The sequence below is a fragment of the Leptolyngbya sp. FACHB-671 genome, assembly GCF_014695745.1.
Taxonomy (GTDB): Bacteria; Cyanobacteriota; Cyanobacteriia; order Elainellales; family Elainellaceae; genus JAAUTN01.
Map to the genome: position 1 here is coordinate 1 of NZ_JACJOV010000163.1, position 87741 is coordinate 87741.

Genomic DNA, 87741 nt, shown 5'->3' on the forward strand with positions numbered 1-87741 from the left:
CCAGCTTAGTAAATGTCATCGCAATCGCTGTTTGATGCACTCATACTGGAACTGTAGCGAGCATAGCTCAACTTAACCACCCCCTATCCCTAGTGCCGCTGCGTAAGTCCTGTATCTTTTGAAGCGTGAATGGTGGTGCGATGAAGCCGCACCACCATTCACGCAGGAGATTTATTCAGACCAACCGTTAGATTGATGCAACTGGATTAAAGGCTGAGCAAAATATCAAGCATGAACGATCATCCGTTTGACCCCTCTAAGCCCGATCAAAATTCCTATTCTGGGAATGGGAGACATTTGCCAGATCTCGCACCCCAGGAGAGTGAGCAACAAGAACTAATACGGACAGATCTGACACCAGAAGGAAGTACACCACTCACCCCACAGGAAAGAGATCAAGAAGAGCCAGATCTGGCCCAGCGGCGGCACGAAGATGCTACGGCTACTCGCAGAAGCTTGAAGCGGCTCTACCTTTCTCTGTTAGCAATTGGTATTGGTCTAGGGGCACTGGTATCGGTCGGTTTGGTCTTGCTGCTTGATCGCTTTGACCTGATCAATCCCTCCGTCGAAATTCGGGAACCCGCTGAATAGATTCGGTTATTACTATAATTTTCTCTAAAAAGAGGTTAAAGATGGAAGGGCACCCCGCTAGCGGGGTGCCCTTCCATCTTTAACCCTAATTTTTGGAATTGGTATTACTGCTTTTATTGCAAACTGTAACGCTCAAATTACGCCCAAAATATCTCCTCCTGAAGCACAGCCCACACTCCCGAAGCGGGTGACTATACTGAAAACACTGGACTGTGGTAACGACGATGAGCGATCTGTTTAAAGAATTTGAAGACCTGATCGATCAAGGATTTGAAGATCTTCTCTACTTTGTGCGGGAAATCGAAGGCAGAAATGAAGGGTTTCAAACGGAAGTAAAAACTCGTCGCAGTACCTCTTCGGATGCGTCTAGTCGTGCGGGTCGTACAGCCGAGAGCGATCGCCTTCGAACCAGCTCGACAGAGCGATCGCCCTCCAGTACTGCTAATCCATCCACAAGTACAACCACTGATCGCGTTATCGTCACCCCGCCATCAGATAGTTCTCTACAAGGCGTGGGTGGACTGTCAGAGGTTTTTAGAGAATTAAGAGAACTGGTCGAAATTCCGCTAAAGCGTTCCGAACTGCTGACAATGCTAGGTTTAGAACCGACGCGAGGAGTTCTTTTAGTCGGGCCACCTGGTACGGGGAAGACCCTTTCTGCCCGTGCCCTGGCTGAAGAGTTGGAGGTTAACTACATTGCCATCGTCGGGCCAGAGGTGATGGGTAAATATTATGGAGAAGCCGAAGCCCGTCTACGCCAACTGTTTGAGAAGGCAGCTCGCTCTGCTCCGTGCATTATATTCATCGATGAAATTGACAGCATCGCGCCCGATCGTTCCAAGGTGGAAGGCGATGTTGAGAAACGAGTAGTCGCTCAATTGCTGAGCTTGATGGACGGATTTGCCAGAACCAAAGGCGTGATCGTTCTAGCAGCCACGAACCGTCCTGACCACCTCGATCCGGCTTTGCGTCGTCCGGGTCGGTTTGACCGAGAAGTGCAGTTCCGCATTCCCGATCGCGATGGGCGACTAGAAATCCTCACCATTCTTACAGAAGCGATGCCACTGGAGCGGTCTGTTGATTTGGGGGCGATCGCTGACCTCTCAGTGGGCATGGTTGGCGCAGACCTAAAAGCGCTATGTCAAAAAGCTGCTTACACTGCCCTGCGGCGACTGATCCCCTCACTCAAAGCACCCGTTCCGCGCACGATGACAATTACTCAGGCAGATTTTCTCCAGGCTATTAAAGAAATTAAACCTGCTGTGCTGCGATCGGTTGAAATTGAGTCTCCTCAAGTTTCTTGGGATAGCATTGGCGGTTTAGAAAACGTCAAGCAAATTCTTCAGGAGTCCGTCGAAGGAGCCTTACTTTATCCCGAACTGTATCAACAAACCGGAGCCAAAACGCCGCGCGGAATTCTCCTCTGGGGTCCTCCCGGTACAGGCAAAACCCTTTTGGCAAAGGCGGTTGCCTCCCAAGCCAGAGCAAACTTTATTGCGGTGAATGGGCCAGAACTGTTGAGCAAATGGGTAGGCGCGTCTGAGCAGGCCGTGCGAGAAGTGTTCACCAAAGCGCGACAGGCTTCTCCCTGTGTTGTGTTTGTGGATGAAATTGATACGCTGGCACCTGCACGGGGCAGCTTTTCAGGCGATTCAGGAGTGAGCGATCGCGTTGTAGGGCAGTTACTCACCGAGCTAGACGGCTTACAAGAATGTGCCGATGTGTTGTTAATTGGAGCCACCAATCGTCCTGAAACCCTTGACCCTGCTCTCTTACGGTCCGGCAGACTGGACGTACAGCTAAAAGTAGACTTGCCCGACCAGGCAAGCCGTCTAGCGATTCTCCAGGTTCATAACAGAAAACGTCCTTTGGCAGATGTAGATTTAGCAAACTGGGCTACCCAAGCCGAAGGCTGGAATGGCGCTGACCTAGCACTTTTGGGTAATCAAGCTGCTCTAGAAGCAATCCGCCGATATCGGGCTCAAGGGCATACCGATCCCAGTTCTATTCAAATCACGACCGATGATTTTGCAGCGGCTCATCAGTGGATTTCTGATCAGCGAGCAGCAGCAGGACTTGCCTAATTTTGAGGGGTAGGAGACTGCCTGCGATCGCAACCCTACTATCAAAATCGTCGAGGGGTGGGTAAGTCAATGCTCCATTGTGCTGCGGTCGCTCCCCGCACCTGCACCTCATCTGGATCTAAGGTGTAGCCGGGGCTAAGCTCGACCACAATGCGAGTGGTCTGCTCCTCAAATCGTCCGACTCTGATCTCTTGAATCGGATTTCGAGAAGGTTGCCTTACGGTCGTCCGACTAAAGATAATTCCGGGTAAATCTACGACGAGCCGGGTTGGGTTATTAAGCAATTGCACTCTGGGTTGCACACTAACGTCCGTTAGAAAGACCAAACGATTTGCATTTGCATCAAATCGCCAAAACTGAAGCACGGCTGCCTCTGCGGGAGCAGCAATAACACTTGCAGCCAGTACGATAGCGGGCAATACACTAAACTTTGACCAGCGGGATTTCATAACTCTAGGTTTCGTCGTTAATATTTTTGGGTGGGAGGATGGCGATCGCCATCACTCTTTTACCGTCTTATCAGAAGCTTGACGGGAAAATCTCTTAATTTGTTTACGCTCCATTCCTCCACCCATGCTCAAATCTCCTCGTCTTATTTTCAGGCATTTTTTCCCAGCTGACTTAAATCAGCTTTATCAGGAGATTTACAGCCATCCAGGGGTTGCTAGAGCTTTGTCTCCAACAGGTTCACTCACCTTTGAGCAGACCGCTCAGATCTTACATAGACGGCTAGACCATTGGCAGAAGCACGGATTTGGTGTGTGGGCGCTCGTTTACAAGCAAAACCAGCAATTGGTGGGGCACTGTGGTCTGCATTATTTAGGGGATACATCGGAAGTCGAGCTAACCTATGCTATTAATCCATTTTATTGGAGACAGGGATTAGCAACTGAAGCAGCCAGCACCGTTTTGCGCTGGGGGTTTGACACGCTTAAGCTCCAGCAAATCGTTGCCGTCACAAGTCCAGAAAATGTCGCCTCTCGTTGCGTCATGCAAAAGCTGGGTATGAAGTACGAGAAAAACATAGAGTATGCAGCGACAGAAGTGGTTTACTACAGCCTGCAATCTAAAACATTTAAGTCTGAAACATTTAAGTCTGAATCACGTCTGAGCGAACATTCTTTTGACTGATTTGTTTAGAGTCATGAAGATGCTGCACAGAGTCGAGAATTCTTGTGTTATGTTAGTGATTGAGAATTAAGTATCGGTTGCAGCGTTTGTTTTTAGTCTTGACGAGTTTTTCACGTTTGGTTCTGACAGGCTTCTCTCCGAAATCTCAATCTCTACACACTTCTGATTTTGGAGAAAATCTATGTCAATTTATGTAGGCAATCTGTCTTACGAAGTTACTGAAGCGGACATGACTTCCGTATTCGCAGAATACGGTTCAGTCAAGCGAGTTCAGCTTCCCACTGACCGCGAAACAGGTCGGATGCGCGGCTTTGGTTTCATTGAAATGGGCACTGATGCCGAAGAGCAAGCTGCTATTGATGCGCTTGACGGAGCTGAGTGGATGGGACGCGACATCAAAGTCAACAAAGCTAAGCCTCGCGAGAACAACAAAAGCTCGTTCGGTGGCGGCGGCAATCGTGGCAGCTTTTCCTCTAGCAGATACTAAAATCACAGCTTGAGAAAGCAGTCACAACCTTAGAAACCTAAGTGAAAAAAGAGAAGGGCAAAAGCCCTTCTCTTTTTTCTTTGCGCCTTCCTAAATTTATCCTTAATCTCTAGTTAGAGAAAAGTTGTTTGAACAGTGCGGTCCCAATACCGCCCAACACAGCTCCGACAACTGCTAAGACGGGCACCAGTAGCAGCGCATAGCCCATTCCCTGTCCTCGAAAAGCAAGATCGTCAAGGATGTAGGCCTTAAAGAAAACAAATGCTATTCCTCCTGCTCCGGTGACCGCAGAGGTAACCACCCCTCCAACAAAGACTCGAGCAAAGGTTGGTAGAAAGGACCTAGAAGACTTGTAAAAAATAGCTGCTGCCACTCCAGCAAGTAGGCTAATGATAAAACTGCTGACTATGCCAGGAAGCACAGCATAAATTAGAAATAGCCAGCAAACAAAAATTAACCCCATAGAACTCTAACCAAAACGGCGCTAACCTTCAATTGGGGTAATTACTTTTAGGTGATTGAAACGTCAAAAATGACGCAGCAGTTATCGGCTTCTATTGATCATGGCTTGGAGACGCTCTAGGGGATACTCTGAGACAAAGCTTTCCCAGGTAGTGTAATGCCCATTGAGCCGGTAAACATACAGTACGCCATTAATTCGACGAGTGGCAGTGACCAAATTGAGCATTCTGGCCATGTTGAGACACTGGGTCAATTCATCTGCGGTCATAGGTCGTTACTCTTATGGGCTGAGCGCGAAGCGGCACTAGCAAAACTTAGATTCTAGTTTGCTGACTCCTCATTGTATGCGATCGCTAGAAGAAACAACCCCTATTTCTTACCCTGACTTAGTGCTTCTTCAAAATGCTGTTTTAACTAGGGAGAGGTACTTAAAACTCTTAGCTAACCCTAGTTTTATTACAAACATTTATATATTTGATACTTGGCAGCACAAATTAAGAGATGGTTAGCCCCCCCGTTATCGACCCGCATCAAGGGCTAATGGGCTAGTGCCAATCAGTCACCTGAAAAACCTATCGCTTTATCGCTTGTCTTTCTTGGAGTTGGCTAAACCAAGCTCTATCAGAGAAGTTAGGGAATCACATGTTTACTATGATGCCACACTCGCTTTGGCGGACTCTTTAGAGAGACTGTATTGTCCTTTCTTACCCCGATACCATTTGTTGTTCTTCAACCCAATCGAAAGCACATTAGAAACGCGATTGCGAGCATCATTGCGGGCATCTTTAGGAGTTGCCTCGATAAACAGAGCATCTACAATACTGGGTACTTCAAACACTTTGTCGGGTTCCTGATGCAGGATATGAGCAACCGCTTCAGGAAGTGAGGTTTTGATAAACTCCTTCCGCATGTAGCGCCGCCAAGCGGTGTCTCGTCCAGTGGTTTTTTCGGGTTGCTCCTCTTCGGAGGACTTACTACCCTTGCCCGCAGGTTTTCTAGACTTCGCTTTGGTGGGTGCTTTCACTTCAGGCTCGTCTAAAGTATCTTCAGGCTCAGGAGATGCTTCTGATGAGTCAGTAGATTCAATCTCATCATCAGTCTCAAGGGTTTTATCTAACAAATCTGCAGTGCTACCCGTTGAACTGAATAGCCCAATCACGGTTTGCAGGCTTTGACGCTTCTCCTTTAAAGCTTCCAGTTGGCTAGCTAGGGCAGCCGCTTGTGCAGCTAAATCTGAGTCAGCTTCGAGTAGCTTAACGAGAGTGGGATCATTGGTTTGACCAGTTTTCTGAGGCTTGTTCATGAGAATTGTCCTTAAGTAAGTTGAGTTGAGTAGCAATTCTGGGCAGAAAGTCACTGTTGCAGTGAGTCTGGTTGAGATAACACTGACAAGTCAGGACTTTTAATCGAGAGTCATCAGGTAACTGCAAAGAAAAGCACTTGAATGACTTTCTATTGTGACTAGATTAACTCATGAATGAGTAACATAAACAATTTTGTCAATAGTTATTGGTCATTAGTGACGGATTGTTATACCAATTCCAAGGTTTGTTTCACCTTTTCACTTGTGAGATCGCGATCGCCAGTCCACCTGCAACCAATCCCCAAAAGGCTGAACCAACGCCAAATAAAGTGATTCCGGATGCTGTCACCAAAAACGTGATCAATGCGGGTTCTCGTTCTTTTTCCTGAATCAGCGCGGTCAGCAGTCCGTTGCCAATTGTGCCTAATAGAGCGAGTCCGGCGATCGCCAGCACCAGTTCTTGAGGAAATGCTGCAAATATGGAACCCACTGTGCCGCCAAACAAGCCTATGATCAGATAAAAGACTCCGGCTGCAATGGCTGCAACATAGCGTCTTGCTGGATCTTCATGTGCTTCTCGCCCCATGCAAATGGCAGCAGTAATGGCAGCAAGATTTAATGCAAACGCACCGAAGGGTGCCAAAACTAATGCTGTAGCACCCGTCCAACCAATTAAAGGAGAGATAGGCACGGTGTAACCAGAAGCTCGAATCACCGCGACCCCAGGCACGTTTTGAGAAGCCATGGTGACTATAAACAGGGGCAAGGCTACGCCAATGAGTGCGCTAAGTGAGAAGCGGGGCGTCGTCAGCACGGGTTCTGCCAGTTGCAGGCGTAGGGTGTCAATTTGTAACAGCCCCTGAGAACCTGCGATCAGAATTCCTAAAATCAGTGCAGTCACCACGGCATAGCGGGGTGAGAATCGACGCATGATTAAGTAGATGCAAAACATTGAGAAGGTCATCACAAACTGCGTCTGCATTGAGATGAAGACATCTAGCCCAAACCGCAACAGCACACCAGCCAACATTCCTGCTGCGATCGACATTGGAATTCGGTTAATTGCTCGTTCAAACCAACCACTAAATCCACAAAGCGTAATCAATACTGCTGAGATCAAGAATGCCCCGATCGCTTCTTCCATCGGCACTCCGGTTGCTGTGGTGATCAGCATTGCTGCACCTGGTGTAGACCAGGCTGTCACGACTGGCACCCGATAGCGCAGAGACAGCACAATGCACGTTAATCCCATGCCCAACCCCAGTGCCCCCATCCATGAGCCGATTTCTGCCGGGGATGCATCAAACGCTTGAGCCGCCTGAAACACAATCACGGCAGAGCTAGTAAACCCAACCAACACGGTGACAAAACCTGCGATCGCCGCAGAAACAGAGAAATCTTTTAGTAAGGTAGTGTGCATCGTTAGGATGAATGACCAGTAGTCTTCTCAAGATACAGACGCTCGAATTCACCCGTATTGGATAGAATTGCTCTTCTGGTATTGACCTGGAGTAATTCCAAAGGCACGTTTGAAGGCGCGATTCAGGTGGCTCTGGTCGTAAAACCCGTGTTCCACCGCAATTTGGGACAGCGGTTTAGATGTTTGTAGCGATCGCTTTGCCTGCACCAGTTGCCAGTGTCGTTGATAGCTATGGGGTGGTAAGCCAACCTGCTGCCGAAAACTGCGAATCAGATAGTAGGGACTCAATCCGGTTAGCTGCGTCAGCGTCTTAATGGAGATGTTTTCAGCATAGTGAGACTCCAAGTAATCTCGAATGATTGCAGTCGCTTTTGTTTCTGGTTTGGGCGATCGCCAGGAATACAGCGGCGTACCATGTCTTACAAATAGCTGTGAGAAAGCCTCAAGCAAATGAGATTGTTGCTCTAGGTGAGAGGCGGGCTCAGCCAACGCTTGAAATAAGGTGTGAAAACAGAACCGCAATGATTGATCCCGAATGACAGGTTGAGTGAAATGAGGCAATCCTTTTCCCTGCCATTCCAGTTGAGCCTGAATCTGTTCAACTAACGGCACACTAATATAGATATTGCGAAACGTCCAGCCTGCCTTGGATTTGGCTTGCCCGGTGTGTACTTCGCCTGGATTGATTAAGTTAAAACTGGTTGGATAGGCGCGATGGGTTTCTCCCCGATACAAAAACTGCCCCTGCCCTCCTTCATTCATGCCGATCGTGTACTCCTCATGCATGTGCTTGGAAAAAGCATGATGAAACAGTCGGGCACTGAACAGCTCAACGCCAGATACATCTGTTCTCCACAACCTGGCAAATTCTGTGTCTGAGTTCATAGTCAGAAGATGATATCTAAGTCTATTCAAGCGTCTCTGGAGCCACTGATGGCGATCGCTTCCAATAATGAAACAAGACCTAGAGAGGCTTGCTCGACTGCGCCATCCTGCTGCCCTGCTCATCTGCCCTGCGTCGGGTGCATTGGGCTAAACGGGCGATCGCCCATCAAACTTGCAGCGCTTGGGAAAAATCATTGGCGATCACAACAAAAGTTACTGTAACCATGTCAGAAGTTGTTGCAACCATGTCAGAAGTTGCTGTAACCATGTCAGGAACTCCTGTCGGCGTTGCTGAACATGGGTGTGATTTACGGAACTCAATCCCCTCTGCAAGGACATGGCATTGCCATGTCCCTACGAAATTTATACATCACATCAGCAATGCCCTTCTGTTATGGACTCAGAAGAAAATCTGCCTATTCTCCCAGTGGTTCGTGTGGAAATGTTAACTCCACGTTCCGATCGGGGCACCTATGTCATTAGCCCGATCGCATGAAAAAACTCCTCTCCTAAGAGACCCGATGGATGGATTCCTGGAAACGGATTTAGCGATAAACTTGATCGCAAAACTTGATTAGCATCAATAATCGGTTAGCATCTATAAATTTTGCGCCCGAAAGACGCTCAAGATTTTTATCAACGTCTGCCCCTCCGCTCCATCTACCCTCCTAAATCCTGTAAGGGAGAAGTTTAAGAGTAACGTCATGCGCCAAGAGCTACAAGTGACGGTGTCATCTCCAGTTCGCAAACCCGACATTCAAATCGCAAGCGCCTGGGACCCCACCCGAAATAAGCGGATACCGATCCTGCATCATCAAGATCAGACGTTTCGCCTGCTAAATGTGTTTCCTAAAAGTCAATCCAAAGAAGTCAGCTTCATTTGGTGGAACTTGACCGACAACTTAGGCAAAACTTGCTTACTGCTCAAGGGGTCCAAAAGTCACAGCATTTGGGAAAAGGTTCACCTGGATGAACTCATCGACGATGCTTCCTTGCCCTGGAATACAGCAGATGCAGCCAATTCTACGTTTGTCAAAGCTACCTTGCTGCTGCTTCAGGCAGTATATGCAGAAGTTGACTATTTCTTTGGCACTAGACACGCTGAGCTGTTTGAGAAAGATGTAACTAAGGTCATTCAGCAGGAAAACTTTCCTCAGTCTGACTCCCGCGATCTGGTACGGCAGCTTTTGAAGGTTGATCCGTTAATTGCGGCACATCTAGTCGTGTGGCAGGAACGACACCTCACCATTCTGCTCCAAAAAGTGTATGAGCTTGCTTTAGAATTCTTCAGCAATGACACCTTTACAGCACGAGTCTTTAGCGCTTTAGAAGACTTGCCTACAAAAGAACGGGTGATGTTTACAGTCTGGCTAGCAGAGCAATTTCCAGATGGCAAAACATGGAAATTGCCTCAGACAGATGTATCCAAGATTTGATTTGGGCTGTGCAAACAGATCCACGACGACCCAAAATCTTCTGAAGACGTTGTCTTTAAGACTGCTCTACTAAATGTAAACGTATTAACAATTACCAACCTCTGAGAAGCCGTGCGCTGTAAGCGAGGCAGCTTTCTCCCACCGAGTTGCATCATGACTTTAAGTACCCCCTCCACTCTACATCAGCAGGATCAGATTAAAAGTAAGCTACCGATCGCCCAGAGGTTTAAACAAAAATCTCAGAACTATAAGCTGCTGCTGGCTAAAGTGTTGGAGTGGACGGGAGGACAACCCGCTCTGACTCAAACACTCTGTCAATTGATTGCGGATGCTGAAGACGCTCCGGCCGTCGGTGCTGAGACAGAGTGGTTTGAACAGTTGGTACATCAAAAGCTGATTGACCCGTGGGAAAATCTACCAACGCTTGAACCGATGCGGGCAATTCGCGATCGCCTCACCATGCGAAAGCAGCGCAGCGCTAAACTGTTGCAGACTTATCAAAAGATCTTGGAGCAGGGAGCGATCGCCGCAGACGACTCACCCGAGCAAAAGGAACTCCGACTGCTGGGGTTAGTGAGCAAACAGCAAGATCAGGTCGAAGTCCACAACCCCATTTATGCCGCTGCATTTAACCAGACCTGGTTGGATCAGGCGCTTAAGAAAATTCAGTCTGAAATTGAACCGAGTGATGCTGTATTTCGCAAAACATTAGCTGAACTCGAAAGAAAGCTGCTACTCTCTCAAATCGAAATCCTGTCTCGCGTAGACAACGGTGCAGAAGAACAAAAGTCAGCTCAAACCTTATATGAAGTGCTGCGCGATGTCACTTCACAGGTGGGTGATTTGGTCAGTGCAGACCGAGCCAGCATTTTTCTGCTCAACGACGAAAAAACAGAACTGTGGTCACTCGTGGCTGAAAACGAAGCTGGAGATTTTCTTGATATCCGAGTGCGCATTGGTGAAGGAATTGCCGGACAGGTCGCTCAGGCGAAGAAGGTGATTCATATTCCTGCCAACGTGTATGACGATCCCCGTGCCGTTTTGGTGAAGGAATTTGACCAGAAGTATGGGTATAAAACTGAGAATATCCTGGCGCTGCCAATTTTGAGCGAAACCAAAGAAGTGGTTGCCGTTATCCAATTTCTAAATAAATTGCAGGCAGAAAAGCTGCCCGATAGCAACGAAGCGATTAAACCAACGGGCTTTACCAAGCTAGATCTAGAACGACTGGCAAAATGCTTGTTACCCATCCGGCGAATTTTGGAAAGCTGTCAGTCTTGCTACAAGGCAGTCAGAAAACTTCAGGCAACTGCTGCACTGGCAGAGGCAACGCGATCGCTCGACCAGATCAATCTGGATACAAAAGCAATCTTGCAACGGGTAATGAACACCGCCAAAAAGTTGATGAATGCTGACCGCAGCACCCTATGGTTAGTTGACCATGACCAGGGCGATCTGTGGACAGAAATTCCAGGGCGGGGCGAAGTGCGGTGTGCGATTGGTGTAGGGTTTGCAGGATACGTTGCCCTCACCCGCGAACCGATGATCATTCCCTTTGACCTGTATGATCACCCCAGCGCTGAAAACGCTAAAAAAACAGACGAGCAGACACGTTACCGCACCTGTAGTTTGCTGTGTATGCCCGTGATTAGCCCAGAAGGTGAGCTTTTGGGTGTAACTCAACTCGTCAACAAACGCAAACCAGGAAATCATCCTGAATACAGCAAAGACGATTGGCCCACCGTTCCCGATTACTTTAAGACTGGCTTTGACCGCAACGATCAGCAGGCAATGCAGGTGTTTAATGAACGGGTAGGAGTTGTGCTTCAGTTTGTCAAAACCCATGAAACCCTCAAGCAGCTAGGACAGGTTAAACCCAAAGAGGCAATTTACAACGCACTGTCCGTGTTGAGCAGTGCTGTTGCTGACCAGGATGACGAGGCACTGCACAACGTGCTTTATCACGTCCTGAGTTTTGTCAGCCAATCGCTCAGCAAACTGCTAAAAGCCGAATTCACAACCATCTTTTTATTAGATGCAGAAGAAACCGAATTTTGGTCACTCAATCTGGGGATAGGAGGCGATGCAAGCGAAATTCGGATTTCAGCCACTCTAGGAATTGCTCACAAAATTCTTGAAACAAGAGCAACTCAGGCAAGCCACAATCCGCAGAAGTTTAACGATGTGTTGATTTACAAAGGAGTGAGTCCAGATAAAGTAGACGGTCTCCTTAACCTGCTGCTCTTTCCAGTGATAGATCAACGCGGAAAAGTAATTGCAATTATTCGAGCGTTCAACAAATTGCAGCTTTCCATACCCGGACTACCGTTAGAAGAAAAAATTGATCCAAGAGGATTTTCAAAATCTGATTCAGATTACTTAAAGATTTGTCTTGAGCCAATTCTGCCGATCCTTCAGGCATGTCGATCTTTCCATGAGGAAATTTTGACCATTCAAGAACAGCAGCGGGCGCTTGATCCGCTCTATCAAGCCATTAGCTTCGTCAGTCAAAGCAGCGGCAATCCTGAGGAGTTAATTCAAAAGGTGATGCAGGCAGCCAAGAATTTAACTCACGCCGATCGCAGTACGCTTTGGCTGATCGATCATCGAACCAATGAACTGTGGACTAGCATCCGTCAAAGCAGCGGAGCCTGGTTAGAAACCCGAGTTCCAATAGGCGAGGGCTTTGTCGGAAAAGTTGCTCAAACTGGACAAGCCTTGAATATTCCCTTTGACCTGTACAATCACCCTGACTCTGAGATGGCCCGAAAAACTGACCAGAAAACTCGTTATCGTACTTGCAGTTTGTTGTGTATGCCTGTTTTGGGGGCAGATGGTGAGTTGTTAGGCGTAACTCAACTGGTTAACAAACGCAGACCAGGCAACTTCCCAGAATACAGTGCGGCAGACTGGCCAGACGTGCCTGATTACCTCAAGTCCAGTTTTGAGGAAAAAGATCAGAAAGATATGGAGATCTTTAATAACCAGGTTGGGGTGATTTTGCCAGAGGTAATAAATCGTCAGCGTAGCAGCCATCGAGCAGATTCACTCAGCCCTTCAGCTTTAAGGTGAAATCGCGTGGAGAGTCTTTAATTTTGCGGCAAACGTAGCATGGACAAAGAGTGCTAATTCGTGTCCATTGTGCTTCTACGGTTGGGTTCCGCTATGCTCCACCCAACCTACGCGGAGAGAGGTGTCAGTAGGGTTTTGTTAGGATGGGTGAAGCGTAGCGGAACCCATGCTGTCAGAGAATTGCAGCCTTTGAAGCTATTCCAACACTTCATTTACAGTAATCTCCCGATAGAAAGCCATAGCGTAGGGGCGGTTCGCGAACCGCCCCTACAGGGATTTGTGGTTTATGCAAATGGAAGTTGCTGTAAGTTTGTCGCACCACCTTGTATTTCTGTGGTTAAAGAACCGTTGCAAATTCCTTGAGGTAAGCCCGAGAAAAGGGTTCTGCAGAGCCAAGCTGATACTGCTCCATCAAGCCCTTGCGAGAAATCGAAATACTGTCTCCACGTCGAATTACAACAGTTGAATCCTCAAATACATCGCGGGAGAGCATCATTTCATGTTCTGTTGGATTGTCTAACACGACAAGATTGCTGCCGAAATAAAACATTCCTTCTCGCTCCAAAACGTCTTCCCGATATTCCACAATCAGCAAATCTAACCTGGGATTCCGCAGCAGGTTTTGGACGTTGACGTTGTACTCCGAGTTCAACGGTTTCTCAGCCCGGTTTACAAAAACGGTATCTCGGCAAACTGCGCCAACCACCCAGTCTGGACGCTGCAACAGAATGTGGTCAATGACTTCTTGAAGTTCCTGGACTGAGACTCGGTTAAAGCTAATGATGGGGACTCGGGCAGCGGCACCTGATTCAAAGAAGGTGTGCAGAATGTGAGAAGTCACATCGACTCTCTCTCCGATCGCAGGTTTAAGGTGCATATAAATGCCTGGAGCTGCATTGATTTCGATGATGCTTAGTCCGCCTTGCTTCCAGGATTTTGATAGATCCCGAGTAATCAAATCGATTCCCAAGCAGGTCAAGCGAAAGTGTTGGGCAACGTCTTGCGCCAGGATTACATTGTCAGGATGAATGGAAGGAGTTGCATCAATACTTAAACCACCTGCTGAGAGATTAGCAACCTTGCGAAGATAAACGGTACGGTCTTCCTCAAGCACACTATCTAAAGATAGCCCTTGCTCCTCCAGGTAGTTTTCCAGCGATTCATCAAGCTTGATCTTGCCTAGAGGAGAGGTGGGAGTATCAATTCGAGCCGCAGTGCGGTTTTCGCGCTGGATCAATTCAAAAATAGTGGAATCTCCGTCTCCAGTCACGGAGGCTGGACGGCGTTCGGTTGCTGCAACAAATCTGCCGTTGACGCACAGGAGGCGGAAGTCGGCACCCGAAATGCTTTCTTCGACAATGACGCGAACAGGTTCATTTTCGGCGATCGCCTCTACTGCCCGCTCAAACGCAATCTCTAACTCATCCCCATTCTGCACGGCTGCTGTTACGCCAATGCCCTTGTGCCCAACTACAGGTTTGACCGCAACAGGATAACCGATGCGCTTTGACACAGTCAAAGCCTCTTGACGAGAAAATACAACTTCTCCCTTAGGAACAGGGAAACCCAACGTGCTTAGGAAGCGTTTGCAATCTTCTTTATTAGTCGTAAAATCTGAGTCAATGTGACTATCACAGTCAAAAGTGGTGGCAATACCGCGAACTTGTTTTCTGCCATAGCCATACTGCATCAACCCCTCATCCCACAGATAAAACGTGGGAATTTCTCTTTCGTAGGCAGTACGTAACAGTGCATACACTGTAGGGCCACCGTAAACTGAATGACGAAAGACACCCTGCAACACCTCAATCTGATCCGCAAGGTTAAAGGTTTGGTCTTGGCTAATTGCTTCAAACCAGTCCCAGACGCAGTAGGCAACTTCCCGACTAGTCCGCTGATGAATTGCTTGCACCGCGATCTTATCGACAGAGTTAGATTGAGGAGTTACACTCCAGCGATCGAGATGTAAGCCCATATCCAGGTTGCTGACCTCAGCTACGGTCCAAGCAAACAGTTGAGCATAGGATTCGCAATGTCTATCTTTTAGATGCGGATAGTAATCGCCAATGGCTGAGACATAATCAGCTAGGGGCAGAGGTTCGTTGTAGCCCGTTAAAGCAAAGTCAAAAACTAGCGCCGACGTGTTGAGGTAGAAGTTAGGTCCTTCGTAGTGCCTCAAGTTATAAATGTCAAAGGCATCTGTTTTTCGAGCATTTACCCGAAATGTTTGCTCACTTTCTTGTAAAACCATTTGTCTCTCCAAATCAAACGCCTTAATCACTCGACCAACACAACAGCTCGACCAAAAAGCAACTTACTTTAGAAGTATATGTCTATCCAAAGTGAGATGTTGCATTCAGGTCGAATTTTTCCACCCTAACAGTACCTCGTTCTAACCTTAGCTGCTTCTATCGGAGGTTCTGTTCAAGCTGTTGCTGATTAAGGGTCATATTCTGTATCAAGGAACACAACTTTTGGAAGATGAAGTTACGTAGCCGATTTTCTATAACCTTAAGAGTGGTGTAAGACGCACAGACAGGATGTTTAAGGACTAAAACCTTCTTCAGATTGCTTCTTTGACTTCTTGGGTGGTACTAATATCCCAGTTAATATCGCAATTGATAAAAAGTTTTTTTGGAGACGTAAGTGATGAGTAGCACTAAAGCTGACCTTAGAGATGAGGTGCGCCACCTTGCTGACGCAGCTTTTCGTCAAAAACTAATTTCTGGTCACGGCGACGGTGAGTACAGCCACAAGTATCAGATTATCTTTCAGGGCAGACCCAGGCACTACGAATTGGAATACGCCCGCGACTTTTTGAAAAATCTCCTTGTCCGCAATTCTCTAGAACATTTGTTTGAGAAGCAGTGTTGAGAGTCCCTAAGTTGCTGTTTCAACTTGCGGTTGATGAATCAGTAGCGTGTTGCCGCTGACCAACCATTCAGCATAAGTCCAGTCGGCTTCTGTATCGATGTCTACCTAGTAAAGCAGGTCAATCATGAAGGGACGATCGCCCGTTAGCGATCGCCCCTCACGATTGTTTTATAGCGAATCACGTCAATATATCCAGTTTGCCAATACAACGTTGGTAATTGTTATGGCATGTTATAGGGTTCCTTAATACTCGCTAGACAATAGCGGTTTAGGAGCCTGTCTTCTCCCGATCGCCACATTTTGTAGGTCAGGGAAGGCATCTTCGGCAAACTCGACTAAGGGGTGAGCTTAAGCTAGCCACAGATACCCCCTCAAAGTCACAATCACCGATTAAACCGTATCTTTAAAGCCCAGTCAATACTGCAAACTTGCAGCTACCTTACTTCATACGTATCCACCAGTATATACTTCTCTATCTTTTGACGTAGCCGCTCTACACCTCTTGACAGTGTTCTCTGCCTGTAGCCACTGACTACCCTACTCTTAGTTGATGGTGTTACTCCCTAATGCTTCAGATCAAAGGTATTTTCGGACTCGTCATTTATTGGGAGTTTGCCAAATCTATTCGCATTCGGGTTTTCATCTGTTCGCATTTTTCCGCAACAGATTGGCTTGTAGAAGCGTAAGCTCCAATTAAAAGATTTTTACTCAATCCATGGATACAGGATGTGCGATTTGACCAACCTGCTATCGTATGGGACTCTTCCTTGCCTAATTTTATTTGGCAATATTTTGTCTAGCTGACACAAACCTCAGATAGGGTAACCCTGCTCGTTGGCTAGCGCAGATCAATCAATAGGTCTGCGCTGCCTGACAGTTGGCATGACCAGATTGAGTAGTCTGAGAGATTTGCAGAACGCGGACTGTACACCTCGTCCATTTTCTTAAAGTTAAACGTTGATGACTAGAGCAACTGCTGCCTTGAGGGTCAGCCGCTTGCTCAACTCGGGACTGAGTTTCCTTGTCTTCCCTGTCACAACTCACCCTTTCATCACTCCTACGGAATCATCATGAGCAATATACAGGCACAGCTTTCTTCCACTGCAACCGGTTTTCAAGTCGAAGGATACGAAAAAATTGAACTCAACTTTCAGATTGTGGACAGCATTTTTGATCTTCGCAAATCTGACTTAGCTGACCACTACACTCGTCTGGGACGATGCCTTGCAGTGGTTGACCACAACGTTTACCGTCTTTACGGTTCTTATCTACAACAATACTTTCAGCATTACGGCATTGATTTGACCATCTTCCCAGTCGCGATCGAAGAGCCTGACAAGACGATCACGACTTTTCAAACCATCATTGATGCATTCTCCCGCTTCAATCTAGTGCGCAAAGAACCCGTTTTAGTGATTGGTGGCGGGCTAGTTCAAGACGTCACGGGCTTTGCCTGTGCTGCCTATCGTCGCAGCACTAATTACATTCGGATTCCAACCACGTTGATTGCGCTGATTGATGCAGGCATTGCGATTAAAGTCGCGGTAAATCACGGCAAACTAAAGAACCGCCTCGGTGCTTACCATGCTCCCCAGAAAGTCTTTCTGGATTTCTCATTCCTACAAACGCTGCCTGTTGACCAAATTCGTAACGGCATGGCAGAACTGGTGAAAATTGCAGTCGTTTCTAATGCTGAAGTGTTTGATTTACTCGATCGCTATGGTGAAGCGCTGCTGCACAGCCATTTTGGCTATCTCGCTAAAGACGCTAACTTACAGAAGATTGGACACCAAGTAAATTATGAGTCGATCAAAACCATGCTGGAGTTAGAGGCTTCTAATTTGCATGAGTTGATGCTCGACCGGGTGATTGCCTACGGACATACCTGGAGTCCGACGCTTGAGCTAGCTCCTGAACCGCCTTTGCTGCATGGTCACGCAGTCAATATCGACATGGCGCTATCCGCTACGATCGCTGCTAAACGAGGATACATCACGGCTGAAGAGCGCGATCGCATCCTGGGACTGATGAGCCGCTTAGGGCTAGCGCTTGACCATCCCATGCTGAATGGTGATTTACTCTGGCAGGCAACTCAATCTATTACTGCAACACGGGACGGTTTGCTGCGAGCTGCAATGCCCCGTCCAATCGGGGTTTGTCACTTTGTGAATGACCTGACTCGTCAAGAGCTAGACGCAGCTTTACATCAGCACAAGCAGCTCTGTGCAGACTATCCCCGTGCTGGCGCAGGAGTAGATGCCTACGTGAGTGGCACGGGTGCCAGTCAGACCGTCGAAAAACCCACCTTAGTTGGAGGTAAAGCATGACTTTCAGCGTAACTCCTGACTCAATTCGCTCTACAGCTGCAAATACCCCGAATGCACCCCGCCCTGTTACACCCTTGGGTATTGCAGTTGAACATTTGGAAGCAGCGGTAGCCCTGTTAGCTCAGACGCCGGATGTACCGGACGATCTGGCAATGCATCTACAAAAGGCATTGGTGTTGATGGCGGGATTAGATCCCTATCTGGAGCAATCCACCACACCTGAATCACCAGAACTCACCGAAATCGCTGAAAGAACACACCGTGAAGCGTGGCAAAGCCGATTTAATCAGGGTAAAACGGTGCGTCCACTAGAGCAGGAAATGCTCTCTGGACATGTCGAAGGACAGACGCTCAAACTGTTTGTTCACATGACAGGTGCTCGTCGCATTCTGGATATTGGCATGTTTACGGGATATTCAGCGCTAGCAATGGCAGAGGCTTTGCCTGCGGACGGGTATTTAGTTGCCTGTGAGGTTGACCCCTATACGGCTGAGTTTGCCCAATCGCTATTTCAGCGATCGCCCCACGGCAGCAAAATTCAGATTGAGCTAGGAGCCGCTCTAGAGACACTCGAAAAACTGACGAATCACGAACCTCCGTTCGACTTCGTGTTTATCGATGCGGATAAGCAGGAATACATTCAGTATTACCAAAAGCTGTTGGATAGCAATTTGCTAGCTGAGAATGGCTATATCTGCGTTGATAACACCTTGTTTCAAGGGCAGGTTTACTCACCAGAGGCAGAACGGTCAACGAATGGTCAGGCGATCGCTCAATTCAATCAATTTGTTGCCGCAGATCCTCGCACTGAGCAAGTTCTGCTGCCATTGCGAGACGGGCTAACCCTGATTCGTCGAGTGTAAACCCAGGTAGGGGCGAACGGCTGTTTGCCCCTACGGGTCCTGCAATTAACTCCCTACAAACCAACTGAATGAAAACCCTTTTGCGAGAAACAATAACAAATCCACCTCTAGCGGCTTCTGGAGCGCGATCGCCGCACTTCTCGTCACTCCTCTTTGTGATATTTCAAAATCTAGGAACCTTGGCACTGTTGGCGATCGCCCTTCCCCTAAACCTCACAGTTGTAAGTTTAGCGCTGCTCTGGAATTGGATACGTCAGCCTTTTCGCCAACCTGCCACTCGGATACAGCATCCTAAGAATATCTTAATTGCGGGTGCCAGAATGACAAAAACGCTGCAATTAGCGCGATCATTTCATGCGGCTGGACATCGGGTCATTTTGATTGATACTGAAAAGTTTTGGCTGAATGGCAATCGGTTTTCTAACACGGTTGCAAAGTTCTATACGGTTCCTGATCCAAACCAGGATTTGGAAGGTTACACAAAGACGTTGCAGGCGATCGCCAAAGCTGAAACTATTGATCTGTTTATTCCCGTTGCAATTTTTGCAGTCATTTACCCAGAGGGAATGGAGCAGCATCCGCTATCTGGCTACTGTGAAGTATTTCACTTTGAACGGGACATCGTCCGAATGCTGGATGATAAGTTTGCCTTTGCTGAGAAAGCGCGATCGCTCTCACTCACCGTCCCCAAATCCTTTAAAATTACTGCTCCAGAACAGGTTCTAAACTTTGACTTTTCTCAGGAAAAACATCAGTACATTCTCAAAAGCATTCCCTATGACGCAATTCGGCGTTTAGACCTGACCAAACTTCCTTGTGATACGCCTGAAGCAACGGCCGCCTTCGTCAACAGTTTGCCAATCAGCGAAAAGAAACCCTGGATTATGCAGGAGTTTATTCCTGGGCAAGAATACTGCACGCATAGCACCGTGCGAGATGGCAGATCAACGCTCTACTGCTGCTGTAAATCCTCCGCGTTTCAGGTGAATTACGAGAATGTAAACAAACCCGAAATTAGTGAGTGGATTAATCGCTTTCTGGAAAGCGTTGGTGGCGCGGGACAAGCCTCATTTGACATTATTCAGGCAGCAGATGGAACCGTATATCCAATTGAGTGCAATCCGCGAACTCACTCTGCCATTACCATGTTTTACAACCATCCTGGCGTAGCGGATGCCTATCTTAGTCAACCTGCTGCTGAACCGTTGCAACCGCTTCCAGACAGCAAACCAACCCACTGGCTCTATCATGAACTTTGGCGACTGAACGAAATTCGTTCTTTCAAACAATTACAAACCTGGGTCAAAAACGTTTGGCGCGGCAAAGAAGCAATTTTTGAAGTGAGTGATCCGCTGCCATTTCTCATGGTGCATCACTGGCAAATTCCATTACTGCTGCTTGGCAACCTGAGAAGGCTCAAAAGCTGGACAAGAATAGACTTTAACATTGGTGAGCTAATTGAGTGAGGCAGTGGCAATACCCCTGTAAGGGCGCGTTGCGATGCGCCCTTACGCAAATCTGCAACATCTGCAAATCAAATCGGTATTAGTTTTAAGAAAAACTAGATAGAATCAGATAGCCTTTATTCCTTTGAAGGATTCTTCAAACATTTTCGTGAAAGGGGCTATCTCCAATGATCAACTCTCTGGCGGTTGTTGTCCCTGTTTATAACTGTGAAAGGTTTATTCAAAAAACACTAGAAAGTATCGAATCTAGTCTTGATTTCTTTCGTCAAAATTATAATAATGCTGCCGCCGTTAGTGCCGAAATTGTAGTTGTGAATGACGCTTCTTCGGATAATACGGAAGAAGCTGTCAACGATTTTATTCAGCAAAAATCTAGCTACAAATCTATTTATAAAGTCACCCGTCATTCTAAAAGTTTAGGAGCAGGTCCAGCCAGAAATACAGGTGTGAGAATTTCGACTGGAGAAATTTTGTTTTTCTGCGACGGAGATGATCTGTTTCTTAAAGAACATATCTATGTTTGCTACAAAGCATTGAGTCAGGAAATTCCAATTCAACCTGAAGTTATGCCTACCAATCAGGTTGCTGTGGTTAAGACAAAAGCCAAGATTCAAGAACAGCTTCATCCGCATTGGAGGGCTGCAATTGACAATAGTTTGTTGATTAATCTTTGCCTGCGCCGAGACTGTCACGAGTTTGTAGAAGGCTTTCCTGAAGCGGCAGTTTACAAGCAAATTCGGGGACGGGAAGATACAGCTTATCTAGATTGGATTGGCAAGTTTTTCAAGGTCTTTAGAGCCGATCTAGAAACGGTTGAGTATGTCCGTTATCCTGGCAATAGCTTCGATCGCCAGCTTAGAAAATTCCAAACGCCACCAGAAGACTATCAGCTTGATTGGACACCAGAGGAAAACAAATTACATGCGATCGCCACTCAACTAGAATCTGAAAAAACGCTTTATCTATTCAAAAAGCTCTATCAATTAGACCAGCGCTTCATCCCAACTGAATTCATTAATTGGCAACCCATAGTTGCTGAATATTTAGCACAAGAAAAGTGGGTCGAAGCGATCGCCTTTTATCAGCAAAGTAGTGAAATGAAAGAGGCGATCGCCGCAGAACACAAGAATGCACTTGCCAGAGCCTACAACAATTTGGGTACCGCTCTTCACCAACAGAAAGAATTAGAGCAGGCGATTGAATGTTTTCAGCAGGCGATCGCCCTTCAGCCTGATTTTTCTAAAGCTAATCTAGCGCGAATTTGCTTTAATGCTGGAATGGTTTTGCTTGACCAGGAGCAGCTTCAGCAGGCGCTAGCGCTATTCCAACAGGCTTGTGAGGCAGACCCTCATTTAACCCAGGCACAATATCAGCTTTCGAGAACCCGCTATCAGCTTCAGGTGCAGTCTAGAGGCTACCAATTTACCCAGGATTGGTTCAGCAATAACATTCTGGTTTGGGAGCAGCACCTCCTGCCGCTCGCCGGACGAAATCTGCAAGTTTTGGAAATTGGCAGTTGGGAAGGTCGCTCAACCTGTTGGCTGCTCGACCACATCTTGACTCACGGGTCAGCTCAAGTTACCTGCATTGATACGTTTCAGGGAAGTGCCGAACATAGTCGCTTTGATGCCGATTATGTGCAGTCTCTTGAGTCTAGATTTGACGCTAACATTGCTAAAACTGGCGCACCGCAAAAGGTACAAAAGCAGATTGGGCAGTCTCAAGAAAAGCTGCGATCGCTTCCTCTCAGCACTTACGACCTGCTTTACATTGACGGTTCCCATATCGCCAGTGATGTTTTAGAGGATGCCCTGCTAGGCTGGAGATTGGTGAAAGCAAGAGGGCTGATCGTGTTTGACGATTATGGCTTTTCCTTTGACCAAAATACTCAGCACAACCCCAAAGCCGGGATCGATGCCTTCCTCACGATTTTTCGTGACAAGATCAAAATAACCCACAAGTCTTACCAAGTTTTTGTCGAAAAGCTGACTGATTCAGCCTAATTCCCTAGCCTAACCCTTCCCATGAGCGACTGTTCTATTCGTCCTGCCCTAATTACTAATGTGCTGCCCGACTCGATCGCAGCAGAAATCGGTTTTGAGGCAGGCGATCGCCTCGTCTCGATTAACGGGCAACCCTTGCGCGACCTAATTGACTATCAGTTTTTTTGCGCGGACGAGGTTCTAGAACTGGAAGTCTTAGACGCAAAAGGACAGAGCCATCAGGTCGAAATCGAAAAAGAGTATGACGACGACCTGGGACTGGAGTTTGAAACTGCGCTGTTTGACGGACTGATTCAGTGCAACAACCGTTGTCCCTTTTGCTTCATTGACCAGCAGCCACCTGGAATGCGGCAAACCCTTTACCTCAAAGATGACGACTATCGCCTCAGCTTCCTCTACGGTAGCTACCTGACCCTGACCAACCTGACCCAGCGAGAATGGAGCCGCATTGCTCAAATGCGGCTTTCTCCGCTTTACGTCTCGGTTCACGCCACCGAGCCAGAGATCCGCATTCGTCTACTAAAGAACCCTCGCGCTGGACAAATTCTTGATCATCTACGCTGGTTTCAGCAGCATGAGCTGCAAATTCACGCTCAGGTTGTCGTGTGTCCGGGGATCAATGATGGCGAACATTTGGAGCGATCGCTACTTGACCTGGCAAAGTTCCATCAGGGAGACATTCCCGCGGTTGCCTCCGTTGCGGTTGTCCCCGTGGGTTTAACTCGCTTCCGCCCTGTCGAAGATGAACTGGTGCCCGTCACGCCTGCCAAGGCACGAGAAGTAATCGCCCAGGTGCAGGCATTGCAGTCCAAATTTCAGCATCAGCTAGGCTCCACCTTTGCTTGGCTTGCAGACGAATGGTTCCTCATCGGTGGGCAAGACCTGCCGCCTGAGTCGCATTACGAAGATTACCCGCAAATTGGCAATGGGGTAGGCTCAATTCGCCAATTTCTCAAAGAGTTTCAGTCTGCCGCAAAACAATTGCCTGTTAGCGTTTCACCTGCTCGTCGCTTTACCTGGGTGGTTGGCAATGCAGTTGAGCAAGCTTTTCAGCCCATTCTTCAACGGTTAAATCAGGTAAAAGGGCTAGAAGTTGAAATGGTGGCGCTAAACAGCCAATATTGGGGGCAGGAAATTACGGTTACGGGGCTATTGACCGGGCAAGACTTACTTCGTGCCTTGTCGGGCAAAGATTTGGGGCAAGGAATTTTGCTGCCATCTCTGATGCTCAAGCATGACGACTCTCGCTTCCTGGATGATATGAGGCTAGAAGACCTTTCCCAGCAGTTGAATGCCCCTATTCTCAAGGTTAATGGGATTGATCAGCTAATTGAAACCTGCACCAGTTAGAAACGAACCAATCGTTAGGCGTGGAGCGATCGCTTGGGAATGAGGGGCGATCGCTAGCCCTGTTCTGCTAACCAAGCCTGCAAATCGTCTAAACTCGCAAAATCTAGCAGCGCCTCACTCAACTCTTGCAACACTGGCAAGGACAAATTAATCACAGAAGAATTCACAGGTTGAGGAAGTTCTCCTAATCGCTTTGTCAACAGTCGAGACATAGCATGAGCCATTGCTTCGCGACCTTCTTCCTTGATCTCCCGATAAACCCGTGTTTCCTTGAGCGTGATGTCTAGCATCGACTCTATCTCCTTGCGGCTCAACTGCTCAAATCGATACGCCATGATGGTTATCACCATTTCAATTATCGCACGACTACCTGGTGAGGCTGATTCGGTAGGGGTGCGGCTCAATAAACACACTGTAATCTTTTGCGAATTGAGGACAGCAACTTGGATTTTGATTACTCATTTCGGCTCATCCTGTTTGTCCTGTAATTGCGCTGAGTCAAAATGCTGTCCTGTATCAAACACAATGCAAAAGCTAGCTGTCGGTATCAAACGCTGTAAGGTTCTCAACTGGGCTTCTGCGTCGCTGCGACGGCGAAAGCGAGCAACAATCAGGGTATGAGAATCGGGAAAGGAGCGGACGATGCACCAGGGATGCAGGGAATCTCGATAGGATGGCATGGGAAATGGAGGCGATCGCGCTATTGCGTCGCAGTAAGGGAAAATAGGCATGGCAAAGCCTCAGCCTGACTGGACTGCTCAAAAGCAAGCAGAACAAACAGTCACCCGACTGGTAGAGTAGTTGTCCGAAAGACTTCGTTTAATGACAAACTGATGAAGAGACAGTTTCTTAACCCAAACTGCAACTAGGTTGGGAGATAACTGCCTTTATTTAGTGTCTATAAAGCGTAAATCAAATTACGATAACCGTCAACTAATTTACGTAAATGACTAGCAAATCCGATCGATCGCCATTGATGCGACTCAGAGTTCAACGATTTCTGACTCAAAAACAGTTGGCAGATGCGCTAGGTGTAACGGAAACGACGGTAAGAAATTGGGAGGCGGGTCGGGCTGTACCGAGGCTTACGCCTGCTCAATACAAGAAGTTGCTTGAGGTTCTGCAAATTACGTCAGACGAATTGCCAGATCAATTTGGGTTTCCAGAAAATCAAAACGACTGAAGGATAAGCGTTTCCTTAACCCACCAAGCGGATATGCTTAGCTTTGTTCATTCTGCGATGGCTTACTGCTCTACTATTTCAGACATGTGACGGAGGAAGTAGAAGCGATCGCTCTCGTCGATAGAACAGTGCAAGTTAGAAAGTGAGGTTGGTTTTCCAGAAAGTGGTAGCGGCTACGTCCCATAAAACATCTTCATTATTGAGGATGAGGCAGAGCCTCACTATCAGCATTCCCAGGCAGAGCTTAGGAACGAGACAAGTTACCTAACTAACCAATTTAGATTCGCTTTAGAACCTCATTGAAACTTTACCCAATAATTTTTAGCAATTTCAGATATTGGGCACGAACATAAGAATCGTCTGCTCTCTCTAACCAGATCTCAGCTTGCTCCTTGGCTTTTTGTTGTTGCTCAGCATTACCCCTTTCGATCGCCAGTTGAAGATATGCTGTCATTACGTATGAATCACATCCCTCTAAATTTTCGCTTAACCACGAATACGTTTGGTTAAGGAGTTCTTGAGCTGTCTCAAATGTGGCTTTATCTTTAGCGAGTTTTAGACAATTTCTACGCACGTAAGGAGCATCTTGTTGAACTTGCTCCAACCACTTTAATGTCAAAGAAACAGCACTTTGCCCCTGTTCTAGTGTTCCCTGTGAGATGACTAGTTTTAGATATTCTGTCAAAGTGAATGAATTATTAGCCTCAAGATTGTCTGATAACCAGAGAGTTGTTTGATCAATGATTTGGCGTTGCTGATCTAACGTTGCTTTAGACTGAACTAGTTTAAGAAGTGAATTACGAACATAGGATTCGTTTGGGTACTGGAGCAACCACTGAGATGTTTGTGTTATAACCTCTCTGCATTCTTCCGACGTTCCCTGCTTTTGCAGGTTATCTAGATTTTTTTTCACTGTTCCTGAATCCATGCCTGAGACTGAGGATGTCGAGGAACAAGTATCTTGTGAGAGTGCATAATCCCTTCTTGGAGTATCAAGTGGCGGTTGTTCTGCTGGTTCCTGTCTTATGAAGGCAGCACTTGGATCTTGAATTTCAGGAACATCTAAACGAACTGGTGGAGGTTCTGCCGAGGGCTTTTGGGGAGAGAAGAACTTCGGTTCAGGAGGTGCTTGTAATTTCGCTGTTGCAATGTCTGGTATTGCCACAATCGGCTCTTTCCTAAGGCGGTAACACAGTTCTTTAAAGCTTTTTTCCTGCTCAAGGATATACTTATCATTCCCATTGAGAATGGTAGGAACGTGGGTTAGATCTTAGGCAGAAAACACAACAGGAATAAATTTGGTGTTTCTTAATTGATCGTTATACAGGTTCTGCCTAATGATTGTTCCTTCCCATGTAACCCCTCGACCAACCCCTGGCTCTTCATCTCCTCTGAATCGCCGCTTATATGTTTCAGTACAAACTATCAAAACAAACTCAGCCCATTCAATCCTTTTTTCCATCCATAGATCCCATCCTTGCTCTGGAGTATATGGAGGTTTAGCTCTAACATACTCATCTATATCAGCTTCTATTCCCCATGATTTTCGTAGCGTATTTGCTACCGCTACCACACGGTCTTTATGATTGTTTGAGTCCCAGCTATAGCTGACGAAAACTTTTGTAGGTGCTTGTGCTTCCGCTGTCACTGGCTTCTCTCGGGTAGCCTCAGGCGATTGTTTTAGCTGCGTGGCTTGTTGCTGTTTTCTGGCTGCTTCTTGTTTGAGTTGTTCCTGCCGCTGTCGATCTAATTCTCGCTGTTTACGCCTTGCTTCCTCTGCCGCTAACTGTTGCCTCAGTTGCTCGGTTTGGCGCAGTCTCTCCTGTTCTTCCGCCTGTCGTTGTTGCTCTCGCTCAATTCGTTCCTGCTCTGCCTGCTGTTCCTTCGCCTGTCGCTCTGCCAGCTTTCTAGCTCTGAGTTGATCGACCGTTTCTCGAATTTTTTGAGCCACGATCATGAATGCTTCTTCCTGATCTGACCAGCTTGTAATCGCTTTAGCATGTGTTGGGAGGACATTCAATTTACTGAAGGGCACATCTGCATGATTCCAGTCGCAGGGACGTAGGATGATGGGAATCACCCGTGCGGTTCCTTCGGTATGACGGTCGATCGCCCGCCTTAACTCAATACCATAGCAGTATTTAGAAGCGATGAAGTTTCGACTCACCAGCAACAGAATGATATCTGCTGTGTCTAGCTTATTGAGAATGGCTGGCTCCCACTCGGTGCCTGCTTCGAGTTCCAGATCATGCCAAGTGCTGATCTTGTTTGCCTGTCTCAGTGCCGATAGGTGATCTTCTAACGTATTTCGCATATCTAGATCTTTGCGCGAATAGGAGTAAAAGATCTTGATGATTGCCTCTGACACCAACTCCTCCAGCAAACTTGAGATTAGGGCTTGCAATCGATTATAGTCTCCCTCTATGGGTTAATGAAAACGCCTAAGAGATTTGCAAGGGCAAGAATGGGGCGATCGCCCATTCCTCAACTCTTCAAACCCACCAATTCGACCACCACATCAGGAAACGCAACAAGGGCGATCGCAGCACGTACTCCAAACATCGGTCCAATCTAATAGTTATTTCCTAAAAATTTACGCAAAACTAAACGATTGCTTCCGATTAATACCGATTACCCAACATCCTACGACTGGTGCTTTGGCATGAGCTTTAACCTTGCAATCAGATCGTAAACCAGTGTTGAATCATCAGCTGTAGCAATGTCAGAGTTATGTTGTAGAGATCTGTTAGTTCAAAACTTTTTGCCGCAGAGGAATCTGAATAACAAACTCAGTTCCCTGCCCAGGAGTGGAATAGCATTCCAATTTGCCACCGTGTTTCTCTGTAACAATTTGATAGCTAATAGACATGCCCATGCCCGTGCCTTTGCCAAAAGGTTTGGTGGTAAAGAAGGGGTCAAAAATACGCTGCCGAACGGCTTCGGGCATCCCTGATCCGTTGTCGGCGATCGCCACTTCTACCCATTCCTCACTTAAAACAGATGTACGGATTGTAATTTCGCTTGGCTGGCTCTTCACTTCCTCATGAGTACGTTGAATACTTTCTTCTAATGCATCTAGAGCATTCACCAAAACATTCATAAACACCTGGTTAAGCTGCCCAGCGAAACATTCCACCAGAGGAAGTGATCCGTAGTTTTTTATTAATTCAATCCTTGAATGTTCAGACTTAGCTTTAAAGCGATGCTGCAAAATCAGTAAGGTGCTGTCAATGCCTTCGTGAATATCAACTGCCTTAAATTCAGATTCATCCATTCGCGAGAAGTTTCGTAAAGACAACACAATTTGTCGAATGCGCCCGGTTCCTAATTTCATAGAATTCAATATCTTTGGCAAATCTTCTTGCAAAAACTCCAGGTCGATCTCTTCAACAGTCGTTTGAATTTCAGTGACAGAGTCGGGATAGTACTGCTGATATAGCTGCACAATTCTCAATAAATCTTCAGTGTATTCCTGCACTGGGTCGAGATTGCCGTGAATGAAATTGACTGGATTGTTAATCTCATGCGCTACTCCAGCAACCAGTTGCCCCAGACTCGACATTTTTTCGCTTTGAATCATTTGAATCTGGGTGTGCTGCAATTTTATCAGCGTATTTTTGAGTTCAGCCGTGCGCTCTTCCACCCGATCTTCCAATTCCGCCTTGCTTTGCTCCAGTGCGGCAAACGATTGATACAGCTGGTTTGCCATGTGGTTAAAGGAATTGGACAATGCATCGAGTTCGCGAATTCTGCTTTTTTCTACCGTCTGTTCTAGATTGCCGTCTGCTACTGACTCACTAGCGTGGCTGAGGTGAAGAATCGGTTGCACAATCCAACGTGAGGTCAATACGCTCATAATCAAAGCAAGCACTAATGCACCCAAACAAAGGGCGATCGTAATGTGCGTGTTGGCATCAATTTGAGCCATAAATGTGTTTTCCGGCACACTGATGACCAATAGCCAATCCAAACCATACTCATCACGCCAGGGCACAACGCTGACAAAGTGCTGTTGCCCCTGAATCTCAAGCCGAAAGTCAGTATGTTGGGTGATTGACTGTAACCCACTAGAAGTTTGGAGGTGTTGAACAACAGTTTGGATAATTGGATTGGAACTATCAATCGCCCGCAGTCGATGAATTTTTCGGTTGACCAGGGTAAAAGGTCTTTCTGTGCCAGAGCTAGCAATCAGTGTGCCATCTCGCTCCATCAGGAAGACTTGCCCAGATTGGCTAACTTCTAATCTATTTAGAAAATCGTTGAGTTTGAGTAGATGAATATCAGAGGCAATCATTCCTAAAAGGCGATTTTGCGAATCGTAGATGGGGCGACTGGCAGAGGCCGCAATGTAGGGCCCGTTGGGCAAATTTGCAGCATAAATCTTCCAGATGGGTTTACCAGCAGCAATCGGTTCGGTGTACCAAGCTTCGCTAAAACTGTTCCAAGTCCAGCGATAATTCACTCGGGTTCGGCGTCCCTGGCGGTCAGTGGCGTAGTTGATGGTGTTATTCGACTGTCTAGCCACCCAATCATCAATGGTGATGGTTCTGCCATCGTACCGAGCGGTTCCAATCCCTTCCCCTGTGGTTAGACCTATGCCAATGTAAGACAGGTCATACGCCTGCATTTGATCCCAGAAATACTCGCCAACGGCTTCCTGCTCGCGCACATCCAGAATTCCTCTCTTAATGGCATCTGCGTTAATCTGATTCAGCGTTTGCGGGATAGAAAGGTAAGACTGTAAGTGTTCATCTACTACATTGCTGGTGCGATCGATCACCTGTTCTGCCAGATTGTTCACAGCTCTTTGCCCATTTTTGAGAGACAGGTAGCCGACCAAGCTAACCGTTCCGAAAATTTGCAGAACAAAGGGAACAACTAGAACGATCTGCAAAGGTAGTGCTTTACTGCTGCGGAGTTGAGGAATCTTCATGGGAGGAAGGGGAAGTCAGCAGCTTTAGGATTCCCGTGATCCCTCATCCAAAACCGTGTCCTAAAGGATGCGTGTAATACCAATGCTAATAAAGGGCTACAGATGGAAGGACACCCCGCAGAGCGGGGTGTCCTTCCATCTGTAGCCCTTTTTGGAGAAACGTTATAGCGCTATATCCAGGAGTGATTTAATTGAAGGAGCATAGCAGTTGCTTGAGGCGAATCAATCATGCTATCCCTTCCTGGCTATTTCATTGGCTCAAAGATTTATGAAAGCGCGAATTCGCTAGTGTATCGAGGGGTGCGGGAGCTAGATTTGCAGCCGCTGGTGTTTAAAGCGCTAAAGCCTGACTATCCCACCCCCGATGAGTTGACGCGGTATCGACAAGAGCACGAAATTACCCGATCGTTAAATCTGGAAGGGGTAATCCAGGTCTATGGCATTGAAACTTATCAAAATACCCTGGTGATGTTTCTAGAAGATTTTGCTGGAGAATCTTTAGCCTACTGGCTGACTCAGCGGGCGCTTACTCTTACAGAAGCGCTTACTCTAGGAATTCAGATCACTGAGATTTTGGGGCAAGTACACCAGCAGCAGGTCATTCACAAAGACATTAACCCCTCTAATATTGTCTGGAATCCGACGACTGGGCAGCTTAAGCTGATTGATTTTGGCATTGCCAGTCGAATTACCCGAGAAACCCCTACGCTCCGTAACCCGGATATCTTAGAAGGTACTCTTGCCTATATGTCTCCAGAGCAGACTGGGCGGATGAATCGATCGATTGATTACCGCACTGACTTTTACTCTCTCGGCATGACGCTATATGAACTGCTGACCCAGCAACTTCCCTTTACTGCCGATGATGCGCTGGAATTAGTTCACTGTCACTTAGCCAAAAATCCTGTTTCGCCGAGCGATCGCCTCTCCACGATTCCCCAACCCGTCTCTGCGATCGTGATGAAACTGCTGGCAAAAACCGCAGAAGACCGCTATCAAAGCTGTCGGGGCATTCAATCTGATCTTGAAGCCTGTCTGACTCAGTTGCAAACTATACAAGAAGTTGCAGCCTTCCCTTTGGCGCGATACGACAGTTCAGAAACCTTTCAGATTCCTCAAAAACTGTATGGCAGAAATCAAGAAGTTGAGGCATTGTTAGCGGCATTTGAGCGGGTGGTAGGAGCAGGGAATAGGAAGGGGGAGGGAATGGAGGATGGGGGATGGGGAAATCCAGCCCCGAACCTTGTTCCCCCTCAAAGCGAACTCATGCTCATCTCCGGTTACTCCGGTATTGGTAAAACATCGTTAGTGCAGGAAATCTACAAGCCGATTACCCAGCAGCGGGGATATGTTATTACCGGAAAGTTTGATCAATATCAGCGTAATATTCCCTATTCTGCATTCGTTAATGCGTTTTCTGGGTGGGTAGAGCAGTTGTTGACGGAGCCAGAAACCCAACTGAATGATTGGCGATCGCAACTGTTGTCTGCACTAGAACCCAACACTCAAGTGATGGTGGATGTGATTCCTGAACTGGCACTGGTGTTAGGTCCACAACCCCCTGTACCGGAACTACCGCCCACAGAAACCCGAAATCGCTTCAATCGGGTATTGCAGCAGTTTATTCAGGTCTTGGCACAACCTCATCACCCGCTCGTTATCTTTCTAGACGATTTGCAGTGGGTTGATGCTGCATCGCTGCAATTGATCCAGGTGTTGATGACGACAAAGGTTCCTTTTCTGTTCTTGATTGGAGCCTATCGAGACAATGAAGTGAGTGCTACTCATCCTTTAACTCAGGCGATCGCAGAGATGCAAAGCGCAGGAATCCCCATTCAAGCGATCGCCCTCTCACCTCTACAGAAACTGGATATCCAACACTTATTGGTGGACACCCTAAATCGTTCTATGGAGGAGGTTGCACCCCTGGCAGATCTGGTGCTGACCAAAACCAATGGCAATCCCTTCTTCGTTAATGAGTTTTTGCGGGCGCTGTATGTCGAACAGTTGCTCACGTTTGATTATCAGAATAACCAGTGGAAATGGGCGATCGCCGAGATTCAACAACGCAATATCACCGACAACGTAGTGGAATTGCTTGTGATTAAAATCCAACGTTTGCAGCAGAACAACCAGGATGGATTGCGGTATGCGGCATGTATTGGTAACCGATTTGATCTGCAAACATTGACATTCGTTTTACAGTCGGTGGGTGTTCTTCAAGAAGCTGATGCAGTGCAGGCAATTGTGCTGCTCAAAGAAGCGGTCAACATCGGTTTGATCATTCCGCTTAACGATAGCTATAAGCGAATGGAGTTAGGCATCCCTAAATCAGGTGATGCGTTGCGAATGGAGTACAAGTTTGCCCACGACCGGATTCAGCAAGCAGCTTATTCTCTTAACTCAGTGGCAGAACGACCTGCGATTCACTGGCGGGTCGGACAGAAAATCTTGCAACACACCCCACCAGAACAACGAGAACAGCACATTTTTGATATTGTGAATCAGCTGAACATAGGGGTAGAGCTTGCTCCATCGGCAGCGCGACAAGAACTGGTACGGTTGAACCTAATTGCAGCCCAGAAAGCCAAAGCCTCTGCTGCCTTTAGCGCAACTATGCAGTATCTCAAAACTGCCCTAGACCTGTTACCGCAAGATTCCTGGCACACCGAGTATTACCTGACGCTAGCACTCTACACTCTGGCGGCTGAGGCAGCTTATCTGAATGGCGATCTGGAGCAGACCGAGCAATTTACAGCCATTGTGCTGACACACGCTCGAAGTCTACCCGATAAGGTCAAGATCTACGAGGTGCAGATTCAGGCATATGGTTCTCAAATGCAGTTTTTAGCCGCGCTGCAAATCGGACTCAAGACCTTAGAGGAGTTTGGGGTAATTTTGCCCGTATCACCCACTAGTGCGGAGATTGAAGCTGCATTTGGTGAAACGGCTGCAAGGCTGGCTGATCGGCAAATTCAGACCCTCATTGATTTGCCGCCTATGACCGATGCGATCGCCATTCAGAGTCTCCGAATTTTGACTCATCTGCTTGCCCCTTCCTATCAGGCTGCGCCGCCGCTCTTTCCTCTGCTCATTCTCAAGATGGTGAATTTGTCTGTTGAGTATGGCAACCATGAACTGTCGGCATTTGCCTATGCAGCCTATGCCAACATCTTAAACTGTGTAGTTTTAGATCTGGATCGAAGCTATCAGTTTGTTGAATTGGGCCTTCGCCTGTTGGAGCAGTTTCCCAATTCTCTGCTTCGATGTAAGACCTTATTCATGGCAAACTGCTCGGTTCGATTTTGCAAAGTTCATCTTAGAGAAACCATTCAGCCGTTACAAGAGGCTTATCAGTTAGGGATTGAGTCAGGCGACATTGAATTTGCGGGTTACAGCATTTTGCATCACTGCGATCACTGTTTCTTTGTGGGAATGCCATTAGCAGAGGTACAACACAAGATCACAGATTATGTTGAAGCACTAACGCAGCTCAAAGAATCAACGAATACCAATGCACTTCAGGTTTACCAGCAAACGATCGCAAACTTGACACAATCTACCCCCAATCCAACCCTGTTGGTAGGTGAAGCCTATAATGAGTCCCAAGAATTACCGCTATTGCAGCAGGCAAACCACCATAAGGGATTGTTCTATCTATACTTCAATAAACTGTTACTGAGCTGCTATTTTCAGGATGCAGACAGGGCTGTAGAAAATGCTAATCAGGCAAACCGCTATCCTGAGGGTGGACGCTCTAACGCAGTCTTTCCAATTTTTTACTTCTATGATTCTCTGGCGCGGTTGATGCAATACCCCACTGCCAGCCCGGAAGTGCAGTCAGCTATTCTGCAACGGATAACCAAGAATCAGGAGAAAATGCAGCTTTGGGCATACCACGCGCCGACAAATAATCTGCACCGATGGCATTTGATCGAAGCAGAGCGATATCAAGTGTTAGGAGAAGATGCAGAAGCGATCGCTAACTATGATCGTGCAGTGGATCTTGCGAAAGAACACGGTTATATCCACGAGCAAGCATTAGCCTATGAACGGACAGCTCTGTTTTATCTGGAGCGGGGCAAGGAAATCTTGGCTAGAGCTTATCTGCAAGAAGCGCAGTATTGCTACCTAAGGTGGGGAGCAATGGCTAAAGTAGACGCGCTAGAAGCACGCTATCCCAATTTGTTGCAACAACGGAGCGCATCGACAGGCGTTAATCTAAATGTTTCCTTGACTACGACAAACAGCAGCCATGCTGAGACGCTGGATTTAGCAACTGTGGTCAAAGCGTCTCGGGTGCTTTCTGGAGAACTCAATCTGGAAAAACTGCTAGAGCAACTCATGACTCTGGTACTGCAAAATGCTGGAGCGCAAGCCGGAACGCTCTTGCTGCAAACCAATCAACATTTCCGCATTGAGGCAACTGGAACCGTTGATCCAGTCGAGGTCGTTGTTCACTCATCCACATCCCTAGAAGACACGGACCAACTACCGATTTCACTGATTCAGTATGTGATCCGAAAACAGAAAACCATTATTCTAGAAGATGCGATTCGAGAAATGCGCTTTGCTGGCGATCGTTATATCCAGTCTCGACAGCCCAAATCCGTTTTGTGTACACCTATTCAAGGACACGGCAAGCTGATCGGAATTCTATATCTAGAAAATAATCTCACCACCGATGCGTTTACCCTGGATCGGGCAGTTATCTTGCAGGTTTTGACGGCACAGGCGGCGATCGCCCTGGAAAATGCCCGACTGTATGAACAGTTAGAAATCTATTCTCAAACGCTAGAAGCAAATAATTACGCCTTGCAGCAAGAAGTGAGCGATCGCCGTCGGGCTGAAGAACAACTCCGACACAGCTTGAGTGAACGGGAAGTGCTGCTTAAAGAAATTCACCATCGCGTCAAAAACAACTTACAAATTATTTCTGGACTGCTGCAGCTCCAGGCTCAAAGCGTGACGGATACGGCAGCGACTAACATTCTGCGCGAAAGCCAGCATCGAATTGAGTCAATGTCACTGATCCATAAGAAGCTATATGCTTCATCTGATTTTGGTGAGATTGATTTATCCGACTATATTCCCAGTCTGGCGAGTAACCTGATTGCCTCATACCAACTCGGTCCTGGGCACGTCAACCTGCACATGGACATTGCAAGGGTTTTGCTCAACATTGATCAGGCAATTCCCTGTGGGTTAATTGTGAATGAATTGATCTCGAATGCTCTAAAGTATGCATTTCCGGGCGATCGCACTGGCGAAATTCAGATTTATCTGCCGTCACCTTCACACCAGCAGATTGAGTTAACCATTCGAGACAATGGCGTCGGTTTACCAGAAACTGTGGACTGGAAATATAGCCAATCTTTGGGACTTTCGCTCGTCCATGACCTGGTCGTTGAACAGCTAGAGGGCAGTCTGACCGTTGAACGAGACCACGGAACAACCTTTAGAATTAAGTTTCCGCAAGCATCGCTTTTGAATCCCAATTGATTGCAGAAATAATTGCAGAAAATTGAAGTAGGATATCACTGCCAGTCTTGAAGATCAGGTTTCTCTATGATCGAGAGAAACTTGCCGCCTGTCTCCAGTAGGATATTCTAATGGAAGCCAAAATTTTAGTGGTTGAAGATGAGGTTATCGTTGCCCGCACGATTGCTAGTCAGCTCATGCAGCTCGGTTACACCGTCGTTGGCACAGCCTCCTCTGGTGCGGCAGCGATCGACAAAGTGAACCGGACTGAACCCGACTTGGTGCTGATGGATGTGATGTTAAAGGGGGAGATGGATGGTATCACTGCGGCTAGCCAAATTTGCAGCCAACACGATATCCCCATTGTGTTTTTAACTGCTTATGCTGATGAAAACACGTTACAGCGAGCAAAAAACACTCTCCCCTTGGGCTACATTGTTAAGCCCTTCAACTCAGGAGAACTGCGCGTTGCAGTTGAGTTAGCGCTGTTTAAGCATCAGGTTGAAAAGGAACTGCGAACCAATCGGTCTTACCTGGCAACGCTGCTGCACTCCATGAATGATGCAGTCATCGCAACAGATGAACAGGGATTAATCACCTTCATGAACCCGGCGGCAGAGGACTTGACGGGTTGGCGAGAAGCTGAGGCCTCTGGCAAGGACATAACGGAGGTGTTTCGTCTTGTAGATGAAGTGACCGATCTGCCGGTTGAGCATCCTGTAACGCAAGTTCTACAAACTCAGGAAGTCGCTTTCCTAAAAGAATTCACGGCTCTGATAAACCGGAATGGCGATCGCATCCCCATTGGCGATAGTGCCTCTCCTCTATATCGTCAGCTAGAGGGAATTGGTGGAGTCGTTGTGGTGTTTTGGGACATGAGTGCTTACCGTCAAAGTGAGTTATTGCAAAAAGCATTAGAAACAGAACAAGAGTTGAATCAACTCAAATCTCAATTTATTTCAACCGTCTCGCATGAGTTTCGCAACCCCCTAGCTGTGATTCGGACAGCGGCCGAATTGCTAGACCTACGAGGGGGAGGAATGTTTGACGACAGAATGAGAGGCTACATACAGCGGATTAGAGACTCTGTCGAGCAGATGAATCAACTGATGGAAGATGTGTTAATCATGGGACGAGTTGAAGCAGAGCGTTTACCCTTTAATCCTGCTCCAATCGACCTACAGCAGCTATGCCAGGATCTACTGGAGGAATGCTCCCTTAATCTCTCTGACTCCCATGAGATAGTATTCACATACTCAGGTGATGCGCTAGAAACCCGGATGGATGAAACGCTCCTCCGTCTAATTCTCTCCAATTTACTGAATAATGCCATTAAGTACTCACCCACAGGTGGAAGAGTTCATCTTGACTACACCTATGTGCTAGACCAACAAACGATTGTGTTTAAGGTGCAAGACCAGGGCATTGGTATTCCCCAGTCAGAACAAGCCCAACTGTTTGAATCCTTCTTTCGAGCGTCTAACGCTCAACTGCTTCAAGGAACAGGCTTGGGGTTAGCGATCGCCAAACGGTGTGTGGAATTGCATCAAGGACAAATTGAAGTCACCAGTGAGCTTGATATTGGAACAACTTTTACTGTCATCCTACCTTACGCACCCAAGGTTTAGAGTACCGCTACCATTCACACAGGAGATCTAATATACAGTAGGAGCTTCCAAGGAGAATCAATGGATACATTATTAGTTGTCGGTTTCTTCGTTCTTGCGGCTGTTTCCATCTTTCTGGAGATATGGAAGCAACTGAAACTGCAACAGCAACCTGTATTGTCTTCCCCTGCACGAGTCGCTGCAAAATATTCTAGTGCGAGAGAATTGGGGGATACACGGGGAGGCTATTCCTCTACTCCACGATATGTTGTTTTTGAGTTGGAATCAGGGAGAACCATAACCTTGAAAGTAGGAAGTTTGTACGACGCGATCGCTGAAGGTGAGAAAGGGATTCTGACTTATCAGGGAGATCAATGTCTAAATTTTCAGTGGTAGCAATCGCATTGATGCGACTCATTCCAGCTCATTGGAATTGTACTGCAAACACTCTGGATGACCATCAGATAGGCGAAGTAAGAACTGTAGGTTGGGTTACGCTCCGCTCCACCCAACCTACGCCTTATCTCAATTGAGGCTATTGAATGGCGCTTCATTGACTTGAGCTTCATGCTAGAAACCTCTCTTGGTTAGAATTTTTGGAACGATCTGTTGTTTGGGCGATCGGACTAACCGTCAGAATGCACGGCGAAACTGAGAGTTGCCTGAGTTAGCCCTGAGAGTTTTCAGAAAAGAGCGTCAACAGGAAGTTCCTTTTCCTTAGAGTTGGAATCTTTGGGATTGCTGCTTAAAATCCTACTTAAACCGCGATTTCTATTTGACCGTCAGGCAAATGTTAGAGCGATCGCTGTTACCCATCGTTGATATGAGTTAGAAAATTATGGAAACCGCAGATTTGATTGTGATTGGCAGTGGACAGGGTGGAGTTCCCCTCGCGGCTGACTTTGCTAAGGAAGGACGCAAAGTTGTCTTATTTGAGCGGGATGCATTAGGTGGAAGCTGCATTAACTATGGCTGCACTCCCTCTAAAGCATTCTTAGCAGCAGCTCACAATGCTGGTCGCGCCCGTTTAGCCAAAAAGCTAGGCGTTCATGCTCAGGTTGAGGTTGATTTTCCGGCTGTAATGGAGCGGGTTCGAGGAATTCGTCATCAGTTTAATCAGGGGACAAAACGACGGCTGGAAAGTGCGGGAGTTCAAGTCGTTTGTGCTGAAGCCTCGTTCGCTGATTATCACACCGTTACAGCAGGAGATGTCACCGTTGAGGCACCTCTTGTCGTGATCAACACCGGCACATCGTCGTTGATTCCCAATATTCCGGGTCTAGCGGACACTCCTTTTCTCACCAATCGCAACTTCTTTGACTTACAGGAATTGCCGCCTCGCCTGCTAGTGATTGGCGGAGGCTACATTGGTCTGGAGCTAGGGCAAGGGTTGGCACGTCTGGGCAGTGAGACGCATCTGATTGTGAGGGGCGATCGCCTCTTGGCTCAAGAGGAAGCCGAGGTCAGCGACACGCTAGCAGAAGCATTCCGGCAGGACGGTATCTCACTTCATTTCAATGTCAACACTGAAAAGGTGACTCATGCGGATGGCGTATTTACATTAACGCTGGATGATGGTGAGACCCTGCAAGGAGAAGCCTTGCTCGTCGTAATTGGACGCAAGCCCAACACCAGTACTTTAAATGCAGCGGCAGCCGATCTGGAGTTAGACTCACAAGGCTTTGTCAAGATTGACGATCAGTTTCAAACCTCCAGCCCTGGGGTTTATGCGATCGGAGATGCAGCAAGACAGCCTGCTTTCACGCACGTTTCCTGGGAAGACTATCGCCGCTTAAAGGCAATTTTGTGTGGAGAACGGCGCACCCGTAGCGATCGCGTTTTGGGGTATGCAGTCTACACTGAGCCGCAGGTTGGGCGCGTCGGCATGACGTTAGAACAGGCTCAGCACCAAGGCATTAATGCGCGCTGTGTCACCTTACCAATGGCTCACATTGCGCGAGCAATTGAGTGGGGACATGACCTCGGCTTTTATCAAATGGTCGTTGATCAGGATACCGACCAAATTTTGGGCGCAACGCTGGTGGGATATGAGGCGGCTGAACTCGTCCACGTCTTCCTGTCTTTGATGGAGGCTAAAGCTACCTGGCGACTGCTAGAGCAGTCTGTTCACATTCACCCCACCTACGGTGAAGCGTTGCCCAGCCTAGCCAGATTGCTGATTGGAGACGATATGCCTTCGTGTCCCAATATGTAGTCGGACTTTTATTCCTTTAAACTCATGTCATTCAAGAGGTTTGACGATGAAGTTTAGGCGTTGCTGAATGCGAGTATGATTTACGGATCTCAATTCCCTCTGTAAGGGCATGGCATTGCCATGCCCTTACGAAATTCATACTGCTTACCCTGGTCAAAGTCAACGCTAAGTTTGGAGTTGCTAAGTTTGAAAGTTAGTAGTGTTAAGCAGGCTTAAATAGCTTGGATTGAGCCATGCACAACCCCAACAGGTGTAAATGTTGGATACACGTTGGATAAATGTTGGATAAATGTTGGTTTTCCGTTGACAACTACAACCCGCATCATGAAGGCTTGATAGGATAAGGTCACATACGCCATGACCATCCATTTGAAGGCTCCTGAGTTTGTATAGAGGTAAGGATGTTTTCTTTAATTTCACGCCGATTTGAGAGAAGGCGATCGCATTTTGACATCAGGCACACCCGTCAAGTTTGAGTGAGTGGAAAGCAAGGTGGGACAAACTGCACGCAATGTACAGACAGATGATTGATGAGGCTCAAACAGCACTTGAAGCCGCCATTCTTTATTATCAGGGTGAGCCGATTGGCACAGTAGCCGCTCGCGATCCCGAAGCGGAGGCACTGAATTATGATCAGTGCTTTGTGCGTGATTTTGTCTCGTCTGCCCTAGTTTTCCTCATGCAAGGCAAGCCAGACATCGTTCGTAACTTTTTAGTAGCAGTGTTGGGGCTTCAGAGCCGCGAACGACGACTAGATTGCTTTCAGCCCGGACAAGGACTGCACCCTGCCAGCTTTAAAGTGGAAGTGCAGGCAGGGAAAGAATATCTGGTAGCTGACTTTGGGGAGCAGGCGATCGCCAGAGTTGCCCCGATTGATTCCTGCTTTTGGTGGTTAATTCTCCTGCGGGCTTATGTCAAAGCGACAGGTGATTTAGCCCTGGCTCACCGTGCCGACTTTCAGCAGGGCATTCAAATGATATTGCAGCTTTGTCTGGAAGCTCGATTTGACCTATTCCCTACGCTACTGGTGCCCGACGGATCATTCATGATTGACCGGCGTATGGGGGTGTATGGGCATCCGTTAGAAATTCAGGCACTCTTTTATGCCGCCTTGCGGACAGCCCGTGAACTGCTGTTACCAGACGCTACAGGCAAGACTTATCTAGAGGCAGCCGAGACTCGCCTCAGTCATCTCACCTATCATGTACGGAAATATTACTGGATTGACCTTCAGCGCTTAAACGAGATTTACCGCTATAAAGGTGAAGAATTTGGTGATATGGCTGTGAATCGATTCAATGTTTACCCAGATACCATTCCTTCCTGGCTGATTGAATGGCTCTCTGGCACCAGCGGCTATTTAGCAGGGAATCTTGGCCCAGGGCAAATTGACTTTCGCTTCTTTGGACTAGGTAACTTAATGTCTGTGATTGTTTCACTTGCTACTGGACAACAATCTCAGGCAATCGTGAATTTGATTGAACAACGCTGGCAAGATTTGATTGGATACATGCCGCTAAAAATTTGCTTTCCGGCAGTAGAAGGTCAGGATTGGAAAATCATAACGGGCTGCGATCCTAAGAACATTCCCTGGTCATATCACAACGGTGGCAGTTGGCCCGTTTTACTCTGGTTTCTAACTGCCGCAATGTTAAAGATGGGCAGAGACGATCTAGCTTATAAAGCATTAGAAATTGCTGAGAAACGCCTATTGCCTGATCAATGGCCCGAATACTATGACGGCAGAACTGGGAAACTAATTGGCAAGGAAGCCAGGAAATATCAGACCTGGACGATCGCCGCTTTTCTGGCTTCTAAAGCGTTGCTAGAAAATCCTAGTCACCTTGCTCTGATTAGTTTTAACGAAGATCTAGAAGTAGATGCTTGCCTAATTAAAGGTTCGCCTGTGAAAGGGACTCATTTTCCCAACGAGGTGATTTGATAAACTTCATAGCAAATTGCCCGATGAGACATCCGAATTTCTAGCCCCATGAGGAATATGCCTACTAGCAAAACGCCTGTGCCAATCAGAAACAATATCAATGCGATGGTTCCAATTGCTCCTGCTTTCAGTACGACAGATAGGGCGATCACAAACATAGTGAAGATAAAAATGGTGGTTGCACTGTAAGCTAACAACGCTGACCGTTGAATCAATCGATGACGGTGAATCAGGATAGGAAGCTGGCGATCGATCGCTTGCAGTCGTTCTAAGGTGAACGTGTTCCCGGTTTTCTCAGAGCGCACTAACTCAAACCGTTCGTGGGATAGCGCACGGATGCCTTGACCAACGCTGGCGTATCGTGCCAAAGCTCCATTTTGAAACAACATACAGGCTGTAATTAATACGACTGGAGCAATAATTAGTTGAATGGTTTGAGCAATATCCACCGCAGTCATCAGCACTGTTCACTTTTTGTTTAAAAACTTGAAGAATTTGCCAAATCGAGCTTGGGGTCAAAGACCCCAAAGAACACCGTTATCGTCATTCTATAACTTAGACCTGACCAAAAGTTGGGAGGCAACCTATCTTTAAGAGTAGGTCAAAACTGATGACTTTAATGATCAGAAACAGTCTCACCTATAAGTGACATTTAGCGATTAACTTTGTAAGCTGCTCAGGGGAGAATTACGATCAGCAAGCAAGATGATTGCAACCCTGCTAGAAACGACGAAAGTATCATGAATGTCATTTTTTTAGGTTAACTTTGATGTAATTTAAGTTTGAGTGTGATAGGGTCGTTCTATTCCTGAAGTATTCGTAATAGGCGTAAGCCATTCAATATTTCACAAATGAACCTTTAACTTCTCTAACTTACGTTGCATTTAAGCAAATCATAGGATTCAAATTCTTTGAGCTTTGCTTAATGCTTCATGAAAGCATTTCAAAAAGTTTTAACTCATCCGTTCATTCTTGATCGAATTAACAGCATCATTGGAGTAAGTATGAAACTGGAAGGCAAAGTTGCACTGGTTACGGGTAGCAGCCAAGGAATTGGACAGGCGATCGCCATTCGTCTCGCTCAAGAGGGAGCAAGCGTTGTGATCAACTATCGCTCCCATCCTGAAGGGGCAGAGGAAACCCTTTCAAAGGTAAAAGCAGCGGGTGGTGAATGTCATATGGTTGATGGCTTCACCGTTCAAGCCGATACGGGTATGGTTACTGATGTGCAGCGCATGATCGCAGATAGCATCGCTCACTTTGGTAAGTTAGACATCTTAGTCAACAATGCTGGAATTGAGAAGAATGCAGACTTTTGGAATGTGACCGAGGCAGATTACGATGCCGTAATGAATGTGAATTTGAAGGGCGTATTCTTTGCCACGCAGTCTTTCGCCAAACATGTGATGGAGGCAAAGCAACCGGGCAAAGTGATCAACATTAGCTCGGTTCACGAAGAATTGCCCTTTCCTCACTTTGCGGCTTACTGCGCCAGCAAGGGCGGCTTAAAAATGCTCACTCGCAACCTTGCGGTTGAGCTGGCTCCCTTCGGGATCACGATTAACAATGTGGCTCCAGGAGCGATCGAGACACCCATCAACACCAAACTATTAAACGATCCAGAAAAATTAGGCGCACTGCTGAGTAACATTCCGCTGGGGCGATTAGGCAAGCCGGGAGACGTTGCCTCGATTGTCACGTTTCTAGCATCAGCAGAATCTGATTATGTAACGGGCACCACTTTCTTTGTGGACGGTGGGTTGTTATGGAACTACCAGGAGCAGTAGTCATGACTCCAGAAGAAGTTCGCCTACAGCAAGATCGAGATCGGACTGCCTACTGGAAACGCTGGGGACCTTATCTCAGCGAGCGACAGTGGGGAACTGTGCGAGAAGATTACAGTCCCTATGGCTCAGCCTGGGATTACTTTTCACATGAACAGTCGCGATCGCGCACTTATCGCTGGGGTGAAGACGGCATTGCGGGCATCTCAGACAGTCGGCAGCGGTTATGTTTTGCGATCGCCCTTTGGAATGGTAATGATCCCATCTTAAAAGAGCGGCTATTTGGCTTAACGGGCAGTGAAGGAAATCACGGTGAGGATGTCAAAGAGTATTACTTTTACCTCGACAATACTCCTACCCATTCCTACATGAAGTGCCTGTATAAGTATCCACAGCAGGCATTTCCCTATGCTCAACTGGTGGAAGGAAACCGCAATAGAAGCAAAAATGAGCCAGAATTTGAGCTGCTAGATACTGAGATTTTTGCTGAAAATCGATACTTTGATGTGTTTGTAGAATATGCTAAAGCCTCACCTGAAGATATTTTGATTCAGGTGGCGATCGCCAATCGCGGCTCAGAAGCCCACACCTTACATCTCCTACCTACGCTTTGGTTTCGCAACACCTGGGACTGGGATTCAGAGAGTGAAAAACCGTTCATCAAAGTGGTGGACGAGAAAGAGTTTGCTGTGGTTGAAGCGGCTCATCCAACTTTGGGAACTCGCTGGCTTTACTGTGAAAGCGGTTCAGATTTGCTTTTTACGGATAATGAAACGAACTACGACCGGCTGTTTGGGGTGCCCAATAAATCACCTTATGTGAAAGACGGCATCAATGATTATGTGGCTCAGGGGCAGCAGGATGCCGTGAATAGCGATCGCATCGGCACCAAGTTTGCGGCTCACTATCAGCTATCAATTGCACCAGGAGAAACAAAGACGATTCGCCTACGTCTGAGTGATGTCGCGACGGTTGCTGAGCCGTTTGGGGCAGAATTCACCCATCTTTTTGATACGCGCAAACAGGAAGCCGATGAGTTTTATGGGCGAATTAATCCATTCCCCATGTCAGAGGATGAACGCAATATCCAGCGACAGGCGTTTGCAGGCTTACTGTGGAGCAAACAGTACTATCACTATGTGGTGCAAGACTGGCTCAATGGCGATTCTGGGCAGCCACAACCCCCACCTGAACGCAAAGCAGGACGAAACCGCGAGTGGAGCCACTTGTTCAGTGAAGACATTCTCTCGATGCCCGACAAATGGGAATATCCCTGGTTTGCCGCCTGGGATCTGGCATTTCACTTAATTCCGCTGGTGGTGATTGATCCCGATTTTGCCAAGATGCAACTCGATCGCCTGACTCGCGAATGGTACATGCAGCCCAACGGTCAGTTACCCGCCTACGAATGGGCATTTAGTGACGTGAATCCGCCTGTGCAAGCGTGGGCAGCGTTGCGGGTATATCAGATTGAGCAGAAATTTTATGGACGCAAAGATCGCCAGTTCCTCCAGCGAGTCTTTCACAAGCTGCTGCTCAACTTCACCTGGTGGGTTAATCGCAAAGACGTAGCAGGCAAAAATGTCTTTCAGGGTGGCTTCTTAGGGCTGGATAACATTGGAGTATTCGATCGCAGCAAAGAACTGCCTACAGGCGGCTATCTCAACCAGGCAGACGGCACCAGTTGGATGGGAATGTATTGCTTGAATATGCTGGCGATCGCCCTGGAACTGGCAAAGGAAGATAATTCTTACGAAGACATTGCCAGCAAATTCTTTGAACACTTTCTCTATATTGCTGACGCGATCGATGGCATTGGAGATGCCAATATTGCCTTGTGGAATGACGAGGATGGGTTCTACTACGACGCGCTGCAATTGCCGCATGGACAACAGTTGCCGCTCAAGGTGCGATCGATGGTGGGATTAATTCCCCTCTATGCTGTGACGGTTCTAGAGTTAGAAACATTAGAGCAATTTCCAGGTTTCAAAAAGCGGATGCAGTGGTTCATTCAGAATCGCCCAGACCTGAAAAACAACGTTGCCTGCATGGAAACTCCTGGTACAGGAGCTAGAAGACTATTGTCGATCGTGTACGGTGCTAAACTACGACGAATTTTGCAGCGAATGTTAGATGAAGATGAGTTTTTCAGTCCTCACGGCATTCGGGCGATTTCTAAATATCATCAGGAACATCCCTATGTGCTGGAATGTCCTGGTGAGAGCTACTATGTCCACTATGAACCGGCTGAATCAACAACTGGTTTATTTGGCGGCAACTCCAACTGGCGCGGCCCAATCTGGTTTCCAGTCAATTATCTAATTATTGAAGCGCTCTGGCAGTTTCACAGCTATTTTGGTGACCAGTTTAAGGTGGAGTGCCCAACAGGTTCAGGGCGGAAAATGACGCTACGGGAAGTGGCGATCGCCCTTTCTCACCGTTTAGTTGCCCTGTTTGAGCAAAATGAGTCGGGTCAACGTCCGCTCTATGGTGGCTTGGAGACTTTTCAATCCGATCCGCATTGGCGCAATTACATTCTGTTTCACGAATATTTTCACGGAGACAACGGTTCAGGGTTAGGAGCCAGTCACCAAACTGGATGGACAGGATTAGTGGCTGCTATGATCCTGCAGAATGCTGAACACCGGGCACAAGGAGGTTAAAGTGAACACACTTAAACAGCATTGGCCCGAATACTTAATGGAAGCGGCACTGCTAGGGCTGTTTATGATTTCTGCGGGAGTGTTTACAGTCATCTTTGAGCATCTCAACTCACCGATTCATCAAGCGATCGCCAATGCTGATTTGCGTCGATTCCTGATCGGTGTGGCAATGGGAATGACAGCGATCGCCCTAGTTTATTCTCCCTGGGGTAAACAATCTGGCGCACACATGAACCCCGCCGTCACACTCACCTTTTACCGACTGGGCAAAGTAAAACGACAGGATACTGCCTTCTACGTTCTATTTCAATGCTTGGGTGGATTGCTGGGGGTTTGCCTGGTCGCCTTGGCCTTCAGAAATGGATTTACGCAACCGCCCATCAACTACATCGTCACCATACCCGGAGCAATGGGCTGGATTGCCGCCCTGCTAGGTGAATTTGTGATTGCCTTCATTATGATGCTCACAGTCTTACTCACCAGCAACCACAAAAAACTCAGTCGCTATACAGGCATCTTTGCAGGATGCTTGGTAATGCTCTACGTCTTTCTAGAAGCCCCACTCTCCGGGTTTGGCATGAACCCCGCCCGTAGTTTTGCCTCTGCTTTTCCTGCCCAGGTTTGGACAGCATTTCCGCTCTATATTTTTGCTCCATTAATTGGCATGTTTTCTGCTAGTGAATTATATCTGTCTGTGTTTGGGCAACGGGCCGTCAAGTGCGCCAAACTCAATCACCATACCCACAAACGCTGTATTTTTCGCTGCAACTACAACCAGGAGGGTGAGGTTGACTTGAGCGATCGCCTCTCACTCCCCAAACCGTAGGTTGGGTGAACCAAAGCATAACCCAACATCCACAGAATCCACACATTAGCGAAATTCTACACGTTGAGTCTTGTTCCTTAACCCAACCTACATCTTTTAATTCCTCATCTCTAAAAGTAGCTTCTATGATCCCCAACACTCACTACGACCTCATCATTATCGGTACAGGTGCAGGAGGCGGCACACTCGTCCATCAGCTTGCCCCTACCGGAAAGAAGATTTTGATTTTGGAGCGTGGGAGCTTCTTACCGCGCGAAAAAGCTAACTGGAGTGCCAAAGAGGTTTATCAAAAAGAGCGATACCACACTGATGAAAAGTGGTACAACCTTGAGGGCAAATCCTTTCGTCCAGGTGTAGGGTATTGGGTTGGCGGTAACACCAAGGTTTACGGTGCGGCACTCCTGCGAATGCGAGAACGAGACTTTGATACAGTCACTCACCATGAGGGGGTTTCCTCTGCCTGGCCCTTAAAATATCAGGACTTCGAGTCCTATTACACGGAAGCAGAAAAACTCTACAACGTACATGGGTTGCAGGGTGAAGACCCGATTGAACCACCCATGAGTGAGGGCTATCCCCATCCCCCCGTGAGCCATGAGCCTAGGATGCAAGATATCAACGATGGTTTTCGGCATCAGGGCTTGCATCCCTTTCATTTGCCATTAGGAATCAAGCTGGATGAAACAAATCCAGACTTTAGTCCCTGCATTCGCTGCAATACCTGTGATGGCTTTCCCTGCCTAGTTCACGCTAAAGCCGATGCTGATGTGAATGCAGTGCGCCCGGCTCAACAGCACAGCAATGTCACTCTAGTAACCCAAGCCAAAGTGGTGCAACTGCACACCAGTGCGTCGGGACGAGAAGTGACTGGTGTAGAAGCAGAAATTGAGGGAAAATCACAGCTTTTCACCAGTGATATAGTCGTAGTTTCCTGTGGCGCAATTAACTCTGCGCTTTTACTGTTGCGTTCTGCCAATGATCGGCATCCCAATGGTTTGGCAAATCGCTCAGATCAGGTAGGACGCAACTTTATGAAGCATTTGGCAACGGCAATTCTGGCGCTTAGTTCCAAGCCAAACCCAGCCGTCTATCAAAAGACGATCGCCATTAACGACTTCTACTGGGGCGAACCAGATTTTCCTTATCCAATGGGGCAAGTCCAAAATACGGGCAATGTGCTGGGAGACATGATTCCGGCTGAAACACCTGCTGTATTAACACCGCTTGTTAAACTGGTTCCAGGCTTCGGGCTTGAACAAATTGCCAGCCATTCAACGGGTTGGTGGCTACAGTCCGAAGATTTACCTGATTCAGACAATCGGGTTCGGGTAATGGGTGACAAGGTCTGTTTAGAGTACAAACCCAACAATACAAAAGCGCACGATCGCCTGGTGCAGCGCTGGATCAAAGTGTTGGAAACCAATGATCACTCGATGCAGCCCTTTATCATTCCAATGGGCATTTATCCGCGCAATAGCATTCCCTTACAAGCGGTAGGGCATCAGTGCGGTACCTGTCGTTTAGGCGAAGATCCAACCACCTCAGTGCTTGACCTTAACTGTCGCACCCATGATGTATACAATCTCTATGTGGTAGATGGCAGTTTCTTTCCCTCAAATTCTGGTGTGAATCCCACATTGACAATTATCGCGAATGCGCTGCGAGTCGCGGATCACTTAAAAGATCGCATAAGTTCCCCGTAAGGGCGTAGCATTCGGTAGATAGACCTTGGAACAGACCAAGAAACTTTGCCCGAATGCTACGCCCCTACAATCTCTTGGGTTACACGTTAGCCTTTGAAAACATTCTCGTAGAGAACTCCTTCCGAGCTCACCTTAGGTAGTTGTGTTCCTTCAATCACTGGGATAATGACAAGATCAGCCAAGATACTTAAACGAGCTGTTCTCTCTTTTGGGGTGGCAGGGGCGATAGCCCTAACCGCTCCCAATCGCGCCATTTCCCAAAATCAGCCCCGTCAAACTCCATCAGTACCCATTGTCCTCACTCAAGCGACTGTCGCAGAGTCAACGGTTCAAGCGGTAGCCAGTGTAGGAATGACAGTATCAGACATGGAGAGCATCCTGGAGTTTTACACCGAAGTCTTACCCTTTCGCAAAATTTCAGATGTGGAAGTATGGGGCAGTGAGTATGAACAACTGCAAGGTATATTTGGGGTACGAATGCGAGTGGTGCAGTTACAGCTAGGCGATGAGGTAATTGAACTGACGGACTATCTCACCCCTGAGGGGCGACCGATTCCAACCGACTCGCGCAGCAACGACCATTGGTTTCAACATATTGCGATTGTCGTGAGCGATATGAATGAAGCATATCAACATCTGCGACAACACAACATTCAGCACGTTTCTACTGCTCCACAACGGCTACCCGATTACATTCCCGCCGCCGCAGGGATTGAGGCGTTTTATTTTCGCGATCCAGAAGGACACAATTTAGAAATTATTTACTATCCAGAGGGCAAGGGCAATCCTCGCTGGCAAGAATCTGGTAATGAGTTGTTTTTAGGAATTGACCATACGGCGATCGCCATCTCCAACACATCAGCCAGTCTCGCATTCTACCGTGATCTGCTAGGACTAACAGTTGCAGGCGAAAGTGAGAACTACGGCATGGAACAAGCCCATCTCAATCAAGTATTTGGGGCACATTTGCAAATCACTGGACTGCGGGCACCTTTGGGCATGGGCGTTGAATTTTTGGAATATCTCACGCCTTCTGATGGGCGATCGCTACCGAAGGATGCTCAGGCAAATGACCTGATAGGCTGGCAAACTACATTGGTAGTTGAAGATGTAGATGCAACGGCACAGCGAGTGCGATCAGGTGGCTATGATTTCGTCTCATCAAGTGTAATTCGGTTGCCGGATGATCAGCTAGGATTTCGCGAAGGCTTTTTAGTGCGCGATCCTGATGGTCACTTGATCCGAATTGTGGAGCAATAAGACTTTTACACATGAATATTGAATTTGGGCGAGAAATTTGCGGTACGCTGCCAACAGCCGAATCGCGAGAATGGCTAGTCACCAACGGTATTGGCGGATATGCCTCTGGTACAGTCGCAGGACTGTTGACCCGTCGCTATCATGGCTTACTCATGGCGGCATTGAATCCGCCATTAGGACGCACCCTACTCGTCACCAAACTGGATGAGACTGTTTACTACAACGAACAGTCTTATTCGCTTTTTACGAATCGTTGGGTAGGCGGTGCGGTCAGTCCGGTGGGATATTATCACATCGAGCGATTTTTTCTAGATGGGACGACTCCCGTTTGGCAGTTTGCCTTTAGCGATGTCCAACTTGAAAAGCGAGTCTGGATGCAGCCCGGAAGCAATACCACCTATGTGCAATACACGCTGAACCGCGCCACGCAACCGCTACAACTGACCCTACAAGCATTTGTTAACTACCGTGATTATCATGGCAGTACTCAAGGCAATAGCTGGCAAATGGGCGTTGCGGCGATCGCCCAAGGCATCCAAATCACTGCTTTTCCGGGTGCAGCTCCAGTTTATTTACTCAGCAATTCCGCCAGCGTCACTCCGGCTCATGAATGGTATTACAACTTTGATCTAGCGGCAGAACGCGATCGCGGATTAAGCGATCGAGAAGACCATCTCCATGCTGCAACCTTTGCTGTCACTCTCGATCTAGGGGCATCCGTCACAATCGTTGCCAGCACTGAGTCCGAACCCAGTTTGGAGGGTGAGAGCGCTGTTAAATTAAGAACAGCTCATGAGCAAAAGTTAATTCAACTGTTTGAAATTAGCCGTCCGATTCACGCGGAGAAAACTCCAGCCTGGATTCATCGACTGGTGTTAGCTGCCGATCAGTTTATTGTTGATCGCCAAGCGTATGCAGAGCACTCTCGCCCTTCACCCAATGATCCTGTGGGCAAAACTATTATTGCTGGCTATCACTGGTTTGGAGACTGGGGACGCGACACGATGATTAGTTTACCGGGACTGACGTTGTCTACAGGTCGCCCAGCAATCGCCCGGTCGATTCTTCACACCTTTGCCCAGTATGTCGATCAGGGAATGTTGCCTAATCGCTTTCCTGATGCCGGAGAAACCCCCGAATACAACGCGGTTGACGCGACGCTCTGGTACTTTGAAGCCATTCGCCAATACTATGGTGCAACGGAAGACGATGACTTGTTGCGCGACCTGTTTCCTGTGTTGGCAGACGTAATCGACTGGCACTGTCGCGGCACTCGTTACAACATTCACCTGGATGCGGTAGATGGCTTGCTCTATGCCGGAACAGCAGGCGTGCAGTTAACCTGGATGGATGCCAAAGTTGGCGATCAGGTGATTACCCCTCGGATTGGCAAACCGATTGAGATCAACGCGCTCTGGTATAATGCTCTTCGTACTATGGCAAAGTTTGCGCGACAGATTGGTAAACCCCATCAGGAGTATGAGGCGATCGCCGATCGCACCCTAGCCCAATTCTCTCGTTTTTGGAATGAAGCAAAGGGTTATTGTTACGACGTAATTGATACGCCCGATGGAGATGATGACTCTCTGCGACCGAATCAAATCTTTGCCGTATCGTTACCTCAAAGCCCACTCACACCATTTCAGCAGCAGCGAGTGGTGGATGTCTGTGGGCAAAAGCTGCTCACTTCTCATGGGTTGCGATCGCTCTCTCCTGATCATCCTGACTATGCAGGACGCTACGTTGGGAATGGAGCCGAACGCGATCACATTTACCATCAGGGAACCGTTTGGGGTTGGCTACTCGGTGCCTTTGCCCTGGCACATCTGCGAGTCTACAACAATCCTACACAGGCGCAAAAGCTCCTAGAACCGATGGCAAATCACCTTACCACACACGGACTAGGAAACCTCAGCGAAATTTTTGATGGTGATGCTCCCATGACTGCGAAAGGCTGCATTGCCCAAGCCTGGACAGTCGCAGAAACTTTGCGAGCCTGGTTAGCGGTTAAGAATTAGAAGATAACTTTATGTTTGATCAGTTTGATTGCTGACACGACCAGCAGAAATAACCCACAGCACAGTGCCGCAACTAGGTTTTCTCCTATTCTTGACGAGAAGATAATGATAAATCCTTGATCTTTAATTAACGCTGAAAAACTTGAAACGCAAAACGGCATCAGATAGAGCCTGAACGTTTGCCAGTAATCCCATTTACCATGACTCGGCTTTCCAGATGAGACGCTTAACAATAGAGCCGTTCCAATCACAGCGCTGATGCCAATTGCGTTAATCCAGATCTTAGGTGAGGGATCAAAGTAGAAATAAACAATGGCAACATACCAAATCAAGTAGCACCAAAGAATAGCTTTATTTAACTTGATCTTATAGAAATACTGAATTAGCCCTTTCATATCTCTTCAGCACTTTTCTAGCTTCCCAATCTGGCAAATGAGTGTTCAAAAATGTAGCGTGACAGCCGTTTCTATCGAAATCGGTTGATATCCTGCATCTCCCGGCGACACCACAGAGATAAAAACGAGTGGTTCATCTCCATCGTTGAACACACCATGTACGCAGCCCACTGGAGCAACAACAACATCTCCAGCGGCGATCGCCTTCATCGTTCCCGCCTTGTCCAGATAATATTTGCCGCTTCCCTCTAAAATAGTCCAGGTATCCTGCCCGTTAGGATGAAGGTGTGGAGAAATTTCCTGTCCTGGTTTAACGTACCAGGCAACCACAACCGCATCCTGAGATTCTGTGATCACTGAGCGGATCGGTTCCCCATCTGCTGGTTGAAGAAACTGAGAACTGTTGAATATTCTAGTGATACTCATCTTTGCTCTCTACCTTGCTAGGAATGGGGCAGATTCACCAACATAGTGCTGGTTTTCCCAGATATTTCTACAATACGGAATCCGTTTCGTAAAGAAGCAATATTTGGTGTACGGGCGAAGCATTCGGCAAAAGAATTGTGCTTTAGTGGTAGGGACTGTGACCGAATGCTCCGCCCCTACCGATGCCGCTACTCTACAGACAGATTTGGTATAGGACGATTATTTCACTGAATACCCTAAAACATTGTTTCATTAGTAACCTTTGGACAATCGAGATGGCTCAAACCCGTGTTCCAGCTAAGCGTTCTGCCCAAGTTTCGTTTTGATCTAAGGATAGAACGACCCTTTGGTAAAACTCATCTTTGAGATCGAGGACGAGGTAGTGGCGATCGCCCGTCACATACCAAAACTCTCTGCCGCGATCGCTGTAATAGGTGCCTGCCGCAAATAAACCAGGAATTGCAGTTCCAGGCATTCTATACTGCAACCGAGAAGAGGGTTTCTCGGTTGAAACTTGCTCGATGTGAGCAAGAGGAATCTCAAAGGCGTAGTTAAACTGTAGCGCTAACAGTTTTTCTAGAAAGGTTAGGTTTATTTTGAGGCGATCGCCTTCTATTTGTAAATTCATTTAAGCCTCCTCATCCCCAATTCCAACGTCTTCTGGAGTGTGCCTAGAGTTAGCTTTTCGCGCAAAGCGCGAAAAGCTAACTCTTAAAGAGAACCTAAGTCTCCAACATTTGCAGGCGATACAGGCTGGCATAGAGTCCGCCTTGTTCCAGCAATTCTTCATGGCTGCCCGATTCCACCAGTCGCCCTTGCTTCAGAACTAAGATGCGATCGACCTTGCGAATCGTTGAGAGGCGGTGAGCAATAATGATTGCAGTTCGCCCAATCAACAGTTTATCTAAAGCCTGCTGAATCATCGCTTCTGTCCCTACATCCAGGTTAGCTGTCGCTTCGTCTAACACCAGGATGGGAGGATTACGGATTGCCGCCCGCGCAAATGCTAAAAGCTGCTTTTGTCCGCCCGACAGGTTTGTACCCCGCTCCCGCAGCAACGTATCGTACCCCTCAGGTAGTTGCTCGATGAAGCTGGCGACGTTAGTCTGCTCCGCTGCGGCTTTGATTTGCTTGATCGAGTAGGTTTCTCCCAAAGCAATGTTGCCCTTAACATCACCCGCAAATAGAAAACCATCCTGCAAAATCACAGCCATGCGGCGACGCAACTCTCCCTGAGGCATGTCTCGCACATCAACATTGTCGAGTAAAATTTGTCCTCGATTGATTTCATAGAGACGGCAAAGCAGGCGAATGATTGAGCTTTTTCCTGCTCCTGTTGGTCCGACCAGCGCTACTTTTTCACCAGGACGAATGACGAAGTCTAAGTCTCGCAAGACATATTCATCTGGCTTGTAGCCAAACCAAACGTGGTTAAAGCAGATTTCGCCAGGAACGGTCGAAGAAGGAGGAAGGATCAGGGATGAGGGACGAAGGGAAAGGTCTTCGGGAGCGATTTTGGTGCGAGGGGAGCGAGGGGATGAGTCAGTGGAAAGGGTAGGGGTTTCGGGATCACGAATTTCGATCGGTTCGTTGAGGATGTCGCTAACTCGCTCTAGGGCAGTGAAGCCTGCCTGGATAGCGGTAAACCGTTCGGCAAACTGACGCAGCGGGTTAAATAGGCGTTGGGCAAACAAGATGAAGGTTGCTAGAGCGCCCAGAGATAGGTTGTCTTGCAGGACGAGTAAGCTGCCCAGCCAGAGCACTCCCCCGATCGCCACCAGCGCAATCCACTCTAGTGTGGCTGAGACGGCAGAGTCATAGAAAATAGTTTTGTCAACTTCGGTGATGTAGCGTTGGTTGACGGTGCGAAACAGTTCGGAGTTAAACTGCTCTCGCCGAAAAAGCTGAACCACCCCAATGCCGACAATGTTTTCTTGCAGGGTAGAGTTGAGCGCAGATAGTTCTTCTCGCGCTTTGTAATTGGCAACACGAAACTGATGCTGAAAGAAAATCATCAAACCTGTCACTGGGATCAGCATCAACACCAGCATCAGAGCAAGCTGCCACTGCAAGGTAAACATGATGACGCTGATCACCAGCATCGAGAACAGATCGCTGATGATGCCGACCGCCCCAGTCGAAAACACATCTCCTAGCGCATCTACGTCACTGGTGAGGCGTGTAATCAGGCGACCTACGGGGGTGCGGTCAAAAAATCGGGCTGCAAGGGAGGTGACGTGATAAAACAAGTCATCTCGAATCGCTGCTGTGATCCGCTGTCCCACCTTCTGGATCAGGTAGCCCTGCACGCCGTCTAACGTTAACCGAACGGCGATCGTCAGCATCAGCAAAACGACCAGAATGTTAAGTCCCTGAGAGAGCGATCGCCCTTCTAGAAACCAGGTCACAGGTTCTTCGCGCAGCAGAGAAATCGCCTGCCCCACCAGAATGGGCTGAACGGCTTCTGCTAAGGAAAGTGGTACGAGGAAGGTGAGGGCGAGCGCCAACAGCCGCTTATTTTGCAACGCATAGGGAACTAGCCGCAGCAATAGCCGCCAGTCTGTTTCTTGAATTCGTCTGCCCCGAGCCTCTGTTGTTGTGCTGGTCATGCCAACCCCTGAACGTCAACCGCGTTGCTCAAAGCCACGCATCCCAACTGTAACGCAGGAGACTTTTTATTTGATACTGGCGTTCTACTGACTCAGCCAAAATCTACGCCCTTACAGGGACGCGCGCTTCTTCTCAGACTGGCTAAGCTGGAGCCAGCGTGGCAGCTCTAATCTGCTCGATTCGCTCCTGTAAGCCATCCTGATTGAGCCGATAGCTGAGGGGATGGGCAATCAGACGGGCTGTACTGTCAAATAGGCGATCGATTTCAGTCAGGTTATTCTCCTTCAGCGTTCGCCCAGTTGCAACCAAATCAACGATCGCCTCTGACATTCCGGTAATTGGACCCAGCTCGACCGAGCCATAAAGTGGCACAATTTCTACGGGCAAGTCCAGGCTTTGAAAATATTCGTAGGCACAGCGGACAAACTTAGACGCGACCCGACTGTGGGGCGGCAGATCCAACGCCGAACGATAGGAACTGGCAGCATTTACCGCAACCGACATCCGGCACAGCCCAAATCTTAAATCTGCCAGATGGGCCACTTGAGGCTGCTTTTCACGCAAAATGTCATAGCCTACAATTCCCAACTGCGCCTGACCATATTCCACATAGACGGGTACGTCATAGTTTCGTACTAGCAGCGCTTTAGCCGTGTGGCTGGCATCCCAGACCTCTAGCTGGCGATTGGAAGAATCTAGCAGAATGCTAAAATCCAATCCCACTTCTTTCAACAACCGAACGCTGTCTCCCAACAGCCCACCTTTGGGCATTGCAATAGTCAACATAGAACCAAAATAGGAATTAGGGTTTGGGCAAGAGCCATCTTGATAGAGCGTATCATCAAGCAAATCCCCTCTACCATTTTTGGCGATCGCTTTTATCCGCAGACTTGCATCAAGTTAGTTTGTCGCCAAGTAATCATCTAATTTCTCAATGCACTCTGGCAAATTTCTACGTCCTAATCCAATCCGAAAGTTTTGCCTCCCATAATCAAAATAGGGACTGGGTAAAAGTAGAACTCTTTGCTGATTAACTAAATCAACGCAAAACTCTTCCACATCCTCTGCTCGCTTCAAACTTGGAAAGGCGGTCGATTTTCCCTTGGGTGCTGCCCAATTGAAAAAGTCGGCATGCTTCGCCAAGAAGCGATCGCATGTTTCAATTCCAATTGTTTGATAAGTTTGTGCGATCGCCTGCCGTAGTTCTGGGCTTCCTTGCGTTTCTGTATAGCCTTTTCTGGTTAAGTTGACAGTATCCTATTGATTAGTTTTGTAGGTTTAGCAACATAAACCAAAAATAGGTGATGAAACAAAATCCGCTGGTTTTCACTCGATCAGTATTATTATGGGCAAGCCTTGGCATCATTTGCGGCTTATTTGCCTCTATCTATTGGATTATCTTGTCGGGAATGATTCAATTCTTTGCCCCAATCAATGGGCTGTCTCTATTGTTTGTAATGCCATTAGCGGGCTTGCTGATTGGCTTGGTGATTGCTCGATTAGGAAACCCAGGTGAAATTGGACTCATCATTGACAACATTCACCTGAACAAAGGACGACTGGCAACCCGCGAAAATCCTTCCATGATTTTATCCTCCCTGATCAGCATTGCCAGCGGCGGAAGCGCAGGGCCAGAATCACCGATGGTGCAAGTGACAGGTTCGGTTGGGACATGGCTCGCCGATCGCTTTCAGCTTAAGGGAGAGGCACTTAGAAGCCTCAGTATTGCGGGTATGGCATCTGGCTTCACGGTCTTATTTGGTGCGCCCTTGGGCGGAACGTTTTTTGCCTTAGAAATCCTGCATCATCATCATGTTGTCGAGTATTACGAAGCAATTTTGCCTGCAATCGTTGCCAGTTGTGCCAGCTATACAATCTTTGCAGCCATCACTCAGCTTGGCATCGGTCCAATCTGGCACTTTCCTCAATACAACATTGACAACATCGACGATTTTGCTCAAGCAATGCTGTATGGAATTGTGGGAGCAGTCGTAGGCTGGTTCTTTATCATTGTGTTTCGCAAATGTGAGTACTTGTTTGAGAGACTGCGTGGGCCTATCTACTTACGCACTACTCTGGCAGGGTTAGGGCTTGGCATCCTAGCAATGGGGTTTCCGTTAACTCGCTATTTTGGTGAATACCAACTCGAAGAAATTGTCGAAGGAACCTTTACCACGACATTTCTTTTACAATTAGCAGCAGCCAAAATACTGGCGATTTGCATTACAGTCACCGGAGGCTGGCGGGGCGGAATTATTATTCCCCTATTTTTCACGGGAGCTTGTTTAGGAAAGGCGATCGCTCTTGTTTATCCTGAATCTAACGCCGCTCTAGCCATGATTTGTCTCATGGCGTCTCTCAATGTAACAGTCACTCGTACTCCAATCAGTACGACGCTACTGCTCTCAAAGTTGACAGGCTTCAGCACGCTCACGCCAATTCTCTTTGCTAGCATGGTTGGTTTTTTCCTGGCTCCTCGCATTCCTTTTATCGCATCTCAGCTCAAAGCAAATGAGCCTATCAAAGAAGCCGATTAAGGGTTCTGTTAATACTGTCAACTTAACTGCTAAACAGTTCTATCACTTATAGAGTCATTCACAAGAAGAGATCACATGGACAATAGTTTTCAATTCACGCAGCACCGTAGGATTGAGGTGAGTACTTAGCCGCGCAGATAGTTAGAAATTTGTCTCACACTGAAGGGTTTCGCCAAAAGATAACACCAGCAATGAGCAAGAGAACTATCGACACTGCATCAAAGTAAATGATCCGTTGAATTCCCTGCGTTAACTCTGGTGTAGTGATACATAGTCCAATGAAAGCAAGTTTGCTGACTACAGCAGCAGTAATAACCATCATTCGCAAATGATGGAGGAATGCTCCGTAAACTAAGGCAGCACCGAGTACCCCCAGCATGACCTGACGATGCCTGACTAGCAGCAAGGTGGCATCATCTTCAAAAGTAACATTGTACAAAGATGTAATTCCAGTTGGATTTAATGCAGTAATGGCTGGAGAAGCTGTAATCACACCCATGACTACTAAGATTGCGATCGCTGCATTTCGACCTAGTTTAGACATTCAAGTTTCTACTGAAAGCAGTTCCATAGAGGATACGGTGCCTTTGATGTAAAACTCGGCTACCCTCCATAAGTTGTCCATTTTACTGGTTGAAGCGTAATACCTGCTGAATCGTGTTAAGTCGCCGTCTTTGATCCTGCTCTAGCCACGCGATGTCGTTGTCAAATCCAGGCGCTTCGAGTTCTCCAGTCACAGGGTCATGGTAGGAGTAAATCCGAGCGCATAACAGTGCCTCCTCTAGCTGACTGCCTCGCTGACATTGCTTGAAGTTTTCTACAAAGTCAGCTCCGGCTTGGGGTGCCTGGTTCCATAGATCGACTGCTTGTACCAGGATTTCAGGCTCTAACGTTATGCCTTCTCGTTGAGCATCTTGAAGAATGTGAGGAATGACTTCGTTCTGGATGTGGTGAATTGCGGCTTGGTCGGCTGCCTCTGGTGATGCTGCTTCCATCTGCCAGGCAAAGGTGCCTTGATTGATTACTCCATTGCCTGAATCAATATGGCTGCTCCAACTTTCAGTTTGCTCACCCTCTATGGTTCGAGTTCCTTCAGCGACACCTATGGCGATCGCTCCAACACTATCAGCATGGGCAAACAGTTCATGAGCTTCTGCTCTGAGGTCAGGAATTGGAACCGAGGAAACAGAATGGCTGCTGTCACTTTGAACGTGGGGTGTCACGTCTTGAAAAGTTAGCTTGTAAGCAACTGCCAGTATCACCAGAGTCGCTGCACCAATTAGTGCTCTAATCCTTTTAAAGCGCGCTGTTGTGGCAGTTCGACGATAGCGGCGCGATCGCGGGTGACACCTCTGTCGCGATGGATCTACAATGCGCTCGGTGCGCTTTCTCACTCTGCACATACGCTCTCGACCCCAGTATTGCTCTGGGACTTGAGTCTGGTGCAGCGGGTTGGCTGTGTATACTTGTTGTGGCAAAATATCGTTACTACGCGTCAGCAATTTTTTCTTGTCTCGCAGAGCGAAACTACAAATTAATCATTGCTTTCCAGGTCTGAAAGCCGACAATTCCATCTGCTGGAAGGTTTGCCTGCTTTTGAAACTGCTCAACAGCTGCATCTGTTTCACTACCAAAGATGCCGTCAATAGCTCCATTATAAAGTCCAGTCTGTTTCAGGAAGCGCTGGACATCAGCAACAGGCTGTCCTGTTTCACCACGCCGTAGCACAGGTGCTGCATCTGTTGCAGCGTAGTTGCTTAAGGGATGACCCGCTTGCATGAGCAACTGTGGCTCAACCTGTGGGGCTTCTGCTCGGACAGATAAACTAGCTACAAGCAATAGACTACAAGCAGAAAGACCGATCAAAGCTGAATTTAGCATGTCGTTCTCCTTCTTCAAGGTTGCTCTTTTGAGTGTGAAGAGACAGCAGTTAGACCTCACTACCGCCACTCATAAAACTTCACACGTCCTTAGGTCACACGACTTTAGGACTACGGTGTATCTTACTACACATTTATCGAAGGAAATTCTACCTATTGGGGGGTTTTTGATTTGCACCTGTAGCAGGACGGTTTTAAGGTTCAGGGGCAATTTTTATGATTATTTCTCAGCACTTTAGCAACAGAAACGTAAGCTTTTGAGGCATTTGATGTAAAAAAGCTACATGGGAGAGCAAGCGGAAGATGCAACAGCCGTGGGGGTTGTGTCGCAAATAATTTGTGGAGACAAACGGCTCCTGCATGAATCAAGAGGTATATGCCAATTCATCGTTGAGTAAGGCAGCAACCAGGTTCACGCGCAAGCCAAACTGTTTTCTGCGGTTGCGATAACGTCTTGCAAAGATGCGAAAGGTTTTGAAGCCACAGTTTCAGGAGTTCCTACAGCAACGATTTCACCACCGCGATCGCCCTTCCAACCTAATCACACTCCTTCCCGTTCATGCCAAAATTTAGACAAGAGAAATGTGATTAGAATTTTTAGAATATTGGAAAGTTAATCTACTGTGTTCAAACTTACCCGAGTAGTCTTTTGAACTACTCCACGAATCTCTAAGATTACTGAAGCAAGCTTAGAACCTACTCGACTAGTGTTTGAACCTACTCCGCGAGTGTTTTGAACTATTTGACTAGTATTTGAGAGTGCTCGACTAATGTTTGAGACGGTTCAACGAGTGTTTTGAACTACTCGACTAGTACTTAAGACTGTTCAACGAGTGTTCGAACTTACTCCGTGAATGCTTTGGGTTACTCAAGTAGTACTTAAGAGTGTTCGGCGAATGTCTAAGAGTGCTCAGCAAATGTTTTGAACTACTCGATTAGTACTCGATCGCCCTTTACCTATGCTGTGCTTGAACATGCGGCTGTTAGTTTACCGCTTGGTTGGAGCGATTGCTTTTTGTGAGGGGCGATCGCCCCTCACCCTTACTCGTCCTCTTCAGCCTGAAATAAATCAGTTGCTTTGCTGCCGAGTAATCCAAAAATCGCGCCGATACCCATGTTCCAGGTGGTGTTGCAGTTTTCAAATACGCGGGTTTGCTGAGGTGACAAGTTATCTTTGGTAGATAACCAGATGGAGGCTCCACCAGAGAGAAGCGTGAAGCAGACGACTGTGAAGAAGACTTGCTGAAATGCGGGCGTAATTTTGAAAGGGTTCATGATGGTTACTACCTTGAAGAGAATGTCTCAATCCTAGAGATCAGAAGTCTGAAGTTCAGTCTGAGGAAGGTTTGTGAGTGCTGCAAGTTTGGTTTACGTTCAGTATTCGTTTGATCTGAGATCGCTAGAATGAACGCAATGTTTGTGGTGAAACCATGGCAGAGCGATCGCTTGGCGGTTGTCTCATAAAGCCCTTGGTAGGTTCGGTTACTGTAGATTGCAGACTCAAGCCCAGATTGAATGCCGCGAACTTTGAGAATTCTTGTATGCTCATTGCGGATTTTCTTCCCTTTGATTCAAGCTTCTAACCGCTCTAAACCCTTCTTATCATTAGTTCTCTCTGCAATGCTACTAGCCAGAGTAATGTCAGCATCTAAATAACGAATGACTGAACTAGCTGCGGATTTATCAACAGTCATTAAGCGTTGTACCATGTATTTAAACCTCCAAGGGAACTGCAAAAACATTTAGTCGTACAGAACGAGTTATAATGGAGGAATGGAAATCATCCCTCCATTTATCGTCTGGATCAAGGGACTTGAACCCTTACGGCAGGAGTGACAGCTCCATTTCCCCCTTATTGCGAGTAAGGTGCGGCTACCAATTACGCCAGAACCAGTCACGAAAACCATAACTTCAAAGGCGGATAGGCGGCGGTCTATCCGCCTTTGGTTTATTAGTCATTATTTTGTCCTTCCTGAAGTTCAATAATCTTTTCGTACAGAGTGAACCACTTGCCTTGCTTCTCATCACTCCAATCAGGATTGAATTCTGGAAGTGCGGGAAGTTTTGATAACCGAAGTCGGAGCATCTTTTCTTTCCATTCCATTGATTGACTCATGGAAACTTCTTTGGAAGGGCGATCACCTTTTTTGTTTGAAGCTTCTTGTACATTCATGACTTGTGATACCTGTAATTGATCCTCGTCAAACTGGCTTTGCTCAATGTTTTCACCATTGCCCAGATCCAATAGCGGTACTGCGTTTATAGCATCCCCATCCGTAATCACTTTAAGCTGCGATTCTATTTCCTCTCGTGAGATATCAGGAGTCAAATGGTAGTAAAATTCAGTGCCACGTTTTTTGCGTGTTAGAGCCTCACGATCCATCATCCTTTTAAGTAAGCGATGAATACTCTGAGGTTTTTCTCCTAATTCCAGCGATATTTGATTCATTGTGGTGCCATCGGAATCAGAAGCCATCAACAAAATTTTCAGATACTTTTCCCAAGTAGTTCTGCGTACCGTCTTTAGAATTGAAATCAATGGGTCGTCGTTGCCATTTAACCCTCGCGCTTCCATCTGCCTTCCTCCTTCCACAGCTTGCAGCAGTCGCACAACAAAGGGTTGTTCATTCGCCTGCAATTACTGATATTAGTGATGATTAAAAGATACGAAATTCTCTCCTTCAATCTCTATCAAAGGACAATAAATCACACCATAAATTCAGTTAAGTGTTAGCTTGATTGTTTAAGTACAGAGTTGAAGGAAGGATACATCGATTCCACCTTTAAACATTAGCATAGCTTTTCAAAGTGCGATCGCCTTATTCTAAAGAAATTGTCATGCAGCCTCCTAGAGCGATCGCACACCGTAAATGAGTGGACACAAAGAACGATTCTTTATATAGGAAACTTAGAAAAAGCAGGACCCACGCATCTTTTTAAGAGCGATCGCATTCAGAAGTATTGTTTTTCCAAATCAGATAGTACGCGGTGTACGGAGTACATTGATGTCCAAATTTGTAATTGGACAGAAACTGACTGTCTCGCATTATCTTTAGGTTTAGGGGATCTGCCTAGCTTAGGCGATCGCTCTTTTGAGAGGCGATCGCCTAAGCTCTCTACTCTTCCTCCTTGGCTTGAAATAAATCAGTTGCGTAGATACCGAGTAATCCTAAAATTGTGCCAACAGCTACAAGAAGCATAAGTAGAAGGTAGACCTATCCCTGAACCCATATATCGACATGCAATTTATCAAGCTGCTCTGTAGCTTGACATCTCTACACTTGGCGTTCAATTATTCGTCGTCAGTTATCAAAACACGACCAGATTCGATTATTCTTCTTGCGTTAAATACGTGGACCGGCAGCCTGTAGGGATGCAGCATTCGGACAAGAATTCTCAGTCTAGTCTAGGGTTTACCTACCGAATGCTACGCCCTTGCAGAGAACACATATAGAACAGATAGAACAGCAGGATGTTAATTGAGTTGAAGTTTTAGTTCGATTGTCTCAGATCTGTAGAGTTGATTTGAGTTTTTGGAGGATGGCGAATATCTTTAGGGCGTAGCATTCGGGCGGGAGTTTTCTGTTTATTTTCGAGGGTGTCTGCCGAATGCCGCGCCCCTGCGGGTTGCCGGTTATAGGTTATTTGAGCATCCTCTCACTATTCTTCTGCTTCTGCTGGCATGGGTGGATGTTGAGCCAGGACTTGTTTGAGATATTGACCTGTGTAAGAGCGATCGCACTCTGCCACAGCTTCAGGAGTTCCCACTGCAACAATTTCACCGCCGCGATCGCCCCCTTCTGGACCTAGATCAATTACCCAGTCGGAGCAACGAATTACATCTAAGTTGTGTTCGATCACCAGGACAGAGTTGCCTTTGTCTACCAGGCGTTGCAACACGTCTAGCAGTTTGTGGACATCGTAAAAAGAGAGTCCGGTGGTCGGTTCGTCAATTAGGTAAAGAGTTTTTCCGGTGGCGCGACGGGAGAGTTCGGTTGCCAGTTTGAGACGCTGTGCTTCACCGCCTGAGAGGGTAGGAGCAGTTTGCCCAAGGCGGACGTAGCCTAGACCAACATCCACCATTGTTTGCAGACGAGCCGCAGCTTTGGGGATGTTTTGGAAAAAGTCAAGGGCTTCGTCGGCAGTCATGTTGAGCGCATCGGAGATGGACTTGCCTTTGTACTTCACCTGGAGTGTTTCCCGGTTATAGCGTGCGCCTTTGCAGACTTCACACTGGACATACACATCAGGTAAGAAATTCATCTCGATCACGTTGACACCCTGACCACCGCAGGCTTCACAGCGACCACCTTTGACGTTAAAGGAGAATTGCCCCGGTTTGTAACCTCTGGCTTTTGCCTCAATCGTTTCGGCATACAGATCGCGAATTACATCAAACACACCTGTGTAAGTGGCAGGGTTAGAACGAGGAGTGCGACCAATGGGGGACTGGTCAATCACGATCGCCTTATCCAAAGAACTCAACCCCGTTAGTTCTTTCATCTCTTTGGGCTGGGGAATTTTGCGCCCAAAGTGATGCTGAATTGCAGGATACAGCAACTCATTTATCAGTGTTGATTTGCCGGAGCCAGATACACCCGTGACGCAAACTAGCTTACCTAACGGAATTTCAACACTGACAGTCTTCAGGTTGTTGCGGTGAGCATTTCTGATTTTGAGCGATCGCCCATTTCCCTTCCGTCGTTCGGCTGGTGTTTGGATGAGGCTGCGTCCCGACAGATAAGCACCCGTGAGGGAATCTGGCGCTTTCAGCAAATCTTCTAGCGATCCCTCAGAGACAATGCTGCCACCATGCACACCTGCACCGGGGCCAATGTCTACCAGGTAATCGGCAGCACGAATCGTTTCCTCGTCGTGTTCGACCACAATCAGCGTGTTACCCAGGTCGCGCAGACGGGTGAGGGTGCGGAGCAAGCGACCATTATCGCGCTGGTGCAGTCCAATGCTGGGTTCATCAAGGACATAGAGGACTCCCGTTAGACCGGAGCCGATTTGGGTTGCCAGTCGAATTCGCTGCGCTTCTCCGCCAGAGAGGGTCATGGCGGTGCGGTCGAGGGTAAGGTAATCAAGTCCAACATCCAGCAAGAACTGCAGACGGGCTTTGATCTCGCGCAGCACCAGATCGCCGATTTGGGCTTGGCGATCGCTCAATTCCAGTCCATTAATTCGACTCAGGGAATCGCGAATAGCAACGCTGGTTAGGTCTTTGATGCGGCATTGCCCCAACCGCACCGACAGCGCTTCAGGTTTGAGGCGATCGCCCTTACAGACTTCGCAGGGTTGCTCAACCAGATATTGCTCTAGCTTTTGCTTGTAAACCTCTGAAGTAGATTCGCGATACTGCCGTTCTAGCATCGGCAACACGCCCTCATAGCGGCGCTGATAGCCTTTGCCTTCCTGGTAGCGGGAATCGGACTCAATATGAATCTTCTCCTCAGAACCATGCAAGATTACGTGCTGCTGGTCGGGCGTAAGCTGATTCCACGGGGATTGGATCTCGAAGCCAAAGGCTTTACCGACACTAAAGAGCAGCGAAAAGTAATAAGTATTGTCTTTGTCAGACCAGGGGGCGATCGCCGCATACACAGGCAAAGCGGGATCGGGCACCACCAGTTCGGCAGAAAAGGTGCGAAGCGTGCCTAAGCCATGACAGTTGGGGCAAGCTCCGTAGGGCGAGTTAAAGGAGAATAGGCGGGGCGACAGTTCCTCCATTACCGCTCCGTGTTCTGGGCAGGCAAAGTTTTCGGAAAAGACTAGCTCAACGGGCTGATCGTCCTCGTCTGAGTCGTCAATTTCCGGTTGAGGTGCGGGGCCACCGTATTTGCCGCCTAGCTCAGCAGCGATCGCCAACTGTCCCGGTGCGATCGGGATCACGTTCGAGCCTTCGCCCGATTTTGCTGTAGATTTATCCGAGCGATCGCCCTTTGATTCCTTCAGTAGGTCAATAATGGCGATGCCACCGGAGCGGCGCAGACAGGTGCCCAGCGAATCAACCAGGCGTTCCTGAATGTTGTCTCGCTTGACCAGGCGATCGACCACAATTTCGATATTGTGAAACTGGTTTTTGTCCAGCTCAATTGAGTCGCTCAGTTCTCGCACTTCGCCATCCACTCGAACTCGCACAAATCCTTCTGAAGCGAGGCTTGAAAGCAGTTTTTTGTGCGTTCCCTTTTTACCGCGCACGACAGGCGCAAGAATCTGGAATCGAGTCCGGTCAGGCAATGCCAGAACGCGATCGCTCATCTGATCGATCGTTTGCGGCACAATGGAGCGATCGCAATGGGGACAGTGCGGTTCCCCGGCTCGCCCATACAGTAGCCGCAGATAGTCGTAGATTTCCGTCACCGTGCCCACGGTCGAGCGGGGGTTGTGGGAGGTAGACTTCTGGTCGATCGAGATTGCTGGACTTAAACCCTCGATCGCATCGACATCAGGCTTATCGACCTGTCCTAGAAACTGTCTGGCGTAGGCGCTGAGCGATTCGACATAGCGACGCTGCCCTTCAGCAAAAATTGTGTCAAAGGCTAAGGAGGACTTGCCTGAACCCGAAACACCCGTGAAGACGATGAGGCGATCGCGGGGCAGTTCCAGGTCAATATTTTTCAGGTTGTGCTGTCGCGCTCCCCGAATCCGAATCGTATTTTGCGGGTTATGCAAATTGACTGGAGGGTTAGGGCGATCGCCATCCACAGGATGTCCATTCTGTTCTTTAATCTGGGACCTTGAAGCCTTGGCACGAGTAGGCATAGAGGCAAACTTCTTGCGCTTCCACCGAAAATATGGAAATAGTTCTTAATAATCTTACCGCTAACTCTTGGGGAGTCGCAGGAAAGACCCACGCAAGGCATAGGATTATTAGCCTCCTATATTACCTCGACTTGCCACATTAGTACATGCGTTTTAGATGCCAGTAGATCTTTGGGCGCAGAAGCAGGCAAAGCACAAAAAGCAGAAGCTTAAGCCGATAAAACCGCTTCTGCTCTCTGCCCTTTGCCTTTCACCTCTTGCCTTCGGCAGAAGGCAAATTATTCAACCCACTGCTCTAAACTGTTCGTTTTGCCTAAACATAGGAAAAATAGCGACCGTTTGCGCTGAGGTTGCTAACTCCTTGAATCACACCAATTATTTCATCTCGTTCGCCGCCAGGTTTGTTGAAGTAAATTATTGTGCTTCCGGGCAAGGAACCAGAAGAAGATGAGGGACGCAAGAAGTAGTTGGCGGCTGTCCCCTTCAATTGGATTTTGTCTCCGGCAGTATTGAAGTCTTTAATCAGCGCATAGTCTGCAGATCCGGTGCTGTTGCTTCTGTCGTCGTAAAAGACCTTCTGGGTAGTGCCTAAAACGAAACGGTCGATGTCTGCACCACCTGTGAGACTGTCAATTTCACCAGCGCCAGGTCGCGTCGCAAATTCATCGGCTCCCACCAGGATATCTCTGCCGGAGTTACCAAGTAATTGATCGCCGCCGCTGCCACCGTAGAGGCGGTCGTTGCCGCTGCCACCGTCTAGCCTGTCCCTACCAGTGCTGCCGTAGAGGTAGTCGTTGCCGTTGCCGCCAACCAGTGCGTCTTCGTCGGCATAGCCATAAAGACGGTCGTTACCCTCCTCGCCATAGAGCAGGTCTTCATCAGCTCCACCAAATAGCTGGTCTTGACCGTTATCGCCTTCTAAGAAGTTTTCGCCTTCTTCACCATAAAGACGGTCGTCGTTCTCACCACCGCTGAGGTAATCTTTGCCATCACTGCCATAGAGGGTGTCGTTGCCGTCCCCACCGTAAAGGTCGTCGTCACCGTCATTCCCAACCAGGCGATCGCTATCATCCTCGCCATAGAGCCGGTCGTTGCCAGTGCCGCCGCTCAGATAATCCCTGTCTCTGCCGCCATAGAGCAGATCATCTCCTCTGTCACCATAGAGGCGATCGTTGCCGTTGTCTCCTTCTAGATAGTCGTTGCCGTTTTCGCCATAGAGTCTATCTTCGTCGTCACCACCATCGAGCCGGTCTGCTCCGCTATAGCCAAACAAAATGTCTTCATCATCACCGCCATAAATTCGATCGTTGCCGCTATTTCCGTCTAGACGATCGTCACCATCGTAGCCGTAAATCAAGTCATTCGATAAGGTGCCGATATAGTCATTATCTCTGGAGTTTCCGTAGTAGGTTGCCATAGGTTTACGCTTTTGTTTTTTGAGTCTCTGTTGACCAGATTAGGCTGGGTGCAAGTGTTGACACCTCATCCAGACGACTAGCCCAACCAGGTGATTTTGAACTAGCTACAAAGACGAAGAAGAGGGTTAGTAAGTTTCTCTCTAACCCAATAAAAATAGGAAGTTAAAAGACCTCTATGGGGACGATCGCTACCCTCACAAATTATTTCAAAAATGGCTTTCTTTGGCGCAAAAAAGCTTTAATTAAAGTAGCTTTATTTTGCGAAGGAACTTCTTAGAAGAAGCTGCGTCACCGATCGATCAATCCATCTCTAAAAGTACAAACTTCACCCAGCTGGGTGACCCAGTTGTAGGAAGCGATCCGGTTGCCAAAAAAACAGGCTAGTGTCAAAAGGAATATCAGATCATACTTGACTTGGTTTTGCTCCTGCTTAAGGTATAAGGCGTTATGAAACTCCCCATTGCTGCGCTGGTTTTACTTACAGCTACTAGCTTTGCCGCACCCGCTAAAGCTGTCTCTGTTTTGCCTCTTGCCTCACCTGATGCAGAAACTCAACAGAGTGAAATTGAAATTCAAACTGCGATCGCTTCGCAGGATTGCTTGATCTGCGACTCAGCCCAGTCAACAGAAGCAAACACGAAACAGTCCCGCCCCGGTCAGGACGCCCAACGACAACGTCGCCAAGAAATTCGTCAACAGCAAGAACAGCAGCGGCAGCGGCCGGTTGAAGCCCGCCGACAGCAGGAGCAACGACGGCAAGCGCAAGAACAAGATCGACAACGGCAGGAAGAAGCCCGCCAACAGCAAGAACAAGAGTGGCAGGAGGAAGAGTGGGAAGAGGAAGCCGAGCGGGAATGGCAGGAGGATCGCGATCGCGATCGCCAAGAAGAAGCCCGTGAAGAGTGGCGGGATGATCGCGACCGCGACTCTGACCGGGACGACTACTTTGATCGTGATGATTATTACGATAACGATGATTATTACGATAACGATGACCACGATGATGACTACGACTATGGTGATGACGACTGGCAGAGCGATCGCTACGAACGCCGTAACCAGTACGATTGGTACCAGAATGCTGACGATGATTGGGATGTGAGAGAGCGAGAAGAACGGGAACGGCAGGACGAAGCTGCTTACAGAAACCAGGAACATCAAGCTGCTGTTTGGCGAGATTGGGAAGAACAGCAGAATGTGCTTCGCTGGCACTGGGATACCTGGCAGCGCACCTATCGACCTGCTCTAGTTGAGGCAACTATCCTTGAGCTCACGTCTCTCGATAACAACTGGACAACCGTTTGGATTGAAGGGATTAATACCGCTCAAGAAGTCTCCTTCACTGGCAACGGAGTGCAAACGGTTTATCTGTCACCAGGAGCCTATAGGGTTCGATTTAGCCCTATTCTCAACGATGATTCCTGGCAGTCGGGCTACCTCGTGGTTGGTAGAACAAACCGCTTGAGAATCACGTTTGACCAGAATAATGAGTCCGTTCAGGTCTTCGACGATCCCACCGCATGGACACCGGGCGATCGCCTTCCTGGCTATCCAGATGTCCGCTAGTGGATAATACAGAACAGATGGGAAGGGGCATTCGCGACGCGGGTGCCCCTTTCCATCTGTAACCCTTTTTTGCCCCATCCGTAGATGAGGAACATCACAGCGTCCAAACCAGTCTTCTAGCGCACACGATAAACTGGAATTGTGTATCAGATTTGTCAGTTTGGTCAGTTCGTGTTTCCCTAGCGATGTGGGTCAGACTACATTGCACCTGTGATGAGGAGTTTTATCGATGTCTAAGTTTGTCCTCCCGTCCTTAAAGTGGACGGGCTTCCTGGCTTTGTTAGCGACCTTAGGAGTTGCACCTGTGTTAGCCCAAAGCGCTAACTTCGACTCCCTGACGCTGTCCCCCGGCTTCTCATCTGCCGATGGAACCGTGCAGGGATATACCCAAGGTTCGTTTTCCCTTTCGTCAATTGCTAACCGCGATCGCTCCGAAAACCTTTGTGTTGGGTTCGCTGACACCACGCCCGACCATATTCTGGTGCTTCAGCAAGACTTTTCTCAACTCACGCTTCAAGTTAATAGTGGCGGCGGCGATACCACCTTACTGGTACAAGGTCCAAGCGATAGTACTGTTCGTTGCGGCGATGATACCGGACGCACCAACACCGATGCCAGCATTCAAGATTCTAGCTGGCAAGCTGGAACCTACAAGGTTTGGGTCGGTGCCTTTGAGTCGGGGAGTCGACATGAATACACGCTAACTGTGCGTGAATAGTGCCTAAACCGGTAACTAACCCGTTTGTTTGCGTCAGTTTCAGCGATGAAATAAGTCCGCTGGGAGAACGTCCCTCTCTTCGACCCGATGTGACGCTACGATAGAGAGTGGTTTGTCTTACCTAACGGGGTAACTACTCGTGCTAACCACTCTGATTGCTGATTTCCGCATCATTTTTGAGCGTGACCCTGCGGCTCGTAACTGGCTAGAGGTGCTGTTTTGCTACCCCGGTTTACAAGCCCTAATTCTGCATCGCTTTGCTCACAGACTTTACAAGCTCAAGCTTCCGTTTGTGCCTCGGCTGATTTCCCACATTGCCCGATTCCTCACCGGAATTGAGATTCACCCTGGTGCTGCGATCGGTTGTGGCGTTTTCATCGACCACGGCATGGGCGTTGTGATTGGCGAAACAGCAATCATTGGCAACTATGCGCTGATCTATCAGGGAGTTACCCTCGGTGGTACAGGCAAAGAGAGCGGCAAGCGCCACCCTACTCTGGGTGAAAATGTTGTTGTCGGTGCTGGAGCAAAAGTATTAGGCAATCTGGAAATTGGCAACAATGTGCGAATCGGCGCTGGCTCTGTAGTGCTGCGGGATGTGCCCTCAGACTGCACGGTAGTAGGTGTGCCGGGTCGAATTGTCTATCGTTCGGGTGAGCGGGTCGAGCCGTTAGAACATGGACGCCTGCCTGACTCCGAAGCGCAAGTGATTCGAGCACTGGTTGATCGCCTAGAATCCCTGGAGCAACAGTTGCAAAGCCTCCAGCAAAACCCACTTCCAGCAGGTCAATCACGTGAACTAGTTTTAGCGCTAGATACAGTTGACTTAAATAGAAATAGAAACAGCTTGAATGGAAGCCTGCCCAAAAATGGTATGTCTAAAAATGGTAGCCAGCCCGAAGCGCAGGCTAGCTGCCGAATTCGAGACAAAGTCATTGAAGAATTTCTAGACGGCGCAGGGATCTAGAGTTGGTAAATAGATAGTCCCAAATCCTTCGTGGAATAGCGGTATCTGTAGGGGCAAAGCATTCGGTAGAGAGATTGTGGTTGGATTGCAGAGTTTGCGACCTAATGCTTTGCCCCTACACAGCAGCCTACGGATTCACCGATTGGCTTGACCATTCCTGGTTCTGATCGCGCAGATACAGGTAGCGATTCTGGGGATCGCCTCGCAACTCCAGATGGTCTACCTGTTCAGGATTTAGCAGAAGCAGGCAAAAATTAGGCAAGGGAAACGCCAGATCAGGGGACGGCGGTGAGAAAGCATCGTCCTCTAATCGAGATTTCCCAGGATGCGCCCAGGCAAATTGCAGACGGGCAACATCAGAAAGCTCCTGCCAAATTGTCTGACGGGCTTTTGTGAGTGTGCCGTCGTTAAAGTCTTGTCCTACCAAAGTTAATTCACCCGCTAGTCGAAACTGTTCGCGGGTACTGGGAAAGTACCAGCAGATTTCTCCCCAGGTCTGATGCTGAATTTGGTCTGCCTTTTCGCTACGAGAATCGGTGACAAATTTAAGCTGATTGCTATCGTCCAAAAAACCGCGAAACACTAGAGTGCGATTGGCAGGACGACCATCCGCCCGAACGGTCGCCAGTTGAAGGTAACGGGCATAGACCAGGGAGCGGTTGCGGTGCAGGGCACGGGAAAGGGGCGATCGCCACGGAGCTAAAGGCATAGGAAGGGGCTAGGGGTTGGGGGCTAGGGCATTGTTCCGAGCCTTTTTAGGAATGGGCATCTTGCCCGGTTGGATTGAGCAGGCAAGGAAACTTTGCATTCAATTTTCGCCTATTTCAGCCAAAGTGTTTATTTGGATAGATCTTGATAGATCTTTCTGGGTTTTAGCGTATATAGTGTTCATTTTAAGGGTAAGACACTACATCTACGGGGTACATCGCCTCAACCCTACCTGTAACACTAACGAGATTTGACCTATGGTTCAAGACATCGAACGTACCCGTCAAAGTAGCCAGTTTCCTGAAGCCGCTCCGGCTGCGAATCCGGTGTTTTATCGGACATACAGCCGTCGGGGAGAAAAGGCAGAAAACCTGCGCGAAACCTGGGATGAAGTGTGCGATCGCACGCTCAGCGGCATCATTCGGTTAGGCAAGCTCACCTCTACCGAAGCCAATCTGCTCGGTCGAATGCAGCGACAGCTTAAAAGCCTGCCCTCTGGTCGTTGGCTGTGGGTTGGTGGCACAGAGTGGGTAGAGAGATCTGAAAACTTTTCGGGAGCCTATAACTGCACTAGCACCAATGTCATAGACTGGCGATCGTTTGGGCTGATGATGGATTTAGCCATGATGGGATGCGGCACAGGAGCCGTGCTAGAGCCAAAGTACATCAACCAACTGCCCGCAATCCGCAATCGATTGGTGGTGACCATGGAGGGGGCGATTGGGTCTACTCCGGTCCAGCGGCGGCGAGATGAAACAACGGTTGAAATCTCTGGAGATCAGGTGCAGATTTGCGTTGGCGATAGCCGCCAGGGTTGGGTTAAGTCTTACCAATCGCTGCTAGAGCTTTCCACCGATGAGCAGTTTTCGGGTGTCGTGCAGGTGGCGATCGACCTCAGCAATGTTCGTCCTGCTGGGGAAAGGCTAAAGGGATTTGGTGGCGTTGCAAACCCAATTCGTTTACCAGGACTGTATGAGCGCTGTGCTGCAATTCTAAATAAAGCGCTAGGACGGCAGCTTAGCTCGATCGAATGCTGCCTGCTGATCGATGAAGCCGCTGCCTGTGTGGTAGCGGGTAATATTCGCAGATCGGCTGGAATGCGTCAGTTTGACAGCGAAGATCAGTCTGCCGCAACGGCAAAAGAAAATCTCTGGATGCAGGACGAAGCGGGCAACTGGCGGATTGACCCCGAACGCGACGTGCTACGCATGGCAAACCACACGCGGGTGTTTCACCGCAAGCCCACTTCAGAGGAATGCACGGAAGCCGTTCGTAAACAGTACTATTCCGGCGAGGGCGCGATTCAGTGGGCTGGGGAAGCCGAGAGACGAGCCGAAGGCGAAGGACGCTATGGTCTGAATCCCTGCGGCGAAATTTTGGGGCAAAACTTTCACTGTAATTTGGCTGAAGTCCACCTCAATCAGCTTGATCCCGAAAATTTTGCCGAACAGGAGGAAGCGTTTACTGCTGGGGCACTATCGGTAGCGGCATTACTTCAGCATCGGTTTATGGAGCCGCGCTATCAGGAGTCGCGTGCTGATGACCCAATTGTTGGCGTTTCCTTTACTGGGCTGTTTGACTTCTTTGTGCGGGCGTTTGGTGTGGAGTGGCTGCGCTGGTGGGAAGCGGGTCGTCCCGACACCATGAAAGGACTGGAGTTTAAGCAGCGAGAGCAGGAATATCTGAGCCACTGGAAAGAGATTGTGCATCGGGTTGTGTGGGAATATTGCGATCGCCACCAAATCAAGCGTCCCAACCGCTGCACCACCGTTCAGCCTGCGGGAACCAAATCATTGCTCACAGGTGCGAGTCCCGGATGGCACCCACCCAAAGCACAGCGCTTCATCCGGCGGATTACCTTCCGCAAAAACGATCCGGTTGCCCTAGCTTGCCTAGAGTATGGCTATAGGATTGTGCCATCTCAGTCCGATAAGGATGAAAATGGTCAGCTTTTGGATGATCCATTTGATCCGCGTTGCACCGAATGGCTGGTAGAAATTCCAGTTGAGGTGCCCTGGGCAAATCTGCCGGGAGCCGATGAAATTGAGATTGAGAAATTCTCAGCGCTGGCTCAGTTTGACTTCTACATGCAGGTGCAGCAGCACTACACGGCTCACAACACCAGTGCCACGATTGAGCTGCGGGAAGACGAAATTGAGCTATTGGCAGAACGGATTTATGGGGCGATCGCCCATGATGAGGGCTACATCAGTGCGGCACTACTAGCTCGATTTGACGCGCCGTTCCCACGTTTGCCGTTTGAGAAAATCGATCGCGCTACCTACGTCCAGCTTCAGCGTGAGGTGCAGTCGCGCCAGAGAACCGATGATTTCTATGCGGCTCTCACACGCTATGATTCCGGTGAACTCAGCGTCGAAGGCCCCGCAGGCTGCGACAGCGACAAATGCATGATGCCAGAGCAGAAAGGTTGAGTCTCCGAATTTCGCGTTACGATCGGGTCAGCATTACCGTTATAAAGTCGGGAAAGTCCCCCTTGGAGCAATCTCTGGCTTTATAAGCGTTTGTTTACTTAGCATGATCAAAAGTTCTAGCGAGAAGTCCTGCCATGTTTATTGATGAACTTACCCCCTTGTTCAGAGAATTGACAGCCCAACCTTTAGCGTTTGCGGGCGGTTTCTTTTCAGGGTTGTTTCGGCTAAACCTGGCTGAAGATCCGGTTAAAACCTGGCTTGATCAGCAATCGGGTACCTCGTCCTATTCCACGACTAATAGCAGCAACGGCAGTAGCAACGGTGGGCCACAGTCGATATCTATTGACTAGCGCAATTGACTAACGTACTGCTTGGTTTTGCAAGTTGGTTTGAACAGTCGCGAATATCCCGGTAGGGCGTGGCATTTGGGCAGAAACTTTGGCTCATTCTAGGGTTTATCTGCCGAATGCTGCGCCCCTACCGTTAATGGGTGGTTGGTCAGGTTGTTCAATTAACCGCAATTCTGGTAGGGGTGGGCGGCATTGGTGAATGCGGCTACGATTCATGGATCTCAATCTCCTTTGTGGGGGCATGGCATTGCCATGCCCCTACGAAATTCATGCGTCTAAATCAGCAATGCTGGGGTAGGTTTTGCCATTGAATTTCGGCTCTGACAGGGCTTTGTCTACAAAATCGCCCCGTACCGAGTTGTGGTTATCTGTAGCGTTCAACGTTGGTCAGCCAAGCTCGAACTGACCCACCTAGTGTGTCGGTCTCACTTGTGTCTCTCAGGAACATCTATGCAACCCCGTTTCCCCTTATTCTGAAGTTAAGTGCATCAGTCCGATTCTTCGAGGATCAGCTTCAGATTTCTGGGAGATTGGCAGTGTATTAAACAGAAATGGCTTTGTTCGTTACGTTGGCGAAAGTCCAACAATTTGAAGTTCTTTAACAAATCCGCTTTAATCAGAGCCAGAGTGGGTTTGTGTGGTGTGAGGTTTGACTGAATGAAAAATCTAGTGCTGTCGCTTTTGCCCGTCTTTGCGAGACAGGCAAAGGCAGGCTTTGTGCGTAAAACTAAACGGACTGCTCAGGTGCAGGAGCAGTTTTTGCGATCGCTCCTACGGGCACATCAAAATACAGAGGTTGGGCGCAAGTACAGACTGAGGGACATTAAAACGGTTGACCAGTTTCGTCAACGGGTGCCGATTTTTCCCTATAGCGCCTATGAGCCTTACATTGAGCGGATTGCCCAGGGCGAGCAAAATATTTTGACCCCCGATCCGGTCGTTTACCTCAATTTGACTAGCGGTTCTACAGGGAAACAGAAGATGATCCCGGTGACGCGGCGATCGCAACGAGTTTCTCAGCGGATCAACCAGGTCAGCATTGGCTTTGCGGTCGAGGAAGCCAAGAAACATGGCGTATCGATTGGCAAAATGCTTTTGACCAGCTCAGTTCAAGGGATTGGGCAGACCACAGGCGGCATTGACTACGGCCCGGTCAGCGCGAGTACTGTGCGTCAAAGCAACCCACTCTATCGTCAACTGTTTGCTCAGCCCTACGATGCGCTGCAAATCGTAGACAGTTTGGCGCGCCACTATATGTGTCTGCTGTTTTCGCTGCAAGACCCGCAGCTTAGCGTGATTGCGGCAACGTTTCCAATTCTGGCGCTGCGGCTATGTGACTATCTGGAATCCTACGCTGAAGATTTAATTCGAGATTTGGAGACAGGGGCGATCGCCCCGTGGCTCAACCTGGAACCTGAATTACGAGCCAAGTTAGAACAGCTCTTTTCAGCTACTCCAGAACGAGCCGCTGAGCTGCGACAAATCCTTAAAACTGAAGGTCGCCTGACTCCAGAATTGGTCTGGCCAAATCTCTCGTTTATCATCACAGCACGGGGCGGCACATCCAACTTCTATTTTGAGCGGTTCCCCAGTTACTTTGGTGATACGCCCGTCTTTGGCGGCATCTATGCCTCTTCAGAAAGCGCGTTTGGCACCTATTACGAATTCAACAACGACAACGCAATTTTGGCGATCGAAAATGCCTTCTACGAATTCATTCCTGAGGACCAGTGGCATGTAGACCAGCCAAAAACACTCTTAGCCGAAGAAGTCAAGCCACATGAGCGCTACCGCGTTTTGGTGACCAACTACAACGGGCTATATCGGTACGACATCGGCGATGTGGTTGAGGTTTTAGGCTTCCACGAAAAAGCGCCTCTGATCGCCTTTCGGCATCGATTAGGCGGGTTGCTTTCCTCAACAACCGAAAAAACAACAGAATTTCATGCCATTCAGGTCATGCAGCGGCTTCAGCAAGATTTCAAACTGTCGCTCGAAGACTTTTGCATCACGCTATCAGAGGATGAAATTCCAGCTCATTACCTGGTGAACATCGAACTCACGCCGAATTATATCCTTAGCAACCCGCAAGCGTTTCTGGAGCGATTTGATTCCAGGCTAAAGGAGATTCATCTTTCCTATGCCAACAAGCGTCCTGACCAGGTTCCTGCTCCCCGACTGCGAATTTTAGCGCCGGGTAGCTTTGCCACACTGCGACAACGCCTGATGCAGCGCGGGATTACAGACTCGCAACTGAAACTGCCTCACATTACCGAAGACCGTCAGTTTCTTGCTGGACTCACGGTTGAGCAAGAGGTGCGATTGCCGGAAGAAACGGAATTAGAACTGGCACAAATTGCGGTCAAGTGAAAAAGCACTATTAGGTGTACGGGCGAAGCATTCGGCAAAAGAATTGTGCTTCAGTTGCAAGGATTCTGACCGAATGCTTCGCCCCTACCGATACTGCTACTCCACAGACGGGTTTAGTATCAAGTTTCAGCTTGGATAATCTGAGTGAGTCTAACCCCTCCAACCAGTATTGTTGAGTAATAACTGCGACTTCTTTGAGAAGCCGCAGATCTCTATTGTGAGCTTAGAAACTCACGTTACTGGATGTCTGCGATCGCCACGTAGCGCAGCAAGATTCGCAAGACCTCACCGGGGTTGAGCGTCAGCCGGAGTTCTGAGTCGGAGGGGAAAATCTCTGGACTCCACAAGCCGACCTCGGCGTAGCGCAGGTGGTGTAACTGGTGAATCGTGTTTTGTACGAGCGTGGGTGAACCGATCAGCAAGTGGCGAATCGGTTCCCGGTTGGGATAGCGCAGGGGCAAGGGCTGGAGCTGTGGCGTGGAAACGGGCACAGGAGTCTGTTGCAGCAGGGTAGGTGCTGCGGCACGGGTGATTAAGTTGACGGTCATGAGTTTTCCTTTGAAACGACGGGGAGGAAAACCCAAAAATTCAGCCACCCCAAAACGTCATGACAAGCTGGAGCGGCTGAAAATAGGGATAAAATACCTTCAGCCCCCAGACTGGCTCGAACAGTCGAAAGGGTCAGCTATCGAGAGTTGCTCCAACAACTTTCGGTAGCGCGACTAAATTTTTGGGTCTGCAACTTGCAGGGTTTCACGCTGGCAAAGCTGCATTGCAGAATTAAATCTTATCTCGGTAGGGTTAGTCAAGTATAAAAAATTTCAAAAGTTTATCGCGATTACAGCACTCGCAAAATGAACGGGTAGCGATAAGCCCGATCTAGTTGAGTAGCCGCATGAACGGCGACAATAATCAGCATCACCCAACTCACAAACAAGGTTAGAAACAGCAGCGGTATACCTGTCCCAATAAGCGGTATGCCTATCCCAATAAAGGTTAACAGCAAAAAAAAGAAGATATAGACAGTAATGTTGATGCAAAAGTTAATTGCCTCTCTTGCATTTTGTTGCACGATTGAGTCATCCGAGAGAACCAAAACGGCGATCGGAATTAAGACTGGCAAAACGGCGACATTCAGGACCAAAGCACCATGACTAAGGGCTGACAATAGCTTACGTTTTTCTAAGTTGGTCATAGGTCGATGCGTAACACGCTGGGGTGATTCCGTAAGTTCGACAGAGGAATTACCTATCGCGGCGATTCTAAAAGTCCAGTTTTTAAGCGCTTTGCACCTTCAAAGCTAAACTTACCAAAATCACGGGGTGGGTTGATGCGGCGAGTTTACCCCTCAAGTGTAGCCGACCGTTTGCAAGGAGGCAGAAACTTTAGGGTGCGTGTGACGCATTCTCCAAACATTAACTAAGCTTCCTGAAAAGTTGTTTCTATCCTTCTGTAGAGAAGACGATTTGAAAATAAGTGCGATCGCTTATACCTAGACCTTCCGCCCCCTTGCGGGGAATGAGGTTTGAAACTAGAGCGCAAGGGAGCCTTCAAGTCAAGGGAGATAATGTTTCCGTCCCCTTGCGGGGAATGGGGTTTGAAACCCAATAGATCAAGCTACTGCCAGCGACGTGCAGTCCTACAGTTTCCGTCCCCTTGCGGGGAATGGGGTTTGAAACCCCTCGTCCAGGAAGCATTGCCCAGACTGGGTTTCAGCGGTCAAATCGACGCACCCCCAATTTGATGGTCAATAAGCAGATCTAATTGAGAATCAAGCCTGCTTAAATTCGTCGAAACCCTTATGGAGAGAGGGATCGACACACGTCAACGAGATTATACGGTTTTCGAGGTTCTGGGGGGGCGTCGATTTCCAACGCTGCACCTAACGCGCTTAGACTTTAATCGTCAAGCTTCGCAGGGTGAAATAGGGGAAGGGATAAAGAGGTTGGAATTGGCTCAATTTTTGTGATGATGGCGGTTAATCAAGAAAGGCAGAAGAGAGACAAATGGTCGCTAAAGTAAAGGTGATAGAGCTTGCACCTGAGCTTAAGCAAATTACCCTGCCGCTTAATCAGTCCCAGCTTCTCTAGTTTGGCGGCTACCTTCACTTGTGTAGTCTGACCATCCTTAATAATTTGGTCAAGTCCCTTGGACAAGTCCAGACAAGACTGTAAGGTAACTAAAAGGCTTTGCAGATGATCGCTGTATATGCCAGTCAGCGTAGGCGCTTCTTGCAAAAGCTGATCAAGAGTTACACTTCCTGTCCAGAGGTGATAGAGCGCCAGTTGCAGCAGGTAAGGGTGCCCTCCGACCATATCAATTAGCTCTTGAGCTGAATTAGAGGTTTCCCAGTTTAAGCCATACTTTTGAGCCAGGATTTGCACTTGTGATAAATTAAGCTCTGGTAGCTCAATGGGATACCCGATCATGTTGAGCGAAGATACGCTGAGCTGCGGAGAAATGTGAATATCAGTGGAGTGAACTATCACCAGTCGCAGCTTTTGCAAAACATTGGACTGTCTAGCTTCTTCGTGCCAGGATTGGAGCAGCATGAGAAACTCCCAGGCGAGTTTGGGATGCTCTGTCAGGATAAAATCAAAGTCGTTAAAGCTCAGGAGTAGAGGGGTGTTTAATTGACTCAGAAGATATCGTGTCCAGTAAAGCGTACAGCTCGCCTTGCTACCCGCTTCCTTTTGCCAATATTGGTTTAACCGGGGCTCTATCCCTAATTGCTGACTCACATGGATACAAAACCACCGAAGAAACCGATCCAGGCTAGAAAAGATGTCACTATCGGTTTGCTTAAAGTCCAGGTTAACCGTGTTGTAATTTAGGGTTTTAGCCTGGTTAATGATGCGAAGCAAAAGGGAACTTTTTCCCATTCTCTGGGAGGCTTTGATTCGCAATAAGCTTCCTGATTTGCCGATTTCTGCATAAGCTTTTGCTTGAATAGCAGGATGCTCAATGTAGAACTGGGAGTGAAGTCGTACTGCACCTCCAGGAAACTCTGGAATATCAGAAAGCACAGTTAGATTAGGATCAATCGCCTGCTTCAAATGCAACGGTTGCAGATTGAACCGCTGTTGCAATAAGGCGCGAAAGTTTTTCTTCTTAACGGGTTCTTTCAAGGCTTTGGAGAGCGATCGCCACAGTTGTGCGCCAATATCTCGGATATAGCTATAGTCATATCCAGCTTCACGGGCGATCGCAGGATATTCTTCCCCCAGCCAAGATCGCCGAAATACTAACTCCTGTGCAGCGGTTAAACTACCTGGAGGCAAAATTTGTTCTATTATCTCCAATGCTTCTTCAGCAGTCATCAGGGTTTACCTCTGACTATTACTGCTCAAGAATCTACCTCAAGTACGAGGGAAAAAGAAGCAAAGATAGTAAAGTTAAGCTCTAACTTAAGAAAAAGTACACAAGTTAAAGTGTGGGGAACGGCATTGCACCGTTCCCCGACAGGCATACAGACCCGTAGAAATCAGAAACTAGTTGAAGTCTACTAGCAGTACAAACTGCCGAAATCAAGATTTGTAGGTTAAAAAGGGCTAGGCACTAACTACCTTCTCAACCTACGAGTAAACCAAAACTAGCTGTCCAAGTTTTCCTGACGAGCATCTTCAAATCGCTCGTTCAATCCACCTGCAACAGTTTTCAACTGATCTTCGGACAGTTCTCCTTCAGGTTGAAGTCCTTTGTCCAGATTCTCTAGGCGAGCATCTTCAAACCGCTGTGTCAGTCCACCGGACACACCTTCTAGTTCTGTATCTGAAAGCTGCTCTTCTTTTTTGGGTTCTTGCTGACTCATTAGGATATGTCCTCCAGTTAGGGAAATGACTGGTGAGAGCTGCAATCAATTCAAGCTCTCTCATCACTTCTCTAGAGTAGCCCGAAACCCTCAAACACTGAAGGCTTGTGTGTTGGACAAATGTTGGCAAGATGTTGGATAAATGTTGGCAGAACGTTGGATCAGCTTTATCTCCTCTAGTTTCCTCACTTCTAATCCGTAATAATGTGGCTATCAAACTCGCACCAATCACCTCATGGCAGAAGTCTTACTCAGCGAATTAAGCAACGCCGACATTAACTGGATGATCGCTGCGGGTCGTCAAGAGCAGATCAACGCCGGAACTGTGCTTGTCCAGCTTTGCAGAGATCCAGAGGTGATTTACCTATTGCTAGATGGAGCGTTAACGATCGTAATTCCCAACGCTAAAAGTACTTCTACCGATCATGTTTTAACTGTTGCAGAGAGTGATTGTCAGGATCGAGAAATTACTCGTTTATCACGCGGCGAGATTGTGGGTGAAACATCCTTATTTGATCTATGTTTTATGCCAGCAATTGTTAAAGCAGATGTGAATTCGTTAGTACTGGCAATTCCTCGGCAACGGTTAATAGACAAACTAGAACAGGACATTAACTTTAGTACCCATTTTTATCGGGCGATCGCCCTGATGCTCTCTGAACGGCTGCGGCAAATCTTCGAGATGCCAGGTCAGGTGCAAGCCATCACCGAACAACCGATGAAAGAAGCTCTCTTTGTGTTTGGAGAACTTCGAGACAGCGATGCAGACTGGTTGGTTGCTGTGGGTGAAATCAAAAGCCTTTCCCCGAATGAAGTCTTACTCCAGGCAGGTAGACCCGTTGAGGCGCTGTATTTCATTCTGGATGGTCTTCTATTGATTTCCTCTCCCGAAGGAGATTATAACCCTCTCACCCTTTGCTTTAAAAGTCAGGGAAAGGCTCCTCGCGAGAAGGCGATCGCTAACCTAACTCGGGGTGAAATTAGTGGCGCTAGCTCTTTTGTAGATTTTCGCCCCCCAGCGGTTACGGTTAGAGCGGTCAATCACTCTCTTGTTTTATCTATTCCTCGTCAGGTACTTGCTGTCAAACTTCAGCAAGACATGAGTTTTGCCTCTCGCTTTTACCGAGTCCTTGCCCTTCAGCTTTCCAACAGTCTACAAACCGTGATGAGTCGTCTGGGCTGCAATAAGAGCAACTACAGTCAGCATCAGGAGATGGATGAAGACGTTGAATATGAGGATGAGCTAGACCTTGATTCGTTGCAACAGGTTTCTCAAGGGGCGGCTCGATTTAACTGGATGTTGAAACGGTTGGGTGTAACTTAAAGCGAGTCACTGAACGGAGCCATCAAATAAAGCCATGAGTGAGCAGTCAAAAACCAGCATTTTTAGAAAAGAGTCCCTGGAGCGATTATCTTCTCCAGAGCAGTTGGATCAACTGATGCAAGTTGTTAGCCCTAAGAGTTGGCTACCTCTGGCATCTCTGGCTTCCTTGATGGCGTTGGCGCTGGTTTGGGGTTTCTTTGGACGGATTCCAATTACCGCAGTGGGTAAAGGAATCCTCGTTCACCCAACCCAATCCTCTAATGAACTAGTGGGATTAACCTATTTTGGTAGCGATGAAGCGAAGCAGATTCAACCTGGAATGGAGATTATGCTGGTGCCTGACACCATCGGCTCTGAACAAACCGACGGCTTGGTTGCTCGGATTAAATCTGTTTCAGAACCATCTGTCACCACTTTAGATGCGGCTCGTCAGTCCGGCATTACGGATCAAGAAAATTTAGTAGAAGTCGTTGCTGAACTGGAACCCGATCCTTCGACTGCAAGCGGCTATCGGTGGTCTTCTGCAAGAGGTACACGGTTAACGCTGGCTCCCGGAATGAGTGCGATCGCCCGCATCACCCTAGCAGAAAAAGCACCCATCACCTTTGTATTTCCATTTCTTGAGGTGTCTCACTGATGTTTATCAACCCTTTAGCCTCTCTGCAACAGTCACTAAAGGGGCAAAAGAGCCGAGTCAAAACACCCACAGTTTTACAGATGGAAGCCGTTGAGTGCGGGGCTGCGGCTTTAGGAATTGTCTTAGGCTATTACAACCGCATTGTGCCGCTGGCAGAGCTACGACAAGCCTGTGGTGTTTCGCGAGATGGGGTGACAGCCGCCAACGTCCTCAAGGCAGCCAGAAACTATGGCATGGTCGCCAAAGGCTTTAAGAAGTCGCTAGAAAGCCTGTCACAACTGCGTTTTCCTTTTATTGTTTTCTGGCATTTCAATCACTTTTTAGTGGTTGAGGGGTTTGACAAAGACCGAGTTTATCTCAATGATCCAGCCGTCGGACCTAGAAGGGTTTCCTATCAGGAATTTGATGAAGGATACACTGGGGTCGTTCTGGTGATGGAGCCGAGCGAAGAATTTCAGCCAGGGGGACAAAAACCCAGTCTCACTTTGGCATTAGGAAGCCGTCTCCGCAGTTCAGTTGGGGCATTGCTCTACTGCATCCTGGCAAGCTTTTTACTGGTGCTGCCAAGTCTAGTGATTCCTGCCTTTAGCCAGATTTTTGTGGACAATGTCCTGATGGGCAACCGACCCGAGTGGTTGCCCTACTTACTGTTTGGCATGATGATCACGATATGCCTTCAGGGCTTGCTTACTCTGTTGCAGCTACGGTATTTGCGTGGCTTAAAGATTAAGCTATCGGTGAGTTTATCCAGTCGGTTTGTCTGGCACGTTTTGCGTTTACCCGTTAGCTTTTATGCCCAGCGGTTTGCCGGAGAGATTAGCAACCGGATTCGACTCAACGATGATGTGGCGGATGTAATGTCGGGTCGTCTGACCATCACCGTAATCAGCGCCTTCATGGTGATCTTTTTTGCGATCGCCATGTTCCAATACGACGTTGTGTTAACTCTGATTGTGATTTTCTTTGCGGTTGTGAATGTACTCACTTTACAGTGGGTATCGCGTCAGCGCGTCGATGCAAACCTGCGACTGGTGCAGGAATACGGCAAAGCATCGGGAATTGCGATCGCAGGCTTACAGAGCATGGAAACGCTCAAAGCTTCTGGCTTAGAGTCAGACTTTTTTGCTCGTTGGGTGGGGTATTACACTAAGGCAATCAACGCTCAGCAAGAGTTAGGTTTAATCAACCGCGTTTTAGGATTACTGCCTACTCTCCTTTCGGCACTCACAGCAGCCTCACTCCTGATGATCGGTGGATGGCGCGTGATCAACGGCAGTTTAAGTATTGGTATGTTAGTCGCCTTCCAACTTCTGATGCAAAGCTTTCAGCAACCCGTCAATCGTCTCGTCCAATTTGGCAGCACTCTGCAAACCTTACAGGGGAACCTACAGCGCCTGGACGACGTATTAACTAACGAGGTTGATCCCCAGTTACAAGAACAAGATTCCCCCCCTCCCCCTTCATCCCTCATCCTTCATCCTTCACCCTTTTCTCCTCGTCTGCACGGTTACATTGATCTAAAAGACCTTACCTTCGGCTACAGTCCGCTTGAACCGCCGCTGATTGAAAATTTCAACCTTTCTATTAAGCCGGGACAGCGAATTGCTTTCGTAGGAGGAAGTGGCTCTGGTAAGTCAACCCTCGCTAAAGTAATTGCTGGACTCTATGATGCTTGGTCAGGAGAAATCCGGTTTGACGGAGTTGCTAGAAATGATATTTCCCGTTCTGTACTCACCAATTCGATCGCAGTTGTAGAACAGGATATTCTCCTATTTGCAGGCACCATTCGCGAGAACTTAACCCTGTGGGATACCACAGTTCCCGATCGCGCCTTACATCGGGCTTGTCAGGATGCAGCAATTCATGAAGTGATCCTCTCAATTCCCGGTGGCTATGATGCTCAACTGTTGGAGGGTGCGGTGAATTTAAGTGGTGGACAGCGACAGCGGCTTGAGATTGCTAGAGCGCTGGTCAACAATCCGTCGATTCTAATTATGGATGAAGCCACCAGTGCCCTGGATACAGAAACCGAGAAAATGATTGACCAAAAATTGCGGCAGCGGGGCTGCACTTGTTTGATTGTGGCGCATCGGCTAAGCACCATTCGAGACTCTGACGAAATTATTGTTTTAGAACGCGGCAAGGTTGTGCAACGCGGTACCCATGAAGAACTGTGGCAACAACCTGGACATTATGCTCAACTCATTCGCAACGCGGAGGGTGCTTCATGAAGCTACAGCAGATTGACACAAGTTTGCACCAAATTACAGGCAATCAACCCCTGTTATTAAATGACCCTCAAACGGTTTGGCTGGTTCAGTCAGGCTCTTTGGCACTGTTTGCGGTGCCAATCAAAAATGGTGAGGCAGAGGGCGATCGCCACTACCTATTCAACATTTACCCCGGTGAAGCTCTTTTTGGCATTGCATCTCGTCCAGACTGTAACTCACTCGGCATGATCGCAGTTCCGCTCGAACCTACAGAGCTTCTGCCAATTCCATACCCTCCCACTCCCGTACTCTCCCAGTCTTCAATCCCCGATCCCCACTTCCTCCTCGACAACTGGATTCACAAACTTGGTCAAGTGGAGGGACTAACTCAGCCAAAGGCCGCTGGAATTACTCCTGATATGCAATACCTTTCCCTGATGGAAGGGCAAATATTTCAGCCTTCTCCCGACCAGGTCCTGTGGGTGAGAGTCCAGCAAGGAAAGATGCTCTGGTTGGGTCATTCAGACCTGGTTTTAGATCCAGAAACAGGCTGTTTTCCTATTGGAAATGGAGCCTGGTTAGAAGCAGCCGATCACCTTGAACTGTTTTCTAGAGGCACAGCCGAGGTTGAAAGTTGGGATGTTTTGCTAAAGGGGCTGGCTCAACTGCATCACTATTTTCTCTGTTCTGTTGAATTGATTGGAGAACACGAGACTCAGCAAACGTTAGCTCGATTTGAGGCAAGGCAGCAGCTTAACCGACAACTGACGCAGCAAGCGATCCATCAGCTTGCGTCAGTGTTACATCCTAGGACAGAGAGTTTTTTTGAGGCAGATACTCCTTTGTTAATTGCAGCAGGAGCAGTGGGTAAGGCACTGGGAGTAACTATTCAGCCACCTGCTAGATCGGAAGATCTGAAGCGATTAAAGGAACCTTTGGAGGCGATCGCCCGTTCTTCTCGCTTACGTTTGCGGCGAGTTTTGCTGCGAAACAACTGGTGGAAGATGGATAGCGGCCCACTTCTGGCTTACACCGTTGAGGATAAACGACCTATCGCACTGTTGCCCGTTGGAAATGCCCAGTACGAACTGTTTGATCCGGCATGGACAGGTTTAGCTGAAGCCGATGTTTCAACGACGAAGGGTTCTAAATCTGCCTCTGCTAGAGTTCCAGTCGATCAGTCTGTTGCACAGACTATCGATCCCGTTGCGTTTGTTTTCTACAGACCCTTGCCTGATGGCGTGTTGAATGCCATTAGTTTGCTCAAATTCACGTTGCAAGGGCGCACGTCCGATGTGATTGCGATTCTGCTGACGGGCGTAGCTGCAACGTTGTTAGGAATGCTGGTGCCACAGGCTACAGCCGTTTTGATTGATAACGCGATTCCCTACGGCAACTCAGGTTTACTGGTGCAGATTGGGTTAGGGCTACTAGCGGCCGCCTTTGGTGGGGCAAGCTTTCAACTGGCGCAGGCGATCGCCTCCATGCGAATTGAAACGTTATCCGATGCATCTCTACAGGCTGCTGTCTGGGATCGTCTACTCAAGCTAAAAACCTCCTTTTTTCGAGAATATTCCATCGGTGATTTAAACTCGCGCGTATCCGGCATTGGTGCAATCCGGCGCAAGCTTAGTGGTACTGCCCTACAAAGTATCTTTGCTGGGTTTTTCTCACTATTGAATTTGGGACTGTTGTTTTACTACAGCTCTAGATTGGCAACTCTGGCACTGGTGCTAGCCGCAGTGATTGTCACTTTTACCACCATTTCTGGTTCCCTAATCATTCGCAAAAATCGCCCTCTAATGGAGCTTGAAGGTGACCTTTTTGGGTTGATGGTGCAACTGATCAATGCGGTTCCTAAGCTGCGAATTGCCGGGGTTGAAGAACGCGCTTTTGCCCATTGGGGACAAAAATATGTAAAACAGCTTCAGCTTGTAGCCAGCACACAGCGTTTAGAGGACATGGTTGTGTTGTTCAACACGGTGTTGCCAACTCTCACGACAGTGATGCTATTTGGGTTAGCCAGCACGTTGATTGATCCAACTCAGTCTTTTGGCAGCGATAGTGGGCTATCAACCGGATCTTTTCTGGCGTTTAGCGTCGCGTTTGGCACGTTTATTGGAGGAGTCACCAGTCTCAGCAATACATTGATTGAAGTGCTGGATGTGATTCCCCTGTGGCAGCGATCGCAATCTATCCTAACTGCTGAACCCGAAATTGACCTCAACAAAGCTAACCCCGGACGGCTATCTGGCAACGTTCAAATTGACCATATATCCTTCCGCTATCGCGAAGATGGTCCCCTCAACCTTGATAGTGTCTGTATCTCTGCCCAACCAGGTGAATTTATTGCACTAGTCGGACCATCGGGCAGCGGCAAATCAACCGTCATGCGACTGTTGCTAGGCTTTGAAACGCCTATCTCTGGCACGATCTACTATGACGGACAAGATTTGATGGGACTGGATGTGATGGCCGTGCGCCGTCAGTTAGGTGTGGTGTTGCAAAATAGCCGAATTAACGCAGGCTCAATCTTTGAAAACATTGCCAGCGGTGCCCTAATTACCTTAGATGAAGCGTGGACTGCGGCGAAAATGAGTGGATTTGCAGAGGATATAAGAGCCATGCCCATGCAGATGCATACGCTTGTGAGTGAAGGTGGAACGAACCTCTCCGGTGGACAACGGCAACGACTGGTGATTGCCCGTGCATTAGCTTTAAAGCCTCAGATTTTACTGTTTGACGAAGCCACAAGCGCCTTGGATAATAAGACACAGGCGATCGTGAGTCAGAGCTTAGATCAACTCAAAGTTACTCGTGTTGTCATTGCTCATCGCCTCAGCACCATTCGTTATGCCGATCGCATTTATGTTATGCAAGCCGGACGAGTTGTACAACAGGGAAAATTTGAAGAACTAGCAAATCAGCCAGGATTGTTTGCTCAGTTGGCTCGTAGACAAACCGCTGAATGAATCAGAATTGCAATTGCACGGCAACGCACCGCTTCATTGCTGTATGCCGTGCTTTGTATTCCACTCAAGCAAGAACCGCTACATTAGACCAGCATGAGAATTCCCTGTGACGATGCAGTCTACTTGGAGCAATTCCCAAATAAACTGTTTCCTTTAATTCTCGGTTGTGTCGCAAAAACTGATGGGTGATAAGGTTGATAGGACTAACCTTGCCTTCTCCTCCTCCGATGTCTACTCCTGCTGTGTTTAAGTGGCGGCACTTTTTGCCGGAAA

The 87741-nt window shown here is 48.0% G+C and carries 69 protein-coding genes, 1 tRNA gene and 1 pseudogene; 37 read left to right on the top strand and 34 right to left on the bottom strand.

Going from position 1 to position 87741, the window contains the following annotated elements; genetic code table 11:
- Window positions 1–231 precede the first annotated feature (231 nt).
- Together H6F93_RS30415 and H6F93_RS30420 are read left to right on the top strand one after the other, a co-directional pair.
- Window positions 232–591 carry a hypothetical protein gene (locus tag H6F93_RS30415; RefSeq protein WP_190689311.1) on the top strand — a complete coding sequence of 120 codons (360 nt, stop codon included), beginning with the start codon at window positions 232–234 and terminating at the stop codon, window positions 589–591.
- 224 nt (window positions 592–815) lie between these two features.
- Complete coding sequence (locus tag H6F93_RS30420; protein ID WP_190689315.1) at window positions 816–2675, top strand: AAA family ATPase; 1860 nt, start codon at window positions 816–818, stop codon at window positions 2673–2675.
- A gap of 41 nt (window positions 2676–2716) precedes the next feature.
- On the opposite strand, the gene H6F93_RS30425 is transcribed toward H6F93_RS30420, so the two are convergent.
- Window positions 2717–3124, bottom strand: a complete 408-nt coding sequence (locus H6F93_RS30425) for an AMIN domain-containing protein (protein ID WP_190689317.1) — start codon at window positions 3122–3124, stop codon at window positions 2717–2719.
- Between the two features lie 124 nt (window positions 3125–3248).
- Here H6F93_RS30425 and H6F93_RS30430 point away from each other — a divergent pair, with 124 nt between their 5' ends.
- Window positions 3249–3806, top strand: coding sequence for a GNAT family N-acetyltransferase (locus H6F93_RS30430; RefSeq protein ID WP_190689320.1), 558 nt, complete (start codon window positions 3249–3251; stop codon window positions 3804–3806).
- 181 nt (window positions 3807–3987) lie between these two features.
- Window positions 3988–4293, top strand: a complete 306-nt coding sequence (gene rbp / locus H6F93_RS30435) for an RNA-binding regulator (RefSeq protein ID WP_190646062.1) — start codon at window positions 3988–3990, stop codon at window positions 4291–4293.
- A gap of 109 nt (window positions 4294–4402) precedes the next feature.
- Here the strand turns inward: rbp and H6F93_RS33705 are convergent, their stop codons facing one another.
- The 5 genes from H6F93_RS33705 to H6F93_RS30460 all read right to left on the bottom strand — a co-directional run bounded on the left by H6F93_RS33705 (window position 4403) and on the right by H6F93_RS30460 (window position 8363).
- On the bottom strand, window positions 4403–4756 hold the full coding sequence (locus tag H6F93_RS33705) for a hypothetical protein (RefSeq protein WP_206755787.1): 354 nt from the start codon (window positions 4754–4756) through the stop codon (window positions 4403–4405).
- 81 nt (window positions 4757–4837) lie between these two features.
- Entirely contained in the window at window positions 4838–5023 is a 186-nt protein-coding gene (locus H6F93_RS30445; protein WP_190646064.1) for a hypothetical protein, read from the bottom strand.
- Window positions 5024–5404: 381 nt separating this feature from the next.
- Window positions 5405–6058: a hypothetical protein gene (locus H6F93_RS30450; RefSeq protein ID WP_190689326.1), complete on the bottom strand. Its 654-nt coding sequence runs from the start codon at window positions 6056–6058 to the stop codon at window positions 5405–5407.
- 250 nt (window positions 6059–6308) lie between these two features.
- A complete protein-coding gene (locus H6F93_RS30455) occupies window positions 6309–7478 on the bottom strand; it encodes a benzoate/H(+) symporter BenE family transporter (RefSeq protein ID WP_190689329.1) in 1170 nt (389 codons plus the stop codon).
- 48 nt (window positions 7479–7526) lie between these two features.
- Window positions 7527–8363: a helix-turn-helix transcriptional regulator gene (locus H6F93_RS30460; RefSeq protein WP_190689333.1), complete on the bottom strand. Its 837-nt coding sequence runs from the start codon at window positions 8361–8363 to the stop codon at window positions 7527–7529.
- Between the two features lie 9 nt (window positions 8364–8372).
- On the opposite strand from H6F93_RS30460, the gene H6F93_RS30465 reads away from it, so the two are divergent.
- From H6F93_RS30465 to H6F93_RS30480, 3 genes are all read left to right on the top strand, one after another.
- Complete coding sequence (locus H6F93_RS30465) at window positions 8373–8585, top strand: hypothetical protein (protein WP_190689335.1); 213 nt, start codon at window positions 8373–8375, stop codon at window positions 8583–8585.
- Between the two features lie 482 nt (window positions 8586–9067).
- Window positions 9068–9799, top strand: coding sequence for an Npun_F0813 family protein (locus H6F93_RS30475; RefSeq protein WP_190646068.1), 732 nt, complete (start codon window positions 9068–9070; stop codon window positions 9797–9799).
- A gap of 153 nt (window positions 9800–9952) precedes the next feature.
- Window positions 9953–12871, top strand: a complete 2919-nt coding sequence (locus tag H6F93_RS30480) for a GAF domain-containing protein (protein ID WP_190689340.1) — start codon at window positions 9953–9955, stop codon at window positions 12869–12871.
- A gap of 337 nt (window positions 12872–13208) precedes the next feature.
- Here H6F93_RS30480 and H6F93_RS30485 read toward each other — a convergent pair whose 3' ends face one another.
- Window positions 13209–15122, bottom strand: a complete 1914-nt coding sequence (locus tag H6F93_RS30485) for an ATP-binding protein (protein ID WP_190689344.1) — start codon at window positions 15120–15122, stop codon at window positions 13209–13211.
- A 398-nt stretch (window positions 15123–15520) separates the two neighbouring features.
- Here H6F93_RS30485 and H6F93_RS30490 point away from each other — a divergent pair, with 398 nt between their 5' ends.
- The 6 genes from H6F93_RS30490 (at window position 15521) to H6F93_RS30515 (ending at window position 23754) form a co-directional block, all read left to right on the top strand.
- Window positions 15521–15745 carry a hypothetical protein gene (locus tag H6F93_RS30490; protein WP_190646071.1) on the top strand — a complete coding sequence of 75 codons (225 nt, stop codon included), beginning with the start codon at window positions 15521–15523 and terminating at the stop codon, window positions 15743–15745.
- Window positions 15746–16815: 1070 nt separating this feature from the next.
- A complete protein-coding gene (locus H6F93_RS30495) occupies window positions 16816–18072 on the top strand; it encodes a sedoheptulose 7-phosphate cyclase (protein WP_190689347.1) in 1257 nt (418 codons plus the stop codon).
- Window positions 18069–18935: an O-methyltransferase gene (locus H6F93_RS30500; RefSeq protein ID WP_190689350.1), complete on the top strand. Its 867-nt coding sequence runs from the start codon at window positions 18069–18071 to the stop codon at window positions 18933–18935. The genes H6F93_RS30495 and H6F93_RS30500 overlap by 4 nt, the downstream gene beginning before the upstream one ends.
- A gap of 68 nt (window positions 18936–19003) precedes the next feature.
- Window positions 19004–20401 carry an ATP-grasp domain-containing protein gene (locus tag H6F93_RS30505; RefSeq protein ID WP_190689353.1) on the top strand — a complete coding sequence of 466 codons (1398 nt, stop codon included), beginning with the start codon at window positions 19004–19006 and terminating at the stop codon, window positions 20399–20401.
- Between the two features lie 167 nt (window positions 20402–20568).
- Window positions 20569–22404, top strand: coding sequence for a class I SAM-dependent methyltransferase (locus H6F93_RS30510; RefSeq protein ID WP_190689356.1), 1836 nt, complete (start codon window positions 20569–20571; stop codon window positions 22402–22404).
- Window positions 22405–22425: 21 nt separating this feature from the next.
- The gene (locus H6F93_RS30515) at window positions 22426–23754 is read left to right on the top strand and encodes a TIGR03279 family radical SAM protein (RefSeq protein ID WP_190689360.1); all 1329 of its coding nucleotides are present in this window, start codon (window positions 22426–22428) and stop codon (window positions 23752–23754) included.
- A gap of 53 nt (window positions 23755–23807) precedes the next feature.
- On the opposite strand, the gene H6F93_RS30520 is transcribed toward H6F93_RS30515, so the two are convergent.
- Both H6F93_RS30520 and H6F93_RS30525 read right to left on the bottom strand, forming a co-directional pair.
- Complete coding sequence (locus H6F93_RS30520; RefSeq protein WP_347277382.1) at window positions 23808–24167, bottom strand: DUF4351 domain-containing protein; 360 nt, start codon at window positions 24165–24167, stop codon at window positions 23808–23810.
- A 45-nt stretch (window positions 24168–24212) separates the two neighbouring features.
- Window positions 24213–24485 carry a hypothetical protein gene (locus tag H6F93_RS30525; protein WP_199314215.1) on the bottom strand — a complete coding sequence of 91 codons (273 nt, stop codon included), beginning with the start codon at window positions 24483–24485 and terminating at the stop codon, window positions 24213–24215.
- 215 nt (window positions 24486–24700) lie between these two features.
- Between H6F93_RS30525 and H6F93_RS30530 the strand changes: the two genes are divergently transcribed.
- Entirely contained in the window at window positions 24701–24937 is a 237-nt protein-coding gene (locus H6F93_RS30530) for a helix-turn-helix domain-containing protein (protein ID WP_190689363.1), read from the top strand.
- 307 nt (window positions 24938–25244) lie between these two features.
- On the opposite strand, the gene H6F93_RS30535 is transcribed toward H6F93_RS30530, so the two are convergent.
- Window positions 25245–26102, bottom strand: coding sequence for a hypothetical protein (locus H6F93_RS30535; protein WP_190689366.1), 858 nt, complete (start codon window positions 26100–26102; stop codon window positions 25245–25247).
- Between the two features lie 105 nt (window positions 26103–26207).
- Entirely contained in the window at window positions 26208–27341 is a 1134-nt protein-coding gene (locus tag H6F93_RS30540) for a TIR domain-containing protein (protein ID WP_190689368.1), read from the bottom strand.
- Between H6F93_RS30540 and H6F93_RS30545 the strand changes: the two genes are divergently transcribed.
- Window positions 27336–27512: a hypothetical protein gene (locus H6F93_RS30545; RefSeq protein WP_206755788.1), complete on the top strand. Its 177-nt coding sequence runs from the start codon at window positions 27336–27338 to the stop codon at window positions 27510–27512. The two genes, H6F93_RS30540 and H6F93_RS30545, sit on opposite strands and share 6 nt — an antisense overlap.
- Window positions 27513–27683: 171 nt before the next feature.
- Here H6F93_RS30545 and H6F93_RS30550 read toward each other — a convergent pair whose 3' ends face one another.
- The gene (locus tag H6F93_RS30550) at window positions 27684–29870 is read right to left on the bottom strand and encodes a sensor histidine kinase (RefSeq protein WP_190689374.1); all 2187 of its coding nucleotides are present in this window, start codon (window positions 29868–29870) and stop codon (window positions 27684–27686) included.
- A gap of 228 nt (window positions 29871–30098) precedes the next feature.
- Between H6F93_RS30550 and H6F93_RS30555 the strand changes: the two genes are divergently transcribed.
- The 5 genes from H6F93_RS30555 to H6F93_RS30575 all read left to right on the top strand — a co-directional run bounded on the left by H6F93_RS30555 (window position 30099) and on the right by H6F93_RS30575 (window position 41115).
- The gene (locus tag H6F93_RS30555; RefSeq protein WP_190689378.1) at window positions 30099–35372 is read left to right on the top strand and encodes an AAA family ATPase; all 5274 of its coding nucleotides are present in this window, start codon (window positions 30099–30101) and stop codon (window positions 35370–35372) included.
- A 110-nt stretch (window positions 35373–35482) separates the two neighbouring features.
- Window positions 35483–36979 (top strand): hybrid sensor histidine kinase/response regulator, encoded by a 1497-nt coding sequence (locus H6F93_RS30560; protein ID WP_190689381.1) that lies wholly within the window; start codon window positions 35483–35485, stop codon window positions 36977–36979.
- 60 nt (window positions 36980–37039) lie between these two features.
- Entirely contained in the window at window positions 37040–37354 is a 315-nt protein-coding gene (locus H6F93_RS30565) for a DUF2500 domain-containing protein (RefSeq protein ID WP_190689385.1), read from the top strand.
- A 442-nt stretch (window positions 37355–37796) separates the two neighbouring features.
- Window positions 37797–39173 (top strand): dihydrolipoyl dehydrogenase family protein, encoded by a 1377-nt coding sequence (locus tag H6F93_RS30570; protein WP_190689388.1) that lies wholly within the window; start codon window positions 37797–37799, stop codon window positions 39171–39173.
- A 511-nt stretch (window positions 39174–39684) separates the two neighbouring features.
- Entirely contained in the window at window positions 39685–41115 is a 1431-nt protein-coding gene (locus H6F93_RS30575) for a glycoside hydrolase 100 family protein (RefSeq protein ID WP_242043708.1), read from the top strand.
- Here the strand turns inward: H6F93_RS30575 and H6F93_RS30580 are convergent.
- Window positions 41091–41573 carry a DUF2721 domain-containing protein gene (locus H6F93_RS30580; protein WP_190646584.1) on the bottom strand — a complete coding sequence of 161 codons (483 nt, stop codon included), beginning with the start codon at window positions 41571–41573 and terminating at the stop codon, window positions 41091–41093. The genes H6F93_RS30575 and H6F93_RS30580 overlap by 25 nt on opposite strands.
- 474 nt (window positions 41574–42047) lie before the next feature.
- On the opposite strand from H6F93_RS30580, the gene H6F93_RS30585 reads away from it, so the two are divergent.
- The 6 genes from H6F93_RS30585 to glgX all read left to right on the top strand — a co-directional run bounded on the left by H6F93_RS30585 (window position 42048) and on the right by glgX (window position 51369).
- The gene (locus H6F93_RS30585) at window positions 42048–42902 is read left to right on the top strand and encodes a glucose 1-dehydrogenase (RefSeq protein ID WP_242043709.1); all 855 of its coding nucleotides are present in this window, start codon (window positions 42048–42050) and stop codon (window positions 42900–42902) included.
- Window positions 42903–42904: 2 nt separating this feature from the next.
- Window positions 42905–45562: an MGH1-like glycoside hydrolase domain-containing protein gene (locus H6F93_RS30590; RefSeq protein WP_190689392.1), complete on the top strand. Its 2658-nt coding sequence runs from the start codon at window positions 42905–42907 to the stop codon at window positions 45560–45562.
- Window position 45563: 1 nt separating this feature from the next.
- Window positions 45564–46388 (top strand): MIP/aquaporin family protein, encoded by an 825-nt coding sequence (locus H6F93_RS30595; protein ID WP_347277383.1) that lies wholly within the window; start codon window positions 45564–45566, stop codon window positions 46386–46388.
- A gap of 125 nt (window positions 46389–46513) precedes the next feature.
- Entirely contained in the window at window positions 46514–48091 is a 1578-nt protein-coding gene (locus H6F93_RS30600) for a GMC oxidoreductase (RefSeq protein WP_190689395.1), read from the top strand.
- Between the two features lie 165 nt (window positions 48092–48256).
- Entirely contained in the window at window positions 48257–49351 is a 1095-nt protein-coding gene (locus H6F93_RS30605; RefSeq protein ID WP_190689397.1) for a VOC family protein, read from the top strand.
- A gap of 11 nt (window positions 49352–49362) precedes the next feature.
- Window positions 49363–51369, top strand: a complete 2007-nt coding sequence (gene glgX / locus H6F93_RS30610; protein WP_190689401.1) for a glycogen debranching enzyme GlgX — start codon at window positions 49363–49365, stop codon at window positions 51367–51369.
- Here the strand turns inward: glgX and H6F93_RS30615 are convergent.
- From H6F93_RS30615 to hisG, 5 genes are all read right to left on the bottom strand, one after another.
- Window positions 51366–51764 (bottom strand): hypothetical protein, encoded by a 399-nt coding sequence (locus H6F93_RS30615; protein ID WP_190689404.1) that lies wholly within the window; start codon window positions 51762–51764, stop codon window positions 51366–51368. The two genes, glgX and H6F93_RS30615, sit on opposite strands and share 4 nt — an antisense overlap.
- Window positions 51765–51809: 45 nt before the next feature.
- Window positions 51810–52190, bottom strand: coding sequence for a cupin domain-containing protein (locus tag H6F93_RS30620; RefSeq protein WP_190689406.1), 381 nt, complete (start codon window positions 52188–52190; stop codon window positions 51810–51812).
- A gap of 280 nt (window positions 52191–52470) precedes the next feature.
- On the bottom strand, window positions 52471–52818 hold the full coding sequence (locus H6F93_RS30625; protein WP_190689409.1) for a hypothetical protein: 348 nt from the start codon (window positions 52816–52818) through the stop codon (window positions 52471–52473).
- Between the two features lie 94 nt (window positions 52819–52912).
- Window positions 52913–54799, bottom strand: a complete 1887-nt coding sequence (locus H6F93_RS30630) for an ABC transporter ATP-binding protein (protein ID WP_190689412.1) — start codon at window positions 54797–54799, stop codon at window positions 52913–52915.
- A gap of 142 nt (window positions 54800–54941) precedes the next feature.
- Complete coding sequence (gene hisG, locus H6F93_RS30635) at window positions 54942–55586, bottom strand: ATP phosphoribosyltransferase (RefSeq protein ID WP_190689416.1); 645 nt, start codon at window positions 55584–55586, stop codon at window positions 54942–54944.
- A 518-nt stretch (window positions 55587–56104) separates the two neighbouring features.
- Here hisG and H6F93_RS30640 point away from each other — a divergent pair.
- Complete coding sequence (locus H6F93_RS30640) at window positions 56105–57337, top strand: chloride channel protein (RefSeq protein WP_190689419.1); 1233 nt, start codon at window positions 56105–56107, stop codon at window positions 57335–57337.
- A gap of 154 nt (window positions 57338–57491) precedes the next feature.
- On the opposite strand, the gene H6F93_RS30645 is transcribed toward H6F93_RS30640, so the two are convergent.
- The 10 genes and pseudogenes from H6F93_RS30645 to H6F93_RS30690 form a co-directional block, all read right to left on the bottom strand.
- A complete protein-coding gene (locus tag H6F93_RS30645; RefSeq protein WP_190689422.1) occupies window positions 57492–57881 on the bottom strand; it encodes a hypothetical protein in 390 nt (129 codons plus the stop codon).
- Between the two features lie 82 nt (window positions 57882–57963).
- Window positions 57964–58839, bottom strand: a complete 876-nt coding sequence (locus H6F93_RS30650) for a hypothetical protein (protein ID WP_190689427.1) — start codon at window positions 58837–58839, stop codon at window positions 57964–57966.
- A gap of 25 nt (window positions 58840–58864) precedes the next feature.
- Window positions 58865–59218 (bottom strand): peptidoglycan-binding domain-containing protein, encoded by a 354-nt coding sequence (locus H6F93_RS30655; protein WP_190689430.1) that lies wholly within the window; start codon window positions 59216–59218, stop codon window positions 58865–58867.
- A 364-nt stretch (window positions 59219–59582) separates the two neighbouring features.
- Window positions 59583–59705: pseudogene (locus H6F93_RS30660) on the bottom strand (IS5/IS1182 family transposase); the annotation flags it as partial.
- A 553-nt stretch (window positions 59706–60258) separates the two neighbouring features.
- Window positions 60259–60492, bottom strand: coding sequence for a hypothetical protein (locus H6F93_RS30665; RefSeq protein ID WP_190689433.1), 234 nt, complete (start codon window positions 60490–60492; stop codon window positions 60259–60261).
- Window positions 60493–60788: 296 nt separating this feature from the next.
- Complete coding sequence (locus tag H6F93_RS30670) at window positions 60789–60926, bottom strand: hypothetical protein (protein WP_190689436.1); 138 nt, start codon at window positions 60924–60926, stop codon at window positions 60789–60791.
- 89 nt (window positions 60927–61015) lie between these two features.
- Window positions 61016–61111: transfer RNA gene (locus tag H6F93_RS30675), tRNA-Ala, on the bottom strand.
- Between the two features lie 57 nt (window positions 61112–61168).
- Entirely contained in the window at window positions 61169–61855 is a 687-nt protein-coding gene (locus H6F93_RS30680) for an ArsR/SmtB family transcription factor (RefSeq protein ID WP_190689439.1), read from the bottom strand.
- A gap of 1022 nt (window positions 61856–62877) precedes the next feature.
- Entirely contained in the window at window positions 62878–65985 is a 3108-nt protein-coding gene (gene uvrA, locus H6F93_RS30685; RefSeq protein ID WP_190689442.1) for an excinuclease ABC subunit UvrA, read from the bottom strand.
- 313 nt (window positions 65986–66298) lie between these two features.
- Entirely contained in the window at window positions 66299–67402 is a 1104-nt protein-coding gene (locus H6F93_RS30690; RefSeq protein ID WP_190689445.1) for a calcium-binding protein, read from the bottom strand.
- Between the two features lie 448 nt (window positions 67403–67850).
- On the opposite strand from H6F93_RS30690, the gene H6F93_RS30695 reads away from it, so the two are divergent.
- From H6F93_RS30695 to cysE, 3 genes are all read left to right on the top strand, one after another.
- Complete coding sequence (locus tag H6F93_RS30695; RefSeq protein WP_190689448.1) at window positions 67851–68969, top strand: hypothetical protein; 1119 nt, start codon at window positions 67851–67853, stop codon at window positions 68967–68969.
- Between the two features lie 229 nt (window positions 68970–69198).
- Window positions 69199–69687: a hypothetical protein gene (locus H6F93_RS30700; RefSeq protein WP_190689451.1), complete on the top strand. Its 489-nt coding sequence runs from the start codon at window positions 69199–69201 to the stop codon at window positions 69685–69687.
- A gap of 139 nt (window positions 69688–69826) precedes the next feature.
- The gene (cysE, locus tag H6F93_RS30705; RefSeq protein WP_190689454.1) at window positions 69827–70654 is read left to right on the top strand and encodes a serine O-acetyltransferase; all 828 of its coding nucleotides are present in this window, start codon (window positions 69827–69829) and stop codon (window positions 70652–70654) included.
- Between the two features lie 127 nt (window positions 70655–70781).
- Here the strand turns inward: cysE and H6F93_RS30710 are convergent, their stop codons facing one another.
- Complete coding sequence (locus tag H6F93_RS30710) at window positions 70782–71363, bottom strand: Npun_F5749 family FMN-dependent PPOX-type flavoprotein (RefSeq protein WP_190689457.1); 582 nt, start codon at window positions 71361–71363, stop codon at window positions 70782–70784.
- A 256-nt stretch (window positions 71364–71619) separates the two neighbouring features.
- Between H6F93_RS30710 and nrdJ the strand changes: the two genes are divergently transcribed.
- The 3 genes from nrdJ (at window position 71620) to H6F93_RS30725 (ending at window position 76514) form a co-directional block, all read left to right on the top strand.
- Window positions 71620–73794 carry a ribonucleoside-triphosphate reductase, adenosylcobalamin-dependent gene (gene nrdJ / locus H6F93_RS30715; RefSeq protein ID WP_190689460.1) on the top strand — a complete coding sequence of 725 codons (2175 nt, stop codon included), beginning with the start codon at window positions 71620–71622 and terminating at the stop codon, window positions 73792–73794.
- A gap of 134 nt (window positions 73795–73928) precedes the next feature.
- Complete coding sequence (locus H6F93_RS30720) at window positions 73929–74144, top strand: ssl0294 family protein (RefSeq protein ID WP_190689463.1); 216 nt, start codon at window positions 73929–73931, stop codon at window positions 74142–74144.
- 657 nt (window positions 74145–74801) lie between these two features.
- Entirely contained in the window at window positions 74802–76514 is a 1713-nt protein-coding gene (locus tag H6F93_RS30725; RefSeq protein WP_190689466.1) for a GH3 auxin-responsive promoter family protein, read from the top strand.
- Between the two features lie 236 nt (window positions 76515–76750).
- Here the strand turns inward: H6F93_RS30725 and H6F93_RS30730 are convergent, their stop codons facing one another.
- The 4 genes from H6F93_RS30730 to H6F93_RS30745 form a co-directional block, all read right to left on the bottom strand.
- On the bottom strand, window positions 76751–77062 hold the full coding sequence (locus tag H6F93_RS30730) for a hypothetical protein (RefSeq protein WP_190689469.1): 312 nt from the start codon (window positions 77060–77062) through the stop codon (window positions 76751–76753).
- 290 nt (window positions 77063–77352) lie between these two features.
- Window positions 77353–77709 (bottom strand): DUF4870 domain-containing protein, encoded by a 357-nt coding sequence (locus tag H6F93_RS30735; protein ID WP_190689472.1) that lies wholly within the window; start codon window positions 77707–77709, stop codon window positions 77353–77355.
- Between the two features lie 787 nt (window positions 77710–78496).
- The gene (locus H6F93_RS30740; protein ID WP_190689474.1) at window positions 78497–79834 is read right to left on the bottom strand and encodes an AAA-like domain-containing protein; all 1338 of its coding nucleotides are present in this window, start codon (window positions 79832–79834) and stop codon (window positions 78497–78499) included.
- Between the two features lie 272 nt (window positions 79835–80106).
- Window positions 80107–80325, bottom strand: coding sequence for a hypothetical protein (locus H6F93_RS30745; RefSeq protein ID WP_190646558.1), 219 nt, complete (start codon window positions 80323–80325; stop codon window positions 80107–80109).
- Window positions 80326–80560: 235 nt separating this feature from the next.
- On the opposite strand from H6F93_RS30745, the gene H6F93_RS30750 reads away from it, so the two are divergent.
- The 4 genes from H6F93_RS30750 to H6F93_RS30765 are packed head-to-tail and all read left to right on the top strand — an operon-like array spanning window position 80561 to window position 87468.
- Window positions 80561–81649: a cyclic nucleotide-binding domain-containing protein gene (locus H6F93_RS30750; protein WP_190689476.1), complete on the top strand. Its 1089-nt coding sequence runs from the start codon at window positions 80561–80563 to the stop codon at window positions 81647–81649.
- A 34-nt stretch (window positions 81650–81683) separates the two neighbouring features.
- Window positions 81684–82286 carry a hypothetical protein gene (locus H6F93_RS30755; protein ID WP_190689479.1) on the top strand — a complete coding sequence of 201 codons (603 nt, stop codon included), beginning with the start codon at window positions 81684–81686 and terminating at the stop codon, window positions 82284–82286.
- On the top strand, window positions 82286–84517 hold the full coding sequence (locus H6F93_RS30760) for an NHLP family bacteriocin export ABC transporter peptidase/permease/ATPase subunit (protein WP_190689481.1): 2232 nt from the start codon (window positions 82286–82288) through the stop codon (window positions 84515–84517). The genes H6F93_RS30755 and H6F93_RS30760 overlap by 1 nt, the downstream gene beginning before the upstream one ends.
- Window positions 84514–87468, top strand: coding sequence for an NHLP bacteriocin export ABC transporter permease/ATPase subunit (locus tag H6F93_RS30765; protein WP_190689485.1), 2955 nt, complete (start codon window positions 84514–84516; stop codon window positions 87466–87468). The genes H6F93_RS30760 and H6F93_RS30765 overlap by 4 nt, the downstream gene beginning before the upstream one ends.
- 64 nt (window positions 87469–87532) lie before the next feature.
- Here the strand turns inward: H6F93_RS30765 and H6F93_RS33710 are convergent.
- Window positions 87533–87741 (bottom strand): hypothetical protein (locus H6F93_RS33710; protein WP_206755792.1); only part of this gene is annotated, 209 nt, incomplete at its 5' end.

Bases quoted from the DNA above. Each gene is read 5' to 3' on its own strand.
- H6F93_RS30415 (WP_190689311.1), top strand. From the start codon at position 232: ATGAACGATCATCCGTTTGACCCCTCTAAGCCCGATCAAAATTCCTAT.
- H6F93_RS30420 (WP_190689315.1), top strand. From the start codon at position 816: ATGAGCGATCTGTTTAAAGAATTTGAAGACCTGATCGATCAAGGATTT.
- H6F93_RS30425 (WP_190689317.1), bottom strand. From the start codon at position 3,124: ATGAAATCCCGCTGGTCAAAGTTTAGTGTATTGCCCGCTATCGTACTG.
- H6F93_RS30430 (WP_190689320.1), top strand. From the start codon at position 3,249: ATGCTCAAATCTCCTCGTCTTATTTTCAGGCATTTTTTCCCAGCTGAC.
- rbp (WP_190646062.1), top strand. From the start codon at position 3,988: ATGTCAATTTATGTAGGCAATCTGTCTTACGAAGTTACTGAAGCGGAC.
- H6F93_RS33705 (WP_206755787.1), bottom strand. From the start codon at position 4,756: ATGGGGTTAATTTTTGTTTGCTGGCTATTTCTAATTTATGCTGTGCTT.
- H6F93_RS30445 (WP_190646064.1), bottom strand. From the start codon at position 5,023: ATGACCGCAGATGAATTGACCCAGTGTCTCAACATGGCCAGAATGCTC.
- H6F93_RS30450 (WP_190689326.1), bottom strand. From the start codon at position 6,058: ATGAACAAGCCTCAGAAAACTGGTCAAACCAATGATCCCACTCTCGTT.
- H6F93_RS30455 (WP_190689329.1), bottom strand. From the start codon at position 7,478: ATGCACACTACCTTACTAAAAGATTTCTCTGTTTCTGCGGCGATCGCA.
- H6F93_RS30460 (WP_190689333.1), bottom strand. From the start codon at position 8,363: ATGAACTCAGACACAGAATTTGCCAGGTTGTGGAGAACAGATGTATCT.
- H6F93_RS30465 (WP_190689335.1), top strand. From the start codon at position 8,373: ATGATATCTAAGTCTATTCAAGCGTCTCTGGAGCCACTGATGGCGATC.
- H6F93_RS30475 (WP_190646068.1), top strand. From the start codon at position 9,068: ATGCGCCAAGAGCTACAAGTGACGGTGTCATCTCCAGTTCGCAAACCC.
- H6F93_RS30480 (WP_190689340.1), top strand. From the start codon at position 9,953: ATGACTTTAAGTACCCCCTCCACTCTACATCAGCAGGATCAGATTAAA.
- H6F93_RS30485 (WP_190689344.1), bottom strand. From the start codon at position 15,122: ATGGTTTTACAAGAAAGTGAGCAAACATTTCGGGTAAATGCTCGAAAA.
- H6F93_RS30490 (WP_190646071.1), top strand. From the start codon at position 15,521: ATGAGTAGCACTAAAGCTGACCTTAGAGATGAGGTGCGCCACCTTGCT.
- H6F93_RS30495 (WP_190689347.1), top strand. From the start codon at position 16,816: ATGAGCAATATACAGGCACAGCTTTCTTCCACTGCAACCGGTTTTCAA.
- H6F93_RS30500 (WP_190689350.1), top strand. From the start codon at position 18,069: ATGACTTTCAGCGTAACTCCTGACTCAATTCGCTCTACAGCTGCAAAT.
- H6F93_RS30505 (WP_190689353.1), top strand. From the start codon at position 19,004: ATGAAAACCCTTTTGCGAGAAACAATAACAAATCCACCTCTAGCGGCT.
- H6F93_RS30510 (WP_190689356.1), top strand. From the start codon at position 20,569: ATGATCAACTCTCTGGCGGTTGTTGTCCCTGTTTATAACTGTGAAAGG.
- H6F93_RS30515 (WP_190689360.1), top strand. From the start codon at position 22,426: ATGAGCGACTGTTCTATTCGTCCTGCCCTAATTACTAATGTGCTGCCC.
- H6F93_RS30525 (WP_199314215.1), bottom strand. From the start codon at position 24,485: ATGCCTATTTTCCCTTACTGCGACGCAATAGCGCGATCGCCTCCATTT.
- H6F93_RS30530 (WP_190689363.1), top strand. From the start codon at position 24,701: ATGACTAGCAAATCCGATCGATCGCCATTGATGCGACTCAGAGTTCAA.
- H6F93_RS30550 (WP_190689374.1), bottom strand. From the start codon at position 29,870: ATGAAGATTCCTCAACTCCGCAGCAGTAAAGCACTACCTTTGCAGATC.
- H6F93_RS30555 (WP_190689378.1), top strand. From the start codon at position 30,099: ATGCTATCCCTTCCTGGCTATTTCATTGGCTCAAAGATTTATGAAAGC.
- H6F93_RS30560 (WP_190689381.1), top strand. From the start codon at position 35,483: ATGGAAGCCAAAATTTTAGTGGTTGAAGATGAGGTTATCGTTGCCCGC.
- H6F93_RS30565 (WP_190689385.1), top strand. From the start codon at position 37,040: ATGGATACATTATTAGTTGTCGGTTTCTTCGTTCTTGCGGCTGTTTCC.
- H6F93_RS30570 (WP_190689388.1), top strand. From the start codon at position 37,797: ATGGAAACCGCAGATTTGATTGTGATTGGCAGTGGACAGGGTGGAGTT.
- H6F93_RS30575 (WP_242043708.1), top strand. From the start codon at position 39,685: ATGTACAGACAGATGATTGATGAGGCTCAAACAGCACTTGAAGCCGCC.
- H6F93_RS30580 (WP_190646584.1), bottom strand. From the start codon at position 41,573: ATGACTGCGGTGGATATTGCTCAAACCATTCAACTAATTATTGCTCCA.
- H6F93_RS30585 (WP_242043709.1), top strand. From the start codon at position 42,048: ATGAAAGCATTTCAAAAAGTTTTAACTCATCCGTTCATTCTTGATCGA.
- H6F93_RS30590 (WP_190689392.1), top strand. From the start codon at position 42,905: ATGACTCCAGAAGAAGTTCGCCTACAGCAAGATCGAGATCGGACTGCC.
- H6F93_RS30600 (WP_190689395.1), top strand. From the start codon at position 46,514: ATGATCCCCAACACTCACTACGACCTCATCATTATCGGTACAGGTGCA.
- H6F93_RS30605 (WP_190689397.1), top strand. From the start codon at position 48,257: ATGACAAGATCAGCCAAGATACTTAAACGAGCTGTTCTCTCTTTTGGG.
- glgX (WP_190689401.1), top strand. From the start codon at position 49,363: ATGAATATTGAATTTGGGCGAGAAATTTGCGGTACGCTGCCAACAGCC.
- H6F93_RS30615 (WP_190689404.1), bottom strand. From the start codon at position 51,764: ATGAAAGGGCTAATTCAGTATTTCTATAAGATCAAGTTAAATAAAGCT.
- H6F93_RS30620 (WP_190689406.1), bottom strand. From the start codon at position 52,190: ATGAGTATCACTAGAATATTCAACAGTTCTCAGTTTCTTCAACCAGCA.
- H6F93_RS30625 (WP_190689409.1), bottom strand. From the start codon at position 52,818: ATGAATTTACAAATAGAAGGCGATCGCCTCAAAATAAACCTAACCTTT.
- H6F93_RS30630 (WP_190689412.1), bottom strand. From the start codon at position 54,799: ATGACCAGCACAACAACAGAGGCTCGGGGCAGACGAATTCAAGAAACA.
- hisG (WP_190689416.1), bottom strand. From the start codon at position 55,586: ATGTTGACTATTGCAATGCCCAAAGGTGGGCTGTTGGGAGACAGCGTT.
- H6F93_RS30640 (WP_190689419.1), top strand. From the start codon at position 56,105: ATGAAACAAAATCCGCTGGTTTTCACTCGATCAGTATTATTATGGGCA.
- H6F93_RS30645 (WP_190689422.1), bottom strand. From the start codon at position 57,881: ATGTCTAAACTAGGTCGAAATGCAGCGATCGCAATCTTAGTAGTCATG.
- H6F93_RS30655 (WP_190689430.1), bottom strand. From the start codon at position 59,218: ATGCTAAATTCAGCTTTGATCGGTCTTTCTGCTTGTAGTCTATTGCTT.
- H6F93_RS30665 (WP_190689433.1), bottom strand. From the start codon at position 60,492: ATGAACCCTTTCAAAATTACGCCCGCATTTCAGCAAGTCTTCTTCACA.
- H6F93_RS30670 (WP_190689436.1), bottom strand. From the start codon at position 60,926: ATGGTACAACGCTTAATGACTGTTGATAAATCCGCAGCTAGTTCAGTC.
- uvrA (WP_190689442.1), bottom strand. From the start codon at position 65,985: ATGCCTACTCGTGCCAAGGCTTCAAGGTCCCAGATTAAAGAACAGAAT.
- H6F93_RS30690 (WP_190689445.1), bottom strand. From the start codon at position 67,402: ATGGCAACCTACTACGGAAACTCCAGAGATAATGACTATATCGGCACC.
- H6F93_RS30695 (WP_190689448.1), top strand. From the start codon at position 67,851: ATGAAACTCCCCATTGCTGCGCTGGTTTTACTTACAGCTACTAGCTTT.
- H6F93_RS30700 (WP_190689451.1), top strand. From the start codon at position 69,199: ATGTCTAAGTTTGTCCTCCCGTCCTTAAAGTGGACGGGCTTCCTGGCT.
- H6F93_RS30710 (WP_190689457.1), bottom strand. From the start codon at position 71,363: ATGCCTTTAGCTCCGTGGCGATCGCCCCTTTCCCGTGCCCTGCACCGC.
- nrdJ (WP_190689460.1), top strand. From the start codon at position 71,620: ATGGTTCAAGACATCGAACGTACCCGTCAAAGTAGCCAGTTTCCTGAA.
- H6F93_RS30720 (WP_190689463.1), top strand. From the start codon at position 73,929: ATGTTTATTGATGAACTTACCCCCTTGTTCAGAGAATTGACAGCCCAA.
- H6F93_RS30725 (WP_190689466.1), top strand. From the start codon at position 74,802: ATGAAAAATCTAGTGCTGTCGCTTTTGCCCGTCTTTGCGAGACAGGCA.
- H6F93_RS30730 (WP_190689469.1), bottom strand. From the start codon at position 77,062: ATGACCGTCAACTTAATCACCCGTGCCGCAGCACCTACCCTGCTGCAA.
- H6F93_RS30735 (WP_190689472.1), bottom strand. From the start codon at position 77,709: ATGACCAACTTAGAAAAACGTAAGCTATTGTCAGCCCTTAGTCATGGT.
- H6F93_RS30740 (WP_190689474.1), bottom strand. From the start codon at position 79,834: ATGACTGCTGAAGAAGCATTGGAGATAATAGAACAAATTTTGCCTCCA.
- H6F93_RS30745 (WP_190646558.1), bottom strand. From the start codon at position 80,325: ATGAGTCAGCAAGAACCCAAAAAAGAAGAGCAGCTTTCAGATACAGAA.
- H6F93_RS30750 (WP_190689476.1), top strand. From the start codon at position 80,561: ATGGCAGAAGTCTTACTCAGCGAATTAAGCAACGCCGACATTAACTGG.
- H6F93_RS30755 (WP_190689479.1), top strand. From the start codon at position 81,684: ATGAGTGAGCAGTCAAAAACCAGCATTTTTAGAAAAGAGTCCCTGGAG.
- H6F93_RS30760 (WP_190689481.1), top strand. From the start codon at position 82,286: ATGTTTATCAACCCTTTAGCCTCTCTGCAACAGTCACTAAAGGGGCAA.
- H6F93_RS30765 (WP_190689485.1), top strand. From the start codon at position 84,514: ATGAAGCTACAGCAGATTGACACAAGTTTGCACCAAATTACAGGCAAT.